Source organism: Bradyrhizobium sp. Crot121 (assembly GCF_059512385.1).
This window is the reverse complement of the sequence record NZ_JCAMOR010000002.1, coordinates 1-113812: the sequence shown is the minus strand read 5'-3', so window position 1 is coordinate 113812 and position 113812 is coordinate 1. Positions and strand designations below refer to the sequence as shown.

Below are 113812 nucleotides of genomic sequence, written 5' to 3'. Positions count from 1 at the left end.
AACCCGAAGCCCGCCGACCTCCCGCTTGACGCCGTCGTTCGCGGCCGTGGCGAGCGTGACAACGCTTCCCTCCTTCAACGCAAAGCGATCGATGTCGTTGGGATGCATCAGCACGACATAGCGCGATCCGTGGATACCGCGGAAGCGGTCGTCGTAGTTATAGATGGTAGTATTGAACTGGCCGTTGCTGCGCAGCGTGATGAGCTGGACGATGTCGCGATCCTCAGGCCGCATGTCGATATCGGTTGCAAGCGAATCCGGCGTGATGAAGTTCGCCTTGCCGGTCTTCGTGTTCCATCGGCGCTCGCGGGCGCCGAGCGGGCGATGGAAGCCGCCGGGTTTCCAGAGCCGCGCGTTGAAATCGTGGAAGATGTCGGGATAGGTCGCCGCGATCGCATCGCGGATCCGGCTATAGTCCGCCACCCATGCATCCCATGGAATGGTTGAGCGTGTGGGTGCCGCAGCCTTCGCCAATTCGGCGATGATTCTTGGCTCGGACGGCAAGTCGGAGCTCGCCGGCCTCACTTGCCCCCAGGAGCCATGCATGCAGCCGGTGGAATCCTCCATCGAGACCGCCTGCCGCCCACTCTCCTGCTCGTCGATCTCGATGCGGCCGAGGCATGGCAGGATATAGGATATCTCGCCATGCACCAGCGCCGTGCGGTTGAGCTTGGTCAGGATGTTCACCGTCAGGCGCAGCCTGCGCCAGGCAGGCTCGACCCGTCGGTGGTCGGGAACGGAACGAACCAGGTTGCCGCCGAGCAGCACCACAGCGCGCACAGAACCGTCGATGATCTTCTCGCAAGCTTCGACTGTCGTCGTACCTTTCTGCGCAGGCACATTGATGCCGAACAATTCCCTGATCTTGTCCTTCGGCACCATGTCCGGCTTCTCGGTGATCCCGACGGTGCGCTGCCCCTGGACGTTGGAATGCCCACGTACCGGGCAGATACCGGCGCCAGGACGTCCGATATTGCCGCGCATCAGCGCGAGGTTGACCATGGTCTGGACAGTTTCAACGCCCCGTTCGTGCTGGGTCAGGCCCATGCCGTAGATAAACATCACTGATTTGGCATGCGCGTAGACTGTGGCGGCAGCTTCCAAGGCATTGCGTGTCAAACCAGAGCGGCGCTCGATCTCTACCCATTCGCAATCCTTCACGGCGGCGGCGAATTCGTCCCAGCCATGCGTATGCTCGCGGATGAAATTCCAATCAATGACCGGATCGGAAGGGCCGGCCTTCTCGTCGAGCGCCAGCAGCACCTTGGCAATGCCGATGATTGCCGCGGTGTCGCCGCCGGTCTTGACTTGATGATATTGCGAGGTGATGCGGGTTGGCGATCCCATCAGCATTTCGCCGGGCGCCTGAGGGTTGACGAACTCCTCCAGACCCCGTTCTCGCAGCGGATTGAACGTCACGATCGGCACGCCACGACGCGACGCCTCCTGCAGCTCGTGCAGCATCCGCGGGCTGGAGGTGCCGACATTCTGTCCGAAGAAGAAAATGCAGTCGGTCTTGCTGAAGTCGTCAAGCGTACAGGTGCCGACCGGTACACCAATGCTCTCCGGCAATGCCACCGACGTCGTCTCGTGACACATGTTGGAACTATCGGGCAGGTTGTTGGTGCCGTAGGCACGCGCGAACAGCCCGTACATGAAGGACGCCTCCAGTGAGGCTCGGCCGGAGGTGTAGAACACCACGCTATCGGGCTGCAGCGCCTTCAGTTCGCGGCCAATCTCGCGGAACGCCTCCTCCCAGCCGACCGGCACATATTTGTCGCGCGCAGCATCCCAGCGCATCGGGTGGGTCAAGCGGCCGGCAGCCTCGAGGTGGTGATCGTCCCAGGCCTCGAGCTCAGCGAGCGGCTTGTCGGCGAAGAATTCCGGTGTCACGCGTTTGTGCGTGATCTCCCACGTGGTCGCCTTGGCGCCGTTCTCGCAGAACTCGAACACGCGCGGATCGGCCGGCTTCGCCCAGGCACAACTGACACACATGAAGCCGTCGGGTTTGTTCTGGCGGAGCAGAACGCGCGGGCCCGTGAACGGCACGTGATCGCGCGCGAGACTCCGAGCAAGGGATCGTACCGACCCCCATCCGCCAGATGGGTGCTCATACGGCTCGACTTCGAGGTCTGCGCTCAGTTTGCGTTTGGTGGACATGGCTGTTCCTTGGCAGAAGCTTGTCTCGCGAATTTTCCCATTCAAGCTCCATCGGCGAGGTTCGTTCCTAACCTCTTCACTCCCTTGGCATTTCCCGGCGTCGTTTACAGGAACTTTGCTCCACGACATCGATTACGAGTCCGAGGTTTCCTGTATTCTCAGCAGATTGAACCATGCGGATGGCCACGCTCCTGATCGGCATCGCGATAGCTGTGGCCGGATGTCAACGGGAGGAACGACAACTCCGGCTCGATCCACCGGTCGCGGAGGCGCTCGACAAAGTAGCGCTGATGCCGAACGGCATCGGCGGTGCGCCACCTAATGTGTATTTTGCGCTGGAGAAACCTTACGAGGCCAATGCCTACAATCTCAGCCAGGGCAAGCGGCTTTATTCATGGTTCGGCTGCAAGGCCTGCCACCGCAATGGCGAAGGCGGCATCGGCCCCGGCTTCCTCGACGGCTGGTGGTACTACGGCCCCGAGATGGTCTCGATCTTTGCCTCGATCCGCGATGGCCGGCCACACGGCATGCCGGCCTATCGCGACAAGATGACCACCGATCAGATCTGGCAGCTCGCGGGCTACGTGCAGACGATCGGCTCTTATGCCGGCAAGACTGCCGCCCCGAGCCGCAACGACGAGAACCATACGCGGCCTGCGGAAAACCGCGCGCCGGCGAAAATCCTGTTCGACCCGGGACCGACGCCGCTCCATCCGGATCAAGGGCCGACGCCGTGATACGACACGCGACCAGGCTTGTATGCGTCGTTACACCTGCGCTCCTGCTGGCCGGCTGCAGCGGCTGGCAGTCGGCGCTGGATGCGCATGGCGCGCCAGCGATGAGCCTGAAGCAATTGATCATCTTGATCGTAGCGGTGTGCTCCGTGGTCTGGATGCTGGTGATGATCGTGCTGATCATCACCTTGTCGCGCAATCGCCGGGAACGTCCGTTGCCGATCGCACCGCAGCCTTCGACGCAGCGGCGCATGACAATCACCATCGTCGCCGCGGTCGCGGCCACGACCGTCGTCATCAGCGGATTCACCGTCATGAGTTTCTTTGCGACGCGCGCGCTGGGCGTTACCGCCAACGACGAGTTGACGATCAAGGTGCGCGGCCTGCAGTGGTGGTGGAGCGTCGAATATTTGGCGCGAGCCCGGAGGAACGGTTCGAAACCGCCAATGAGATTCACATTCCCGTCGGTCGCAACGTACGTCTCCGGCTCGAGGGGCTCGATGTCATCCACTCCTTCTGGGTGCCTAGCCTAGCCGGCAAGCAGGACCTTGTCCCGGGCCGCGCCAACGAGCTGCTCATTCGCGCCGAAAACCCTGGCATCTATCGCGGGCAGTGCGCGGAATTCTGCGGAATGCAGCATGCGCACATGGCGTTCCTGGTCATTGCGGAAGGCGAGGCTGAATTCGACAGGTGGACAAGCGCACAGCGGCAGCCGGCCATCCAGCCATCCGAAGAAGAGCTCGCTGCAGGCCAGCACGCGTTTCTCGCGAAGCCATGTGCAGCTTGCCACACGGTTCGCGGCACGGCGGCATCGGGCACGACCGGTCCCGACCTGACCCATATCGGCGGCCGCAAATACATCGCTGCTGGCCTGTTCGAGACAACACGCGGATCGCTCGCGGCGTGGATCGCCGACCCGCAAACGATCAAGCCAGGCAATAATATGCCCACGGTGCCGCTCACGCCCGAGGAGCTGCGCGCGGTGTCGGCCTATCTGGCGAGCCTGAAATGAAGGCGAACATAAGCGGACCGGATACGCGCGACACCGATCTCGAGCGAAGCCGGCTGAAGGCCGAGCTCGCGGAAACCTGGAAGACGCCTTGCGGATTGTGGGGTGCGCTTGCAACGGTCGACCACAAGATCATCGGCCGACGCTACATCCTGACGGCCTTCGTGTTTCTCGCGCTTGGGGGCATTCTCGCCGCGCTGATGCGGATCCAGCTCGCACAGCCGGAAGCGCGCTTGATGGGGCCAGACCGCTATAACCAGATCTTCACGATGCACGGTGCGAACATGATGTTCCTGTTTGCTGTGCCCGTGATGGAAGCGATGGCGGTGTATCTGGTGCCGCTGATGGTCGGCACGCGCAACATCGCCTTTCCTCGGCTGAATGCGTTCTCCTACTGGATCTATCTCGCCGGAGGTGCGCTGCTCTGGCTCTCCTTTGCGCTCGACATGGCTCCCGACGTCGGCTGGTTCGCCTATGTGCCACTCTCCGGCCCGCAATACGGCGCCGGCAAGCGTGCCGACATCTGGGCACAGATGATCACGTTCACCGAGCTCTCGGCGCTAGCCGTGGCCGTCGAGCTCGTCGTGACGATCTTCAAGCAGCGCGCGCCGGGCATGACGCTCGACCGCATTCCCGTGTTCGTCTGGGCAATGCTGGTAACCGCGTTCCTTGTCATCATGGCGATGCCGGCGATCATGGTCGCGAGCACCAGCCTGATTCTCGACCGGCTCGTCGGCACGCACTTCTACAATCCCGCGGAAGGCGGTGACGTGCTGTTGTGGCAGCATCTGTTCTGGTTCTTCGGCCACCCCGAGGTTTACATCATCTTCCTTCCGGCGGCCGGCATGGTCTCCACGATGATCGAGCCGTTCGCCCGTCGTCCGGCATTCGGTTATCTCGCGTTGGTGATGGCCCTGATCGCAACCGGCATCCTGTCGTTCGGGCTATGGGTACACCACATGTTCGTCGCTGGATTGCCGAGGCTGGGCAACAGCTTCTTCACAGCTTCCAGCATGGCCATCGCGATCCCGGCCGGCATCCAGATCTTTTGCTGGCTCGGGACATTGTGGGACGGCAAGCCCCTGTTCGCGACGCCGTTGCTGTTCATCATCGGATTCATCGTGACCTTCGTCATCGGCGGACTGACCGGCGTGATGGTGGCCTCCGTGCCCTTCGACACCCAGGTCCACGACACTTATTTCGTCGTGGCGCATTTCCATTATGTGCTGATCGGCGGCGCCGTCTTCCCGCTGCTCGGCGCCGTCCACTATTGGTTTCCCAAGATCACGGGACGGATGATGAGCGAGACACTCGGGAAATGGTCGTTCTGGCTGATCTTCATCGGATTCAACCTCACGTTCTTTCCCATGCATATCCTTGGCCTGCAGGGCATGCCGCGCCGGATCTATACCTACCAGCCGGACATGCCATGGCATGGCATGAACCTGTTTGCCAGCCTGAGCGCAATCATCCTGGTCGCCGGTTTCCTGCTTTTCTTTCTCAATGCCATTGGCAGCGCCCGCTCCGGGGCGGCAGCTCGCGACAATCCGTGGGACGCGCCGACGCTGGAATGGGCGACGGCTTCGCCGCCGCCGAGCTACAATTTTGCGCGCATACCGGCCGTGAGCAGCTCCCATCCGCTCTGGGATCGCAGCGACATCCTTGCCGTCGCGAGCGGCTTGCGCACCGATCGGCGCGAACTGGTCGTCACCTCGCTGGTCACCGCCGAGCCGCAGGCGCGTGAGGCTTCGCCGCGGAATTCGATCTGGCCATTGTGGGCGGCGATCGCAACGACGGTGATGCTGATCTGGTCGATCTTCTCACCTTGGGCGGTGGTCTGGGGTTCGATCCCGATCGCGATCACCCTCATCGGCTGGTTCTGGCCGAAGGGCACGCCGGAGGACGAGTCATGAAGGAGAGAGTTACACTCGACCTCTCAAAGCTCCCCCTGCACGGCATGGGCAGCGCCAGTGTCACTTGGTGGGGCACGCTTGCCTTCATGCTGATCGAGGGCACCGGCTTTGGGCTCGTCCTCGCGGTCTATCTCTATCTCATGAGCCTGGCTGCGACCTGGCCGATCGATGCGCCGAAGCCCGACCTGCTGCCGGGCACGCTGGTGACGCTGATCCTGCTGGCAAGCCTCGTCCCGAACGTCTGGATGTCACGCTTGGCGGAGCAACAGGACCTCCGCAAGATCAGGATCGGAATGGTTGTGATGTCGCTCTTCGGCGTTGCGCCGCTGATCGTGCGTATCTTCGAATTTCCCGCACTTGGGATTAGCTGGGACACCAACGCCTATGGCTCGATCGTCTGGACGCTGCTGGGCCTGCACACGACCCACATCGTGACCGATCTCGTCGATACGCTAGTGCTCGCCGCGTTGATGTTCACCCGCCACGGCAACAATGCAAGGCGGTTCGGCGACGTCCAGGACAACGCGATGTATTGGAACTTTGTCGTCGCCACCTGGCTTCCGATCTACGGCTGCATCTACTGGATCCCGCGGCTATGAGCACGTTAAGGATTGTATCCCATCTTCTGCTCTGGGCCGGCCTCTGGCTCGCGCCGCTCGTCTGGGCCGTGAACATGCAACTCGGACAAATCCTGCCCTATGCTGACTGCCGCTCGCAACTGCATGCGTCCGCCATTGCCTCGTTCATAGGTTCCATGATCGCTGCCCTTGCGGGGCTTGCCTCATGGCGATCAGCGAGACCAGCATCTGCGCAGACTGCGGCATCCGACGAGACGGCTTCCTTTGTCGGCGTGCTCAGCAGCCTTGCCGCGCTTGTCTTCACTTTTGCCCTGCTTATGCAGGGCATTGCTTCGACGGTGCTGACCGGATGCGAAAGATAGCCTCTTCCCTGCTCATATTGCTGTTGGCAACCCCGGCGGATGCCCATGGCGTCGAGCAGTCTCTCGACGGCGCGAGCTGGACCTTCGACTGTTGGATCATTGTCCCTCTTCTCGCATTCGGCGGAATGTACGCCATTGGTGCGCTTACGCTGTCGCAGCGGCGAGGATGGAACGGCGGCGCCCGGAACTGGCGCGATATCGCCTGCCTCGTCGGCTGGCTTTCCCTTGCTGCCGCCCTGGTTTCTCCGCTGCACTGGCTCGGCGAACGTCTTTTCACGTTTCACATGGTGGAGCACGAGATCATCATGGCCGTGGCGGCACCGCTGATTGCCATCGCCCGGCCGGTTGGGACATTGTTGTGGTCGCTGCCGCGACGGACACGTCTGAATATGGGTCGCCTGATGCGGCATCCAGTCACCCGTACGACATGGAACTGGCTGAGCGCTGGACGCAACGCCACCTTGCTGCATGGCGTTGCGATCTGGGCATGGCATGCCCCGGTGCTGTTCGACGCCGCGGTCGACAACCTGCTGCTGCATCGACTACAGCATCTCAGCTTCTTTGTGACGGCGGTGTTGTTCTGGTGGTCAGTATTTCGCCGCAGCGAGACAGGCGCGGCGGCCTGGCACGTGTTCGTTACCATGCTGCACACTAGCTTGCTCGGCGCGCTGATGGCGCTGGCACCGCGCGTGCTCTATCAGCAGCAGACGGCCGCGTCCGCGGCTTGGGGCCTGACGCCGCTGGAGGATCAGCAACTCGCCGGGATTATCATGTGGGTGCCGGCAGGCACGATCTACGCTGGCGCCGCGCTGGCGCTGATCGCGATCTGGATCAAGGGAGCGGGAAAGACTGCAGGACAAGCCGATGTCGTCGCTCCCTAGACCTCGCGTGTGGGTACTCGTACTTACAGCAATCTGCGTCGCTGCAGCTATCGCGGCGCAGCTTGCGTGGAACTCCCAACATCAGACGGAGAGGGTTGCCCGTGCGATGACCGGTGGCGATCCTTCGCACGCGCCGGAGATCATGCGCCGTTACGGCTGCACGGGATGCCACACGATCCCGGGTGTTGCCGGCGCCGACGGCCAGGTCGGCACGCCGCTCGCCGGTCTGCGCGGCCGTGTTTACATTGCCGGCGTCGCGGCGAACTCGCCCGACAACCTGGTTCGGTGGATCGTGGCGCCGCAGGCCTTTTCGCCGCGCACGGCGATGCCGGCCACCGGAATCGCCGAGGCTGAGGCGGGCGATGTCGCCGCCTATCTCTACGCCCGGTAACATGAGGAATAGAGTCATGGGGTCGGCGTCGGCCGTGCCGGCAGCGATTTGATGTAGAACGCGATCGCCTCGCGATCGTTCTCGGGCAACATCGCTGTGTTGGTGACGACATCGGCCATCGACGACCCGACGCGGCCATGGCCAGGCGTTTTCCCGGTTCGGAGCATCTCGATCAGATCCTGTTCCGGCCACTGGTCGAGGCCTTTTGGCGTGATGTTCGGGTAATAACCCGCCCCCTCCGGATCCTGACCGCCGGCATAGCGTGTCTTTGCCTTGATGCCGCCGAACATGTCGCGCGAAGAGTGGCACTCGGCACAATGTGCGAGTGCTTCCACGAGATATCGGCCCCGATTCCATTTCTCGTCGCGAGCAGGATCAGGCGCGAGCGGACCAGGCCTGAAATAAAGAATTTTCCAGAATCCGATGAAGCGGCGAACGCTAAACAGCGAGACCAGCTCGTGCGGAGGCGGCCGCCCTTTGACCGCCGGCAACGTCCGCAGATACGCCATCAGGTCCGCGACATCTTGCGGGTGCATATGCGTAAAGCTGGCATAGGGAAATACTGGATAATAGTGCGTTCCGCTCGGGGACACGCCGTTGAGCAGCGCGTTAGCCAAATCCTTCGTTTGCCAATTGCCGATGCCGTCCACCGGATCCATTGAGATGTTGGGCGCACGAAACGTCCCATAGGGCGAGGCGAGAGCGAGTCCTCCGCCCAGGTGCAGTCGATCAGCCTGACCCGGTGATGCGTGGCACGAGGCGCAATCGCCTGCAGCAAAAACCATCTTACCGCGGACCGCATCCCCAGCTTTATCCTGAAAACGGGCAAGGTCCGGGGAAGCGAAACGCCGTGGCGCGGTGATCAACCAGGCACCAACAGCGAGAACCACTGCGGTCGCAATTCCTGCGCTAAACCATATGCGCGCGCGCATCTAACCCTTACATGATTGTCTTCCCGGCTGCACTAACGCGCCCGATTTCCTCGCCGTTCCCTGGCCTCTCGATCTGCCACTATGGCGGCACCGAAGCGATAGCCCGTGTAGGGGGTAAATTGGATGTAGGGGTAAATCGGAACTTCGGGTTTCGTCGAGGCGATGCTGCGCAGCGCCGGGTTCGTCATTGACGTGCGAGGGCCGCCGCCCCTTGGCGGCGCTGCACGATGGTCGCAGTTCAGGCCTGGACCTGTACGGCTCACCGGAAGAAATGGAACGGCAGGTCCATATGCGCGTTCACGCTCTCGTCATGCCGCACTACTTCTTTCATATTTCGAATGGTCATCCATTCAAAGACACATCAGGCGAAGAGCTGCCGGACGACAATGCCGCTTGGCAAGAAGCGCTGAGGACCGTGCGGGATATCGAGGTGAATTTGGATCTCGATGGCGCGAACGTCTGGTCCGTTGAAGTCAAGCGCGAAGACAGGTCGATCTTTCAGATCCATGTATCCGCGCGCAGGACTGATCTTGATCCAAGTTAAAGATCGGGGTGTTGATGCAGATAGGTTGGGTCGAACCCAGCGAGCTGCTCCAATTTCTTCCGCTCTAGGAGATGGAAATTGGCCCGGTTGACAGTGAGAAGCCCCTCTTTCCGCAGATCCTGAAGCACCCGGTTGACATGCACGGTCGAGATGCCGAGGCAATCGGCCAGCTCTACCTGCGTAATCGGAAGCTCAAATCCTCCGTCTCGGGTCCGGCCCACAGCCTCGAGGCGCCGGAAAAGCTCAATAAAGAAGTGCGCCATTCTGGCAGTCGCCGATCTGCGCCCGACGTTGACGATCCATTCCCGGAAGATTGCCGCGTCGATCAATGTTTCCCGCCAAAGCGCCGATGCCACGTTCGGGCGCTCTCGGTTCAATTGCCTCAAAGCATCATGCGGAATGAAGCCGAGCTCACAAGGCGTGAGCGTTACGAGATCATGGTCCATGACCTTGAGGTGGAGGCTCTGGAGATCGGGAATCTCACCGGGAACATGCAATGACAGGATCTGCCGTAGCCCGTCGAAAGTCGTTTTCGAGCGAAACGTAAAACCTTCAGCGAGCAGGCAGCATTCTGCCGGGCGCTCGCCATCGGCGACGATGATCTGACGAGCATCAAGCTCACGGAAGCGAATCGGCAATCTCTGAATCGCCTGGATGTCCTCCCCATCCAACACGTTGGAGGCTGTCAACTTCGTGAGGAGCGCGGTCGCTACTGGTGCCATCATCAATCTGTCCAGCGAGAAGAATGTCAAACCGGGTGCACGCCAAACCTATCTCTGGGCGGTGCCTGAGCGCAGCTGCCGCGGCGGCGGTCCCGGCCGATCCCCGACTAACGCTGGTTATGAAAGCGAGTCTTTAACTTATCATCGTCCTTTCAATCGCGAGCTCCGGGGAACTGCACATCAATCTTAACATGAGTTGGAATCCGAAGGTTCCGAATGGGGCCCGGAAGGATTTGGCCGCAGGTATCGGTCCAAAGATGCCATGGGATTGAGCAACTCGCCCGACTATTCGATCTACTTCGGAAAAAGTATGTCGCGAACATAGCGCGAGGTCGGCGTCAAGCGGGCGGCTCCCGGCTTGAGCCACGCCACTCGATCGATTTCCTTCTTGTCGCCGATCGTCAGCTTGCCTTTCGCGTTCTTGGCAATAAAGATTGCGTCGCTCATCCTCCGGCCAGACCGCTTGTTCTTGGCCTTCAGTTCTTTCCAGAGCCGCAATCTGCCGACTTTGAGACCCGGAAGCTCCTCCTTGATCTCCCGGCGCAGGCATCCTCTTTCGGTTTCGCGCGGCCGCTTACGCCCACCGGGAAACATCCACAAACCATCGGACCGACGCCTGACCAGGAGAACGCGGCCACGCCTGGTCGCAACAAGTTTGGATGACTTCGCCATTCCCAGCTATCCCGCTCCTGCTGCGAACCGTCAATCAATTCTAGCGGGAACGCTACCCTGGAGGGAACAAGCAAAGACGAGAGCGCGAGACTTTGCGAGCGACGGCATCGACAACCTCGACAATCGGGCGCGAAAGGCCCCAGCTCAGGAGCTGGGGCCCCAACACGGCGCTCTCGTGTGCCTAGCCTTGGATAAGACCAGACCGAGCAACTTGGCCTGCTCCGCTAAGCCACGCATTATCATTTGTTGGGTGATGAAACATTGATCCCGCGATCGAGCCGCATTCCACAGCTTTTGCTGAAGAAAAAAGCCCCCGCGACGCGGCGGAGGCTCTTCAGAGCTTGGAGTGGAGGTGGCTCTAGATCCCTATTGAGGCGGCTGGAGTCCCGGGACGAAGCCCACTCATCGATGTAGGCCGCGTGTCGGCCCGGCGGGCTCTTTTCAGCAGCTCGTCCCGCTCCTGGCGGGCATCTGGGCTGCCTGTTTCATGACCTCGTCTGCGGTACGTTAGCGCTCCGAGCGTCGTCTTGCCGCCGCGCAGCCTGGATAAGCTGCTCGGCGATATATTTCCGGCTGGTGTGGTCGCCGCCATTCGGCAGTTCGGCGCAAGTAATCTGTTTTGCGCGATTGCGCCTGCGCTTGACGTGCCTATAGCGAAACCATTCGCCGAGGCGGCAAGGTACATTCAACTATGTAAATACCCCTTAGGCGCGAAGATGTGCCACCTGGGCTGATCAGCGAAGGGCGCGGCGCGTCCGATGTCGTTGGTCTCGATGGAAAATAGGAACTTTGATCTTCATCACGAGTCGCTTTGCAACGGACTCGTTGTTCACCTTCGGGCATCACAGGTTATCCAGTCAGCCACGAGCCGGTGCGGAACGCGGTAGTCATATGCAAACCGGATTTTCATTTTCGAAATTAGTCGACCGCCTTGCGAGCATTGTCGAACTGTCACCCGATGATCTCGACTTGCTCGCGAGAATGCCGAGCAGCATTAGCCATCTTGGACCCCGCCATCATCTGGTCCACAGGGACTGTCAGCCCGACCACTGCCATCTGCTTCTGCAAGGCTATCTTTGCTGGCGGGATCTCGAGAGCCCCGATGGCCAGATCACGTCGATCTACGTGCCCGGTGACGTACCTGACCTTCACACCATCTATGACGGCCGGGTCGATCGCGAGCTGCTCACGCTTGGCCCGGCCGTTGTCGCATCCGTGTCTCACAGGTATTTTCGAGAGATATCTGCGCTATCATCGTCGCTGTCGCGGGCGCTGCTGCGTCTGCTGCTCACTGATGCCTCTTGTTTGCGGCACTGGATCGTCAATCTGGGCAGCCGTGACGCACTGACGCGGGTCGCGCACCTGCTTTGCGAGATCACAATCCGCCTCCGCGCGGTCGGTCTGGCAAAAGACTTCCGAATTCCTTCGCCCTTCACGCAATCGGATCTGGCCACAGCCTGCGGCATTTCCGCCGTTCATGCCAACCGGATCGTTCAAGAATTGCGCCGAAGCAATCTCCTGCAATGGCATTCCAAGACGATCACGGTCACTGACTGGAACGGCCTCGTTCGTCTTGCCAGCTTCGATCCGGATTATCTACGGCTACGCGACTACGACAGCATCGAGCAGCAGTCGGCACCGACCGTTGCCATGGACCGCTTCGGGGCCGACACGTTAATGACCTAAGCTCGGGGATTGGCCAAGTACGGCCGGTTTCGTTCCTTCGCGCTTGCCAGATCGGCGAGCGCGAGCCCGACCTCTTCGATGACGCCGGACCATTCTCCGGGAGCCGACTGGTGAAACAACCGCAGGCTCGGATACCAGAACGTCTTTTTGCCGAAGGCAGGCCATCGCCAGTCGCAATCGCGGTGCAGTAGCACCCAGGCGTCGCAGCCAAGCGCCCCCGCGAGGTGAGCAATCATGGTGTCGACGCAGACGACCAGGTCCAATTGCTCGATCGTTCGGCCAAGCATGCCGATATCCGGTGTACTGATGTCCACTGCACCGATGCCCGCGGCCTGCGCGGCCGCCGGACCTTGCTGCAGCGAATAGAGGTTCACGTCGTTCCCATTGAGACGCTGTAGCAAGGTGGCTGGGATCGCACGCCGCTTGTCCCACTCGCCAACTTCCCAGACCAAGCCAACCGCCAGTCGGTCGCCGGTCCGGGATATCGCTCGGCTATCACGGCCATCCGACGTCAGATAGGGCCTCCGCATCGCGATCGAGCCATATTCAGCCCTGATGGCATGGGGCACTTCCATGATCTCGATGTCGACGTCAAACTCGGCATCGGGCGCTCCATCATTGAGCGGCATGGCGCGGTCGACGCCGTCCATGCGCTCCAACAGTGCCAGCAGCTCGGGCTGGCACCAGAGTGTCACTTCACGCGCAACGGCGCGAAGCGCCGGCATGAAGCGAACGAACTGGATGGTATCGCCGAGACCGTGGTAGCAGCGAACCAGCACCCGCTTGCCGCACAGCGGCTCGCCGCGCCAGATCCGTTGCAGATGGCGCGGCCCCGTATGCTTCTCGGGCCAGATCTGACAGAAGCGCGCCAGGTCGCGATCGTTGATCGCCCAGGCACGTTTGAAATCGGCCGCCCGCATCGCCTCGATCCAGCTGCCTTGCGCCACGTCCGCGGGCAATGAACCGGCCGGATCAATTGACGCTGCGGATGCAGAACTCATCCGGCGGAGGAGCGCCGCACGAATTTATGAAACCGGCTCGGCTTGCCGTCGCTGGTCTCGTCCTGGTACAGGAACGCCAGTTCGGACTCGTCGAACTTGCGGAAGAACTCGTCCCAGCTGATCTCGTCGAGCCCCTCATCCTTAGGGGCGAAATCGATGCGCAAGATGCCGGCGTGCCCGTCCTCTTCGGTCGCCTTGACCGTCGCCGGATGGCCACCTCGCTCTTCCGCCCAGTCCCGGATCACCTCGTGATCTGTGGTCGTATGCGCTTTTCCTTCCGCCGTCCTGGTATGGCTTGCAGTCATTGGCAGCTCCTCATTTGTCGAACCTGGCGGACAGGGCCAGCTTCCGCATCAGGCTGTTCGTCATGAACTCTCCGATTGCGGATTGGTTCTTCCGAGTACGCGACTGCGGCTCATCGCGGACGATGTCTCAGGATCATCTTCTTCATCTTCATCCAGGATACGCTTCGTTCCTGCGCGATCCTAATCTGGGTTAAGCTTTCTCGATTTTGTTTGACCGAAACCGTGCTCGTGTCGCACCGACAGCTTTGCGGCAGGAACGAACATACCTTTCACACGTTCGCCGACCTGCTTACGTCCGCACCACGTAGCGGCTTGCTCCCCGGAGGATCGCGATCCATGCATTCACGTCTTCAAGACAGGCGGCGCGTTCGCGTCGGTCTCGTGGGAGTTGGAAATTGCGCAAGTTCCTTCGTCCAGGGTCTGAACTACTATCGGCATGCCAAGTCGAACGAGCCGGTCCCCGGACTGATGAACGCAGATCTCGGCGGCTATCACGTCAGCGATATCGAGATTTCTTCAGCCTTCGATGTCAACGCTAACAAAGTCGGACGCGATGTGTCAGACGCCATCCTGGCAATGCCAAACAACACGCACCGCTTTTCGGATGTTGCAAGAACCGGCGTTATCGTGCAGCGCGGTCCCGTGCTCGACGGCGTCGGCCGCTACCTGGAAGATGATATTCCGATCGCCGACACGCCTGTGGCCGATGTCGCCGACGTTCTCGCGAGATCGCGCACGGATGTTCTGGTCTCCTATCTACCGGTCGGCTCGCAAGCGGCGAGCGAGTGGTACGCGGAGCGCGCTATCAATGCCGGCTGCGGTTTCGTCAACTGCATTCCCGTCTTCATCGCCTCCGACAGCATCTGGCAGCGCCGCTTCGAGGAAGCGGGTCTGCCGATCATTGGTGACGACATCAAGAGCCAGGTCGGCGCCACGATCCTACATCGCGTGCTGGCCAACCTGTTCCGGGAACGCGGCGTGCGGCTAGATCGCACCTATCAGCTTAACGTCGGCGGCAATACTGATTTCAAGAACATGCTCGAGCGGGAACGCCTGACCTCGAAGAAGATCTCGAAGACACAGGCGGTCACCAGCCAGTTCGAGGTGCCAATGGATGCCGACAATGTGCATGTGGGGCCAAGCGATCATGTTCCCTGGCTCACGGATCGCAAGCTCGCTTTTATCCGCCTGGAAGGCACGACTTTTGGCGGAGTTCCGTTGACCGCCGAGGTCAAGCTTGAAGTCTGGGACTCGCCCAACTCCGCTGGAGTTGTGATCGACGCCGTCCGCTGCGTCAAACTCGCAATGGACCGCGGCCTCTCGGGAGCACTGACCGGTCCGTCGAGCTATTTCATGAAATCTCCCCCCTGCCAGTTCACCGACGAGGAAGCACGCCGCCAGACGCGTACTTTCATCGATGACAAGGCGTGAGCCAATGGTGCAGACCATTCACCTTGTTCGCCACGGTCATCATGCGCTGCTCGGGCAAATGCTTTGTGGCCGGATGGCCGGCGTTGAGCTCGATGACTTCGGCTGTCGGCAGATGGCGTGCGGCGCCGAGCTGATCCGGCACGCCCCTTCCGCGGTTCAGGCGAGCCCGCAGCCGCGCGCGCGACAATCAGCGGCCATTCTAGCCTGGCGTTTCCGCCTGCCGGTCGAGATCGTACCGGCGGTCGACGAGATCGACTGTGGCGACTGGACCGGTCGGCCATTCGCGGCGCTCAAAAACGATCCGGCCTGGGCGCGGTGGAATGAGGAACGAGCCGCAAGCTGTCCGCCAAACGGCGAAAGCATGCATATCCTGCAGCAGCGGGTCGTCGAGCATGTGGAACAGCTCGGTCGCGACCGGACCGAGGGCACGGTCGTCATCGTCAGCCACGCCGAACCGATCCGCGCCGCACTGCTGCATTATTCGGGAACTCCGCTCGACAACTTTCTCTCGATCGAGGTCGATCCTGCCAGCGTCAGCACTCTGGTCGTTGACAAGGCGGGGATCCGCATCGCGCAAATCAATCAACGGGTGCCGGCGTGAAGATCGTGATTTTCGGTCTGACGATCTCATCGTCCTGGGGCAATGGCCATGCCACGCTGTGGCGTGGCCTTTGCAAGCATCTTGTGCGATCCGGCCACACGATCGTGTTCTTCGAGCGCGATGTCCCTTATTATGCCGGCGCAAGAGACATGTTCGAGTTGCCGGGCGGGCGCCTGGAGCTGTTCTCGGCGTGGGACGATATCCGCGCCAAGGCGCGTGACCATATCCTTTGCGCCGATGCGGCGATCGTCACCTCCTATTGCCCCGATGCCATCTCGGCGACCGAGCTGATCCTGGATCAGAGCCACGCCATTTCGGTGTTCTATGATCTCGATACGCCCGTCACGCTCTCCAAGCTGCAGGCCGGAGAGGCGGTACCTTATATCGGTCGGGGTGATCTCGGTAGATTTGACCTTGTCCTGAGCTTCACGGGCGGCCCCCGTGTATTGGAGGAGTTCCGCCACAAGCTAGGCGCGCGCAATGTACAACCGCTCTATGGGCACGTCGACGCCGACGTGCATCGGCCAGTGCCGCCGCAACCGCATTATCGCGCCGCGCTCTCCTATCTCGGGACCTATTCGGAAGATCGCCAGCTCGCGCTAGAAACCCTGTTCGTCGAACCGGCGCGCGCAAGGCAGGACCTTCGATTCCTGATTGGCGGCGCGCAATATCCGGACAGTTTTCCGTGGTCCCCCAACATCTATTTCGTTCGGCACCTACCGCCGTCCGAGCACGCGCCGTTCTTTGCCTCGTCTCGGCTGACGCTCAACATCACGCGCCGCGCAATGGCTGAAATGGGCTGGTGTCCGTCAGGCCGCTTGTTCGAAGCGGCGGCGTGTGGCGTACCTCTGCTCAGCGATAGCTGGGACGGTTTCGAGGCATTCTTCGCTCCAGGCGAGGAAATCCTGATAGCGCATGATGAACGCGACACTCTTGCCGCGCTCGACGCGGACGACGCGGAACTCCTGCGTATCGCCAAGCGCGCACGCGAGCGGGCGTTGGACCAGCATAGCTCCGGGAAACGCGCCAGCGAACTCATTGCGCTACTGGAGCAAACGGGGCGCCGAGGCGCACGCCAAACGGAAGCCGAGGAGATCTGAGATGTGGGGCATCGTTCCGGCCGCCGGCCGCGGCAGTCGCATTCAGCCACTGGCGTTTTCGAAGGAGTTGCTGCCGGTCGGGAGCCGGCGCGACAACGGCGCCGACCGCCCCTGCGCCGTCTCCGAATATCTCATCGAGCGCCTGATCCTCGGCGGGGCCGACAAGATCTGCTTCGTCATCTCCCCCGGCAAATCCGACATCCTTGAATATTTCGGCGACCATTACGACACCGCTCAGCTCGCCTACGTCGTGCAGCCGGAAGCTTCGGGACTTTGCGACGCGGTGTTCAGGGCGAGCACCGTCATCGGACATCATGACAGTGTCATGGTCGGGCTGCCCGACACCGTGTGGTTTCCGAAAGGGGCGCTGAAGACGCTGCCGGATGTCGATCTGTCCTTCCTGCTGTTCCCCGTCGAATGTCCCGAATTCTTCGACGCGGTGGTGCTCGACGGCGACAACGTACGGCAGATTCAGGTCAAGCAAGCCGACGCGACTTCGAACTGGATCTGGGGTGCATTCAAGATGTCAGCTACCGGATTTCGCGATCTTCGGCTGCTCTGGAAGCACCGGAGCTGCCGCGACGAATATTTTGGGACACTGGTGAACGCCTACCTCGATGCCGGCGGGCACGGCATCGGCGTTAAATCGGGAGAGTCCTACGTCGATGTCGGCACTGTGAACGGCTACCGCGCCGCAATGGCATTGCTGGCAAACGGCGACGGGGGCGACGGCCGATCGAAACTATCGGCCGGTTCACCGAACGATGCCGTTCGATCATACGTAAACGCGAACAGTGAAGGGGTCTTATGACCAGCGACACGCTCTCTCAAGAGGAAATCCGGCGCCGCGTCGACGCGCTTGGCCCGTGGTTTCATAACCTTGACCTAAGGGGCATCAGCACGGCGCCGGCGCATTTCCTCGGCGATTACCCCGCTGTGAAATGGCGACGGTTCTCCCGCGTCATACCGGAAAACCTCGAAGGAAAAACCGTACTCGATATCGGCTGTAACGCCGGCTTCTATGCCATGGAAATGAAGCGACGCGGCGCCGATCGCGTGCTCGGGCTCGATACCGACGAGGAATATCTGGCGCAAGCCCGGTTTGCCGCGGAAGTGAATGGGCTCAAGATCGAGTTTCGCCAACTATCTGCCTATGACGTCGGCCTGCTCCGGGAGAGATTCGACCTCGTGATTTTCATGGGCGTGCTCTATCACCTTCGCCATCCGCTGCTCGCGCTGGATCTGATCCACGAGCATGTCGCTAAGGATCTTATGCTGTTCCAATCGATGCTGCGCGGCGACAATCGCATCGATCCCGTCGACAAGAACTACGATTTCTGGACAGCGGACCAGTTCGATTGTTCGGGGTATCCGAAATTGCACTTCATCGAGAACAACTACGCTGATGATCCAACCAATTGGTGGGTGCCGAACCGCGCTTGCGTCGAGGCGATGCTGCGCAGCGCCGGGTTCGTCATTGTAGCCCATCCCGAAGATGAGGTCTATTTCTGCCGGAGGGCGACACGGCCCCAGGACGAGGGTCCAGTCTATCCATCGCAGGGCGCAATCCGATGATTGAAGCGGCGAAGATCTGGAACGAGCCGAATAACAAGTCGCATTGGGATATCCTGATCGATCCAGACTGGGTGAAGTTCGCCGAGCTCGCTGTCGCTGCGGGTAAGGCGATCCGCGCCGTTCATCCGGTACTGCCGCGGGTGCTCGGCGGCATTTCGCCGATAGACCCCTCCTTTATGCGCAACATGCAGACGCGCGGCGTACTTGAGCATTTCGAGGCGGTCGCCGTACACGGCTTTCCGCTTGACTGGAACCTGTGGCAGATCGACGAATGGCCGAATAAGCTTGCGGAAATCAAGGCAATCGTCTCGCTGCCAGTGTGGGTGACGGAAGTCGGCGTCTCCTCGTTTGGAGCCGAGGAGGTGCAAGCCTGGGGGCTCAAGCGCACCGCGGAACTACTGATCGGCCGCGCGCCGCGAATCCACTGGTACAGCCTCTACGATCTGCCCTCCACCTGGGAGGCGACCACGCGGCACAAGGAAGCCGAAGGCTCTTCTTATTACCGGCATTTCCACATGGGGCTGCTGCGCGAGGACGGCACGCCGAAGGCAGGACTGGAGCTATTCGCCGACTATTCGCATGCGATGGGACTATGCCAATGGTTTCACTTCGACGATCATCGCCTCCATGACGCGGTGCGCTGGATGCGCCGGCTCGGCATCAGGCATCTGCGGACCGGCCTGTCCTGGGCTGACAGCTTTCGGCCCAACGCGACTGACTGGTTCGATCGCCAGATGGACGCGCTAGCAGAGTTTGACGTCACCCTTACCTTCTGCTTCACGCCGGAACACCGCGGCATCGCCCCGCACCATACCAGCCCGCCACTTGACCCAAACGAATTTGCCGACTTCTGCGCTGGAATGGTCGAGCGCTATGCGGCCAAGACGGGGCTCAAGACAGGGCTCATGGCTTCTCCCGCACTCATCGAAGCAAGAGAGCAGACATGCGTGCCCTGATCCTCGTGATGGACTCCGTCGGGATCGGTGCCGCTCCGGATGCGAGCCTTTACGGAGACGAAGGAGCCGATACGGTCGGCCATATCGCACACGCCTGTGCACTTGGTCACGCCGATAACGACCGACGCGAAGGCCCCCTTCGCATACCCAACCTCGTCGACCTCGGGCTCGGGGAGGCCTGCCGCCTTGCGACCGGCCGTGTGCCGCCTGGGCTCGATGGCATCGACGCCTCGCCTCGGCAGTTTGGCTGCGCCAGCGAACTGTCCAAGGGCAAGGACACGCCCTCCGGCCACTGGGAGATCGCCGGCGTACCGGTGCCGTTCGACTGGGGATATTTCCTAAGGACCATCCCCTGCTTTCCTTCAGATCTCGTCGAACGTCTGTGCGAGGAAGCGGCCCTGCCCGGCATCATTGGAAACCGACACGCCTCCGGGACCGAGATCATCGATGCGCTCGGCGTGCAGCACATGCAGACCGGCGAAGCGATCTGCTACACTTCCGGCGACAGCGTCTTCCAGATCGCAGCCCATGAAGGATGCTTTGGACTCCAGCGGCTCTACGAGGTGTGCGCGATTGCGCGTCGGCTGCTCGATCCTCTGAACATCGGCCGCGTGATCGCGCGCCCCTTTGTCGGCACGTCGAAAGGCGACTTCAGGCGAACGCCGCATCGGCGGGATTTCTCGGTTCCCCCACCCGAACCGACCCTTCTCGACGCCTGTGTAGCAGATGGCCGTGATATCGTCTCGATCGGCAAGATCGACGACATCTTTGCCCACCGCGGCACCGGCCGGAATAAACGCGGCGACAACAACGACGCGCTGTTCTCTTGCACGTTGGACAGCTTGAACAGCCTTGCGGACGGCGGGCTTCTGTTTGCCAATTTTGTCGATTTCGACACCGTCTACGGGCACCGACGCGATGTCGCCGGCTACGCGGCGGCGCTCGAGGCATTCGATGCCCGGCTGCCCGAGCTGATGGCGCGGCTGAAGAGCGACGACCTGCTCGTGATCACCGCGGACCATGGCTGCGATCCAACCTGGAGCGGCACCGATCACACGCGCGAGCAGGTGCCTATCCTGCTCCGCAGCAGCACCCAAAGATCACCGATCGGCAAGCGCGTCGCCTTTTCCGATATCGGCGCAACGGTCGCGGCGCATCTCGGGCTAGCTCCGCTTCGGCATGGCCTTCCGTTTTGAGCAATCCGCCCACGATTTTCACTCATGTTATTGATCGAAGTTAGAGAAAACATTGTTTGTACATTTTTGAGGAACGAACATTCGTTGCACCGCTTCTGACTCCAAATGTGACTGGCGCGTCGGTCGATCGGCCATCGGAGCGCGCACCCACTTTCATCCCTGGCTGGTCGCAAGACCCAGTCTGACATTTGGCAAGGAAGCGAAGGCGAATGACACGAGTATTGATTACCGGTGGCGCTGGCTTCATCGGCTCCCACGCGGCGGACGCGCTGCTTGTCGCTGGTTACGAAGTCAGGCTGTTCGACAACCTCTCGCCCCAGATTCATGGTGCGCAACGCGAGCGTCCCTCCTATCTCGATCGGGAGGCTGAACTTGTCGTCGGAGACATCACCGACGCGCTTGCCGTCGAACGTGCCTTGCGCGGCGCCGATATAGTCCTGCACCTGGCCTCGGCAGTCGGTGTTGGCCAGAGCATGTATGACATCGACTCCTATGTGCGGACCAACGAACTCGGCACCGCGACCTTGCTGCAAGCCTTGACGAGACGTCCGGTCGAACGTCTCGTCGTCGCCTCCTCCATGAGCATCTATGGCGAAGGCCTTTACCGCGCCGTAGATCATCATGCCGAGCTGGCGCCGGATGAACGGCCGATTGACCAGCTCCGAAACGGCGAGTGGGAATTACGGGACGCCGCAGGCCACATCCTCGATCCCGTGCCGACGCCCGAAACCAAGCCGCCCTCCTTGAGCTCGATCTATGCGCTGAACAAATATGCGCAGGAACGCATGTGCCTTATTACAGGCAATGCCTATGGCATCCCGACCATCGCTCTGCGCTTCTTCAATGTGTTCGGCCCGCGCCAGGCGTTGTCGAATCCCTATACAGGCGTGCTGGCGATCTTTGCCGCACGCCTGCTCAATGGCCGCCGTCCGCTGGTGTTCGAGGATGGTTTGCAACGGCGCGATTTTGTTCATGTGAAGGATGTCGCCCGCGCCTGCCGGGTCGCGATCGAGACCGATCGGATGAATGACGTGTTCAACGTCGGCTCGGGCCAAAGCCGCACGATCGTCTCGGTCGCGCGCGATCTCGCCCGGGTCATGGAACGCTCGGACATTGTGCCAGAGATCACCGGCAAATATCGCGCCGGCGATATCCGGCACTGCTTTGCAGATATAGCCAAGAGCCGCGCTCTGCTCGGCTTTGAGCCAAGCGTCAGATTTGAAGACGGCCTTGCGGAGTTGGCTGATTATCTGGCGGACCAGATCGCCGATGACCAAGCCGAGCAAGCCGCGGCGGAACTGTCGCGACGAGGATTGGTCGCATGACGAACAGAGACAACAGGCCTGTGCTGATCACCGGCGGGTGCGGCTTTATCGGCTGCAATCTCGTCGACCGGCTCGCCGACCGCGGTAATAGTGTCCTCATCCTGGACAATCTCGCCCGCGCCGGCGTCCGCGAGAATGCGCAGTGGCTCAAGTCCAGACACGGCGACCGGGTCAACATCGTCGTCGCCGATGTCCGCGATCCTATTCCTGTCATCGATGCCGTTAGGGAAGCTCGTGCCGTGCTTCACCTTGCGGCCCAGGTCGCCGTCACCGACAGCGTGGCGGATCCGGTCGGAGATTTCGAGATCAACGCCCGCGGCACCATCAATGTGCTCGAGGCCGTCCGCCTTCACAACAAATCCGCGCCGATGCTCTTTGCGTCGACGAACAAGGTGTATGGCCGGCTGATCGACGACACACAGATCATGCGAACCGGCGCCCGCTATGCGCCCGTCAGCAAAACGCTCTCGGACGGAATATCCGAAAACGCTCCGCTCGACTTTTATAGCCCCTATGGTTGCTCCAAGGGAACGGCCGATCAATATGTCCGCGACTATGCCCGCGTGTTCGGCCTGCAGGCTGTCGTCATACGCATGAGCTGCATCTACGGACCGCGACAGTTCGGGACCGAGGACCAGGGCTGGATCGCGCATTTCCTCCTGAGCGCCATCCGCGGCACCCCGCTGACAATCTATGGCGATGGCCTTCAGGTCCGCGACGCGCTGCACGTCTCGGATGCCGCCGATGCGTGGCTGACGGCGCTGGACCGGATCGCACTGGTGCGCGGCCGCGTGTTTAATCTGGGGGGAGGACCGCGCAACTCGGTGAGCCTGCTTGAGCTGATCGATCGCATCACGCAACTGACCGGTCGCAAGACGAAATACACATTTGCGGATTGGCGACCTGGCGACCAGCCCTGGTACGTCACCGATACGCGAGCGCTCTCCACCGCGCTTGGCTGGATGCCGAAGATCTCCCTACAGCAAGGGCTGTACACCCTGCACGCATGGCTTGACGGCCGTTTTGGACAATCGATGCCGAACAGGGAGGCTTCAGCATGAGGCGTGTCGCCCTGATCAATCCAAACTGGAATTTCGACGGCAGCATCTATTTCGGTTGCCGCTCTCCGCACCTGCCCCTGGAACTCGGGATCTCCGAGCACTATCTGCGCGAAGCCGGGCATCCGACGCTATTGCTCGATGCGCACATGTTCGGCCTTTCGCTCACGGGAATCGAGGCCGAACTCCACGCGTTCAAGCCGGATATAGTCGTGGTCACCACGGCGCCAACGTATCTGTTCTGGCGCTGCGCGCCGCCCGAACTGCGCGTTCCACAGGAGCTTACACTTTCACTGCGGGGACTTGCACCGAAGTTGGTCGCCGTCGGGCCGCACGGCTCGACCACGCCGAGGGCGGCGCTGAAGAAGCTTGGCGTCGACGTCGTCGTGATGGGCGAGTGCGAGCACTCGCTTCTGCGGCTCGCCAATGGTGAGCGCGATTTCGCTGGGCTGTGCTTCACTGACGGCACTTCAATTCGCATCAACGGCGGACCTCAGGCGGTCAACTTCAAGGACCAGCCGTCGCTGCGCTGGCCGACCGAAATGATCCGACGGCATCATCATCACCATCATCGCTTCGAGGCGGAGCCGACCGGCCCCGGCGCCGAGGTAGAGGCATCGCGCGGCTGTCCGTATAACTGCACGTTCTGCGCCAAGGAAAATTTCCGCAACGCCTATCGCAAGCGCCCTGCCGCCGTCGTTCTGGAAGAGATCGACCGCTTGCGAAGCCAGGGCATCGAGTATCTCTATTTCATCGACGAGATCTTCCTGCCGAATGCCGAATTACTGCAGGGCCTGACTAGCCGCGGGCTCAAATTCGGCGTGCAGACACGGATCGATCTGTGGCGTCCCGAAATGCTGGAGCTGCTCGGCCGTGCCGGCTGCGTGTCGATCGAAGCGGGCGTCGAGAGCCTGACGCCGGAAGGACGGGCAGCGCTGGCAAAGAACTGCAAGATGACCACCGACCAGCTTGCCGATCAGCTGGTCGAAGCGCGCCGGCATGTGCCGTTCGTGCAAGCCAACCTGATCGAGATGCCGGAGGATGAGGATCCCGTCGTCCAGCGCTGGCGCCGCCGGATGCAGGATGCCGGCGTGTGGGCCAACGATCCGGTGCCGCTCTATCCATATCCCGGTTCGCCGGATTACCGGAAGCTTTGGGGCGAGCCTGATGATTTCGCCTGGGAGCGTGCCCACCAGCACTACCTTGCAATGTTCGACCAATTCAGCGACGTCCAGGAGGAACGTCCCGTTCCACTCGCCGCGCTCGAGCTGCAGGTTGCATCATGAGCCGATCCGCGAATCTCAGGATTCTGATGACGTCGGATACCGTCGGCGGCGTGTGGACCTATGCTTCCGCGCTTGCGACAGCGCTCGCCGCTTCCGGCGCCGAGGTTCATCTTGTGACGATGGGGCCGCGCGCGAGAGTGGACCAGCGCGCAATGCTGAAGGATGATCGCGTGCACCTGATCGAGACCGACCTTGCACTCGAATGGCAGGATCCGGAAGACAGCGATCGACCGGTCGCCCAGCGCGCCTTTGCCGAGCTGGAGGAAGAGGTCCGGCCTGACGTCGTTCATCTCAACAGCTTCCGTGAGGCGGTGTTTGAGTGGCATGCGCCGGTGCTCGCGGTGGCGCACTCCTGCGTGAAGTCATGGGGTCTCGCCTGCCACGATACCGCATGGCTCGACGGGCCGGCCTGGCGACGTTACACGGCCGCTATCGCCGCGGGCCTGAGCCGGGCGCAAGCGTGGGTCAGCCCGAGCTGTGCGTTCTACGACGTCATTTCCGATCTATACCACCCCAGCGCGCCCGGCTTGGTGATTCGGAACGGCATCGCACCTGCTTCTCCACCAGACAAGAAGGAAGACTACATCCTTGCGGCGGGCCGGCTATGGGATCGCGCCAAGAACATCGCGACGCTGACCGACGCCGCGAAAGGCGTCCGTTGGCCGCTATACATCGCGGGCCCCGCCGATGATGCCGCCTCAGCCAGCGTTTCTTGGCTAGGCCATCTTTCCCACGACGAGTTACGCGCCCGCATGCAACGTGCGGCGATCTTCGCAAGTCCGGCGCTCTACGAGCCGTTCGGCCTTTCGGTCCTGGAAGCTGCCTCCGCAGGATGCGCACTGATCCTATCCGACATTCCGACCTTCCGCGAGCTATGGAGCGGCGCTGCCGTATTCGTTGATCCGACGAGCAGAAAAGGCCTACGTCGCGCCCTCGATGCGTTATGCGCGGACGACGACAAGAGAGCGCAATTGCAACGCGACGCCTGGGCGCGCTCGCAGCGTTACCCCCTGGCGAGGACGGCGAGCGCCTATCTGCAACTGTACACGAATCTGGTGGCCAACGCGCGGCGGCCCGTTTCAAGGCATCAGCTGGAGATGCACGCATGAAATGCATCCTCTTCTGTCATGCGTTCACATCCTGCTGGAACAATGGCAATGCCCATTTCCTCCGCGGCATCGCCCGCGAGCTCGGCGCGCTCGGTCACGAGGTCGTGGTCTATGAACCTGCTGACGGCTGGAGCCGGACGAATGCGATCCGTGACAGTGGTTCGAATACCCTTCGCGAGGTAGCGGATCTTTTTCCCAGCATCGATATCCGCCAATATGACGCCTCACTCGACCTCGACGAGGCGCTGGATGGCGCTGGGCTTGTGATCGTCCATGAATGGAATCCGCCGGAGCTGATCGAAGCGATCGGCCGCCGCCGGGCGCTCGGCGCACCCTACGCGCTTCTGTTCCATGACACCCATCATCGCGCCGTCACCGCCCCCGACGAGCTTGCGCGGTTCGACCTCAATGGATTCGACGGCGTACTCGCCTTCGGCGAAGCGCTTCGTCAGATCTATCTGCGGCTCGGATGGGCCGAGCGTGCATTCACCTGGCACGAAGCGGCTGATACAAAGCTCTATCGCCCGCTGCCGCATATCACGCGAACCCATGACGTGGTCTGGATCGGCAATTGGGGCGATGGCGAGCGCGCTGCCGAACTCAACGAGTTTCTGGTTCGGCCAGTATTGGAGTTGAGCGCCCAGACACGCATCTACGGCGTCCGCTATTCGGAAGCCGCGCACCGCGCGATTGAGCAAGCCGGCATCGAATACCGCGGCTGGCTTCCGGCGCATCGCGCGGCTGCGGCCTTTGCTACCGCGCGTTCCACTGTGCATGTGCCGCGTGGCCCCTATGCACGATCGCTGCCAGGCATTCCAACGATCCGAATGTTCGAAGCCATGGCCTGCGGCATTCCCATCGTCTCGGCCCCTTGGGACGACATTGAGAATATGTTCCCGCAGAACGCCTATCTGCGAGCCAAGAACGGAGCGCAGATGACCCGCGTGCTGGCGACGCTTCTGAACGACCAGGCGTTCGCGGCTGAAACCGCCGAAATCGGTCTCCGAGTGATCCAAAGCCGTCACACCTGCGGCCATCGCGCTATGCAGCTTCTCAACATCGTCGATGAGATTCAAGGCGCGCGTCCGTCATCGCAGCCCGCCGAACACGAGGGAGCCATCGCATGAAGATCTGCTTCTTCGGTTCGAGCCTCGTCTCGTCCTACTGGAACGGCGCCGCGACCTACTACCGCGGCATGCTGAAGGAAATCGCAGCGCTCGGGCATGACATCACCTTCTTCGAGCCCGATGCATTCGAGCGACAGGCTCATCGCGATATCAACGATCCATCGTGGGCCAAGGTAGTCGTCTATCCGGCGACGCTGGAGGGATGGCAGCGCTCCCTGGAGGTCGCCGCTCGTTCCGCGGACCTGCTGATCAAGGCGAGTGGCGTCGGCGTGTTTGACGTCGAATTGGAAAAGGCGATTGTTGAAATTCCATCAAGCGCGATCCGCATCTACTGGGATGTCGACGCGCCAGCCACGCTGGATGCGATGTCGAGCCATCCACGCCATCATCTGCGCAAAGCGATCCCGCGTTATGACATCGTACTCACCTACGGCGGCGGGGATTGCGTCGCGGCAGCTTATCGCGCGATGGGCGCCCGGGACTGCGTTCCTATCTACAATGCGCTGGATCCGGCGACGCATTTTCCGGCGCCGGCCGACACCAAATTCGAATGCGATCTCGGTCTGCTTGCCAACCGCCTGCCCGACCGCGAGCAGCGCATCGATCAATTTTTCCTCGATGTCGCGACCCGGACGCCCGGCAAGACCTTTACTCTGGGGGGATCCGGCTGGGAGAGCAAGGAGGCACCGTCCAATGTTCGCAAGGTCGGGCACGTCGGCACCAGCGATCACAACGCGTTCTTCGGCTCTGCTCTTGCGACGCTGAACGTCAACCGCAACAGCATGGCCCGTTACGGGTTCTCGCCGCCGACCCGTGTGTTCGAAGCGATCGGCGCTGGCGCGTGCCTGATCACCGACGACTGGGAAGGCATCGACCATTTCCTCGAACCGAATCGTGAAGTGCTGGTGGCAGCCAACGGTACCGAGGTGGCAGAGCACCTGAATTCACTGAGCCCGGAGCGCGCACATGCGATCGCGGAGCGCGCAAGGGCACGCATTCTCAGCCTTCACACCTACCGCCACCGAGCGCGCCAATTCGATGACCTTTTCGCGGGAATGGACAAGAGAATCGAGGCAGCAGAATGAATCTCAACATTGTGGTCATCGGGCTCTCGGTCACGTCTTCCTGGGGCAACGGTCATGCCACCACCTACCGTGCCTTAATCGACGCCATCGCGAAGCGCGGCCACCGCGTCACGTTCCTCGAGCGGGACGCTCCATGGTACCGCGATCATCGAGACCTTGCAAAGCCGTCGACATGGACCGTCAAGCTCTACCAGTCGCTGCCGGAGCTTGCCCGACGGTTCGGCAAGCTGATCCGCGATGCCAATCTGGTGATCATCGGCTCCTACGTGCCGGACGGAATCGCGATCTCCGAATGGGTGACGACGCATGCGCGGGGAATAACGGCCTTTTACGACATCGATACGCCGGTCACGCTCGCTGGACTCGATCGAGGACTAGGCTACATCTCCGGCGCCATGATCCCGCGCTTTGATCTCTATTTGTCCTTTAGCGGTGGACCGGTGCCGAAAATGATCGAGGATGACTTTGGCAGTCCGCTCGCCCGCGTCCTCTATTGCAGCGCCGATACGAGCCTCTACCGCCCGCGGGAGGCGCAAATCAAGTGGTCGCTGGGTTACCTTGGCACCTATAGCGAAGACCGGCAGCCGCTGCTGGAGCGACTGCTGCTTGCGCCTGCCGGAATACTGCCGGATCAACGATTCGCAGTCGCGGGATCGCAATATCCAGAGCATCTCGCCTGGCGCGAAAATGTCGAACGGATCGAGCATCTCGCGCCGACCCTGCACGCACAATTCTATTCGGAGCAGCGCTTCGCCTTGAACGCCACCCGCGCCGACATGCGCACGCTCGGTTTTTCACCGAGCGTGCGGCTGTTCGAAGCCGCCGCCTGCGGAACGCCGGTTATCTCCGATCGATGGCCCGGGATCGAAACGATTTTCATGCCATCGATGGAGATCCTCCTGGTCTCCGAAACGCGCGAGGTGGTCCAGATCCTTCGCGAGATGCCTGAGGAACGCCGGCGGACGATCGCCGAAAACGCGCGCAGGCGCATCCTGGCCGATCACACGCCCGAACATCGCGCCCGGCAGTTGGAAGCCCATTATCTCGAGGCAACTGCGCGGCGCTGCCGCAAATCCACCCGGCCGTCGATCAGCCCGCAGATGCAGGTCACCGAGATATGAGAGAGGAGATGCCATGACGTTTCAGGTCCGCCTTCGGCCTTCCCGCCGCACCAAAACCGTGCTGATCGCCGGGGGCGCCGGCTTCATCGGTTCGCATCTCTGCGATTCGCTGCTGCAGCGGGGCGCGACTGTGATCTGCGTCGACAATCTGTTCACCGGCACGGTCGACAATATCCGCCCATTGCTCAATCATCCGAACTTTCGGTTCGTCGAATGTGACGTGCGCGATCCGCTTAGTATCAATGACGACATCGATCAGATCTATAGCCTTGCCTGTCCGGCTTCACCGCGTCACTATCAGGCGGATCCGATCGGTACGATGAAGACCTGCGTCGTCGGCACCATGAACTTGCTGGAACTCGCGCGGAAGAAATCGGCCCGCGTCCTGCAGGCCTCGACCAGCGAGGTCTATGGCGATCCCGAGGTGCACCCGCAACCCGAATCCTATGTCGGCCATGTCAACACGATCGGTCCGCGTGCCTGCTATGATGAGGGAAAGCGTGCTGCGGAGACATTGATGTTCGACTATCACCGAACCCATGGCCTCGAGGTGAAAGTCGCGCGCATCTTCAACACCTATGGGCCGCGTATGCTGGAGAACGACGGGCGCGTGGTGTCGAATTTCATCGTGCAGGCGCTGCGCGGCGAACCGATCACGATCTATGGAAAGGGAACGCAGACACGAAGCTTCTGCTTTGTCGACGATCTCATTCGCGGGCTCGAATTGCTGATGGAGAGCCCGTCCTCCATCAGCGGGCCTTGCAACCTCGGCAACCCGCAGGAAATCACCATCGAGTCCGTGGCGCGTGAAGTTCTCGCCTATACCAATTCGGCCTCGCCGCTGCGTTTTGAGCCGCTGCCGAAGGATGACCCAAAACGGCGCAAGCCGGTGATCGACACTGCCGAGCGGTCGCTAGGCTGGCGTCCGCGTATCGCGCTGAAAGAAGGCCTGCAGGCAACCATCGCCTATTTCGCGTTGCGTGTTGCGACCGCGATGCCAGTGCTGGTGCCAGCGCACGCCTCGCGGAACCCCCCACATGCAGCGCGCGCTCGATTGACCATCGCCAGCCAGCAGTGACGCCGACGGCGGCTTGAACAGGTGAGCGCGAGGTGCAACGCAGCGGATCGATGGCAACAGACGGGGATGCTCTCCTGGCGCCATCCTGTGGCGAATCTTCCTTCCACCAGAATAGGCGTTCAGGAACGATGTCCGTCCGCCAGGATTGAATCGGAAACGTTTCGATGCGCCATGTCCAGTATTCGCTTTCCAGATCCGCCGAGAGACAAGGCAGGTCAAGCACGTGAAGCCCGCGATCGGCTCGGAGAGCCGGCGGAACAGGATCATCGTGGCCGCGGCGCGACGTCTCCCTGGCAAATTCCATGGGCGGGATGGAAGGACATCCTGCTCAGGACCTACGAACAGATCAACAAGGACAGGGTTCTGGCCGTCGCGGCGGGTGTCGTGTTCTACGGACTGCTTGCGCTCTTCCCCGCGATCACAGCAATCGTATCCTGCTATGCGCTGTTTTCTTCGCCAACGGCCATCAATGACCATCTGGCCGCGTTGGCCGGCCTCCTACCGCAGGGCGCCTTGGACATCGTGCGAGATCAGGTCGATCGCGTAGTTGCGAAGGGGAATACCAAGCTTGGGTTTGCCTTTGCGTTCAGCTTCCTTCTCGCGGTGTGGAGTGCAAACGGGGGGATGAAGGCAGTCATCGATGCGCTCAACGTCGTGTATGAGGAGGACGAGAAGCGCGGCTTCTTCAAGCTGAACGCCGTCTCGTTGGCGTTCACCTTCGGAGGCATCATCGCCGCACTTGTTGCCATCAGCGGGGTGGTAGCTCTGCCCGTCATCCTTGGGACATTCGGGGCGAGCTCGGTTGCCGATAACCTACTACGCATTGGCCGCTGGCCTGTCCTCGTCCTGGCCATGCTGTTCGGACTGGCTGTACTATATCGATATGGGCCAAGCCGACGTTCCCCACAATGGCGGTGGCTGACGGTCGGAAGCGTCTTCGCGACGTTGAGCTGGCTGGCCGGATCTGCGGCCTTCTCCTTCTATCTTGCAAATTACGCCAACTACGACGCGACCTACGGCTCGCTGGGGGCAGCGATTGGCTTGATGATGTGGATGTGGATGTCGACCATCGTCATACTGGTGAGCGCAGAACTCAACGCTGAAGTCGAACATCAGACGGCACGAGACAGCACCGATGGTTCAGGCAAGCCGCTCGGCGCGCGAGGCGCACGCATGGCGGACACGGTAGGAGAACAAAAGACGAGCTGACATCCGCGTAGCAACGGACGCCTCGTTGCTAGGAACCTACGACCTATCGCTGGCAATCTCCTAGTCGGTTACGGTCTCGGCGCCCCATGTACGGGCGAGTTCTGTAGATAATGGGTCAGCGACCACCCGCTCTCGGCCGCTCGCGTCTCCTCGATCCTAGCGCATCGCGTCAGCCTTCGCGGAAGCCCCCTGCTCCGCTGCGTCGACCACGCGCTCGAACTTCGCGGCCATCTCGTTTGCAGCCGACTTGGCTCCCTCGATCGTAAGACCCTGTTTGCGCGCCTCGTCAGCCGCAGCGTGAACTGCCTTTCCGGCTGCTTCACCCGCTCGAGCTACCTGCTCGGCCGTGAACTCGTGAGCTTTTTCCTTCACCGCCTCGCTCGCTTCGCCGAGGTACTCCGCTTCGGCCTTCGTTGTCGGGAACGCTGAAGCGATGCACGCGCCCGCGGCAATACCGACAGCACCAAGCGCAAGTGGTTGTCTTCGAAACAGATCAGCCAGGGCGGACCCCAGGCTTTCGATTGTCCCAGCCGCCCCATCAGGAACCGTCTTCGGATATCCGGAAAGCGTGTCGGCCTGCCGGCGGCCCAGGTGCGCGGTGCGATCGATCACTCCGGCAGCACTGTCCTGAAGCGTTTCGGCGGCCGAGCCGACGCTGGACCTAACGGTCGACCCGGCGCCTTCCAGGACACCTTGTGCAGTATCCGTGGCACGATCAAAACCCGAACGCACTGCGTCCGTCGTACGACCCAGTTCACCGCGGCTGAATAGCCATACCACCCCCATGCCGATCAGCGCAGCCGAGAGCGGGTTCCGGCTCGCCGCGTCGCCGAGGCCGCGCAGAAAATCCGATCGTGTCTCTGAAACGTCCCTCATCGCATCATCTCCTTCGCTGCCGCCTTGTCACGTTGAACCTGCTCTATCGTGACCGTGGGCTTGAGGGCATCACCCGAGAGCCTGCTCAGCCCAATCCAGACTAGCCCCGCCGAGACTGAAGCTGAGACACCCCCGACGAGGAGATAGGCAATCGGGTCGGAAAGCCCGGCATGCATCAGGCCAGCAGCTGCTGACATCAGCAGCAACACCAGGGCTGGAATGAAAATGACCGCCCCGGCGCCGATCATCGCTCCTGCCCGACCCGCCTGGCTAATTTTTTCCGAGAATTCAGCCCGGGCAAGCTCGAACTCATTGCCGATCAACTTTGCAAGCTGGCTGACGGCATCACCGACAAGATCTGGAATCGAACGGCTAGCTTGAGATGCCATCGCGGTACCCTCGAGTTTCGGACTGACGGCTTATTCCATCCCGTTGACCAACCCCGGACGTTACGCGCGGGCCGGTGTCCCCTGAATGTTCGGCTGAGCTTTTCAGAAACCGCACCATGCCGAATCCCGCAAGCGCGGCTATTCCGAGGAATGCCGTCGGCTGCCGGCGTGCAAAAGTCCTCGCGTTGCGCAGGAGATCATCGAAATCGCCGTTCTTCAGCGAGGCCGACACGGTTTCGACCTGCGACGCCGCCTTGCGCATGTAGGTGCCGGCAACTGGCAGGTCGCCGTCAAATTCGCTGGCTGCCCTTCGCATCGCTTCGGCAATGTTGCTGACGTATTGAGCGCCGGCATCTTTCCGATCGTCAACCGTTTCCTTGACCCGATCGGCAGCCTGCGATCCCAAATCCTTGGCGGCCTCGACGAACTCCGAGGCCTGGTCCTTGATGGCATCCGCCGAGGAACTTGCCATCTCCGCTGCCCGATCCTTGAGGTCGCGCCCCGCAGAGGCAGCTTGCTCGCCCGCGCTCTTTGCGGCGCGACCTGCTTCCTGGAAATCCTGTTCCGCAGGATCGGAACTCTTTTCGGTAAAAACCTGGTCAGCCATGACTATCTTCTCCGTGGAAACCTGATGATTGGCTGTCCTCTGGTGGTTCGAAGGCTGTGGTCACTGCAGCCTCTGCCACTCGGCGGACGCGTTGCCCCAAGTCATTCGCTCCCTCACGCACGCCATCCGCGCTGAGCCCCTCCGCTTCGGCCTGGTCCGCCGCGCGCCGGGCGGCTTCTCCGGCAGCGTCTTTTGCGGCTTCGAAACCGTGGGACGCAGCGGTTTGTACGCGACGCTTGACCGAGCTGCTGGTCTCACCGACCATGTCGTCCTCCAGCTCGGTTCGCGGAAGCGCGCTAGCGATCACGCCGCCGATGAGCAGCCCGATGCCAGCGACCAGAAGCGGATTCTGCTCAATCGTCTCGCGGAACGTTTTCGTTGCACGATCTCCCAAATCGGAGGCGGTCTCCCGTCCCGATCTCAACGTCTCGCTTGCCGAATCCTTGGCCGCCCCTGCAAGCCTCTGACCTGTCGAGGTCGCGCCGTCTGCAATGTCCCTCACGGAACCAGCAGCAGCGCCGATCTTTCCGGCCATGTGATCTCTCAGTTCGGCTCCGCTGCTCCTGACCGAGGCGCTGGTCGATTCTGCTGCCCCGCGTAGCCGCTCAGAGCCCGACATCAGCGCGGTCTGAGCGGAGCTGCCCGCCTCGCGTTCGTGCTCGGCTCCGGCGGAGGTCACCCGATCAAGACCGCCCATGACGGCTTCTTTAGCGCTATTAGTGGCATCGGCGATTTGGTCGCTGAAGCCGCGTGCGCGACGGACAACGTCGTCAGACAAATCAGCGGCGATGGCCGAAGCCTTCTGCGTCGCTGCCTTGCCGCTGTTGGAACTCGCCAGGTAGAGGCCGGCGCCGATCATCCACACCGGGAACGGCACCGTTCGAGCAAGGCGAAACAACGGATAGGCAAGACTGGCGCCTACGGCGACTGCCTGCATCGGGTTCTCCCGTGCCGTGGTGGTGACATCGCCGAGCAGTTGCTCACCGCGGGAGCGGACGAAGCCTGAAACCTCGGCTTTGATAGCGGCCGGACTGATGCGCCCCCGTATGTCCTGAGCCGTGTCCGTGACGCTATGGCGAAGCTGTTCGACCGTCTGCGTAAGGCTGGCCCGAGTCTGCTCGGTCTCCTGCCTGATCTGTTGAAGCGAACGCGCGTCAGTTTGAGTCATGTTTGTACACCTCAATTCATCTGGAAGCCGAACCTGCATTCACCGCGTTGGTTCCTCGATTCGCAGCTTCATCTCGTCGCAAGCGAAAGGACAGGCAGATGCTGCGGTACGAGGAAAAATCATTGACCAGCTCGCTTACCCCAGACAGTCCCGCCAAGGTGGCCGAGACTGTCTGGTCGGATAGACTCTTGGCAATAAGAATACCGAGAGAACGACCTTACTCGTTGCCGGCCCTTTCGTTCCTATGGGTACGATCGTGGGAGAGGATCACGTTGAGGGTGCCTGCGCGCAAGTTCGTCCAGCGCCTCGCAGGCTCTCCGTTGCTACGTCAGATCGGCCTGATGCTCCGTTGAGCCGCCGCAAGTGACAGCAGCGTTGTCCCAAGAGCGCACGGTCCTCTTTCCTAGGAACTCCGGATGGTCCTCACAAATTTGAACCTACGAGCTTGATTGGAGGAGAGGACCTCGTTGGGGAAGACGACAGTGACGTTTGGCAGAGGCGCTTTGCTGGCGATTAGTCCGCACAAGCGAGACGGTGAATTACAGGCCGAAGGCCACTTGCGGTCAGCTCAAGAATGGCCAGGGTCACAGGCAACTTAAAGCGCCGGGGCCCAGCGCTTCCGGGATTGAGATAAAGCACTCCGTCAATGGTCTCGATCTGCGGTCGATGCGAGTGGCCGCAAACGACCACGTCAATACCGCACAAACCAGGATCGAGCCGTAATTCCTTGAGGTTGTGCAGGATGTAGATGGACCGCCCGCCGAGCCTTATCGTCTGGGTGTCAGGATAGCGCTCCGCCCAGTCGCCGGTATCGACGTTCCCTCTGATCGCAATCACAGGCGCAATCCGGCGGAGCCGGGCGATCACGTCTGGGCGACCGATATCGCCGGCATGGATGATATGCGCGACCCCGGCGAGCCGTGGCTCAACCTCGGGACGCAGCAGGGCGTGGGTATCCGAGATGACTCCGATCCTGAGCAATGCGTCAGTGTCCTCGTGCGGTACCCCTGTTCGGGTCGGATGACGTGGCGCTATCCTTGCCGTTATAGAACAATGCGACGCCAACGACAGCCAACACAAAGCAACCACCCGCCTCGCTCAGCTTCGTCGCCAGCCCATTATGATCGATCGGAACGAGCATCGCATCTGCCGTAAGAGTGCGAACGAAAAGCATCTTACTTGCCGCATGCTCAAGCGGACCGATCACCTCTGGCGGCGCTTCGCTCCTTGCCGGGCTCATTGTCCAGGTCCAACCGCCACGGAAGGTTGATCACGGTCACATCAGGCTGTCCGAGTCCGATTAGTCGAGAGCGCAGCCGGAGGGCGCGATGCGTATGCAGCAGGTGTTGGTACCAACGTCGTTTAACCACTTCTGGGATCAGAACCGCGAGTCGCCTACCGGGAAATTTGTCTCTGATCTCATCGATCACCCTCAACATCGGCTGCTGAATCGCGCGGTATTGCGCCTGGAGAACGACTAGGCGTGGAGGCAGGAGTCCCGCTTGCTCTGCCGGCACCTCGACATCTCTTCGCCATTGGTCGCGAAGAATTCGCTGTTCATCCGCGACATCTGGACCCGATAGCTGTAGGAGATGAACGGCGACGACTTCCGGCGAGATGCTCAACGCAAATTTCAAAGCGTTGTCGCTCAGCCTGTTCCAACTCTCGAACGCGACAACGACAATAGGCGGAGCCAATCCGCTGAGATCCAAAGGGGCGGGATCGCGGAGCTGGGTGGCAAGCTCGTCATAGTAGGCGCGTATCGTTTTGAGCAGAACGATGACGAGCGGAAGCACCAAAATGGTGATCCAAGCTCCCTCTATGAACTTGGCCGCGATGATCACGATGAGAGCAGTACCTGTCGTGATCGCGCCGATCGCATTGATCACGAGATGGGCTTTCAGTTCCTTCTTGGGTGCTTCCTCCTCGGCAATGGCTCGGCGCCAATGCCATACCATGCCAGTTTGCGAGATGGTGAAGGTGAGAAATGCACCGATCGCAAACAGTGGGATGAGCCTGTCGGTTATGCCGCCAAAGACCGTCAGGAGAAATCCCGATGTGAACGCCAGATATAGGATGCCGACGTCGAAGACCAATCGTCGGCCCGCAACTGCGAAGGATTTGGGCAGGAAGCCGTCTTGAGCGACTACGCGGCAAAGGCGAGGGAAATCCACGAAGCTCGTATTGGCCGAAAGAGCCAGCACGCACAGCAGTGAACCGATCGCGACATAATAGAGAGCGCCGTTTCCCACAATGGCGGCCGCAAGCTGGGACAGAACACTGCGGTAGCCCTCCTGCTCCTGATCCATAGCGCCGATGCCATAGGCGCGAGTGAGAAAGGCGATGCCGATCAGCAGCGTGCCGAGGATGACGACGATCGCCGTCAACGTACGGTGACCGTACTTAATCGTCGGCTCACGAAAGGCGGTCATGCCGTTGGACACAGCCTCCACTCCCGTCATCGCCGTGCAGCCGCTTGCGAAGGCGCGCAGCAGTAGCCAGAGACTCGCGGTTTCGATTGCGTGTCCCATTGGGGGCGGCGGGACAGCCGGCTGGGGCGATCCGCTGGAGATCATGACTTTATAAGCTCCGACAGCGAGAATGATGCCGAAGCTGGCCACGAACAGATAAGTAGGCAAAGCAAACATCCGGCCAGCATCGAGCGTGCCGCGGAGGTTCACAATCGTCACGAGCGCGAGAATACCGAGACACAGTGGGAGAATGTAGGCGTGCAAGGTCGGCGCCGCCGAAACCAGCGCGCCAACTCCCGCCGCGATGCCGACGGCAACGTTCAAGACATAGTCGACCATCAGAGCCGCCGCGGCGAGCAGACTAGGATTGGTACCGAGGTTGTCCTTGGCAACGACATACGCACCACCGTTGTTCGGGTAGGCTCGGATGGTTTGCCAGTACGAGGCAAACAAGATCGCAAGGAGGACCACGATCGGCGCCATGACCCAGCCGATAAAGGACGTCGCGGCTGCTCCGAGCGGAATGAGGATGGTGAGGGCGGCTTCAGGACCGTAGGCGGATGAGCCAAGTCCATCGAGTCCCATTGCCGGAACGCCCTCAAAGGCCCCGATCTTGCGCTCCTTGAACTCCCGGTTGGCCAAGCGTCGTCCGAGAAGAAGATCAAGCGCGCTCACACTCACTATCCCGACCAACAAGATACATCATACCATTCTTCAGCTTACCCACCGAGGGACACAGCCGAAGTCGAGGGCGCCCCGCGGCCTGCCGTATTCGCAAGGTCAGGCGCTCCGAACACCAAGACTCGTAAATTCCGTAGGTTCCTAATGGGTGAAGTGTTGCTGACTCTGAGAAGAGCAGCGCACGAATCTCGAGATGGCGCTTTGCGGCCGTCGCAGGCGAAGACAGCGCTGCTTTTTCGAGGACTTGCTTAGCGAGATTTTTCGCCCGTTCCGGAGGGCGAAGTGCGGCTCGTGCCACTGCTGGATCCCGTCGTCGGCTGGTCGGCGGGTCGTCCAGGGGCGTGGGCGGAAGCACCCGGCTTCTCCTGCTCGCCGACATAGCCTGATTCACCGGACTGACGGGTCTTGGCGCCCTTGTCCGCCTCCTCCTGCATCTGTGGGTTCGGCACGGTCTGCTGCTGCGCCATGGTCGGCAGCGCGATCACGGCTCCCAAACCGACGACTAGCGCGAGAATTGAGGTTCTCATGAGATCTCCTCCCATACTGACTCCACGCTCAAACCCGCAAAGCGGCGATCGTTCCCGGGAGCTGGAGCTATTTGCGACGGCACGGCAGGCCATTTCGACGGCGAATGATCCGGCGTAAACTAGGACCGATCCGCGCCGGAGCGCTGCTCGCTCTGCGCGCGATGCCAGCTAGGAGAGCCGGCGATATCGGCGCAGCATCAGGTCAGACGCTATTTCAGCTTGCCGAGCTTTGCGAATAAGCTGCTCTCTCTCGCTCCCAGCTGGCCTGCTTTCGGCCATTTTCCGCGGATGCTGCACCTCGCCCGCGAGCAACTCTTCCAAGGTGGTGTTCTTAAAACGACGCCGCTTTAACATGGCGCAGCTCCCTCGTATGCAGGCGGGAGCGCGATCGGTCTTTCGACCACCGGCGCCCACCATGCGTAGTGTCATGCCAGTGATGGAGGATAACTCGCAAGCCGCCGGTTTGTTCGCATGGCGGTACGCCAAAAGACCGCGCGGCACATCAGCGCGTCGAGCTGGCAACCTGAGAGATCCGGGCCCGATCGCGTCTCAACGGTCAAGATCTCGTTCAACTTGCCCGCTCTTTCATCTACTGCGCCTCGAGCGCGCGCCGCTCATTCGGCGTCAGCTTTTGCACCTGATCTGCAGTGAGCTTCCCGATGCCGACGAATTGAACCGGATTTCCAGGATCGTAAGCCGGCGACTGACCGCTGCGTTCGGGCGCCCGACGCGACCTGTTGTCCTCGTCCTGCCGCGGCTCGCCGTCACCGCCGCCGTAGCCGAGAAACTCAACAATGATCACCGAAGGCCGATCCGAGGGCGTTTGCTGGGTCGCATCCTTGACCGCGTCCGCTGCCGCCTTGTCCTTAGTATCGAGGGTCAGTGGCGCGATCTTGACGTCGTCCTTTGGGACCCCCTTCACCTCTCCCTTCACGGCGAGATTGTCGATGCGGCACGATCTGGCCGTCGACGGTCGTGGTGAGATAGGCGGGCATTGCGGCGACCTTCGCCGGATCGAGATAGGCGGCGACGAACGCCGTGTAGTCCGGGGACTTGCCGTTCAGGCCGGCGATCACGTCGATTGAGGCGCCGTCGGCGGGAAGGCCGCGGATGTCCGTTCCCGTGATCGGGCGGTTGTTGCTGTCGAACCGGCGATTGCCGATGCTCACCGTTCGCGGATTGTAGACGTCGCGTCCGGCGGTCAGCAGCACCGAGCCGGGCCCCTCCACCGAGAGGTCGGCATTGATGATATCGTTGCCGGCCTCCAGCCATGTCGTGTCGGTTCGGTGAAGGTTGCGCAGGTCCAGCGTGGCATCGCGGATGTCCTTGCCGGCACGTAGCCAGGTCTGCTCGTTGGCCCACATCGTCGCGCTTCGCGACGTCGTCGTGGTGGCAACCGGGCCGATGATCGAACCCGAGCGGGCATAGATCCGGCTCGGCTCGTAGTCGTTCTCGTTGGGAAGATGCGCCGGATTGCGGAAGCTGGCGAGGTAGAGGTCGTAGGCGCCTAGGCGATTCGATCACGTCATCAACTCGGATAAGGTTTTCGGTACACACACCCAACCAAATCCGCACGGCAAGCCCGTCGGCGTTAGCTGGTCGGCAAGCGCGCCACGGCATCCTTCAAGGCGACTCCGCTGGTACCTGCCTTCAGCATATCCAAAACCAGCGACACCACGGCATCCGCGGCGTTGTCGGCGCTCAGCCCGCCGTTACGAATATTCGAGATGCAGTTCCTCCTTGAATCGGGCGTACCCGCCTTCGGCAAGCATGTCATGTAGGCGCCTAGACTATCCGCTGAGGAAAGGCCGGGTCGCTCTCCGATGAGCACAATCGAAACCCGAGCACGGATGATTTCCGCCACGGGATCACCGAGCGCGACGCGCGCGAGCGATGCCAAAATCAGCGGTGCGATGGAAAGCTGCCGAGATGAAAGACGTTCGACGATCGCTTGCACCAGCGGCACGGCATTGATGTTGATGGCGCTGGCCGACAATCCATCCGCCACCACGATCACGACATCACAACCCGGATGGATACCTGCGAGGCGCTCCGCGGACTCCGGAGAAAGTTTTCGGCCCAGATCAGGGCGTCGGATATAGGTACCGCGATCGCCGGCCTGGCTTTCGACATCGACCGTTCCCGGACTTAGATCAGCAAGGTTGGCTCGAAGTGAAGCCCAATCGACTGCAGACCAGACGGCCTGACGCGCGCGTGCATGATCGAGTAGAAACAACTGCGCGGCGCGCGTTGGCAGCCCGGCACCAAATCGCCCCAGAAGCACGCGCGCTTCTGTCATCTGCCGCAAGTCGACCGACCCTGCCGTTTCCTTTGCCAGATCATCCTTCACGTCACGCTCCGAGCAGCCTGGCATTCGCAATGCGATCAGCGAGCCTCGGCGGGGCGTCCAAGAGGCGGCCGGCCATATCGGTCAATCCGATATCCACCAGCCATCGCTCAAACTCCGGCGCCGGCGGACGCTTCAGGATTTCTCGGCAATAGACCGCGTCATGATGCGCGAGTGACTGGTAGTTCAGCATCACATCGTCCGCGCCGGGAACGGTGATGACGAAGTTGACGTTGGCCGCGCAAAGCAGGGTCAGCAGCGCGTCCATGTCTTCCTGATCGGCGTCGGCGTGGTTGGTGTAGCAGACGTCCACTCCCATCGGTAAGCCGAGCAGCTTACCGCAAAAATGATCTTCCAGGCCGGCACGAATGATCTGCTTTCCATTGAAGAGATATTCGGGGCCAATGAATCCAACCACGGTGTTCACGAGCAAGGGCCTGAATTCGCGCGCAACCGCATAGGCGCGGGCTTCCATGGTCTGCTGATCGACGCCGAAGTTCGCCTCGGCCGAAAGTGCCGCCCCCTGTCCGGTCTCGAAGTACATCAAATTCGCATCGATCGCACCGCGCCCGAGGTCACGTACAGCCTCATGTGCCTCCTTGAGCAGCGCCAAACTGATGCCGAAACCGTCATTCGCCTTCTGCGATCCGGCGATCGACTGGAACACGAGATCCACCGGAGCCTTCGCAGCGATTGCCTTGATGGCAGTCGTCACGTGACCCAGGCAGCATGTTTGCGTCGGAATCGAAAGGCGCATGCGCAGTTCGTCGAGGAGCGAGACAATGCGCACATAGTCATCCACGGTGTCGGTTGCCGGATTTACCCCGATCACCGCATCCCCCGACCCCATCAGGAGCCCATCGATTGCGGAGGCGGCAATGCCGTAGGAGTCATCGGTCGGATGGTTTGGCTGATTGCGCGTCGAAAGCCGCCCCCTCAGTCCAATTGTCGACCGGAAGCGGGTGACGACCTCCCGCTTGGACGCCACTGAGATCAGATCCTGCAAGCGCATGATCTTCGAGACCGCGGCCACCATCTCAGGCGTCAGGCCGAACGTCACCGCCTCAAGCTGCCGCTGGCCCGTTTCCGGCTTGAGAAGCCATTCGCGGAATTCACCAACGGTCAGCGACGAGATGATCTCGAAAGCCGCCGGGTCATGGCGATCGACAATCAGGCGCGAGACTTCGTCCCAGTCGGCGGGGATCAATTCCTCGGCGAGGAATGTCTTGAGGGGAACGTCCGCCAGCGTCATCTGCGCGGCAAGCCGCTCGACCGGTCCGTCCGCAGCGATGCCGGCAAGCTGGTCGCCCGATCGCTCGGGCGTCGCCTTGGCCAGGAGATCCTTGAGGTCAGCGAAACTGAAGACCGTCTGCTCGATCGTCGTCTTGTAGGGCATGATCGCTTGCTATCGGTTGATGAGGGCCAGCGCTTCCGCGTGAAGTTTCGGCGTGGCAGACGCCAACACGCGCCCCTCGGAATGAATTGAAAGCGGGCTTCCCTTCCAGTCAGTGAAGCATCCCCCCGCCCCCTGCACGATCGGAACCAGGGCCATATAGTCATATGGCTGCAGTCCCGTTTCCAGAACGATGTCGCAATGTCCCGACGCGAGCAGACCATAGATGTAGCAATCGCCCCCAAAACGCCGCAGCTTGGCGGATCTCGAAAGCCGCTCGAACACTTCTGCGTCCTCGTTCGCGAACATATCGGGTGACGTCGTATAGAAACGGGCATCTGCGATGGCTTCGCAGGCGCTCGTCCGGACCAATCTGCCGCCGAACAACGTCAGACCGGGCTTCGCCATCCACCGCTCGCCGGTGGCCGGGGCGTCGATCAAACCACAGAAGGGCTGCCCCTCATAAGTCAGCGAGATCAGCGTACCGAACAAGGGAAGGCCAGTGATGAAGCTCTTGGTGCCGTCGATCGGATCGATGACCCATGTGAAGGCGTTGCCGCGCTTGACCCCAATCTCCTCACCGATGATGCCGTGGTCGGGATAACGCGCCTCGATCCGTTCCCTGAGGTGCAGTTCGACGGTTCGATCGGCAATCGTCACCGGACTCGCATCGGGCTTGGAAATGACATCCAGTGGGGTGCGGAAATAGGACAGCACGATGGGCCTGACCGCGTCAGCGAGCTCGGCGGCGAAGGAAAGGTAGACATCCGCATCGTCTACCGCCACGGCAAGTTTGACCATCACAGCGCCTTCAGGAATGACGGCCAGCGCGGGTCATAGATGATGGAACGCGCGCGCATGTGCTTCCATATGCCATATTTGTAGAAATCAAAATCCAACGTCGACATCCGGTTCTGCACCAGCGCCCAGGCGCTCCACTTGATGTCGGCAAGCGCCTTGTGGACGATGAAGCGCGCGTGCCATCGCTTGTCATAACGGCCGAAATACTCCTCAATGATTTCCTGCTCGACATCCTCCGAGAAGAAGTGCTCGCTGCTCCAGATGGCCAGGTCATAAAGCCGTTCGTTGTTGGATGCATATTCGAAGTCGATTAGCTTGATCGACTTGTCGTCCCCGACCAGGAAATTCCCTGGCATTGGATCGTTGAAGCAAGGCACGAGATCGAGCCCGGACGCCTCGAGAGCCGCCCGGGCCTGCTTATACTGACGGTAGAGCCAGGCATGATCCTCGGGCCAGTAGCCGCCGAGCTGCTTCACCTGCTCATAGTGCTCCTCGATCATGTCGAATACGGTCTTGGTCAGCGGAAGTGGCGGCGCCTCGTGCAAGCGGCGATACATGCTCACCACGGTGGCGCGAAAGGCGGGATCGAGGAAGTCGCGATGGGTGGAGGCTCGCCGGTCATCAAGGAATTCTGAAATCTCGATGTCCAGGTGGTCGAGAAAGTCAAACGTCCTCGGCCCGACATCCATTGCCTCGGCCTGTTTGCTTGCCGCCCGCGCCGCGCTGCGATCGATGAACATCTCGGTGCCGCGCCCCGGTATCTTCACAAAGTATCCGACAGGGTCGCCATCGACCCTCACGAGGAAATTGGTGTTGCTGATGCCGCCGGATACCGGCTGATAGGACAGGCAGCAGGGCTTCCAGGCCTCCACCTGAACAATGGCCGCCTCGAGCGTCCGCTCGGCATCTGACCTGGCCGCACCGATTTCAAGCATAACCTTGTCTCACTTTCTCTGGCTCGAAAACGCTCTAGAGAGATCGGACCCGTTCCTCGAAGCCGGGGTGCCCGAGCAGCATCCGGCAGCGCAGGAAACGCCATCCCGCATATTTCAGGAATTCGAGGCCCTGGCGGAGTGACCGTGCATCCTGCAGCAGGCTGCGGAGCGCCCAATAAAAGTCGTCGGCAGCGGCGTAGATCCTGCACCGGTTGAATGCCTTCTCACTGAAGTTGCCGTCATGCATCTCCAAGAGTGGCTTCATCTGGCTTTCGAATTGGTAGAGCTCATTCATCTGCACGCCGAGCTGGTAGTAGGGATCGATGTCACCGGCCATGTCGAAGTCGACCAACATCATCGCTTCGTTCGGACCAAGCATGACATTGGACGAATGGGGGTCTCCGTGCGCTGGTTTTAGTTCGACGCCCGCCGCAGCGATCGCGTCACGCATCGGAGCCATCCATGCCAGCATCCATTCCACATCGCCCGGGAGCATGTTGCTGGCCTCCGAAACCAGCGGCCAAAGCCGATCGATGCCATCGAAGACAGACCAACGTCGCCCGAATGGCTCGCCTGTGGCGATCGTCTTCTGCATCTCGATGAGACGGGCAGCCGCACTCTCGTGCATCAGGTCGTCGATCTTGGCAGTTCGCCAGCCTTCGCCGAGCCGCGCGAACAGCACGGCCCTTTCGTCCGGTACTCGTGCGATAGGCTCCGGCGACAGACCGAGTCTGTGAAGACGACGCGCCGCTGCAAACGCCGCGTCGTCGTCGACCAGCTCTGCGACCTCGTCACCTCCCAGCCGAAGAAAGAAGCTTGCCTCCTGGCCATCAGGCGCTACGTCGAACGAGGTCGATTCGACCGCGTGATAGGACGGCGATGCAACCGGCGCCGCAGATGCTGCATAGGTCGCGCTCGCGGCATCGATTATCGGAAAACTCTGGATGGCTCGCTCGGCGCGCGCCTCCAGGGCCGTCTGCGGCTTCCCGAGCGCTTTCATGCTGCAGCTCCTTTTGGATTAGCCGCCTGCAGCCCTTCGCTGGCAATCGCGTAGAGCATGTCCGCCAGCACCTGCGTCCCAAAAGCCTGATCCTCGGCGCTGGTGAACTCGGTCGGATGATGGATCACGCCGTCGCGCGAACGCACTGCCAGGACAATTGAGGGGCAGACACTGGACATTGCCACCGCATCATGGCCACCGATCGTATCCAGATGGCGCGCCGTTTCGCCGTAATTCGCGACCATTCGTTCGGCCAGCGAAATCAGTCCCGGGAAGAAGCGGCCCGCCTTGCGCCGATCAATCGCCCTGATTTCATAGGTCACACCGGCTTTCTTGGCCGCCGCCTCCATCCTGATCTTCATCATCCGCTCAGCCTCGGCGAGGACGTCGGGCGAGCCCGAACGCAACTCGATGAAGAGAACGGCTTCCGATGGAACGGTGTTTGGGGAGTTGGGAAAGACCTCCAGCCGACCGACCGATGTGTGCAAATCCGACCTGTGCTCGCCGGCGATCTCCTTCAAATCGGCGATCAGGTAGGCGGCGCCGAGCAGCGCGTCCCTGCGCTCAGCCATCGGTGTAGGCCCAGTATGCGCCTGGCGGCCGAGGAAAGCGAGACGGTACTTCGTTGCGCCCCAGAAACGGGTGAAGATGCCGAATTTTTCACTCGCCTCAAACAGCACCTTGTCGCCCTCGATATGAAGTTCGATAAGAGCGTCGGGCAGCGCAATTTTATCTCCGCCCGCATAACCGATCTGCTCAAGCGACTGGCGAACGGTGACGCCATCTCCATCCGCCCGGTCGAGCGCCCATTCAAGCTCGGCCGCTCCGGCGAACACGCTGCTGCCCAACAGGCTTGGCTGGAAACGCGCGCCCTCCTCGTTGGTCCAGTTCACCACCCGAAAATTGCAGGCCGATAGCTTGTTCTCTGCCTTCAGACGCTCTGAGACGGCAAGTACGGCCTCACAGGCCGAGACGACACCGAGAGCGCCGTCGAAGCGACCACCATTGGGCTGGCTGTCGACATGTGAGCCGACCATGATGACCGGCGCATTCGCGCCGGCAAGCGACAAGCTGCCGAACTGATTGCCTATGGCGTCGACGGCCTGGACAAACCCGTTGCTCGCGAACCAGCGGCCAAGCCAATTACGCGCTGCGCCGTCCTCTTTCGAGAGGGTCAAGCGGTTCATGGATCCATCCGGCCCACCGCCGAACGCCGACAATTCCTCCATCATTGCCTGAAGACGCGATGGATTGATGGGAGCGTGCTTGGAGACAACGTCAGGCATAGATGATTTCCAAGTTGGATTTGAGGAATTGGTCGGAAAAGTCCTTGGTCAGGACGGCCCCGGTGATGACAGCATGTACGTCGCCCAACCCGAATGTATGGATCGAACCGAGGCGGCCGAATTTGGAGCTATCGGCGACGATTACCGATCGCTTAGCTTGTGCGCGCGCAACGCGCCGCGCGATCGCTTCGTCCTCGCCATAATCCATAAAACCGCGTTCGACATGGACGGCGCTGATTGCGATGATCGCGAGATCGAAAAAGTGCTCCTTCATCGCAGTCACGGTTTCTGGCCCAAACGTCGCCTGATAATCAGGTCGCAGCCGTCCTCCGAGCACGCGCACGCTGGGGGTCGACAGATAGTAGAAGTGCGCCGCTACCGCGAGCGAATTGCTCACAATCGTAAGATCCCTGCGGGCCTCAAGGTGCTTCACGCAGGCAAGGGCCGTCGTCCCCTCGTCAACAAAGATCTTCATGCCATCCTTGACCAGAGCCGCGGCGGCTTCACCGATCCGCGCCTTCTCCCTCGCGCCAACGCGCAAACGCTCGGCAAAAGGCTGATCGCTCTCCTGCCGGTCGATCACCGCACCGCCATAGACACGGCGGGCGAAACCTTGCGTCTCGAGCTCCCGGAGATCCCGCCGTATCGACTCCTGACTGACCTTGAGGTGGTCGACCAATTCCCTGACGTGGACCCGCTGCTTCTGGCGCAGCATGTCGCGGATCAATTCAAGACGATGCTCCGTGAAGCTCATGAACGTTCCCCGATTCCCACGGCACTGCTGGCCGCTTCCAAAGCCGACTTGTTGTTCACGACCCCCTCATCACACGCTGGCGTGCATCCCTTCGGCAGCGCCGCAGACACCGAGCGACGGCATCACCAGATGACACGCAGCGAAGTCCTGCCGCTCCCGCACCGTCAGGCTCGGATGAAGGCGGCTGCATTTGTCGATGGCCTGCGGACAGCGCGACCTGAAGCTGCAGCCCGCGGGAACGTCGAGCGGGCTTGGCGGCTCCCCCTCCAGCAGACACTCGTCCGGCTGATAGCGACGCCGCTCAAGCGTCGGCATGGCGCTCAGAAGTGCCCTCGTGTACGGGTGTCCCGGGTCGAAGAATAGTCGCTCATTGTCAGCGAGCTCGAAGACCTCACCGAGATACATCACCGCCACGCGATTGCAGGCTTTCCTCACCATCGCCAGATCGTGCGAGATGAAGATGTAGGTCAGATCGTATTCCTTCTGGAGCGTCTGTAGCAAGTCGAGCAGCTTGAACTGCTCGGTTTGATCAAGCGCGGACAGCGTTTCGTCCATGATGAGAATTTCCGGCTCCAGCACCAGCGCACGGGCGACGTTGACGCGTTGTCGTTGTCCAGCGCTCAATCCCAGCGGAAGCTCCTCATAAAGTTCGGCCGGCACCCCCACTTCGCCCATCACCTTCAGGATGCGTTCGCGAATCCTGCCTTTGTCGCGCCAGCCATGCGTACGCAGCGGATCCTCCAGCATCCTCCCGATCGAGGTCCGGGGCGGCAGCGAGCCGAACGGATCCTGTAGCACCATCTGCAGCTTGCTCCGGAACTCGAGCAGCGCCCGGCCCTTGAGCGTTGCGATGTCCTTGTCCGCGCAGAGGATTTGTCCTGAGCTCGGCAATTCGAGCCTCGACAGAAGCCGCATCAGGGTCGACTTTCCGCAGCCGGACTCGCCGACAATGGCAAAGCTGTCGCCGCGGCGCACGTCGAAGGTGACGTTGCGAACGGCGCGAACCAGGTTGAAGCCACCAAAACCGCTTTTCTTTCTAACCTTGTAGGTCTGCGAGGCGTCGCGCAAGCTGAGAACCACCTCCCGCTGGTCGTCAAGGCGGGGCGTTGCGGCCGCCTCGACCCATATTTTTGGGGTCTGGCGCACCAGTTCGCGTGTATAGGGATATACGGGCCTGCTGATCAGATCTTCTGTCGACTGCTCCTCGACGATGCGCCCTTCATCCATCACCAGGATCCGCGAGCAGGCTTCACGCGCCACTGGCAGGGACGATGAGACGAACAGCACCGCGGTGTTGAAGGTGACCGTCAGCTCCTTCATCAGCCGGATCACCTGAGCAGCGACCGTCACATCGAGCGGCTGCGTGACGTTGTCGGCGACCAGAAGTGCGGGATTGGTCACCAATGCATCCACGATCAGCGCTCGCTGCATCATGCCGCCCGAGAACTGGGAGGGATAGTCGTGAAAGCGATTTCGCGCCGATGGGATGCGAACCGCATCGAGGAGTTCGATGACACGACGTTCGGCATCCCGACGTAATGTTCTGGGCACGACGGCCCGCATCTTCTCGACAATCTGGGCGCCGACCGGCAGGGTTGGATCGAGCGCACCCATGGGATTGGCGCCGACATAGGATATCCGCTGGCGCAACAGGCGCATCTCCGCGCCGCGCATGGCATAGATGTCGCGTCCCTCGAACAGCACCTGACCCGATCGCTTCGTGAGCGGCGGCTCGAGCCAGTTGACCACGGCCTTGGAAAGTACGGTCTTTCCGGAACCGCTGGCGCCCACCACGCCGACGATCTCGCGGGGAGCGAGGCTGAGGGACACATTGTCGAGAATGACTTTGGCCGTGCCGCCGCTACCCGCGGCGACCGTCAGGTTCTTGAGGTCAAGAAGCGGCTGCGTCATGCTTCGGAGCCTCCGTGAATCGCATTCCGTGCACGTTCGAGGGAAGCGCCGATCAGGTTGACGCTGGTGAGTGTCAGGCCGAGGAAGAGACCCGGCATGGTGGCGATCCACCACGCGTTCAGCAGATATTTCCGTCCGTCCGCTATGATATTGCCGAACGTCGGCGTCGGTGGCTGCACGCCGAGCCCTAGGAAACCGAGCGTGGATTCGAAGATCATCATGCGCGCAACGTCGAGCACCGACGTGAACAGGACCGGCGGCAGCAGCAACGGCAGCAGCAGCGCGAGGATGATCCGAAGATCGGTCGAACCGCCGATCTTTGCGGCGCGGACATATTCGCGCTGCCGCTCGGTCATCACGATGCTGCGCATGATGCGGGCATAGACCGGCCAGTTCGAAACTCCGAGCACCAAAACGATCGCGGGGATGGTCGGCCGCGAAACGCCGAGCACGGAAATGGCGAGGATAATCATCGGGATCGATAGCTGGGCGTCCGTCAGCCTCATGACGATGGCATCGGTTCGTCCGCCGAAGTAGCCCGAAATCGTGCCAAGCGCACATCCGATCGCCAACATGACGATGACGGAGGCGACGCCGATCAGGAAGGAGTAACGCAGACCGACCAGTGAGCGGACGAGCATGTCGCGGCCGATCTGATCCGTGCCGAGCGGATGCGCCCAGCTCCAGTTTCCGCCCAGAAACAGCGGTGGCAGAAGGCGCGCCTTGACGTCCATCTTCGTCGGGTCGATGCCGCTCAGTTCAGGATAGAAGGCGGTCGCCAGGGCAAGGACAACGAACAGTCCGAGGCCGACGCGAAATCCCGGCGTCGATGCAGCCTTGTCGAAGATGCGTCGGATGACGGAGCGTTGGGCCGGCGTGTGCGCCATTGGTGCGCCGGTGGCGGTAGCGAGAGACATCAATATTCGAGCCTTGGATCCATCGTGGTGGCAATAAGATCGACAATGATGTTGATCAGCACAAAGATGGCGCTGGTTACGATGGCGATCCCTTGAATCAACGGGAAGTCGCGCTGCAACACCGCGTTGATGGTCAACAGACCAAGCCCGGGATAGTCGAAGATGTATTCGACGATGATCACCCCGCCGAGCAGGCTCGAAAACTGCACCCCGAGCAGATTGAGCAGCGGCACCGAGGCATTGCGAAGGGCATGGTTTGCAATGATGCGGCTGCGGCCGAGGCCACGGACATGCCCCACCGCCACGTAAGGCTCCATCATCTGCGCCGAGACGGAACTGACGAGCGTCCGGATCAGGACCGGCGACAATTCGACCGCAAGCACGATGGCTGGGAGAATCGTGTAGGCAAACCCCTGATATCCGATCGCCGGCAGCCAACCGAGCTTGACTGAAAACAGCAGCGCGAGAACGATTCCCAGCCAGAAATTCGGCAACGATATGAACACCGACGAGGTGTAGAATGCCAGCTTGTCCGGCCAACGCCCGACCGCGAGGCCGCCAGCAATCCCTATGATCCCGGAGAAAACGAGGGCAATCGCCAACGTCACTGCGGCAAGCTGCAGCGTCATAGGCAAGGCTTCGAGGATCAGGCTTAGCACCTTGGCCCGTTCACCGCGCGTCGTATCGTTGAAGTTCGCGCCGCCTGTCGCAGCGCCGTTCGCGGGACGAACGAAGGACTGCCCGAGATTGCCCCGAACGACGCTGCTCATATAGCGGCCGAACTGAACGATGATCGGGTCTCGCAACCCCATGTCGGTCGCGATCTTCTCGATCAGGGCCTCGGGAGCCATGCCGCCGGCCATCAGTCGCACCGGATCTCCCGGCACCACCCTCAGCAAGGTGAAGATCAGCAGCGAGACAAGGAATATGATGATGACGCCTTGAATCAGGCGCCGCATCAGGAAGTTCAGGACGAACATTCTTCAGCTCCGCGTCGGAGGACATGTCGGACCGCGCACCGCCTGCTCGCGGCGCGCGGTGACCGTCCATGGTCAGGCAACGGGCCTCGAAGCATCCATCGAACCATCCGGATAGATATAGAGACCTTCGAAATTCTTCTGCATCGCGTGAATCATGACGGACGTGAAGAGCGAGAGCGCCGGCATCTTGGAGGCGATCAGGGGCATCGTCTCGGTCTGGAGGATCTTCTTCCGTTCCTCAAGCGTCGGTGCGCTACGCTCCTTGTCGAGACTTGCGTCGATCGCGGTATCCTCGATGCCGCAAATGCGATGCGACGAGGAGTGGAAATGCGTGCGGAGAATCAAATCGGGCTCGGGCGAGCCGGTCGACCATCCGCAGTCCACCATATGACCGGGTCCGCCGCCGGGACGATGGTACAGGCGTTCATTCCAGGCGGCTGGCTCGAGCACGGTCAGGCTGACATTGAAGCCCTGCTCGTTGAGCATCGCGGTGATGATCTCGCCGTATTCCTTGGTCTTGGGATAGAAGCCCACGGACGTGATGTATTCGAGCGGCGGCAACCCCTTGCCGTTCGGGAAGCCGGCCTCGGCGAGCAACGCCTGGCACTTCTTTGGGTCGAACTTCGGATAATTCTCGAGATCGATGTAACCGAACTTGACCGGCGACACGAAGTTGGACGACGCGTGCCCCGCGGATCCCAGCACTTCGAGGATGACGTCACGGTTGATGGCGTGACAGGCGGCGAGGCGGATACGGGGATCATTGAACGGCGGCTTCGAGCAGCGAAACCAAAGATACTTGTTCTCGACCGAAACGACCTGGTTGATGCGGATGTTGGGATTGCCCTTGACCGCATCCACCTGCTCTGGCTCAAGGCGTTCGACGATCGAAGCCTGACCATTCATGAGGGAGAGCATGCGCGTCGTGGAGTCGCCGGTGAAGGTGAAATTGATCCCCGCAATGGCCGGCTTGCCCTTGAAGTAGCCATCGAACGCCTTCATCACGGTGTCGTTGCCGCGCTGTTCGACGAATTTGAAGGGACCAGTGCCATTCAGCCGCTGTGAGAGCACGCCCCCAGGTCCGCCCGCGATATCCTTTGCCGACATGATCGGCAGGAACGCCGCAAGGAACATGAAGAGGTGAGCCGGGTAACCGCCTTTCGACGTATCGACGATCACCGTGTAGTCATCAGGCGTCTCGATCCTCAGCGTTTCGGTGGGGCCAGGATACCATTGCGCGGGGCGATCCGGCTTGGATCCATATTCGAAAGTGGCCTTGACGTCCTCCGCCTTGAACGGTTTGCCATCATGGAAGACGACGCCTTGACGCAGCTTGATTTGCAGGCGGTTCGGATCGAGCAGCTTGATGTCGGTTGCCAGTTCATAGACGACCTCGCTCGGGTTATCGAGCTTCATCGGTGTGCGGGTCAGAAAACCCATCACGAAGCCTTCGATGTTTTTCTGCGAAAGCGTGGTGTGAGCGGTTGGATCCCAATTGCCCGTGATGTTCTCGGCCGACAGGAAGGTCATGGTCTTCCCGGCCTGCGCGCGCGCCTGTGAGATGAAAAAGTCTGGACTGATCTGCATGTAGCCTGCGGCGACCGCGGCTCCCGCCGCCCCCTTTAGAAAGTGGCGACGGTCAAATTTCGGATGCATCGACATTCCCCTTTTCCACATGAACCGACAGATCGGTCACAACGGTCATGCAGGAGGCGTGCCATGCGCTTTTCGAGCTATTTTTGACTATCCATGTGTGGATTTTGACCGATTTGACAGCAGATACGTCTCGGCTGCGATGAGCCTGGACGAGATACTGCCTCTTGGTGAGCGGTTCGCCTACGGCGCAGGCAAGCGGATTTGCCACCTAGCGTGAGGTGCACGACGGCTGCGGTCGCGCTGACTGTTCAGTCAGCACCGATGATGCCCTTATGGCGTCACGCTCGGCAGATCGAGCCCATTCGAGCGGGCACATGCAATCGCGCTCTCATAGCCCGCGTCCGCGTGCCGCATGACGCCGCTCGCCGGATCGTTCCAAAGCACGCGTTCAATGCGGCGGGCGGCCTGCGGGGTTCCGTCTGCAACAATCACCATTCCGGCGTGTTGCGAATAACCGATGCCGACGCCCCCGCCGTGATGCAATGAGACCCATGTCGCGCCGCTGGCACAATTCAGAAGCGCATTGAGCAGCGGCCAGTCTGACACCGCATCGGAACCGTCGCGCATCGCTTCCGTTTCGCGGTTCGGACTCGCAACCGAGCCGCTGTCGAGATGGTCGCGGCCGATCACGATCGGCGCCTTCAGTTCGCCGCGCGCCACCATCTCGTTGAAGGCGAGACCCAGCCGGTGGCGGTCGCCGAGACCTACCCAGCAAATCCGCGCCGGCAGCCCCTGAAACTTGATCCGGGCTCTCGCCATCTCGAGCCAGTTGTGCAGGTGTTTATCGTCGGGCATCAGCTCCTTGACTTTGGCATCCGTCCTGAAGATGTCATCCGGATCGCCTGACAGCGCGGCCCACCGAAACGGCCCAACGCCTCTGCAAAACAGTGGACGGATATAGGCGGGGACGAAGCCCGGAAAATCGAATGCGTTATCCAGTCCCATATCTTTCGCCATCTGGCGAATGTTGTTGCCATAATCCAGCGTGGGAATACCCTGGGCGTGGAAATCCAGCATGGCCTGAACGTGATCGACCATCGACGTCTTGGCCGCGGCTTCAACCGCCTTCGGATCGCTGGCGCGTCTTGTCTCCCACTCGGCAAACGACCACCCCTTGGGCAGGTAGCCATTGATGGGATCGTGCGCGCTGGTCTGGTCGGTGACGATGTCCGGCCTCACGCCACGCCGCACCAGTTCCGGAAAAATCTCAGCCGCGTTGCCGAGCAAGCCGACCGAGACCGGCTTGTTACCCTGCGCGCTCGCCGCCACGATCGAAAGTGCCTCATCAAGCGTGTTCGCTTGTCGATCAAGATAACCCGTGCGCAGCCGCATCTCGATGCGGCTCGGCTGGCATTCGATCGCCAGCAGCGAGGCGCCCGCCATGGTGGCGGCGAGCGGCTGCGCGCCGCCCATGCCGCCGAGCCCCGCCGTAAGGATCCACTTGCCTGCAAGACTGCCGCCGTAGTGTCGTCGTCCGACCTCGACAAACGTCTCATAGGTTCCCTGCACGATGCCCTGGCTGCCGATATAGATCCAGGACCCGGCCGTCATTTGCCCGAACATCATCAGGCCTTGCCGGTCGAGCGCGTTGAAGTGATCGAGCGTCGCCCAATGCGGCACCAGGTTCGAGTTCGCGATCAGAACGCGCGGCGCGTCCGGATGCGTGCGGAAGATCCCGACCGGCTTGCCCGACTGGACCAGCAAGGTCTGGTCGGCTTCCAGCTTGCGCAAGGAGGTGACGATCCGGTCGAAGCTATCCCAGTCGCGCGCGGCACGACCGATTCCGCCGTAGACGACGAGTTCGCTTGGACGTTCCGCGACTTCCGGATCGAGATTGTTCATGAGCATGCGGAGCGGTGCCTCCGTCAACCAGCTCTTGGCACTGATCTCGCCGCCCCGGGGCGCGCGGATCGTACGGTCGTTGTCTACTCGACGGTTCATGACAGATCGCCCTTATCGGCAAGATTCGAAACAAGGATCGGGAACGGGATGTCCGGCAGCGCGGAGAGCGCGGCCGTCGGCAACGCGCCGGATTCGACCAGCGCCGTCGCCTTCGCAAGATCGTCGGCCATGTAACGGTCGGCGCTCAACGCCGGCACATGCGCGCGCAACTCGGCGACGACCGCTGCGAGCGGCGCGCTGGTCGAATGCGGCGCGCGAAGCGTGATGCCTTGCGCCGCGGCCAAGAGCTCGATACCCAAGATCGTCGCCAAATTGTCCGCCATATCGGACAGCCGGCGCGCGGCGTGCGCAGCCATCGAGACGTGATCTTCCTGATTGGCGCTGGTGGGGGTTGAGTCGATCGAGCAGGCCGACGCACGCTGCTTGTTCTCGGCATAGAGCGCGGCCGCCGTCACTTCGGCGATCATGAAGCCGGAGTTGATACCCGGCTCCGGCGTGAGGAACGGCGGCAAGCCGAAATTCAGCGCGGGATCGACCAGGGTCGCAATTCGCCGTTCGCTGATCGCGCCGATCTCCGAAAGCGCGAGCGCAATTTGGTCCGCGGCAAAGGCCACCGGTTCGGCGTGGAAGTTGCCGCCCGAGACGATTTCGCCAGTCTCGACCAATACCAACGGATTGTCGGTGACGGCATTGGCCTCGATCTGCAATGTTCGCGCCGCTTGCGTAAGCAAGTCGAGCGCGGCGCCAGCAACCTGCGGCTGACAGCGCAGACAATAGGGATCCTGCACCCGCTCATCGCCCTCGAGATGCGACTGGCGAATGTCGCTGCCGGCAAGCAGCGCCGTCAGGGCGGCGCCGGCAGCAGTTTGGCCGGCATGTCCGCGCAACTGCTGCACCTCCGGCCGGAACGGCGCGGTCGAGGCCATGGCGGCATCGACCGAAAGAGCGCCTGTCACCAAAGCCGCGCAGGCGAGGCGATGGGCGCGCAGCACGCCGGAGATGGCGTAAGCCGTCGAGAACTGGGTGCCGTTGATGAGGGCGAGCCCCTCCTTCGGCCCGAGCGTCAGCGGCGCAAGACCGGCGGCGGCGAGCGCGTCGCGGCCCGGAACAAGCCGTCCATCGAGGATCGCCTGCCCCTCCCCGATCATGACGGCCGTCATATGCGCAAGTGGCGCCAGATCGCCGGATGCGCCGACCGAACCCTGCTGCGGCACCAGCGGACAAACGCTGCGTGCCAGCATCATCTGCAATTGTTCGATGACCTCGCGGCGCACGCCCGAAGCACCTCGCCCGAGCGAGACGATCTTCAAGGCCATCATCAGACGAACGATCGGCTCGGACGTGGGTCGCCCTACCCCGCAGCAATGAGAGACGATGAGATTGCGCTGAAGCAGCGCCGTCTGATCGGGCGCAATGCGTGTCGATGCCAGTTTTCCAAATCCGGTGTTGATGCCGTACGCCGGCACGTCCGCGCGAGCGGCCCGCGCAACAATAGCGGACGCTGCTTCGACCCGCGCCCAGAACGATGGCTCGAGCACGACTGCGGAACCTGCGAGCACCTCTGCGCAATCATCGAGCGTGACCCTTCCCGGCTTGACGACGATCGGCGCCGCCGGATCACTCATTGCGCCCTCCATACGCGGCTATGCAGGGGGTTGAAGCCGATCCGGTAGACGAGTTCAGCGGGCCGCTCGATGTCCCAGATCGCGAGATCACACCATTTGCCGACTTCGAGCGTACCCGTGTCGCCCAGAAGGCCCAGCGCGCGCGCTCCCTCCCGCGTCACGCCGGCAAGACATTCGGCAACGGTCAATCGAAACAGCGTCGCCCCCATGTTCATCGTGAGCAGAAGCGACGTCAGCGGCGAGCTGCCGGGATTGCAGTCGGTCGCCAACGCCATTTTGACTCCGTGGGCACGGAAAAGCTCGACCGGCGGTTTCGTCGTCTCGCGAATAAAATAGAACGCGCCTGGCAACAGGACCGCGACCGTGCCTGCCGCCGCCATCTCCTGAGCCCCGGCCTCGTCGGTGTGCTCCAGATGATCGGCGGACAGAGCTGAATATTCCGCTGCAAGCGATGCGCCGCCGAGGTTCGATAATTGATCGGCGTGAAGCTTGATCGGCAAACCCAGGGCTTTGGCCGCCTCGAAGACGCGCGCCGTTTGATCGCGCGAGAACGCGATGCCTTCCATGAAAGCATCCACGGCGTCTGCAAGCCCCGCCTCCGCCACCGCAGGCAGCATTTCCTGGCACACGAGATCGATGTAACGATCCTTGTCGCCGGAAGCTTCCGGCGGAAGTGCATGTGCACCAAGAAAAGACGTCCGGACCGCGATCGGTCGGACACGGCCAAGCGCACGCGCGGCCAAAAGCTGCCGCATCTCGGTCTCGGTGTTGAGGCCGTAGCCGGACTTGATTTCGATCGTCGTGACACCCTCGCGGATCAGCGCGTCGAGCCTCGGCAGCGCACCGGCGACAAGCTCGGCCTCGCTCGCGTTGCGAGTCGCCGCCACGGTGGACACGATGCCGCCGCCGGCACGCGCGATCTCTTCATAGCTTGCGCCCTTAAGCCGCAATTCGAATTCGTGTGCGCGGTTGCCGCCGAAAACGAGGTGGGTGTGACAATCCACCAACCCCGGCGTGATCCATCGACCGGCGCAGTCGATCCGCTCGGTCGCGTCGGCATCACGCGGGAAATCGGATTGCGTGCCGGCATAGACGATCCGGCCATCGCGGGCCGCGATCACGCCGTGCTCGACGACGCCGAGACCCGGCAGATCCTCGCGCATCGTGGCGAGCCGCGCATTGTGCCAGATACGATCGTAGCGCTCTGCCATGTGCCTTCCCCCGGGTGCCGGAAGCTTGACATATATGTCTAGACATATAATCGTGTTGACGCTCTGTCCAGTCGGCACGAAACATGACAAATCTGCACTTCGCATCCGCGCTGCTGCCGTCGGGCTGGGCCGATGACGTGCAGGTGGTCATCACGGATGGGCTCGTCGCCAAGATTGCGGTCGGCGTGGCGCCGGGAGCGCGGGATGAGCAGCATCGGCTGGCAGTTCCGGGGATAGCGAGCCTGCACAGTCACGCGTTCCAGCGCGCCATGGCGGGCCTTGCCGAGACGCGTGGCAACACGGCGGATACCTTCTGGACATGGCGCGAGACGATGTATCGCTTTGCGCTCGAAATGACTCCGGAAGACGTCGAGAGCGTCGCGACCCTGCTTTATGTCGAGATGCTCGAGCAGGGCTATACGCGGGTCGGTGAGTTCCACTATCTTCATCATGATCGTGACGGCACGCCCTATGCCGACCTCTCCGAGATGGCGACACGAATTGCTCAGGCTGCCGAGGGCGCAGGCATCGGCCTCACGCTCTTGCCGAGTTTCTATGCGCACAGCGCCTTTGGCGGCGCCGCGCCGCATGCAGGCCAGCGCCGATTCATCTGTTCAATCGACCAGTTTGCTACGCTGCTTGACGCCACGCGCAAGGCGGTCAGTACGTTACCCGGAGCTAATGTCGGCATTGCCCCGCACAGCCTGCGCGCCGTGACCCCAACCGAACTATCTGCGATCGTGCCGATGGCCCAAGGCGCGCCGATCCATATCCACGCCGCCGAGCAAGTCAGGGAGGTCGAGGATTGTGTTGCCTGGTCGGGCCAGCGGCCGGTCGAATGGCTGCTTGACCACGCGCCCGTCGATCAACGCTGGTGCCTGATCCATGCGACCCACACATCGCCGACGGAAGTCGCCTCGCTCGCGAGCACCGGCGCAGTCGCCGGCCTCTGCCCGGTGACCGAAGCGAGCCTCGGCGACGGCATTTTCCCCGCGCGCGAATTTCTTGATGCCGGAGGCCGGTTCGGCGTCGGCACCGATTCCAATGTCCTGGTTGGCGTTACCGATGAATTGCGCCAGCTCGAATATGGTCAGCGCCTGAAGCACCGCGAACGCAATGTGCTCTCCGGCGGACTCGGCAACTCGACTGGCCGTGCGTTATTCGAGAGCGCGCTCGCGGGCGGTGCACAGGCGCTGGCGCAGACCGGCACGGGAATAGAACGAGGCGCGCGCGCCGATATCGTGACCCTCGACATCACGCATCCATCTCTGGCCGGACGCCGCGGCGATGCCATCCTCGACGGCTGGATTTTTGCGACCGGCGCCGGAGCCATCGATTGTGTCTGGGCAGGAGGAAACAAGCTCGTCGAGGGCGGACGTCATCGGCTCCGCGAGCGAGCGCGCGCGCAGTTCAACGCGACCGTTCGGAGGCTTCTGGCATGAGTCTCCACGCTCACGACAACGAGCTTCCGAGCACGGACAAGCTAACACTCTACAGGCAGATCCGACACGATATAGAACGTCGGATCCTGACTGGTGAATGGCCTCCGGGTCATCGCATTCCCTTCGAGCACGAGCTGATGGCGCGTTATCGCTGCTCGCGAATGACCGTGAACAAGGCGCTGTCGGAATTGGCGCAAGCCGATCTGATCGAGCGAAGACGGCGGGCCGGCACATTTGTACGTCGCCCGCAGCATCTGTCGGCGGTGCTCAAGATCGCCGACATTCGCGCGGAGATTACCGCGCTTGGCCGCAGCTATGCTTATCAGCTCATCCATTGCTCCCGCCGCGCCGCGAACGCCGCCGATCGCGCGCGTCTTGGCGTCCGTAGGACCGGCAGGGTAATCGCGATCGCTTGTCGTCACAGCGCCGACGACGTGCCGTTTGCCATTGAAGACAGGCTGATCGATCTCGACACCGTGCCGGAAGCCGCCGCGGCGGACTTTACGACCGAGCCACCCGGCTCATGGCTGTTGCACCATGTTCCTTGGACCGAAGCCGAGCACACCATCAGCGCCACGGTGGCCGATAAGGGCACTGCAGCCGAACTGGACATTGCCGTCGGCGCGCCCTGCTTAGTGATCGATCGATACACATGGCGCAGCGCACGAACGGTCACCGCCGTGCGCCTGCTCTATCCGGGGGATACCCATCGGCTGGTAGCCCGTTTCAAGGGCGGCTGAAAGAATGTCCGGCACGGCACAATTCATGCAACGCGATGCACACGTGACTGGTGCGGGAGCTCGTCGCAGCGGACGTGAAGCAACCAACGGGACGCAATCCATAGTACGGCAGGAGGGAAGAGCATCATGCGTAGTTTAAGAGCATTCACAGCAGTTTTTGCCCTGCTGGTGTCCGCACCGGCGGTTGCCGACGATGTGAAGGTCGGCATCGGCATCTCGGGATGGACCGGCTTTGCACCGCTCACGCTTGCAAGCCAGGCCGGCATTTTCAAGAAAAACGGGCTCGACGTCACGCTGAGGAAAATTCCGCAAAAGGATCGGCATCTCGCCATCGCGTCCGGTGACATTCAATGTGCGGCGACGACAGTCGAGACCTGGATCTCCTGGAATGCAAACGGCGTCGCGACCAAGCAGATCTTTCAGCTTGACAAGAGCTTTGGCGCCGACGGCATGGCCGTGCGCAACGACATTGCCTCGATCAAGGATCTGAAAGGCAAGACAGTCGCGGCGTCCGCGCCGGGAACCTCACCCTACTTCGCACTGGCCTGGATGCTTCGAAAGAACGGCCTCTCGGTCAAGGACGTCACGATCGTGAATCTGGAGCCAGCCGCGGCGGCACAGGCGTTCGTTTCCGGCCAGAACGATGCGGCAATGACCTATGAACCTTACCTCTCGACCGTGCGTGGCGCACCCGACAAGGGCAAGATCATCGCCACCACTCTCGACTACCCGATGGTGATGGACACCTTCGGCTGCACACCGAAATTCCTGACCGACAATCCGAAAGCCGCGCAGGCCCTGGCCGACAGCTATTTCGAAGCCCTCGACATGATCGCAAGGGATCAAGCGAAGGCGTACGAGATCATGGGGGCCGACGTGAAACAATCGGGCGACCAGTTCGGCAACTCGGCAAAATATCTGCGCTGGCAGGACAAAGCAGCGAACCAGAAATTCTTCACGGGCGAGTTCCTGACCTTCAACAAAGAGGCGGCAGACCTGCTGCTCGAGATCGGCATCATCAAGTCTGCCCCGAAGATCGAAGATCTTTTTGACGCGAGCTTCATCAAATAGAACCGCTGCGCGCCCGCGCCAGTTCCGCTTCGCCGCTTGTGGAGCAAAACTGGCGCAGGATCGACACGTCGCCTGGACATACCGCCGTGATGCGTCCCCTAAGTCCTGTAACGTCGAAGCAACGCGTGGCCTATGGCCTTGCATTCTTCGTGCTGTTCGTTGCCCTGTGGGCCTGGGCGACCTTCGGCGGCTATGTTTCGAAGACATTTCTCGCCAACCCACTGATCATGGTGCAGGAAGGCTTCGAGCTGCTCACCAGGCATGGATTTCTGTTTGATATCGGCATGACGATTTGGCGTGTTCTCGGCGGCTTCGTGCTGGCGGCTCTTGTTGCCGTGCCGCTAGGCGTTCTCATGGGCGCTTACAAGCCGGTTGAAGCCTTTCTCGAACCATTCGTTTCGTTCGCGCGTTATCTCCCAGCCTCTGCCTTCATCCCCCTTTTGATCCTGTGGGCCGGTATCGGCGAACTGCAGAAGCTCATGGTGATTTTCATCGGCTCGGTGTTCCAGATCATCCTGATGATCGCCGTGACCGTGGGCAGCACGAGACGCGATCTGGTCGAAGCGGCGTACACGCTGGGAGCCGGCGACGGCGGCATCATCCGCCGCGTGCTGCTGCCCTCATCCGCTCCCGAGATCGCGGAAATTCTTCGATTGGTTCTAGGGTGGGCATGGACCTATGTCATCGTCGCCGAACTCATCGGGTCCTCGTCAGGGATCGGCCACATGATTACGGACAGCCAGGCCTTGCTCAACACGGGCCAGATCATCTTCGGCATCATCGTTATCGGGCTCATCGGCCTGATCTCCGATTTCCTCTTCAAGGCCTTCAACGCATGGCTGTTTCCCTGGAAATTGGCATGACCGCGCTGAAGATCGATCAGGTTTCACGTATCTTTCCTGCGCGCCCGGGCCATGCGCCGACGCGGGCTCTCGAACCGACCGACCTCAGTGTCGGCGACAATGATTTTGTCACCATCCTTGGTCCCTCGGGCTGCGGAAAGTCCACCCTGCTCCGCATCATCGCCGGGCTCGATCGGCCGACCAGCGGGCGCGTCATGCTCGACGGGTGCGAGGTCACCGGACCTGGCGCGGATCGCGGCATGGTGTTCCAGTCCTATAGGCTCTTTCCCTGGCTGACGGTGCGGGAGAACATCGCATTCGGCCTGCGCGAGCGCGGAATTTCTCAAGCGGATCGGTACAAGATCGCGGACGGTTTCATCCACCGAGTCGGATTATCGGGCTTTGAAAATCATTGGCCGAAACAGCTCTCCGGCGGCATGCAACAGCGCACGGCGATCGCGCGCGCCCTCGCCAACGATCCGAAGATCCTGTTGCTGGATGAGCCGTTCGGTGCCCTGGACAACCAGACCCGGGCGCTGATGCAGGAGATGCTGCTTGCGATTTGGGAACGCGACCAGAAGACCGTGCTGTTTGTCACGCACGATATCGAGGAGGCGATCTTTCTCGGCAGTCGAGTCATCGTAATGAGCGCGCGTCCCGGCCGCATCAAGGCCGCGATTGCGATCGACCTGCCCCACCCGCGTTCCTACAAGATCAAAACCACGCCCGAATTCATCAGACTGAAGGAACGGCTCGTGGAAGAGATACGCACCGAGGCCCTGAAGGTCGCTGCTGACGCCTGACAAACACGGGCTGGCCGCTAGTCTAAGCCCGTCGTAGCGATGGGGAGCCCGGCACTTATGTCATGCACGGACAGCGGTAAATACCCGTGTCTTCCGAGTCTTGCTCTAAGACAGTTGGGTCTTAGGCTGCTCCTCCTCATCATGCGCGCGGAGGAGTTCAAGTAGTCGCTTGCGCATGATCATGCCCGGCCGGTCTGACGGCATGTGCATCTCGATCTTCCGGCTCATGTCCACGATAGCGTCGGGGTCGGTCGATTCGAGCATATCGCGGTCCTCGGCGATGATCGCGGCGTCCCAGTCGATCAATTCCTGGGTTGAGCAGTCGGTCTCGGTATCGTTACGGAAGAGGATCTGAATGACCTGTATTTGGCCGTCGGAGATCGGCGTCGCGCAATTAAAGATGATATGCCGGATGCCTGATGGATACTCCATGTCGAGCCGCCGACAGAACGGCATGAACCATTTGTTGCGCTGGTGCCGCTTCGTGCTCGGATCGGTCGTGCCGCTGATCCGATAGGCATTCGGCGGATTGCGGACGGTGATGATGGTCTCGGCGTCGAAACCGTCGTCGGTCTCGACGATCTCGTATTTCTCTGGCTTCGGCTGATTGATGTCGCCGAAAGTACCCTTATGCACGAAGGCGAAATGGGCGTTATCGAACGAGTTTTCCATTAACCTGAGCGCGGCTGTGTTCCATTTTTCGTAGAATTGATGGATACGGCGATAGCCCGGCCGGGTCTCCTCGGGGATGTCCGGGATGTCGCGCAATGCTTCGTCGAGCGCGACCCAGACATAGCCGTATTTGGCCTGGGCCCGGAATGACCGCGCCTTGGCGTCGGGCACGGGCTGCTCGAACGGAAATTGCGGAATCATCACGAGCTTGCCATCACAATCATACTCCCAACCATGATAGCCGCAGACGATGTTGCCGTTGTTGCACCAGCCCTTCGACAGCTTCGCGGTGCGGTGACAGCAACGGTCTTCGAGCGCCGCCGGCTGTTCCTCTGCATCGAGGAACAGCACGATCGGTTCACCGAGCAGAGTGAATGGTTTTGGACCATCCTTGAGATGCTCGATCGGCACGGTCGCATACCAGAAGCGGCGAAGAACCGGTTGTTTGGTGCTGAGCATGATCTTCTCCGCTATCAGGCCGCCATCCGCTCGACCACACGGAAGGCATCGGATCTGAGTTTTGCGAGATCGAGGCGTGGAATGGCGCCGTCCTCGACCACGATGCGGCCGCCGACCAAGAGGTAACGCACATGCGCGTTGCCGGCGCATGTGACCGGCGCGATCAGCGGATCGTGCATGCCGAAGTGCCGCGGCTGGTTCAGGTCGAAGATCGCGATGTCGGCCTGCTGTCCAGGCGCAAGCGTGCCGATCTCGGGGAAACCGAGAACGCGGGCACCGCCGGCCGTTGCCCAGTGCACGACGTCTTCGGCCGTCACCGCATGCGCGCCCTTTACGGCGCGATGGGTGTGCCAGCAGCTATGCATCTCGCTGATCATGTCAGCCGCCTCGTTAGAGGCCGCGCCGTCGACACCGAGCGACACCGCGCCGCCGAGTCGCGCCATGTGATCGGCCGGCGCGACACCGGAGCCGAGGCGGCAGTTGGATTGCGGGCAATGCGCCATGCCGGTACCCGTGCTTGCGAGTATCTCGACCTCCCCCGGATCGAGGTGGACGAGATGCGCAAACCAGATGTCGGGCCCGAGCCAGTCGTGGTCGGCGAGCCATTCCACCGGTCGCTTGCCGTGGACCGAGAGGCAGAAATCGACATAGTCAGCGGTCTCGGAGAGATGGCTGTGCAGCCTGAGCTTCATCCGCCGCGCTGCCGCGATCACTTCCTTCAACTCGCCGGGGTCGAGCGACCAGGTCGGCGTGGTCGGCGCCAGCGCAACACGTGTCAGGCTTCTTGGCGACGGATCATGGAAGCGCTGCGCGCAGGCCTCGACCGACTTCAGCATGGAGTCGAGCGTTTCCACCGGCATCGGCGGAAAGTCGTCAGCGTTCATGTGACGGTCCTTGGTGGCGCCGCCGCGGCAGAACACCAGGCGGATGCCCAGGCTGCGCGCGACCTCGAAGATCACATGGGCGGGATCGAACCTGAAGGTGTCGCTGAACAGATAGTGGTGATCGGCGGCCGTCGTCGTTCCCGACAGCAGCAGTTCGGACAGCGCAATTCTCGCGGCGACCGCCAGCGCCTCCTCGTCAAGCTTCGACCAGAGCCTGTAAGGCGCCGCGCGCAGCCAGCCCGCGAGCGGAAGGTTGATGCCGGCGGTGACGCCCTTCATCACGCTCTGGAACATGTGATGATGGGTGGAGATCAGGCCCGGATAGATGACGCAACCGCGCGCATCGAGCCGCTGCTCATCCGGCTGCGGCTCGAGCGCGCCGATCTCGGCAATGACGCCGTCGCGGATGCGGATGGCGCCCGTCGCGCGCATGGCGGCACCCGGCAGGCCGGTGAAGATCCCGACGGCGTTCTCGATCAGCATCGCAGTCATGTCTCGGTCCTTATTTCGCTTTCGTGCCAGTTCGACAAAGCGAGCCTGGAGAGCACGACCATCGCGGCGAACAGCACAACGCCGGTCAGCGTGATCAGGAACAGCGCCGCGAACATGCGGGGAATATCGAGCGTGAAGCCGGCGTCGAGGATCTCATAGGCGAGACCCGACGAGCGGCCGCCGGTGCCGGCGACGAACTCGGCGACCACCGCGCCGATCAAGGCGAGCCCGCTGGAGATTCGCAAACCGCCAAAGAAATAGGGCAAGGCCCCGGGGATTCGCAGCTTGACCAGGGTCTTGAGCCGGCTGGCGCGGTTCATCCGGAAATAATTAGCGAGCCCTGGATCGACGCTGCGCAAGCCGAGCGTGGTGTTGGAGATGATCGGAAACAGTGCCACCAGCGTGGCGCAGATCGTAAGCGAGAGCTGCGTGTTCTTGACGAGAATGATGATGAGCGGCGCGATCGCGACGACCGGCGTCACCTGCAGCAGCACCGCATAGGGAAACAGGCTGATCTCGATCGCGCGGCTTTGCACGAACATGAACGCAACCAGCGTTCCGATGATGACCGCCGCGGCAAACGCCTGCAATGTCACGCGCAACGTGACCAGCAATGCGCGGAACAGCGACGGTCCATTGTTGACGAAGCTTGTGAAGATGTCGCTCGGCTTCGGAAACAGATAGACCGGCACCGAGGCCAGCCGAAAACCGACCTCCCACAATACGAACAGCGCGATCCCCACCCCAAGCGGAGCAGCGATCCGCACAAAAGCCTCCGACTGCAGCAACGGCTTCATAAGATACCTGCCGACACGGAAGGCAGCGACGCCTCCGCAAGCCAGGTCGAAAGCTCCCGGCAATAGGCGGCGAATTTCGGGCTGTCGCGAAAGCCCTCGCCGCGCGGCTGCGGCTCGTCGATGGTCATCGTGCGAAAGATGCGGCCTGGGTTTGCCGCCATCACGATGATACGCGTCGACAGGAACACGGCTTCATAGATCGAGTGGGTGACGAACACCGTCGTCAACTTGCCTTCCCACCACAGGCGGATCAGGTCGGCGTCGAGCTTGTTGCGCGTGAACTCATCCAGTGCGCCGAACGGCTCATCCATCAGCAGCAGATTTGGCTTCGTCACCAGCGCACGCGCGATCGAGACCCGCATCTTCATGCCGCCGGAGAGCTGGCGCGGGAAATGCTTGCTGAAAGCGGATAGGCCCACCTGTTCGAGTGCCTCGGCCACCCGCGGCGCAGCCTTGGTGTAGGCAATGTTGGACAGTTCCAGCGGAAGCCGGACATTGGCCTCGACCCGCGCCCAGGGCATCAAGGTCGGCTCCTGAAAGACAAAGGCGAACCGCCTGCCCTCCTGCCCGACCTGCGAGAAATCTCCGCGCCACCACAACAGCCGGCCGTCCGATGGCTCGATCAGGTTCGCGATCAGTTTCAGCAGCGTGCTCTTGCCGCAACCGGATGGGCCGATCAGCGTCAGGAACTCGCCGTCGGCGATCGACAGATTGATCGGCGCCAGTCCGCGCGTGCCGTTCGAGAACACTTTCTCGGCCGACAACACTTCGACCGCCGGCGGACGTTCGCCGCCCGTCACCATCCGCTGTCCGCCTTCATCAAGCGGGGTGCCCGGCAAGAGAGCGTTCATCGGCCCGCTATTGCACTCCGATCTTCAGATCCTTGACGAAGCGATCATCGTAGGCCTTGGGCCAGTTCACCTTCGGATCGAGCAGACCACCCGCGACCAGGAAGTCGTAGATCTGCTTGTAGCGATCCTCCGTGATCACGCCGATGCCGCGCTTTGCGGCGTCACCGCCGTCGATCGCCTTGCTCTCCTTCAGCTTCTCGATCGCGAACGCGATCTGCCCGTCAGTCATCTTCGGGTTGTCGGCCTTGATCAGCGCATTGGCCGGCGCCGGATTCTTCAGATAGTCGCGCCAGCCCTCGAGCGAGGCCTTGACGAAGCGCGCCACGACGTCGGGCTTCTCGGCAATCATCTTCTCGGTGGTGACGATTGTCGAACCATAGGGCGGATAGCCGCCGTCGGCGAGCAGGAAGAACTTCACCTTCTCGTGCTGCTGCTCAGCCTGGTAGGGCTCAGACGACGGATAGGCCTGCTGGGCGATGCTCTTGTCGGCGAAGAAAGGCTGCAGGTTGAACGTGTAAGGGCGGATCTGGTCGTCGGTGAATCCGTATTTGGCCTTGAGCCAAGGCCAGAACGTAACGCGGGAGGAACCTGCAATCAGGATCGGCCTGCCCTTGAGCGCCGCGATGTTGGCGACATCGTCGTGAGTCATCAACCCCTGCAGGTCGAACTGGAAGGAAGAGGCGACGGTGACCAGCGGCAGGTTCTGCTCCCGCCCCTTCAGCACCTGGATGTCGTAGCCCATCAGGAAATCGGTCTCGCCGGCGAGCAGGAGCTGCGAGCCGTTGACCTGCGGACCCCCCATCTTGATGGTCACGTCGAGGCCGGCCTTCTCGTACAGCCCAGTCGCCTTTGCCTCATAGAAGCCGCCATGTTCGGCCTGCCCGAACCAGCTCGTCAGGAACGTCACCTTATCGGCAGCGAACGTCGACGCCATTGAACAGAGCAGCGCACCGACGCTGACCAGGGTCACCGCGATCGTTCGCGGCAGGAATTTGGTGGCCATTGCGGCTTCCCCGTTATGGCCGGCGTTGCGCCCGGCCCCACAATCCGGGAACGGAATTGCAAGGTGACAATTCGTCCCCAGTAGCACCAAGGATGCACAGCCGCCTTGTCGCCTGAAAGCATTTTTATTCGAGCAATCCGTTGCCTTTGAAGCAACAGCAGCGATCCGAATCTTTCCAGTGTGTGTAGTGGAAGTGGCGGACGATCGGCGTTACGTTTTGCGTTTTCATATCAGTCGTCGGGGGTGACGTTGCGTGCGCTTTCTCCAGCTTCGATCAGGCGCCCTTTGCGCGCTACAGCCACGGCATCGCGGTTCCGGCGAATCACCGGCTCGTCGTGACCTCGGGGCAGCTCGGCATCGCTGCCGATGAAACGATCCCCGAGCAATGCGAGCAGCAGGCCGATCTGTGCTTTGCCAGTATCGCCGCCATCCTCGCCGAAGACGGCATGACGCTCGCAGATGTCATTCGGCTCAATGCTTACGTGACTGCCCGCGAGCATATGCAGGGCTATATGCGCTCACGCGACCGGCATTTTCAGGGAACCCCGCCGGCTTCGACCCTCGTGATCGTGTCCGGCTTCACGCGTCCGGAGTTCGTCGTCGAGATCGAGGTGATCGCCGGCGCGCCCGAGCGCGGTTAAAACCGCGCCATATCGCGCCGTATCTTGGCGAGGAACCGGCCGCGCTGTGCATCCGTCGCAACATTCATGTGATAGAGCGCGTAGTAATTGACCGACGCTTTCGAGCCGGTGAACCAGCGCAGGTAGCGCTTGATGATCCGGCGCGGCGGGTCGGCCATGCCGATCGCCTGCCAGCGTGGGCGGCCATAGGTCGAGATGCCCGTGATACGGCGGAGATGCATGAGCGTCGGCTTGGCATGCGACGGATCTGACAGATCGAGCGCGATGCCGGGACCGAACATCCGGTCGAACCATCCCTTCAGCATCGCCGGCGGACCGAAGGACCAGGTGGGGAACTGCACGACCAGCGCGTCCGCGGCCATCAGCCGGTCGGCATAGGCCTGGTTGTTGGCGCGGTTGCGCGCGGGGTCGTGATAGTCGCGCCGGCGCTCGGCCGTCAGCACCGGATCGAAGCCCTCCGCGTAGAGATCGAGCAGGTCGACGGTGTGCCCCGCTTCAGCCAGCCCGGCCAGCGCCTCTTTCCGGATCGCGGCGTGAAAGCTTTCGCTCAGCGGATGGCAATAGACATAGAGCACCCGCATCTCACGGTCGCTCCGGCACGAAGCTGCGCATTTTGCCGGGGTTGAGCAGCCCGTACGGATCTACCTCGTGCTTGAAGCCGAGCTGATCGGCATCGGCGCGCTTATAGCGGCTGCCGTCCTCCACCGTGAAGACATGCGGATTGGCGATATGGACGCCGTGCGCCTCGTGCAGGCTGATGATCTCGTTCAGCCTGTCTGCATTGGTATAGCGCACGACGGGCAGCCCGCTGCAGGTGACGCGGCCGCCGAAGCGGATGAACTCCAGATGCTGCAGCACTTCGTCTGGAAACAACTCGCGCATCTCGACCACCTTGTCCATCAGCCGGTCATGCGGATAGAGGCATTGCAGATAGGTGACGGAGCGGTCGCTCTTCAGCACCTGCAGCGTGGTGTGGTTCCAGGTGTACTCATAGAGCGGCACCTGGCCCGGGCTCTCGTCGGTCGGCGTCTCCAGCGTGATGGTGCCGCGGCCGGCCAGCAGCGACTTGAAACTCTCGAGCGAGGGCTCTGCGATCATCGCGATCAGGATGCTCTTGCCGTCGGGACAGTACGGCTTCAGCGCACCGAAATAGGACGGCAACGGAGCGGTAATCGGCGACAGCAGCTTCTTGACGATCCCGTCCGCCAGCGCGGCCTCGTAGCCGAACGCCGCAGCGTCGACGAAATCGTCGAACGCCACGACGACATCGATCCATCGCCAGGCGGGCGCGAGCGGCATTTCGAGTTCGGTGATGATGCCGGTGGTGCCGTAGGCGCGGTTGATCTTCTGCGCCGCGTCGCCACGCAACTCGATGACGCGCGGCTCTTCCTCGACCGTGACCACGCGCGCGGCGAGGATATTGCCGGGCTCGCGCAGGCCGCCATGAACGACCGAGCCGATGCCGCCCGATCCGCCCGCCACGAAGCCGCCGATCGTCGCCGTGCGCTTGGTGGAGGGGTGCATGCGCAGCTCCCAGCCGCGGGGCTGCAGCTCGGCATCTATCGTGTTCAGCTTCGCGCCGACACCGACCCGGATCAGGCCGGGCTTGACCCATTTGGTACTGTCGAGCGCCAGAACGTCCAGCAGCACGCCACCGCGCAGCGGCACAGCCTGGCCGTAATTACCGGTGCCACCCGCGCGCACTGTGATCGGCACGCGATGCCGCGCGCAGGCGGCGGCAACGCGGATGACGTCGGCTTCGTCCCGCGGCGAGGCGACGAGATCGGCCGACATGCCGTTCAACTGCTCGTTCAGCACCGGGCTGTACCAGAAGAAATCGCGCGAGCGCCGGCGCACGACCTTGGGATCGGTAACGACAGGAACGTCGCCCAAATCGTCGATGAGCCGTGCGAGGGTTTCGGACGAAAGCTCGTTCATAGCATAATCTTCGCTGCTTGCTGCCCGCCTTCGCCGAGCCCCGCGACGATCGTCTGCGAGCTCAGGACGAAGCCGAAGCATTGGCGCACATTGTAGAGGGTCGCCGCGAGGCAATAGTCCGGCGATGTGGTGGCCACGCAATCTCCCAGCAGCAGGCAGTCATAGCCGCGGAAGTTGGCGTCCTGTAGGGTACACAACACGCACTGGTCGGCATTGACGCCGGCGAACATCACCGTGGTGACGCCGAGATTGCGCAGGATGCTGTCGAGTTCGGTGTCCTGGAAGCCAGACATCTGATACTTGGCAACCTGGATATCGGACGGATCGACCTTGAGCTCGTCGACGATCGCGGCCGACCAGCTTCCGCGCTCGAGCACCCTTGCGCCGGAGCCAGGCAAGGGATCACCGAGACCGACGCTGCGGCCATCGGGATTATAAACGTGCAGAAGCGCCGGGCTGAGATTGAGTCTATCTGGTCGGTTACCCCAGTTCACCCAGATGACCGGTACACTATGAGCCCGCAGCACGGGAAGCAGCCGACGTAGCGGCGCGATCGGCCGCCGTGCCGGCACGACATCCACGCCAACATGTGCGAGCCAGCCGTTCGGATGGCAGAAGTCGTTCTGCATATCGATCACGATCATCGCCGTGCGAGCGAGATCGATAGTGATCAGCTTGCCGTCTGCCTGCAGGGTGACCGGCTCTGGCGGTATCGGATCGCGCACCAGGTCGGCGCGGGCCGCTGACACGCGCCAGCGATTGCGCGCGCTCGATCCGAGCGGCCAAAGCGCGTCGTCCTCGCCGGTGTGGCGTGGCACCGAACTCATCGGCTATTGCCCCTGCAGGATGCAGATATCGTCGGGCTCGAGCGCAACGCGCTCGCCGCCACGGATCAGTTCGGCGAAGTCCTCGTTCGGGGTCATCACCGTGAGCGTGTACAGCTTGCCGGCGCCGGTGTTCTCGATCACGTGCTCGGAGCCCGGATGCAGCAGCAGCGAGTCGCCCTTCTTGATCGGCAGCCTCTTGCCGTCGCAATACGCGACGCCCTCCCCGTGCAGGACGTGGAAGAATTCGTGCGCCCGGCTGTGCTCGTTCGGCGGCGTCGCTCCACCGACCTTGAATATCTCGATGACGAAAATGTTGTCGATCCGGTCGGTCTCCTGATCGAACAGCATTACGAAGTAATTGGTGTCCTTCGGTGAAATCCGGAAAGCTGTCGCCTGTGCAAGGTCTACGGCACTGAATGCCATATGTTAGAGCTCCTTATCGTCATCCGCGCCGCGATCCATCGAACGCCGTGTGGGTCGCGATACGCGACAATGGATAGCGGCTGATCTCCTCGATCAGCTTGATAAGCCGCGCGGCAGAGCGCTCGACGGCGAGCCGGCCAAGCTCGACAGTAGCCTTGGTGGCGTCGCCGCAGGCGCCCTTTGGATGCAGATCCTGCGCCTGCCAGCCGAACCTGGCGCCAGCTTCCGGACCGAGCATTTGCGACTCGCGTTCGATCTCGACCGACAGCGGGACGAAGTTCTCCGCGTGATGCATCTCCACGAGCTCGGGATGCAGATGCAGCATCACACTGGTCTCGCTCTGACCGCCATGAATGCCATGCCGATTTTCCTCGGGCGGAAACAACGCATCCAGATCGATCAGCCGCGGCCACATCACGCTGACGGCGAACATGCCGAGCTTGACGCGCAGATCGCGGCAGACGATCTCGAGTAGCTGCGGCTGACCGCCATGCGAATTCAGGAACAGAATCTTGCGGACGCCAGCGCGATGGACGCACTCGCCCAGTTCGTACCAGACGCGCCCGAGCGTTTCGTGCGACAATGTCAGCGTGCCCGGAAATGCCAGATGCTCGTCGGATTTGCCGATCGGCATCATCGGCAACACCAGCGCCATCAGATCCGGCGGCATCAGTCCAACGGTTCGGGCCACGATGCCCGCATTGATGGCGGCATCGACCCTGACGGGCAGATGCGGCCCATGCTGCTCGACGGCGCCGACGGGCAGGATCGCAACCACCCTCTCCGCGTCCAGCTCGGCGAAATCCTTCGTGCTCAGATCCCACCACCAATGCGACTTCAGCTCCATTCTTTCATTCGGCTCCAACGGCTGATTGCGCCGGCGGCCTGCAAAAGAGCCCGGCGCCGTTTGCCTGCTATTCAGGCTTGCGATTGTGCACGCGCCACGATCACTTGAAAGCGCTTTAATTCGGCAAGTCCGTTGCCTTTTGGGCAACGCGAGTCATCTGCTCCGAAGGCGCAACAAGGTAGAAGGGAAATGCTTCACGGTCGGCTGTTGAACTATATCGACGAGGTTGCGCGGACGGGCTCGATCCGGAAGGCCGCCAATCATCTGAACGTTGCCGCTTCCGCCATCAGCCGCCAGATCCTGGCGCTGGAAAGCCAATTGGGAACGCCAATTTTTCAACGGCTCCCAAAGAAGCTGGTCCTGACCGCTGCCGGAGAGATTCTGATCGGCCACGTCAGGCAGACCCTGAAGGAACTGACGCGCGCGCAAACCAAGATCGAGGAGCTCAAGGGGCTGCGGCGCGGCGAGATCACCATGGCGATGATGAGCGGGCTCGCGTCGAACCTGGTCCCCGGAACGGTAAAGGCGTTCCGGATCGCCAATCCAAGGGTCAAGCTCAACCTGACGCTGTTCAACACGGGCGAGGAGATTCAGTTCGCTGTCGCCAACGGCGAAGCCGATCTCGGCATCGGATTCGACTTTACCAAGGACGGCAATCTGAAGGTCCTGGCGCGCGCCGGCGCCAAGCTCGGTGCCGTCATGGCGCCGAACCATCCGCTTGCGAAGCGAACGGGCATCCGGCTGAGCGACTGCATCGACTATCCACTTGTCGTTGCCGACGACACGAGCGCGATCAGGCCTTACTTGAACACCGCGTTTACGCGCGCCTCACTGGATCTGCAGCCGATCATCGAGACCAATGCCATCGAGATCATGAGGCACTCCGCGATGGTCGACAACGGGATTACCTTTCTCACGCCGTTCGATATCGAGTTTGAGCGGCGGGCGGGACGCCTCGTCTACCTGCCAGTCCGCGAACTGTCGCATGAGTCCCAGACCTTGATGCTGATCGGTCACGAACGGGGAAGCAGCGCGATCGCAAGCGTGCTGGCGGAATTGCTCAAGACGATGATGCGCGAGGCGAGCGGATGAAGGCTGTCTACGCCGGCCCATCGAGGACGAGTTGGCCCTATCGGCCGCCCTACAGCGCGAAGTGCAGGTGGTCTCGCCGCGAGACACCTGCACTTCGTTCGCTGACCTCTCGCCCGACCGATGGTTAAGGCCTTATTTTGGAACGGTACCCTCGACCCCTTCAACGTACCAATTGAGCGAGCTGAAAGTGGCCTCGGACATCTTACCGCCGGCGGGAACCATCTCCTTGCCGGTGTTGTCCTTGATCGGTCCGGCAAATGGATTAAGCGTGCCCGCGATGATCGCAGCCTTCTTTTCCTCAAACACCTTGACGACTTCTGGCGGGATATTGGGATTGAGCGGAGCCATCACCACCAATCCTTCCTTGAGTCCCCAACGAATGCGCCGATTACCGGTCCAGGTGCCATCGAGCACCTTCTTGGTCTCGTCGATGTAATAACCGCTCCAGTCCTCCGTCGAACCAGAGAGCTGGGCTTTCTTGCCGAAGCTCGACATATCGGCATCGATGCTGAACGCATAGGTGCCCTTCTCCTGCGCCGCCTGGATCGAGGCCGGCGAGTCCGTGTTCTGGGCAACGTTGTCTGCACCCTGCGCAATCAACGTGTCTGCCGCCTGGCGCTCCTTGCCGGGATCATACCAGGTGTTGACCCAGATCGGCTTCACCTTGATCTTCGGATTCACGGCTTGAGCACCAAGGGCCATCGCGTTGATATTGCGCATGACGCTCGGGATCGGGAACGAACCGATGAAGCCAAGCGTGTTCGTCTTCGTCATCAGCCCGGCGATCGTGCCGATCAGGTAGAAGCCTTCCTCGAAGCGCGGCTCGTAGACCGTGATATTGGCCGCTGTTTTGAAGCCGTTGACGTGCTCGAACTTGACGTCCGGGAACAGCTTGGCGACCTTCTGAAGCGGCTCCATGTAGCCGAACGAAGTCGCGAAGATCAGCTTGTTGCCGTCGGCTGCGAGCTGACGGAAGACGCGTTCGGAGTCCGCGGTTTCCGGGACGTTTTCCACGAAGGTGGTCTTGATCGCAGAGCCCATCGCCTTCTCAAGCGCCAGCCGGGCCAGATCGTGCTGCTGCGTCCAGCCTCCGTCGCTGCGCGGTCCCAAATAGACGAAAGCGACCTTCAGCGGCTCGGCAGCCGGAGCCGCGACGGGCGCGGCCATCGCCAAGCCCACCGCGGTGGCCATGGACCACATTTTCAAGAACGTTCTTCGTTGCATAACGCCTACCTTTGTCTGGAGCTTGAATTGCTGAACCGCACCGCGAGGCCCCTGATCACGCGGCCGAATGGAAACTCCGGCCAAGGGAAGCCGGTTGATTCAACAAGATGGTCTTGGGATCGCGGCAGATGATCACCAGCACGATGATCGTCGCCGCGTAAGGCAGCATCGACAGGAACTCGGTCGGGATCGGCAGACCGAAGCCCTGCGCGAACAGTTGGAATTGCGTGACACCACCAAAGAGATACGCACCGACAACGATGCGTGTCGGCTTCCACGTGCCGAAAACCACGAGCGCAAGCGCGATCCAGCCCTTGCCGGCGGACATGCCCTCGACCCACATCGGGGTCTGGACCAGCGACAGATACGCACCCGCGATCCCAGCCATCGCCCCGCCGAACATCACAGCCAGGTAGCGAGTCTTCAGGACGGACTTGCCGATCGAATGCGCGACACTCGGCGACTCGCCGATCGCCCGCAGCGTCAGGCCGGTGCGCGACTTCGTCAGAAACCACTGCACGCCCACGAACAGTGCAATGGAGAGATAGACCATGATGTCGTAGTGAAACAGGAGATCGCCCACCACGGGAATGGCGGTCAGCCCGGGAATGGTGATCGGCGTCAGCCGGTTCACCGGCAGGCCGGCGTAGTTGTAACCAACGAAGGCCGACAGGCCGATGCCGAACAAGGTGAGCGCGAGGCCGGTAGCGACCTGATTGGTCTGCAGGTTGAGCGTGAGAAAGCCGAAAAGCAGGGACAACGCGACAGCGGCGCAGGCCGCAGCGAGGAAACCAAGCGCAGCGCTGCCGGTCGCATATGTCGTGGCGAAGCCGGTCACCGCACCGATCAGCATCATGCCCTCGATGCCGAGATTGAGGACGCCGGACCGTTCGACGACGGTTTCGCCAAGAGCCGCGTAGATCAGCGGCGTGGCCGCGACCACGGTGCTGGCGATCATCGGGACAATGGGATTCATGCGGCGGTCTCCGCCTGTACCGGTGGTTTCAAGGTATTGGCCTCGACCGGCGCAACGCGTTTCAGCTGAAACGTGATGAACAAATCGGCGGCCAGGAGGTAGAACAGCAACAAGCCTTGGAACAGCCCGGTGATCGCGGACGGCAAGCCCATGCCCGCCTGTGCCGCCTCGCCGCCGAGATAAAGCAGCGACATGAGCAGCGCGCCGAACACTACGCCGATCGGATGCAGGCGGCCGATCCAGGCCACGATGATGGCGGCGAAGCCGTAGCCGGGCGATATCTGCTGTTGCAGCCGGCCGATGGGACCGGCGACTTCGCACACGCCGGCGAGCCCGGCGGTGGCGCCACAGATCATCAGCGCAATCCAGATGTTGCGCTTTTCCGAGAAGCCGGCATAGGCCGCCGCGGCAGGAGCCAGCCCCGCGACCTGCATGCGGAAGCCGGCAAAGGTCTTCTGCGAGAATATCCAGGCCACCAGTGCCAGCCCGAGCGCATAGACAATGCCCCAGGTCACCCGCGTTCCGCTGATGAGGATCGACATCGTCTCGGCATCGCCGAAGCCTTGCGATTGCGGATAGTTCAGCCCCTGCGGATCGCGCCATGGCCCGTGCACGAGCCACGACAGCACCAACTGGGAAATGTAGACCAGCATCAACGTGACGAGAATTTCGTTGGTGTTGAACCGGGTTCGAAGAAAGGCGGGAATCGCGGCCCAGGCCATCCCGCCGAGCACTCCGGCCAGTAGCATCAATGGCAACGCAAACGCAGATTCGCTGTCGCCGAACCAGAGCGCGACGCCGCCGCCGGCGATCGCCCCCATGGTGAGCTGTCCTTCGGCGCCGATGTTCCAGACATTGGCCCTGAAGCCCAAGGCGAGGCCCAATCCGCAGAGCAGCAAGGGCGTCGTTTTCAGGAGCAATTCCCCGATGCCGTAGGTGGTCGACACCGGCTTGACGAAGAACAGATAGAATGCCTCCACCGGATCCTTGCCTAACACCTTGAACAGCACGAATCCGGTTATGAGCATACCGACCGCCGCCAGCAGCGGCGAAGCGACGCTCATGATGGACGACGGCGTCGCGCGCCGCTCAAGCTTGAGCATTGGCCGTCTCCAGATGTGCGTTTGCGGAAGCCGCGCGGTCGTCCGCCCGATCGCCGAACTTGCCGCTCATCCATGTCCCGATCTGCTCGATCGATGTCTCCGCAGGCTTGACCGACGGCGAAAGACGTCCGTCGGCGATCACCGCGAGGCGGTCGCTGATGGCGAAGAGCTCGTCGAGTTCTTCTGAAATCACCAGAATCGCCACGCCCTGATCGCGCAGATCGATCAGGGCCTGCCTGATCAATTGCGCCGCGCCGACATCCACGCCCCAGGTCGGTTGCGCCACGATCATCATCTTGGGCTGCAGCATCGTCTCCCTGCCGACGATGAACTTCTGCAGATTGCCGCCGGACAGGCTGGAGGCGACCGATTGGTCGCCGCCGCATTTGACCTTGAAACGCTCGATCACGTTCTTTGAAAAAGTCTTCATGACCGACGGATGGATGATGCCCCTCTGCACCATGCCCTTTCGCGCTCCGGTCAGGAGCGCGTTCTGAGCCAAGCTCATCGGAGGCACCGCGCCACGTCCAAGCCGCTCTTCCGGAACAAAGGTCAGACCAACCGCGCGCCGCTGCGCCGGATTGAGGTTGCCGGCCGGCTGCCCCAACAGCTTGATCATGGAAGCCGGGCTCAAGCGCTCGCCCGAGAGCGCCGTCATCAATTCCTTCTGGCCGTTGCCCGAGACACCCGCGATCCCGAGGATCTCACCGCTGCGCACCGTCAGGCTGACATCCTTGAGCGACGTCCCGAAAGGATCCGGCGAAGTCAGCGACAGACGTTCGACCTTCAGCCTTTCTTCTTTGGCTTCGCGCGGCGCAAGGCGACATTCCGCCAGTTCGCCGCCGATCATCATTCGCGCCAAGCTTTCATTGGTCTCGTTGCGCGGAATAGCCGTGCCGCTGACCCGTCCGCCGCGCAGCACAGTTGCGGTATCACAGAGCGCGCGGATTTCATCGAGCTTGTGGCTGATATAGAGGATGCTGCATCCTTCCGCCGCCAGACGGCGAAGCGTCTTGAACAGGATGAGGACGGCCTGCGGCGTCAACACTGAAGTCGGCTCGTCCATGATCAGGAGCTTCGGCTCCTGAAGCAGGCAGCGAACGATCTCAACCCGCTGTCTTTCGCCCACCGACATGCTGTGAACCAGCCGGTAGGGGTCGATGGGCAGTCCGTATTTCTCCGATACTTCTGTTATCTGCGACGCCAGCTTCGCGGTCGGAACGGCCTCATCCAGCGCAAGCGCGATGTTTTCCCAGACCGTCAGCGTCTCGAACAGCGAGAAATGCTGGAACACCATGCCGATGCCCATCCGCCGCGCCTGTGCCGGCGCGGCGATGGTTTCATACTGCCCGTTCCACATGATGGTGCCGGCGTCCGGCTTGGTGACGCCGTAGATCATCTTCATGAGCGTGCTTTTACCGGCACCGTTCTCGCCGAGCACGGCGTGGATCTCGCCGGGACGGATGCTTAGCGAGACATCGTCGTTGGCGACGACACTGGGATAGCGCTTGGTGATACCAGTCAGCACCAGACGCGGCTTCAGATCGGCAAATCCAGACTGGTCCATGTCTCCAATGAGCCTCGATCCGGTAAAAGCACGGGGGTGGCCGCGCTCCTAGTGAGCACAAGCAAGCCGCGCGCCAAGTCGCCGCAAGGGGCAGTCCGGAGAACGGCGGATCGACAACCGACAGGCGCCTCGCTTACCCACCGCCGCCGCGAGGTTGACGGCCGGCACCACATTTCGCTGAGCGATGTCGCGGCGGTGCCTTACCGCGGAATGAGCTCGATAGTGTCTGGCATCCGTCTTGCTCTCCGACCAATCGGATTTGCGGAGGTCAAGAATGCCCTGTGTCGAACGCCGAGCTGTTTCTTGCAACGGAATCAAACCGCTCGCTCGCGCACAAGAAGCCGGTCTAGCGGTGCAGACCCGATGAAAACCTGGATTCGCGATCCGATTGCCATGCTGGCGGATGGCGGCAAGCGCGGGCTTGTCATTGAGGGCGGAAAGATCATCGAACTGGTCGGACCGGACGGCCCGACAACGCCATGCGATGAGATATTCGATGCACGCCAGCACGTGATCATTCCTGGCCTCGTCAATGCGCACCACCACTTCTTCCAGACACTGACGCGCGCCCATCCTCAGGCGATCAACAAGCCGCTGTTTCCGTGGCTGAAGCAGCTCTACCCGATCTGGGGGTCCTATCTCGACCGCGACCGCTTCCGGCTCGCGGTTCGTGTGGCGCTGACCGAACTGTTGATGTCCGGCTGCACCACCGCGTCCGACCATCTGTTCGTTTTCCCACAAGACATGGCTGACGCCGTCGACATCGAAGCCGAAGAAGCCTCCCGGCTTGGAATGCGGATGACGCTGACGCGCGGCGCCATCAATCTCGGCTTTGCGAAAGGGGGCATTGCCGACGAACGATTGATGCAGGATCACGATACGGCGATCGCCGATTGTGAGCGGGTGCTGGCCAAGTATCACGATTCTCGCGAAGGCTCGCTGCTGCGCGTTGCACTGGCGCCGTGTGCGCCGTTCAACGTCACGCGCCAGATGATGATCGACACGGCTACACTGGCTTCGAAGCATCACTGCCTGCTCCACACCCATCTCGGCGAAACGCATGATGAGGATGATTACTGCCTCCACCACTATGGCTGCCGTCCGCTCGATTATCTCGAACAGGTCGGCTGGATGAATGAACGCGTCTGGCTCGCACACGGCATCCACTTCAATGACGCCGAAATCTCGCGACTGGGCGCACACGCCATGGGCATCTGTCACTGCCCGACCTCCAACATGGTGCTGTCATCAGGCATTTGCCGGACCAGGGATCTCGAAGCTGCGGGCGCGACCGTCGGCCTCGGCGTCGACGGTTCTGCCTCGAACGACAGTTCGAACCTGATGGAATCGGTGCGCCACGCATTCCTGCTTGGACGGCTCGCCTACGACGCATCCGAGGTCACCCACCTCGATGCGTTCAGGTGGGCGACAGAAGGCTCCGCCCGATGCCTTGGACGCAGTGATATCGGCAAGATCGAAGTTGACCGTCAGGCCGATCTTGCCTGCTTCACGCTCGAAGAACTGAGATTTTCAGGAGCCGGCGACCCGATCGCGGCTCTGGTTCTCTGCGGCGCGCATCGGGCGGATCGCGTCATGATCAAGGGCAAATGGCGCGTCACGGACGGAGCGCCGGTCGGGATCGATATCGCGAAGCTGAGATACGAGCATGGCAGGGCTGCGGCGGCATTTCTGACCAAAATCTAGCTGTGGAATAGCGACGCATGAGGGAGCTGGCCGCACGCAACTGCACACAATTTCGCGTCTTCATGCTCAATTCCTGACCACACCATTCGATAGCGCGCGAAAAACTCTGGAAGAGTCGGCTATCGCACTGCCCAACCGTTCAGCTTGACCACCGATCTTCGCGAACACTAGTGTCAACGACGCTTCCGGCTGCAATGGGTAAATGCCTGGCGTCGGATTCCAGCACAATTTTGCGGAGTCCTTGCATGGCCAAAGACGGAAACGCTTATCTTTCTAGTTTGCGCGACGATCGCTCGATCTACATCGACGGACGAAAGGTCGCGGATATCACGACCGACCTCAGCTTTCGCAACGTCATCGAGACGGTCGCCGGACTGTACGACTTCCAGGCCGCGCCGGAGAACCTTGATCTGATGACGTTCCAGTCACCGACCAGCGGCGAGCGGGTGAATCTGGCGTGGCAGCTTCCGAAGACCTATGGCGACCTCGTGAGGCGGCGACACGCCATCGAGACTTGGTCGACACTGTCGTGCGGCATGATCGGCCGATCGCCCGACCACGTGGCGTCCACGCTCGCAGGCTTCCGGATGGGACTTGCCGCCTTCCGCGATCATCATCCCGCCCGCGCGGCCGCAATGGAAGCGTATTTCCAGTACGCCCGGGACAACGATCTTTTCCTGTCCTACGTCATCATCAATCCACAATCGGACAAAGGAAAATCAGCAGGCGAGCAGCCGGATCCACATCTCGTGGCTTCTATCGTCGACGAGGACAGCGGAGGCATCACCATCCGTGGCGCCAAGATGCTGGCGACCAGCGGCGTGATGGCGAACGAGCTTCTGATCTCGGGCTTTCAGGCGCTGCAGGCCGGCGACGAAGCCTACGCTTTCACGGCTGTCGTGCCATTGGGCGTCAAGGGATTGACGCTGATGTCCCGCCGCAGCTACGAGCAGAATGCCACTTCGACGTTCGACTATCCACTCTCTTCCAGGTTCGACGAGAATGACGCCGTCGTCCATTTCGACGACGTCAAGATACCCTGGGACCGCGTCTTCGTGTTCAAGGACCTTAAGATGGCCCAGGCCCAGTGGCACGACACCCGCGCGCACGTCTTCCAGAACTATCAATGCATGGTCCGCCTGATGGTGAAGCTGCGGTTCCTGCTGGGAGTGGCGCGCAAGATCGCCGAGATCAACAACATCATCAACTTTCCGCAGGTGCGCGACACGTTGGGTTTGATGGCGGCCAAGGTGAGTAACATCGAAGCGCTCGTGATCGCGATGGAGATGAAGGGTGAGACCTTCGGGGAGTTCTACGTGCCGGACCGCTCCCTGCTCTGCACGGCCCAGGTCATCGCGCAGAACACTTATCCGGAGATCGTGGAAGCGATCCGTTCGCTCTCGGGCGGCGGCTTGATCATGGTACCTTCATCCTATGCCGATTTCGTAACCCCTGAAACCAATGCCATCATTCACAAGACGCAGCGTTCGCCTATCACGACGTCAGAGCAGCGCGTCAAGCTGATGAAGCTTGCCTGGGATGCGGTCGGGTCTGAATTCGGCTCGCGCCATCTGCAATATGAAATGTTCTATTCCGGCGCGCCGTTCGTGACGCGCGGAAACAGCTTCCGGTTTTTCGACTGGGATAATGTCAAGGGCCCCGTCGACCGGTTCATGAGTTCCTATGATCTGCCGAAAGGCGATTTGAAGCTTTCGGATGCCGCAGAGTAGCCGGGCAGTGCGATCGATGGTCAGCATGGAAGAGATCAGGCATCTGGCATTCGTGGAGCATGGCCCCTCTTCGCTCAGGCTGGTCCAGCATGGAGCGCTCTCGGACCTGTCTTTTGCGGCCAAGGATCTGATGGATGTCGCCGGATACAAGACGGCGTGGGGAAATCCGGATCGGCTGCGGGACGCCGATCCGGCCGTCGCGACCGCGCCGGCCGTGCTGGCCCCGTTGATGGCTGGCGCGCACCTCGTTGGAAAGACCCACACCGACGAACTCGCCTGCGGCATGTTCGGAATGAATCCGCATTTCGGGATACCGATCAATCCAAAGGCACCGGCGCGCGTACCCGGCGGATCTTCCAGTGGTTCGGCGTCTGCCGTCGCAGCCGGCTTTTGCGACTTCGCGCTTGGCACCGACACGGGCGGTTCGATCCGTGTGCCCGCAAGCTTCTGCGGCCTCTATGGCCTGCGGACAACTTACGGCCGTTTGTCGGTCGCCGGCATCATGGCGATGGCGCCGAGTTTTGATTCCGTCGGCTGGCTCGCGCGCGATGCGGCGACGATAAAACGCGTCGGCGAGATCTACTTCGGAGCGAGCGGACCGTTCAAGCCGGCCCGCCTGCTGCTCGCGCGCGACGCGTTCGACGTCCCCGTGCGCGAGATCGGCGAGGCGCTTCTGCCCGTGGCAAAGTCGCTTGGCGAGGCGACTGAAGTTGCGTTGTTCGAGGAAGGTGCCGAGTTCTGGCTTGACACGTTCAGGCCACTGCAACTCCAAGATCTCTGGTCGACGCTCGGCGCGTGGGCCACAATGCCGCGCCGAACCTTGAGTCCCGCAGTGGCCGACCGGATCGAGCTTTCATCGCGCGTCGACTCCGCAAAGTTCGCAGTCGCGGTGGCGCGCCGCGAACAACTGACGGACCGGCTGGTATCGCTGCTCGGAAACGACGGCGTGCTGATGATTCCGACCGCGCACGATCTTCCGCCACTTCGCGAGGCTCCCGTTTCGGCACAGATCGAATTCCGCGAAAGGACGCTGGCCCTCACCTGTATCGCCAGCCTGTGCCGGCTGCCACAGGTCAACATCCCGGCGATCACCGTCGATGGCTGTCCGGTCGGACTATCGTTCATCGCAGGTCCGCGCGGTGATCAGTTCTTGCTCGATCTTGCCGCCGAGATCGGCGATGCCTTGCCGGCAGCTTCGGGCGGACAATGAAAGCCCACGACGACCGGGATTTCGTCGGTTACGGCAGAAGGCCGCCGAGGCCGCGTTGGCCCAACGACGCGCGGCTGGCAATCGTGATCGTCCTCAACATCGAAGAAGGCGCCGAACCATCGATTCCCGATGGCGACGGCGCAACGGAACTGGCGCTGACCGACGGCATCGCGCAGGAGGTCCCGACGGGAATACGGGATTTCGTCGCCGAATCGCTGTTCGAATATGGCGCGAGGGTCGGCTTCTGGCGGATCGTCGACACCATGGCCGAACGCAACATCCCGCTCACCGTCAACGCCTGCGCGCAGGCCTTGTTGCGCAACCCCGACGCTGCGGAGGCGATCAAGGCAAACGGCTTCGACCTGTGCTGCCATGGCAACCGTTTCGTCCGGCATTTTCTGATGAGCGAAGCCGAAGAACGAAGCGCCATTGGCCGGGCCGTGGCCGGCTTCGAGCAGGCGGTCGGACGCCGTCCGCTCGGCTGGCAAAGCCGCTATTCGCCGAGCCGGCATACCCGCGCGCTTCTGGTCGAGCATGGCGGCTTTCTCTACGATTCCGACAGCTATGCTGACGACTGGCCCTACTGGGTGAAAGTCGGGGAACGTCCCCATCTCGTCATTCCACACAGCTTCACCAACAACGACAATCGGCTTGCGACCGCAAAGCTCGGAACGGCGAACGATTTCTTCGACCATCTTTCGTCGGCCATGCGCGTGCTCCATGAAGAGGGCCGCCGCCATCCGCGCATGATGACGATCAGCCTGCACAGCAGAATTTCCGGCCAGCCGGCCCGGTTTGAGGCCATCACCCGGTTTCTCGATTTTGCGGCGAAGCATGAATCCGTCTGGTTCGCCGGCCGTAGCGACATCGCCCGGCACTGGATTGCGACCCATCCCCCAGGACAAGGTCAATGACGGCGCAGGAACGTCTCTTGCTATCGGGAGGCCTCGTCGTCGATCCGGCATCCGGAACGGTCGATCGAAAGGATCTGCTGATCGAAGACGGCAGGCTTGCCTGGATCGGAACAACCGGCGCGACACCTGCGCGTTCAGCAACGCGGCGCGATGTCAGCGATCGGCTGATCGTCCCCGGTCTCGTCAACTCCCACACGCATGGCCACGCCAATCTGATGAAGGGCATCGCCGAAAGGTGGACACTCGAGGCGTCGCTGACGAACGGACCATGGCTCGCCGGCCCGCGCGATCCGGAGACGATCTATCTGTCGACGCTGGTCGGCGCCATCGACATGCTGACGAAGGGCTGCACCGCCTGCTTCGATCTCGTCTACGAGTTTCCGCGGCCGACCGTAGAAGGCTTCATGGCGGCCGCGCGAGCCTACGCCGATGCCGGAATGCGCGCCGCGCTCGCGCCGATGATCGCCGACCAGACCCTGTTCCAGTCGATCCCGGGGCTGGCGGACGCGCTGCCGCCGGACTTGCGCGCGTCGGTCGGCAACTTCTCCCTCGCAGGCGGCGATAGGACGCTTGCGGCCATGGAAGAAATCGTGGCCGCGCAAGCGCAACTCCCCAACGGCATCTCGATCGCCATCGCACCGACGATCCCGCATCACTGCTCGGAGCCTTTCCTGCAACGCTGCATGGAGATCGCCGAACGCCACGGGCTGCCAATCCACATGCATATCGCAGAGTCGCGGCTGCAGGCGGTCGCCGCCCGCAAGATCTATGGCCGCTCCCAAGTCCGCTATCTTGCCGACCTCGGCATGCTCAGGCCCAAATTCACGGCCGCGCACGGCGTCTGGCTCGACGATGACGACCTCGATCTGCTCGCGGAGCACGGCTGCTCGGTTGCGCACATTCCCGCAAGCAATTTCCGACTCGGATCTGGCATCGCCCATGTCAGGCCGATGCTGGCGCGCGGCATCAATGTCGGGCTGGCGACCGATGGCGCAAACTCCTCCGACTCCCTGAGCATGCTGCAGGCGATGCGGCTTGCCTCCTTCTCAGCCCAGGTTTTCGTCGGCTCACGTGACGAGTGGCTGCTAGCCAGCGAAGTCGTCCAGCTCGCGACCCGGGGTGGCGCGCAGATCCTGGGCCTCGAGGCATGTGGGCGGATGGAACAGGGAGCGTGCGCAGACCTCGCCCTGCTTGATCTGAACCACATCGATTTCATTCCCGCCACCGCCCCCCTCAACCAGTTGGTGACGAGCGCGGACTCCGCCGCGGTGACGGACGTCATGGTCGGCGGCGAATTCAAGGTCGTCGATCGGAAGATCGTTTCGGTCGACACGCGGGAACTGCGCAGCCGGGTCGCCGAAAGCCTCGCGAAGCTCTCGGCCGCAACGCACGACGCCCGAACCCTTGCCGGCCGGCTCGAACCCCATGTCGTGGCCTTCGCCCAATCGAAGGCGCAGGAGCCGCTTCCGATCGAACGGCGTATTCCACTGAAGACGAGATAGCCTGATGCTTGCAACGAATAAAGCAAGTGACGCCCTGATCGAGCTCGAACGGCGCGTTCGCTTTGAGCTGGATTGCCTCGGATACCCGGCCCGGCAATGGACGATTCCCCATAACCACGAGGGCGAGCCCGTGCACGACGCCGTCATCGTCGGCGGCGGCCAAAGTGGAACGTCGATCGCGTTCCGCCTCCTGCGCGAGCGGGTGACCACCGTTCGCGTGCTCGACAGGAATCCTGCCGGTCTCGAAGGTCCGTGGCTGACATTCGCCCGCATGCACACGCTGCGAACGCCAAAGACCGTGACCGGCCCGGATCTCGGTCTTCCCAGCCTCTCGGTCCGTGCCTGGTGGGAAGCGCGCTACGGCGAGACTTCCTGGGCGGAATTGAACAAGATCCCGCGCGAACTCTGGCAGGCCTATCTGAGCTGGGTACGCAACACCATCGGTATGGAAGTGAGCAACGGGGCCGAGGTAACCGATATCGAACCACTCGCCAATAGTCTGCTCGCGGTCCACGCGCGCGTCAACGGGGCGGCCGAGAGGCTGCTTGCCCGCAACGTGGTGCTCGCCACCGGAATCGAAGGATCTGGCCGATGGGCCGTGCCCGACGTGATCGCGAAGGCTTTGCCGCGAGAGCGCTACGCCCATACAGCGGAGCCGATCGATTTTACCGCACTGGCCGGAAAGAGAGTCGCCGTGATCGGCGCCGGCGCCTCAGCGTTCGACAACGCCGCCATGGCGCTCGAGAACGGCGCGGCCTCGGTCCATCTGCTCGCTCGGAGAAACAAGCTTCCAACCGTCAATCCCAATCGGTGGACGGAGTTCGCGGGCTTCCTGCGCCATTTCGGCGACCTCGATGACGCCCACAAATGGCGCTTCATGAAGATCATCTTCGACATGAATCAGCCACCTCCGCAGGACACGTTCGACCGCTGCGTTCGTCACGGCAATTTCTTCGTGCAGCTCGGCTATCAGCTTGAGCGCGTCGGCTTCGATGCCGGGAAGATTTCGCTGAACAATTCGGGGCGAACGGAGAGCTTTGATTTCCTGATCGTTGGCACCGGATTCACCGTCGATCTCGCCACGCGGCCGGAATTGGCCCGCTTCCATGACAAGATCGCGCGCTGGTCCGATCGCTATCAGCCGCCGGCCGGCGACGAGCATCCGCAACTCGGCGCCTACCCTTATCTGTCACCCAGTTTCCAGTTCACCGAGAAGGTCGCGGGATCGGCGCCGTATCTCGCCAACATCTTCAGCTACACCTTTGCGGCGATGCCGAGCCTTGCCTGCTCCGCGGGCATCTCCGCGCTCAAGTTCGGCCTCGATCGTATCGCTGCGGGCGTCAGCCGCAACCTGTTCGTTGAGGACGCCGACGCCTATCTCCAGTCGCTTCTCGACTACGACGAACAAGAGCTTGACCCCGCTGCTCTGCTTAAGCGCGAAACTCGGGGAAACGTCGCATGAGTGATACCCGCCCCTGCAAGGCTGCAAGGAATACATTGCCATGGTGAGCGTCGAGGACCGATCCAAGCGCATTCTGGAGTCAACGCTGAAGATACAGAGCCCCTTCGAGCTCGACCGAACGCTTTGTCTTTACAGTCCACAGGACAATGTCGATTCGCTGAAGCATCCACGTATCGCCGAATGGCTGCAATTCATTCAGAACGAATATCAGCCCAAGCTGCCGTCGGCGCGCCGTCACGTGCTGCTGTTCATGCCCTGCACCAAGACCAAGCCGTATCCATTTTCGACCGAACATATGGCGATCAACCAGCGGCTGCTGGATGAAGGCTTCCGTCCGACGAAGCGTACATACCTTCCACAGGAACTGCAGGCTCGCCTCGAACCTCCATTTTCGCCGGAGGTCTTGAATCTCTCGCCGCTCGCCAATGACAGCGGCACGGTGCTGCACCGAATGGTGATCTCGGAGCCCATGGCCGTCGTCCCCTACGAGCATATCGTCGAATATCGCGGAAAACCTTCACCGGCGGTAGCCTATGACGATCCCGGCCTGTTCGAGAACAGGGGCAACGCCGTGTCGCCCTGGAGGGCGGACTCGACCGCAGTGCAAGTCACGGCGACCCGCTGGAAATGGGGCGACGAAGAGCGCCGGCACTATGTCATGATGCACAACGAAATGGCACGCATCCTGGCTGACGTCGTCGCGCGGATCGGCCATCACTATAGCGACATTATTTCATGGGTTGCGCCGGGCCTCACCCATCGCAGCTTCGTTCTGTCGCGCGGCGAGCGCGCCGCTCACCGCGTCACGTCCTTGCGCAAGGTCGGAAGCAGGCGCCTCGAACTGATCGGTGCCAACGATCATCTTGCCGCAGGGCAGAAGATCGCCTGCCTGCCGATGCCGGACGACTGCAAGCTGGCCGTTCAGCGCCTGTCGCAGCGGCTGGGGATCGACATCTCGAAGGCAACCGCCATCTACGCACGCGGCGGCGCCAATGCGACGCCGCTCGCATTGCCGGAGCTGCTCGACGTTCTCGTCAAACGGCTGGCCTCCAACCACCTCGACGTCGAAGAAAGCAGAAAATATGGCAGCCTTGTCTCTTAAAATAGGGCTCAGCGATTCCGATCGCACCCGACCGATCGCGAATGGTGAAGTATCGATCGCCGGCGTCGAAGCCGACGTGACGTTGATGGGCGTGCAAGCGCTATTCAACAAGCAGTTGACGGAACACACCTTCGACTGCTGCGAATTTCCGATCACTTCCTATCTGAGGTCGCTCGAACGCCCGGAGCGGCCTTATGTGGCGGTGCCGGTGTTTCCCTCGCGACACTTCCGCTTCTCGAACGTCTTCGTCAACACGTCAAAGCGGATCAGGACACCAGCCGATCTCGCCGGCAAGCGCATCGGCATGCCCGTGTTCGACATGGCCGCCGCCGTCTGGCTGCGCGGCATCTTTCAGGATTATTTCGGACTGCCGCGCACCTCGCCGATCTACGTGTCGGGTGGCCTGGAAAGCGCCCGCAGTGGCGACGAGCATCCGCAATTCTATCCCGACCGCTTCAAGCACGAGCAAAGGAACGACAAGAGCCTCGCCGTCTTGCTGGCGGAGGGCGAGATCGACGCTTTATACACCGCGCGGGCACCGAGCACCTGGCGCACTCCTATGGTGACCCGCCTGTTCGAAAATCCCATGGAGGCAGAGCTCGCGTATTTCTCCAAGACCGGGATTTTTCCACCCATGCACCTCATCGCCATCAAGCGAACCATCGCCGAGTCCAACCCGGGTCTGGCGATGGCCGTGTTCGATGGTTTCGCCAAGGCTCAAGCGATCGCCAGGGAGCGACTGTTCGATTCGGCGGCGCTGAGTACGATGCTGCCGTGGCAGCTCGAGAACCTGATGTTCGCTGAGCAGCAGCTCGGCAGCGACTACTGGCCGGTTGGCCTCGCAAAGAATCGCTCAACGCTCGACGTTGTCAGCCGCTACATGTTCGAGGATGGCCTCATCTCCAGAAAGCTTTTGCCCGAGGAGTTCTTTCCTCAACCAGATCTCCTTACCACTTAGTAATTCGTAGAGGGACGCATCGGGATATTGCCTGCGCCACTCGCCTCGGAGCACGCCTTGCACTGAGCACGCCGGATGGCAGAACATCGTCGTTTGGCAGAGGATGTAGCAGAGGTCCGTCCGCCACGTCGCTAAACCCACTATTTCGGAAGCCTGTTTTCCTACCGGAGGGTAGCTTTACTCGCGAGGCGGCGCGTTGAAAGACCACCACACATCGAGGGCGGTAGGCGGTTCGGAATGACCGCTTCTCTCCCTTCTGAGACTCTCCGGTCCGGCCGAATGTCCGGTTTGCACCAAAATCTGCTCGCTAGGATCCGCGCAGAAAAGCGGACCGGGCCCTGAATCGCGCATCACTTCTCGTCACCCATCAATCAAATGTCAGGACGACCTTTCCGAGATGCCCGCCCCGTCGCAAACTATCCATCTGTGTGTACCGAAAACCTTATCCGGGTTGATGACGTAATGGAGTCGCCTAAGCTGGCGGAATGATCGGGCTGCTCTGTTTCGTACTGGCCGTCTTGGCTTCGCCCCTCAAGTCGAAGAGCCGACTTGAAGCAGAGAATGCGGCGCTCAGACATCAGTTGATTGTCTTGAGGCGTAAGATGCGGGGTCGTGTCCGGCTCAGCAACGATGATCGCTGGTTCTTCATTCAGCTGTATCGCTGGTTTCCATCGATTTTGCAGGTCCTCACGATCATCCGGCCCGAGACGGTCGTGCGTTGGCACCGGGCCGGCTTTCGCGGCTACTGGCGTTGGAAGTCGCGCCCGATCGGAGGGCGGCCGCCGATCGACACGAGGTTGCGCGCGTTGATCCGGCGGATCAGCGTCGAAAATCCGCTTTGGGGCGCGCCACGCATCCACGGCGAACTGCTCAAGCTCGGGTTCGAGGTCGCGCAGTCCAGCGTCGCCAAGTACATGGTGAAGCGACGCGGGCCACCCAGCCAGGGATGGCGCACCTTCTTGTGTAATCACGCGCCGGACATTGCCGCCATGGACTTGTTCGTTGTTCCCACCGTCGGTTTCGATCTGCTCTATCGCAGCAAATCCGACGGCGGAATGGGTTGCACGTCAAATCACGGAGGCATTTCCTTGGGATGAGGCTCCGCACTACCTCATCCGCGATCGCGACCGGATCTATGGCAGCGTCGTCACGCGCCGATTGCGCGCCATGGGCATCCGGGACACGCCTACCGCACCAGCGTCGCCCTGGCAGAATGGCTTTGCCGAACGGCTGATCGGATCGATCCAGCGTGAGTGTTTGGACCACGTCATTGTTTTGGGCGAGGCGCATCTGCGTCGGGTTCTGCAATCCTACGCCGACTATTACAATAACGTCAGAACGCATCGATCCTTGAACAAGGACGCGCCGATTTCTCGCCCGGTTCAGCGAACCGGTGCGATCAGTTCACGCCCCATCCTGGGCGGACTTCATCACCACTACGCCCGAGCTCAAGTTTTCGGTACACACACGTGCCTATATGCTCGATCGTTCTTGGTTTCACCCGTTGCTCGAAGAGATGCCGGAGATGTTGCATTTCCCCGGCGGAAGCTGGTGCCCAATGGCAGTTGCGTACAACGATCGAACTATTGGGAGCGGAGGTTGATCGGGGGCTATCGGGAGCCGATACGGCCATCTGTGCTCTCTTGATCTGATGTTCTTGTACATTCTTAGGACTTGGCTGGCTGAGAGCAGCCATCGCAGACATACTGCCGGTTGGTCAGCAGCACTAAAGGACTCACGAATCGCTGCCGCCTTGGCTGCATCCATAGTGAACCGGCAAAGCCATGGACAGTTGCGACGCTTGCAAGTGCAGCAGGGCTTTCGCGCGCCGCATTTGCGCGCCGGTTTTCCAGTCTGCTTGGCCAATCCCCCGCAGCTTATCTGACTTGTGGCGGATGATGATCGCTACTCGTCTCATGCGAGATTCCGATCTACAACTTGCCGCTATCGCTGCTCAGATCGGATATTCTTCCGAATACGCCTTCGCTCACGCCTTTAAGCGTCTGCACGGTATTTCGCCCGGAGCGTATCGTCGCGGCTGGAAGAAGCCGGGCGGATGACCTGCTGATCTCGCGCGCGCCAGTTCTGCGATGAGCTCGAAGCAAATCCCGCTAGCGCTGCTTCGTGTGGTAAGTGACTGATTGACGCAATCCATGCTCAAAGATGACCCTCGCTCGGGACTTATGCCCTGCATTTACGAGCGAGCTTTGTTCGAGCAAAGTAGCGGCGCGCGGGCTTGTTTCGCGCGTTGCCGGTTCAGTCTATCTTCTCCCCATTTCGAGAGCATTTCGACGAGGGGCCTCAGGCTTTCGCCTTCCTCAGTCAAGCGATACTCCACTCGTGGAGGGACCTCGGCATAGACGGTCCGTAGAACCAACCCGACCTCCTCGAGCTCACGAAGCTGCTTGGTCAGGAGCCGCTGCGTAATGCCGGGCAGGCGACGATGAAGCGCGTTGAACCGCAGGCATCCCGCATCAAGCAGATGGAAGAGCATGACGCCTTTCCAGCGCCCGTCGATGAGATCGAGGGTCACCTCCACCGGGCACCCCGGCACGTCTGAATAGTGCTTGATCTTCATACCGATAGTTCCCTTTCGGAAACCTAGTACGCCAAATGACCGTACTAGCAAAGACGAGCTACCTAACGATTTTCTCCGACAGATCAGCGTCGAGGGAAAATTACATGCAAGCTATCACTTACCGTCCAGGCGCCGCCCTGTCCGATCCTCAGTGCTTCACGATCGCCGACAAGAAGGATCCTGTCCCGGGTCCTCGTGACCTCCTGGTCTCAGTATGCGGCGTCTCCGTCAACCCTGTCGACACCAAGATCCGTCTCGGTCAGGTCTTGATGGGCGATGCCGTCGATATCCTTGGTTGGGACGTTGCTGGTATCGTCGTCGACGTCGGAAGTGAGGTCACAATTTTTCGCCCTGGCAACGAGGTCTTCTATTCCGGCAGTCTGAGCCGGCCCGGCGGTAATGCCGAGCTCCACGCCGTCGACGAACGCCTCGTCGGCCGCAAGCCGGCGCGGCTCAGCTTTGCGCAGGCGGCGGCTCTGCCCCTCACGTCGCTCACGGCGTGGGAATTGCTGTTTCACCGCCTTGGCGTTGGCTTGGGAAAGCAACACGATGCGGGCGGATTGCTGATCATTGGTGGCGCCGGTGGCGTCGGCTCGATGCTGATCCAGCTCGCACGGCGCCTCTCCGGACTAACCGTGATCGCCAGCGCTTCACGTCCCGAGAGCCGTGACTGGTGCCTCTCGCTTGGCGCCCACCACGTGATCGATCATTCGCAGTCGATGACAGACGAGCTCGCTAGAATTGACGCGCCGGACATCACCTACATCGCCGCCCTCAATCAGACGGACCTGCACTGGACCGCGATCACCAAGATCATTGCACCAGGGGGCAAGATCGGCGTGATCACCAATCACGCATCCCTCGACGCCGCGCCTCTGCGGCCCAAGAGCGCATCGTTGCATTGGGAGGATGTGGTGACGCGGCAGCATTTCGGTGGCGCCGACATGATTGCCCACCATAAGATCCTTGATGAAATCTCCTCGCTCACCGACGCCGACCTCCTGCGCTCGACGGCAACGACGGAGCTCGGCCCGCTCACGCCCACCTCACTTCGGGAGGCACACGCGCTGGTTGAGAGCGGCCGCATGCTGGGAAAGGTTGTTCTCGACCGACTTTGCGCCCGATGAGCCGAGGTCATTTCGCTGCAGCCCGATCGCGGCGAAATCCCCGGCGGTCACGCTGACTATTCTTACGTGTAATGATCATGGCCCGCAAGGCTGGGCCATGAGTCGGCGATCCGACAAACCAACTGTCCGGCACGCGACCTCCAATAACATGGATACTTCGCCTCGCGTTTGCAATCGTCGACGAGCTGCGCCCTTCGTCCAGCCGTCGGCAGCGCAAGTACGCGGTCAAATTCGATGACGTCCGCTTCCTCCTCCAGGCGGGTGGACCCGCATAGCCATGCACCAAGTCTGCTGATCCTGGGGCGGGATGGCCGTTAGTGCAGTGAAGGCCGAGATAAGCAAGATAGTCGCTAACGTCCCACAGGGCTATGCGGAGGTCAGAAATTTCTCCATCAGCAATGAGAGCATCGAAGGCACAGTACAGGCCGGTCTGGTGGTCGATCTCGTCTAACTTCACAGTTTCTGCCTTGCTTCGTCATTCAGGGAGCGTTTTTCCCCATCAGTCAATGGACCGACACCCAGTATTTGGACCGCTCCCCTGGGATCATAGGCAGGCACCCCATGTGTCACGCTGGGGGCATTTTTTCGAATTTCGGAAGAGCTGAATCGAGGTGGTCCCAAGCATAGCCAGCTGCCGTCCATGTGACCTGTTGTGGCCTATACCGACTAGGATCATCAAGACTCCCGGCGCGCACAACTAGGTAATCCGGTATGTCGCGAAACGTCGCGTAGACCGGTGATCCGCAGGTGGGGCAGAAGGCGCGTATTTTGACAGTGCCACTATCACCGACCAACTCCCAATGCGTCGCTGCTCCTTGGATGCTCGTAGCCGAGCGCGGAAAGATCAGGTGCGATAAGTGCCCCGTGCCGCTTTCACGCTGGCATTGACGACACTGGCAATCGGTCATCATTACGGGTTCGGCGAACATTTTGTAGCGGATCGCGCCGCAGGCGCACCCACCGGTATAGGGCGCGTTCATGTCTTCTCACCTTCATAGGATGGCCGTTGGCGCAAACAAAATTTAAGCAGCATCAAACCTCCTCATCCGTTCTGGGTGCGCGAGGACGATTGCCTTCTGCGCACTCAAGCCTGCTCGTCGGCAGTGCTGCCGATGTTCTTGAGAACCTTTTTCCAGCCTTCGCCCATGTTCTTGTAAGCCGTATCATTCCTTGGCAGGACGAAGCCGGAATGGACAAGTCGAAGGCGCGTTCCGTTCTCGACCCTCGAAAGCGTCCATGTGACCACTGTATTCAACAGTGAGCCGTATCCGACATTCCCCTCGTGCCCTCCCTTCCAAGCATAGGTGAGGCGTTCGTTGCGCTTCACCTCCAGCACCTGACAGTGAATGGTACCATCCCAGGCACCGGCCGGTTTTGTCTGGAATGTAAAATGCTTGCCCTCTACCGGCTCGAATCCCGTCGGCGCCATTATCCAGCGGCTCATCAGCTCGCCATTTGTCAGCGTCTTCCAGATTGTCTCAGGCGCATGTGGGAAAACCTGGTCAACCACAATCTCCTGCGTGTCGGGTTTCAATTCGGCGCCAGTCATGGATCAATCTCCTTCAGGAGGGTACGAAGATTGGCGAACCGATTGCGCCAGAAGACGCCGTAATGGCTCATCCAATCGAAAAGTGGGGCGAGGCCCTCCGGTTGGGCGCGATAGTAGACCTTTCGACCCTCGGGTCGTTCGGCGACCAGACCAGCCTGCTTCAAAGCTTTCAGATGCTGGGAGACGGCGCCCTGCGTTACCCCGCTCTCCCGCGTCAGTTCGACTACGCTAATCTCACCGGCGCTGATCACCCGCTCGAACACGGCGCGCCGAGTTGGATCAGCAAGGGCGCGCATCACCGTATCGATGGGGGTGGCGATATGCATAAAGAAATCATTAGCGAATACTAATTCATTAGTCAATGCTAATTAATGGGACCGATGCCTTCGGACAGCGATCGCTCGCACGCGTTCTTCGAAGACGATATTCGGGGACTTCCCGCCCAGTTCGAGCGACACGCGCTTCAGACTGCGCGCCGCCGTCTCGTAAACTTTCGCACCTGTCGCATCCGAGCCGGTAAACGTGATCTTGGCGACGCCTGGATGCGCGATCAATTCGCTGCCGATCTTAGGTCCAAAACCTGTAACCACGTTGAAGATGCCGTCGGGTATACCGGCCTCCTTCGTCGGCAGCGAACAGGTTTGTCTCGCGAGTGACGCCGGCGAAATGCCTCAGCGCATCGCTGCGCCAGTGCGGGCGCGAGCCGTTGGAACGGTTCAACCAATATAACACGTAGCGTGCCGAGGATCAGCGCTCGTCCAAGCGCCACCTTCTTGCTCTGACCGCCCGGCTGATCTCGTCGGCCGCCTAATACGGGTCCTGGTCTCGATTCGGAAAATCATCGGTTACGATGGGGATGATGTGAGGAAGATCGAAAACCGGAAACAAACTTCGCGCTAGGGGCTTTGCGAAGAGCGTCAATGTGGAAATGGCGCCGTTCTCGACCGTAAGAACATGGATGGAATGTGCGGTCCAAGGCGTTTCACTGCTGGCACGAGAGTATGCTGCGAACGCGGGCTGATTGTTAGCGGCCGTTGGAACTAGGCGAAAGCTCTCGTAGGCTCTCCATGCCCATTCGAAGAAATTACCGATAGCCGCGCGACCGGCGTACCATTGTGCTTTCGGCGGCATCGTGTAAGTCGCGTCCTCTTTAAGCAGAGCCACAAGACCGTCGACGTCGAGCCGCTCCCAGGCGTTCAAGTAACGACTTAGAAGTTCCTGCTCAAACGGATTGGGCGAGCGCGACGCTGCTGGGCGACCATCGGGGTAGCGCTTGGAAAGCGTCTCGCGCGCCCGCTGCAGGATACTGTTGATCGAAGCTGTTGAGCCGCCAAGGAGAGTAGCAGCCTCATTCGCAGACCAACCCAGCACGTCACACAACAGAAGCGCAGCTCGCTGACGGGGAGGCAAGCCCTGTATTACGGCAACGAAGGCGAGTTGGACAGCTTCCCGCGATAGATATCGCGCCTCGGGATTTGCCGTCTCATCAATGCCCTCAAGGAACGAGTCCGGATACGGTTCTAGCCACGGCACGTCCGTAACCGACGTACCGTCCGGCATGCGCATGCCCGCCGCAGGCAGCAATTCGTTAGGGAGGAGGCGCGGAGCATTCTTTCGAGCTGCGAGAGTATTCAGGCATACGTTCGTTGCAATTTGATACAGCCACGCTCGGAAAGATCCTCGCCCCTCAAATCGATCAAAGCCACGCCAAGCCCGCAAAAGTGTATCCTGGACTGCGTCCTCGGCTTCGTGGACGGACCCAAGCATCCGATAGCAATGCAATTTAAGCTCACGGCGAAAGGGCTCAACGCGCCGTCCAAACGCATCGTCGGGGCGATTCAACTCTCCCTTTGAGTTTGGCGCTTTAGTTGCTGTCATTGCAGCTGGATATTTGCATTCGGACAACATCCTTCAAGTCCTGACAGCCAGAATACACTTTTCGAAGACTGTGCCAGCGCAATGAACGCTGATATCGAGCGCCAGCCGGGGTCATTGAGGCACTGCTTCGAGCCCCCGGCCTGACACGATGAACGTATTTCCCTCGATAGGCCCAGTATTTGCGGCTAACTCGATAAATGCGGTCGCCACGTGCGATGACGTCGGCGGAGAGGCCATACTCCGCACGAAGTCCGCGGGCGATACGCCGAGATAGCGAGAATAACCAGCGATCGCATGCCTTCCTAAGTCCGTATCCGGCATGATGCGCGGCGCTAACGATATGAACCGCAACTCAAGCCCGAGACGGTCCGATTCCTTCTGTGCATAGTTTGCGATAAACATCTGCGTTCGCTTGGCGCCAGCGTATCCACCCGAGTTCGGGGATCCTGCGAGAGCAGCGCCGCTCGACACCAGAATGATCTTGGTCCCTAACGGCAATGGGCGCAATATTGCTGCTTTACAGAAGTTAAAAGCTATCCGGACGTCAGCCTCCCAATTTCTCCCGAACTCCTGCCAGCTCTGCTCATGGAGTGGGGCGGCGGGCGGGAAAGCCCCGGCGCAAATGGCAAGGACGCTCGGCTGGCGGACGTCGAATATTTTGCGGGGCGCATCGTCGTCCGTTGCGTCGAGCGACATGATCTGGACGTCAGACAGTTCTTGTTGCAACCGCTTGAGGGCCCCCTCCTGCCGAGCGACAGCAAATACACGCGCGCCGTTGCTGTGAGCTGCCTCCACGATACGGCGCCCCACGCCTCGGCTACCTCCGATCACCACGACGTCCTTGCCCGTCAATGCAAGCATGCTACTCTCCTAGCGTTGCGCGTTTATGTCTGCCTGACGATAAATAAGACCGGCTCGACGACCGAAATTCATCGGTGAGGTCATCTTTTTTCGCAGGTTGGCCTACTGAGTGATACGCATCTCCAAGCCCCCACGCCTTTGGGAGCCTTCCAAACAGCTCGCAGAAGAACTTCGGCTCAAGGCGCTTTAGATTGCCCGCAGGCGGCCACGCATACGTCAGGTGTAAGATAGACGCGTTGGCTTGGAGTCATTAACTCCCGCGGGCACGAGTTTTCTGGAAGCCTTCCAGAGCTGTCCGTTAATAAAATTCGGCGCGAGTCGGCGCATGAATGCGAGTTGCTTCGACTGCCCCGGCCGGATCTCGGGAACGCCTGCTTTGAATCCCTCGAATGATTGTTTCACTAGCCGTTCGGTTGTGATCATGGTGATGCCATCGTCTTCCCAAAGGTCAGCCGTCATCTCGGTCTTGACCGCCGGAGGCATGAGTTCGATGACCTCCACACCAGTCTCCTCCAACTGGAAGCGAAGCGATTGGGTGTACGAGTGGATCGCCGCCTTGGTCGCGCAATATATCGGCAAGCATGGCAAGGGCACGAATGCCAAGGCAGAAGACACGTTGATGAGCGTACCTTTGTTAGCCTTTAGCATGTCGATGAAGGCGGAAGTCATCCTGATCACGCCACCCGCGTTGACGTTTAGCTCCACTGTCAAACCAGCAATGTCGGCTGCTGTGCCCTTGAGGTTCTTATAAAGGCTAATACCGGCGTTGTTCATTAGCACGTCAAGCTGCGGGAAATCCTCCTTCACGCGTGCAGCAAGTGCAGCAATCTGAGCTGGATCGGCGACATCGCTCTGGATCGTTTGTATTTTCGGATACTGTAGCTTCACTTGGTCGAGCACGGCCTTGCGCCGACCCGTCACGATAACCTGGTTACCGAGCTCGACGAACTTAAGCGCGAACGCAAGACCAATGCCGGCAGAACCTCCGGTGATGAGGATTGTGCGACCAGTGAGTTTCATGGATTCCCCTGAGTAAACTGTGCCCCGCTCGGAGGGGCGCGATACGACAAATCGCAGTCGAGAACAGATCAACCATCTTCCGCCGTCCGCCGACCGCCCGGATCGAGCGGTCGAACGGCACGACCACGCTGGCAGATTCGAAGCAGGACGCTAGTCGTCGAGGGCTCCCAGACTCATGTTAACGATAGTACCAGTCATCGCGCTCGCCTGATCGGAGGCGATGAAAGCAGCCGCGTTTGCCATCTCAGCAAGGGTCGTCAGCCGACGCGTGTGGGTTCTGCTCGCGATCAAATCGTGGAACTGGTCCCAGGAAATTCCCCATGCTTTGGCATGAAGGCCGTAGACTTCTCTAATCGTACCAGAGTCCGGCATGCCGAGCGGTCGAAGACCAACCACTCGAACGCCATCGCGCGCAAGTTCGGCAGAAAAGTTCCGGGTGAGCGCTTCTACGGCGGCCATGGCCGGACCGACCCCGCCCATCATCGGAATGCCGGTTCGCGAGGGGGTTGAGGTGACCGTCATGATCACACCTGATTTTCTTTTAACCATCCAGCGGGCAGCCTGCCGCGCGGTCAAAAGGTACGTTTCCGTGTAAGTCACGATTGGCCGCGAGAACTGGTCCAGCGCGAGATCGACCAGAGGCACCCCCTGCAAATTCGTATTCGGGATCCCGACGGCATTGAAAGAGATGTCAATACGACCGGCCTCGTCAATGACCGACTGGAGATGACGGCTGATCGCCCCCTCCTCGAGAGCATCAACTTCTGCAGTTTGGACCGCGGCGCCATCAAAAGCGATTTCTTTTGCGACGGCTTCAACCGAAGCTCGATTGCGGCCGGTGAGAAATAGCTTGGCTCCTTCGCGTGCAAAAGCGCGCGCGACAGCGCCCCCAACCGCGCCTCCAGCCCCGTAGATCACTGCAACCTTGTCCTTCAGCATCATCTCTGTGTTCCTGCTTGTTCTCTTGTTCGCCCGTGATCCCGAGCGACCTCGTGCGTAAGACCGGAGTGGCAGGCAAAACTCATCGGTGCCGCACGATTATTTTGTGATCCGCTTCTTTGGCGAAGGGGCGATGGCGACCTAACAATCGCGAGCGCGGTCTCTCAAGCGGCAGCATCGCCGGTCTGCTTGCCGCCGCTAAGGAACACTCGAAACCTTGATGTTCTCGGTTCTGGCGAAACTCGCTCCGCTCGGAGGAGCGGGGTGGCGAGCAAAATTCATCGGTGATCGAAAGTATTTTTGACGCCATATGACCATTGACAGCGGTACATATGGCTCTGCCCTGCCAGATTTGGTGGGCGGCGCTCAAAAGGTAAGGACGATTTTTCCGAAATGATCACCTGAATGCAGGCGTTCGAGCGCGGGGACAACATCGTTCCAGTCGAACGTGCTGTCGAGGATGGGCCTCCTCGAACTCGCGGCCATGGCGTTCAGCAGGCTTTCAAGCGACGAACGAGAACCGACCGGAATGCCCTGGACCGCAGCCTGCTTACGAAAGATATCCAGCGGATTGATACTGCCCTGCGCCCCTCCCAGATATCCAATCACGCTAATTCGTCCCCCGGAACGGACTGCCTTGAGCGATTGGGCAAAGCTGCTAGGTCCGCCAGTTTCGAGAATATGGTCGGCCCCCTGCCCCGCCGTCAACTCAAGGACCTCGTCCGACCAGGCTGGCGTTCCGCGGTAGTTAACTCCCGCAAAAGCACCTAGAGCCTTTGCTCGCTCCAACTTTTTGTCGCTGCTCGACAAAACGATCACCTTCGCACCGACCATCAACCCCACTTGAAGGCCGAATAGTGCGACCCCTCCCGTCCCTTGAACGACAACTACATCTCCCGGCCGGATCTGGCCGAACGAAACGAGCGCCTGCCAAGCGGTGGAGCCGGCACATGGAAAGGCGGCAGCCTCGCCGTCCGATAACGCGTCGGGAACCTTCACCAATCGCTGCTCGTCCAGTGTGACTTGTTCTTGCAGCAAGCCATCTCCGGGACCGCCCAAAGACTTCCCCGCCTTCGCGATATTGAACCCGCCGTCGTTCCATTCACCCCAGAAAGCCGAGCAGACACGATCTCCGGGCTTGAAGCGCGCGACGTCCTGACCGACCTCGACGACCTCTCCGACGCCGTCCGAGATCGGTATCAATGGCAAATTGTAAGCTGTTGCAAACGTCCCGGAGACGATTTCCAGATCACGATAGTTCAAACTGACGGCGCGCATCCGCAACCGGACCTCGCGTCGGAGAGGCGCGCGATATTCGCGCTCGACTGGAGCCAACCCCTGGAAGCCGTGACGTTGGATGGTAATCGCCTTCATTGATCGCTCCCGGTTCTGCCTGCGCACAAAGCGCAGCCGGCGACTACATTGACCGCGCCCCTTCTGTATGCAAATGCATAATCTGTACGATGATAATGCCGAGAATTTATATGCTCGACGAAATGAGAGCTTTTGTTCTTCTGGCGGACACGGGATCGGTTAAGCGATCCGCCGAACGCCTTCGGCTCACCCAACCGGCCGTAACGCGGCAGATACAGCGGCTCGAGCATTTGCTCCGGACGGATCTTCTGGATCGACGCGTAAAGCCTCCAGCGCTAACTGCCTCAGGGCTAGTGGTTCTAAATCGCGCTCGCGCCGTGCTCGCTTCGATTGACGACCTCAAGCAAACCGTGGCCGCGGACGCCGATCCTTCCGGTCCTTTTCGAATCGGGGTGTCACATTCACTTGCCGATGCTGGTCTGGCCGAAATGATGCACCAACTGCGCCTTCGTTATCCGAGGCTCGAGCTGTCATTGGCCAGCGGGTGGACCCCCGAGCTTGTTGATCAAGTCGAAGGCGGCCGTCTCGACGCGGCTATTTTGGTGTTCGCCGGCAACGACCCGGATCTTCCGACTCCCGTTGGACAAGTCGTCGGTAAGGAGGAGATCGTGATCGTCGCTCCAAAAGATCTCCCCTTGCCGAGACATTCGAATCTAAAGCAACTTTCTCAATATCCGTGGGTTCTGCTCCCCGACAAATCATGCGGCGCGCGACGCGCTCTCCAGACTTTGATCGAGCGCGATGGAGGTCAGTTTCGCCTGGCGGCCGAGGTCTACGACGTCGAACTTCAGGTATCGCTGATCCACAAGGGAGCAGGTATAGGCATTCTGCCGCGAGGCAAAATCACCGCAGAATTCAAAGATAAGGTGAAGATTGTTCGCGCCCAACGTGTAAACCTTGGAATGATCGTATCGATCGCGCACTCGCCGTTCGTTTCGAACAAGGGCGCCTGCGTTGAGTTTCTTGGATCTCAGTGCGCTCGGCAATACGGCCCGTAGATTGCCCCTACCAAGCAAGTCTTGACCGCGGAAATATCTATGCAGGAAACCACAATCAATCATGCCCGGCTTGCTGAGATCGACTTGAATCTTTTGGTGGCGCTGGATGCTATCAGTTCTTGCGGTAGCGTTACGAAAGCAGCAGGCAAGCTCCGCATAAACCAGTCATCCCTCAGCCATCAACTCGGCCGGTTGCGCGAACTTTTCGGTGACGAGCTTTTTGTCCGAAACGGCGCAGGCATGTCTCCGACGCCCCGCGGGGCCGTAATCGCCAAGACTGCATCGGAGATACTGCGCCATATCGATCGAGACCTGCTCAATGTGATCGCCTTCTCTCCTTCCGAAACTACCCGGGTATTCAAGCTTGGCATTCCGGACTATCTGGAAAGTGTACTTGTCCCGCCCTTGGCAAGATTTTGCCTGGGGGCGGCACCTCATGCGCGACTGGAACTTCATTCGCTCGAACATCAAAAGGCAACGGACATGTTGGATAGAGGTGAAATTGATGTCGCTGTCGGAAATGTTTCGGAAGGGGGTGTTGTGCACAAACGCAAGGTCTTGTTCGACGACAATTATGTTTGCCTGCACAGCTTGGCCCTCCTCGAAAAAGTCCGGTCAATTACCTTTGAAACCTACTTCGAGCTTCCACACGTAGCGGTCGATTTGAAGGAAAGAGCTTGCAGACTGGTCGACGATACGCTCGAACAGAAAAAACTGGGCCGGAAGATAGTAGTGTCCACTCCGCACGCTCACGCTCTTCCAGAGCTACTCGAATCTCTTGCGGCAATAGCGACGGTTCCACGGCTATTCGGGAGGAGTGCAGCCAAAGCGCACGGTCTCGCAGTGAGCCCGCTGCCGTTTCAGGTAGCGCCTTTTCAGATTTCTGTGGTGTGGCATGCCTCCAGTCATATGGACCCAGGCATGATTTGGTTTCGAGGAGCAATTGCTGACGTTGCGCGATCTCTGCCGTGAATCCCGTCCCGAGCAAACGTCGTCTGATCTGCGCCGACTGATTTCTCATCCCGGTAACCAGACAAAGTAGCCGCTTTGCCGCACACTCCATTCTCAAAATGCGGGTGGAATCACATTCTATCGTTCAACTTTGAAGACCCCGCAGCAGCGTCGTCAAGCCGACGTACAAACCGGCCCCCCAACGACCTGCTCGATGCCGACAACGGCCAGTCCGTCGAGACGTCCCCGGCACCGCTAACTTTGGACTCCAACGCTGAGCACCGACTACAGGTCGCGAAGAAGGCAGAGGATATACCGGCACCGAAGCGCGGCTCAGTTAGATCAAGCTCGGGCTCCAGGGTTCATCGAAGATGGCGTAGGACTCGCCCGATGCTCGCACGCGGGCAAAGCCGGGGAAATTCAGGTGCATGCCAGCAATAAGAGGATTCTCGGCGGCCGCCATAGCCAATACCGCACGGCGCGTCGTCGAGGCGGCAGCGGAGTCCACATCGAAGGCTATCGTTACTGCCGGCTTTTGAACCTGTATATTGGGGTAATGAACGATGTCACCCCAAATGAGAAGGGTCTCCGCCCCTGAACTTATTCTGTAACCGCTGTGTCCCGGCGTGTGGCCAGGTAGATGCACGAGATCGATACCGGGTATCACATCACCCGCAGTGACGGTCCGCCGCCGATTTCCGTAAGCGGCAAAGACACTTCTGGCGAGATGGAAAAATGGCTGCGCAGCCTCTGGCGCACGGCTCAAATTGCCGTCATCACTCCAGAATTTATATTCTTCCTCGTGGAGGACGAGCTCTGCATTGGGAAATTGGACGGCCGACGGCGATGCCCCAACCAGGCCTCCGACGTGATCCGGATGCGCGTGCGTAAGAAACACGTGATCAATCTGACGCGGATCAATGTTGGCAGCAGCTAGCGCAACCTGGAGCCGCCCACCCCAACCGTTGATACCGCCGGCCCCTCCGTCTATGAGAATCGTCCTGCCGCCGCCTTCGATGATGTAAGCCGAAACCGTCATTGCCGATGAGCGCGGACGCCCTGCCGCCAGTATCATTTCTTCAGCTTCGGTCGGCGTGATCCCGGTCAGCAGTTCGAACGGCACATCAATGATACCATCCACAACCGCGGTTACGGTGTAATCGCCAATTTGCCTTCTGTTCAGGCCGGGCGCCTGGACTTGCGCGACTTTTGTCAAGGAACTTCCTCACGAGAGCTTGGGAGCTGGTGTCGAGGAGTTAGTGACAGTTGAGCCGCCTAAACTCAAATCGGCAAAATCAATTCAGAAAATTGAATTGCTACATATAGGCTCCGATCCCGCAAACATATCGATCTGTCTACAAAGCCTGGGAAAGGCTTCCCCATCGATCACGGCCGATCAAATTGAATTGGAGGCTCGCGGGCTCGACAATCGGGCGCGGAGCAAAGTCGGAACTATCGATTGATAGCCGTTCGACGTAGGTCCCCTGGACTACAACCAAGCTCTCGATGCATCCATCGCGCCATATGTGACTGGTGGGCAAAGCCGACCTCCAACGCGACCTCGCTTGGGCCCAACTTTCCCTGCAGCAGAAGGAAACGCGCTCGTCCACCCTCCTCCGCAATACGTAGCGATGAACCGTCAATCCCATGGCGACCTTGAACCATGTTCGCAGATGCGAATTGCTGACGCCCGCCTCCCGGCTCAATATTTCGAGCGTAAGGGGCTGATCCAGTTTCTCATCGATATAGGTCAACACTCGCTTGAGCTGAATTGGCGAGAGACGAGCTTGCGGGTCGAGCGGCTCGTCACGCAGCCCGAGCAATTGAATTGCTAGCGCGATCCCGATGCTCTCGGCATATAGGAGATCGCTTGCTGATTTCACTGAAAGATCGTGCTCGATAGATCGAGCCAGATTAAAGATCCGATCGTGACGAAGCATATGGCGTTTTTCAAATCCATTTGCGGTTGTGGTTCGCCCGATCTCGGCCCTTACACGGTCCAGCACCACCGGAGCGAGACGGATTTCAAGGGACTGATAAGCCGCTTCTGCGTCGAAGCCTCCGGTGTCTCCAGAGGGAATGAGATCGATGTCGCCGATTTCCCGCAAAGCGGCAAATCCAGTCTCTCGACAAAAAGTGCGGGTGGCACGGCTTAGGTGTACGACAATTCTGTGGGCATCAATAGGGGGGAGTACGCAGGCGCCTGGTTCAACAAGCCTTAACGTGGCCTCGAGGGGCAGCGCCGAACCGATCTGAAAATGCATTTGGCAATCTCGAACTTTGGCGGAACGTACTCAAGATTTGGCCAATTGTGCTCGACTTTCAACTGCTCGAAATCCAAAAAGCTAATACTCCGAACAGCAAATGAAGATCGGCACACATGAGTTACTATGTCGTGGTGGGAGCAGGCCCAGTCGGACGCGAAACGGCTCGCCTTCTGGCAGAAGAGGGGCATAGCGTAGTCCTGACGAGCAGAAATACTGGCATGATCGAGGCGCGAGCGGTGCGCACCATTTCGGCAGATGCGACCAACGCCGTTCAGTTGGCTGAGATCAGCAAGGGCGCTGAAGCGATCTTCATGTGCGCCATGGCGGCCTATGACAGATGGCCGACTGACTTCTTTCCAATCATGGACGGCACGGTCAAGGCCGCTGAGGAGACTGACGCCAAGATCGTCGTGCTCGGCAACCTATATGGATACGGCGAAAGTGCCACAAGCCCACTTTCGCCATTGGCGCCGCTCAATCCGACCAGCAGAAAAGGCACAGTGAGGGGCATTATGTGGGAGCGCGCGGCCAGATCGAAGGTTCCGGCGATCGAAGTCCGTGCAAGCGATTACCTGGGCAACGGAGCTATTACCTATTTTTCGCTACTTGCCCTTCCCTCCCTTCTGAAGAAGGAGACGGTTTCATTTCCAGGTAGTCTGGATGCTATCCACGCTTGGTCATTCACCAAAGACACCGCGAAGACACTTGTGTCCGCGGCGCACTATACGGGAGAGTGGAATCGAGCGTTTCACGTTCCAAGCCAGTATGCGTCAATCCGCGAGCTCACCGAAAAATTCGCAGCAGCTCTCGAGTTTGAGACGCCTAAATTACGCGAGCTCACAACGGAGGAATTGCAGGCCGTCGGTTTCCACGAAGGCGTGGAGATGCGCTACTTGTTCGATAACCCACTTGTCGTCGACGCAAGCGACACCGAGCAACTTCTCGGCGTCACAGCAAGCAGCCTCGAAATAATGATCCAAGAAACACTGCTGGATCACAAGTGATGGAATTTGTCGGCTAGCCTGATCGTCTTGCGCGCCGTAGAACTCGGTCTTCAAAACCGGGCTGCTTTAGATTTGCTCACGTGCAGCGAGAAGCCGGACGTGCCAGCACCTTCAAGCCCAGGCTTCAGCTTCATGCTGGGGATGAAATAGTCGCCACCATTCTGCTTTCTGTAGGCTATCGGCGCAGTTGTCTCGATAGCACGCATCCTGTCCCGGAGCTGCGTCGCGACTGCTTCGAAATCGGCCTCGCTGAAGCGATCAACCCGGTAGGCAACGAAGGGCGGCAGGACTTCATATCCTGGATAAAACAGAACCCCGTGATTGATCGGGAACAGCAGATCATCAATTGGACCGTTCACTCCTCGATCCGAATAGTGCTCCTCCCAACCGCCGGCTGTTACGATCAACATCGCTCGCCTACCCGCGAGATTTCCCTCTCCGAAGCGGTCGCCCCATCGCTTGTCGCTATGTTCCCCGACGCCGTAGGCAAAGCCATTCGCGTAGACGCGATCGACCCAACCCTTAAGGATCGCAGGCATGCCGTACCACCAGAGTGGAAATTGCAGGATCAGCATGTCTGCCCAGACAAGGTTATCGATCTCGCGCTTGACATCCGATGTGAGCGCGTCGCCGTGGAAGGCATCGTTTGATGCCGCGCCCGCAACGAGACGCTTTTCGACCGGCCAGTTCGGAAAGTCTGCACGATCGACTTCAGACTTCCACTCCTGGGCGTAAAGATCAGACACCCGAACTTCGTGACCTTGCCCAATCAGCTCCTGTACTGCAACGTCCCGGAGGGACGCGCTGAGCGACTTCGGTTCAGGATGAGCAAAAACCAGCACCACTTTCATAGATCGAACTCCGAGGCATTAACGGCGAATCTTCGTCCGACAGAGAACACCGGTTTTAGCTATATTTGAAATCGAGTAATTGCTCGGCTACTATTCATGTCATGGATAGCAAGCGGCTTGATCTCAACCTTCTGGTTACCCTCGAAGCGCTTCTAATTGAACAGAACGTGACGAGGGCTGCCGCCAGGCTGCACCTGAGTCAGCCTGCGGTCAGCGCTCAACTTAACCGCCTCAGGAAGGTATTTGACGACCCCTTGCTGATCCCGGCACAGCGCGGGATGACACCGACCGTCAAGGCGCTCGAATTGCTTGAACCGGTACGCCAAGCGCTCGACCAGGTTCGATCCACCGTTTCACGCCACAGAAACTTCGATCCCGCCAGAGCTGAGATGACCATCACGGTCACTTGTACAGACTACTTGCAATATGCTTTGGTCGAGCCGCTCGTCCTCGAATTAAGGAAAACGGCGCCCCGGGTGCGGATCGCTATCCGCAACCTCGATCTTCCGCAACTGGAAGCGCAGATGGCGCGGGGCGATGTCGATCTCGCTCTGATGACTCCGACAGACGCGCCCGCCAACCTCCGCACCAGACACCTATTCCATGACCGATACGTACCTATTGGACGGAAAGATCACCCTCGCCTTTCGAACCGACTATCGATCAAGCAGTTCACGGAACTCGAGCACGTAATTGTATCCCTTCGCGGGGGAGACTTTGTTACTCCCGTGGATATCTCGTTAGCAGCCTTGGGACTTCGACGTAACGTCGTACTGTCCGCGGCATCCTTTCTGTTTGTCCCGGACATTGTGGCACGTTCCGATTTCGTTGCTTTGGTGCCGGAACGCTTGATGTACGAACGGACCGAGAGATTGCGATTGGTTGAAAGTCCGTTTCCTGTCGAGGGATTCTCGGTCGGCATGGTCTGGCATGAACGCACCCATGGGCATAGCGGTCACCGCTGGATCCGCGAGGCGATCGTCTCGTTGGCCAACGCGCGGCTTGCCGAGCATGCTACCGCTTCAAATCTCACCCGCAGGCATGATCGACGCACAAAGCCTTCAAAGTAAGCTCGCTCGCCTGCTTCGATCCACCACGGCTCGCAAATTTGCGATTGCCAGTCGAGGTGGCACGAAATGCCGGATGGCGACCCGCAGTCCAATCAGTGCTTGCTCAAACCGTCACGACGACCTTGCCCAATTGATCATTTGACTCCAGAAAGCGATGCGCTTCGACGATCTGATCAAACGGAAAGGTCTTCGCGATCACCGGCTTTAGCGAGCCTGAGACGAGGCCGTCTAGGACGAACTTCTTCGCGGCCTCCAATCGCGCCTTATTGCCGGTGATCTCATGGACGAGGTAGCCGCGGAGCGTGAGCATCTTGCCCAGCACGGCAGGCAACGGAAACGGGGTCGGCTCGGCACTGAGTCCGCCGTACTCGAGGAGGATACCTCCGCGCGACATCGCTGCGGTTAGAGGATTAAATATCGGTCCTCCGACGGCATCGAGAACAACGCGTACCCCTGCGGGGCCAGCGATATCCTTCAGCCTCTGCTCCAGATCCTCTTCTTCTGAAGCAATCACCTCCGATGCGCCCAACTCGAGCAGAGCTGGCTTCTTTCGAGAAGTCCTCGTGATAGCTATTGTATTCGCCCCAACGGTCTTCGCGACCTGGATCGCTGCAATTCCAACGCTACTCGAAGCGGCCGTAATGACGAGATGATCGCTCTTGGTCAGCTTGGCCACTTCGATAAGGGCACCATAGGCAGTTAGGTACTGCATCCACACGGCGGCCGCCGAGGCAAAGCCGAGCGAGGCCGGGTGCTTGACTACGATATCCGCGGGAAACGTCGCGACCTCGCTGTAAGTGGGCCAGCGAACCATTGAAATTGGAGGGATGATACTAACCGCGTCACCGACCGCGAAGCCGTCTACGCCTTCTCCGAGCCGTTCGACGACACCAGCTGCTTCTAGCCCAAGGCTGGACGGTAATGTTGCCGCTTCAATGTATGCTCCCTTGCGCAAGTTCGCTTCAGCCCGGTTAAGGCCCAGTGCTTTAACGCGAATTTGGACCTCACCCCGACCTGGCAGCTGAACATCGACGTTCTCGATGCGGAGAACCTCAGGACCCCCATGCTCATGGAATCGAATAACCCGTGCCATCTAGCGTACCCCAAAATTGTTGAGTCAACTGAGACTTGCCAGCAGACCCAGCGCAAATAAATAGGATGCTGGGCAAAACAGTAGAAACTGAGAGTTTCGAAATGGATCGTCTTGCTAGCATGGCCGCGTTCGTAAAAGCCGTTGAGTTGGGAACGTTCGCGGCCGCAGCTGCTGCGCTTGATCTATCTGGGCCGATGGTCGGCAAACACGTCCGATTTCTCGAAGAACGTCTGGGCGTACGCCTCATCAACCGGACTACACGCCGCCAGAGCCTGACCGACTTTGGGCGCGCCTACTATGAACGCTGCCGGACGATTCTGGCCGAAGCAGAGGCTGCGGACGCACTGGCAGCGGATCAGCTATCCCAACCCTGTGGAAAGCTACGTGTCACTATGCCCGTGCTATTTGGCCGACGGTGCGTGACTCCAATCCTACTGACGCTTGCGCAGAAATATCCCGCTCTGGAGCTTGACATATCCTTCAGTGATCGCCTCGTCGACCTCGCCGAAGATGGTTATGATCTTGCCATCCGGACCGGCGACTTGGACAACAAAGCCGGAATGATTGCGCGGCGCATCGCGCGCCAGCGCATGATCGTCTGCGCATCGCCGTCCTATGTTGAGATGAACGGCCCGCCGCAGCAGATCGAGGATCTCGGCAAGCACAATGCCATCATCTATCGTCGGTCAGGCCGCATTCGCCCGTGGATCTTCCCGAGAAAGCACGGAGCCCCGGTGGGGATTACCCCCGCTAACCGGTTGAGACTGGATGACCTCGACGCGATAGCCGATGCAGCGGTCAGCGGTATGGGCTTGGCCTGGCTTCCCTACTGGCTGATTCGCGAACGCATTCGGGCGGGCACGCTAGTCCCACTATTGGTGGATCAGCCTTCATTTCCTTACGACTGCCATGCTCTGTGGCTACAAACGCCACACCTACCACTCAAGGTACCTCTCGCAGTGGATGCATTGGCGGCCGCTTTGCCCAAGCGTATGATGTGACACGAACACGCGCCTTGAGACACTGACAGAGGCCTCAAACTGATTCAATGTCGAGGGTGGTCAGGTACTACGCTTGCTGTGTGTTAACGTTCACGTGCCGCGGCTGTGTCACTACATAGAGGACGGCATTGGCGACATCTGCGGCTTCGAGTTGCTCCATGTCGCCGAGCCGGCGCTGAGCGCTGTCGCGCACATCCTCGCAATGAGTCCGGCATTCACAGCGCCCAGCTCGATGCTGGTGACGCGGATGAGATCCTCTTCGTATCCATGGATGCCCCAATCGAAGCCTCTATCACGCGCTCTGCCGCTAGTTTGGGAGGGAGCTCGCCAGTGTCGGTCGGACTTCGTGATCTTGGGTGGGCTATCGCAACATCATAACCCCGAAGCCTTCGACGGGTTGCTGGCTGAACCAAGCGGAAGCGGCCGCGATTGCCAGACCAAGCAACCATCGTTTACGCAACCATCGCTGGACGTCCCGCCAGACCGAGCCGGAAATTGGACGCGCCGGAGGGGGAAGGGCGAAAGAGACCCTATTTTCCTTGGTCGCGGGGTCCGCTACATCGCGACACCCACTATTTGGGGAGCTCTGTTTTGATATCGACGGGCAGCGGTATCGACAGACTTGAATTGCAGGTGCGGAAGGAAGGCATGAAGAGCTGAACGCAGACCGGTAGGTCTCGTGTTACAGTGGTGGACGGGCTTCGGTCCTAATTGTCCGACTCGTCGCACAGCGTGCGACGTACGACCATTAAAAGCGTCGCACGAGACCCGGTTTGTTCTGCCGAGGAGTTTAAAAAAGCCCTTGCGGGCCAATCTCTTAAGGGTGGTGGGCGCACCAGGGCTCGAACCTGGGACCCGCTGATTAAGAGTCAGCTGCTCTACCAACTGAGCTATGCGCCCGGAACGGGTCTGGACGACCTCGTTGCGAGGGCCGTCGTTTAGCAAAGCGCCCCCGCGATGTCCAGCAAGCTGGATGAGGTTTTCCCGTGCTTTGGCAAGGCGCCCGGGAACATGAAAAACCGCCGGATTCCGGCGGTTTTTCCGATGGTTAGGTCACCAACCGGCGGGGTCAGAGCCGGCCGGAGCCGTCGCGGTCACCCCGATCGTCGCGGTCAAAGCCGCGGTCGAAGCGGTGGCGGCGCCAGCCTTCACCCCCAAAGCGGCGGTCCATGTGGGTCAGGAGGGTGAGCCGGCGCTTCTGATTGTCGTCCAGCGTCTTGTAGAGCGGATCGGCGGCGTCGGCGATCTTCTTCAGCGCGGCGGCGCTGGCTGCCATGTTGTCGGCGCGCTCGCGGAGCCGGGCAACCAGATCCGGCTTCTGCTGCGCATCCGCGTTCTTCTCCGCCTCCATCCGCGCATTGGCGCGGTCGATCCGGAGCTTGGCGAAATCGCGCACCGCGGCCTCGACCGGCGGCCACAGCTTCTCCTGGTCCGCCGTGAGCTTCAGCCCGGCGTGAACGGCGGCGATCCGGGCATCGAGGAAGGCCGCGCGGTCCTCCGGGTTCATCCGCATCTGGCCATGCATCCACGGACGATGCTGGGCGTAGGCGACGGTGGAGCCGGCGATGGCGAGCGCCGCGGCGCCGGCGAGCAGAACTTTCTTCATGCGAACCTCCTTTGAAGGTTGCCTGAAGATGAGACCGCCCTGTCCGCCCCGCAACTTACAGTTTGGACAGGGAGCGTTCCCTTACCAAGATGTAATCCGCCATCATTAAGCGTTCACAACATGCCGAGCGCACGCGGCAGCCACAGCGAGATTTCGGGAACGTAGGTGACGATGCCGAGGAAGATCAGCATGGTCAAAAGCCATGGCCACACCGCGATCGTCAGTTCCGTGATGCCCATCTTGGCGATGCCGGACGCGACATAGAGGTTGAGGCCGACAGGCGGATGGCACATGCCGACCTCCATGTTGACCACCATCAGGATGCCCAAATGCACCGGATGGATGCCGAGCTTGACCGCCACCGGAAACAGGATCGGCGCCATGATCAGCACGATCGAGGACGCCTCCATTACATTGCCGGCGAGCAGCAGCAGCAGGTTGACCACCAGCAGGAACATGATCCAGTCGACGCCCGCCCCGGTGATCCACGCCGCGATCTGCTGCGGGATGTTCTCGTTCGCCATCAGGAAGGAGAACAGAACGGCATTGGTGATGATGTAGAGGATCATCGCGCTCATGTTAGCCGAGCCGAGCAGCACCCTGGGCACATCCTTCAGCGACATATCGCGATAGACGAAGACCGCGATGACGAAGGCGTACACCGCGCTGACGGCGGCGGCCTCCGTCGGCGTGAACATGCCGGCGTAGATGCCGCCGAGCACGATCACGATCAGCAGCAATCCCCAGACGCAGCGACGGAATGCGGTGAACCGCTCCGCCCAGCTTGCGCGCGGCAGCCGCGGATAGTCGTTGCGCCAAGCGCGATAGAATGTCGTCATCCCCAATAGCGCGGCGAGCATCAAGCCGGGGATCACACCGGCGATGAACATCTGCCCGACGGACGCAGAGGAGACGCGATGGCCGGCCGGATCGAGCGCGATGCTGCCGCCGGTCGCCACGCAATAGATCACCATCACGATCGACGGCGGGATCAGGATGCCAAGCGCGCCGGAAGTCGTGATCACGCCCGCGCCGAAGCGCTTCGGAAATCCATGGCTCACCATCGCCGGCATCATGATCGAGCCGATCGCGATCACGGTCGCCGGTGACGAGCCCGACACCGCCGCAAACAGCGCGCAGGCCATGACGCCGGCGAGCCCCAGCCCGCCATACCAATGTCCGACCATCGCGGTCGCAAAAGCGATCATGCGGCGGGCGACGCCGCCATGGGTCAGGAAATTGCCGGCCAGGATGAAGAACGGGATCGCCATGATCTCGAAATTGTCGATGCCGGTGAACAGTTTCAGCGCCACCGATTCCGTCGGCACGTTGGTCATGGTGAAGATGAAGGTGAGCACGGTCAGACCGAGCGCGATCGAGATCGGCATGCCCGTCAGCATCAGGACAATCAGCAGGCCGAAGATGAAGAGGCTCGTCATCGCGTCACCTCGCCGGCACCGATCGCGGGCGCATCGACCTCGACGCCCTCGACGCGGGCATGATCGTGATGCGGAAGTTCACCGGTGCGGAAATAAGCCCAGGCAACCTGCAGGAAGCGGAAGCACATCAAATAGGAGCCGAGCGGAATGCAGAGATAGACGAACCAGCTCGGTATCTCGAGATCAGGCGAGACCTGGTCGGTCTGCATCAGGCCGTAGACGAACTTTGCGCCCATGGTGCCGATCACGGCGGTGAAGAAGGCGCCGCAGAGCAGACCGAACAGCACCACGATGTTGCGCCACGGCGATCTGAGCTGGTTGACAACGACGTCGACGCCGACATGGATGCCGGTGCGCACGCCATAGGCCGCGCCGAACTTCGCCATCCACACGAACATGTAGATGCATAATTCCTGCGCCCAGGACAGGTTGATCGGGAACAGGATCGGATAAAGCAAGGGAATGCCGATCAGATAGCGATGGCACACCGCCACGAAGATGATGAGAGTCGCGGCCGCCATCAGCGTCGCGATCAATATCTCCTCCAGCCGGTCGAGGATGCGGAGCAGTATCAATGTTCCCCCCGTCTACAGTGAATTCGTCATGGTGGGCTAAGGCGCGGCGTCTTCGCGCAGGCCGCCCGGGCATCCACAAAGACGTGGATGGCCGGGTCAAGCCCGGCCATGACGGAAGAGTACGCCCCAATCAACACGTCTCAGTTCGTCGCCCCCTTGGTCTCCTTGACGAATTCGTCGATCAAGCCCTGGCCGACGCGTTTGGCGACGTCCTTGTAGACCGGCTCCATCGCCTTGCGCATCGCCGCATCCTGCTCCGGCGTCAGCGCGATGATCTCGCTCTTGCCGATCTTCTTGATCTCGGCGAGCGCGTCGTCGTTCTCCTTCTGCGACTGGCTGTTGCCGTAGGCGGTGGCTTCCTTCATCGCCTTGTCGCACTGCTCCCGGATGTCGGGCGGGAGGCCCTCCCAGAACTTCTTGTTCACGACCACGATGTAGCCGATATAGCCGTGATTGGTGGTGGTGATGTACTTCTGCACCTCGTGCATTTTCTGGGTGTAGATGTTCGACCAGGTATTCTCCTGGCCGTCGACCACGCCGGTCTGCAGTGCCTGGTAGACCTCGGAGAACGCCATCACCTGGGGGATCGCGCCGAGGCTTCGGAACTGCGCCTCCAGCACCTTGGACGACTGGATTCGGAACTTCAGGCCCTTGTAGTCCGCCGGCTCGATCAGCTTCTTGTTGGCGCTCATCTGCTTGAAGCCGTTGTCCCAGTAAGCGAGACCGATCATGCCCTTCGGCTCGAGCAATTTCAGAAGTTTCGCGCCAAGCGGACCGTCGGTGACTTTGCGCAGCGTGGCGAGGTCGGGAAGGATGTAGGGCAGATCGAACACCTCGAACTCCTTGACCCCGATCGGGCCGAACTTGGAGTTCGACGGCGCGAGCATCTGGACCGCGCCGAGTTGCAGGGCCTCGAGTTCTTCCTTGTCTTTGTAAAGCTGCGAGTTGGGGTAGACCTCAACCTTCACCTTGCCATTGGTGTATTTCTCGGCGAGTTCCTTGAACTTCTCGGCCGCCTGCCCCTTCGGCGTGTTGGTTGCAACGACGTGACTGAACTTGATGACGATCGGATCGTCCGCCGCCGCCGGCCCGGCAAAACCAATCGTCACGACCGATGCCGCAGCCAACATCCACTTACGCATGTTTCCTCCCGCTTCATTGCGGGGCGCGCCAATCACCCGCCCCAAGTTCTTGTATGCCAGTCGAACCAATACAGAGAAGCTGACCAAATTGCCATTGCCCGTTAGCAGGGTCCGACATCACCGCATGCTGCGCCGCAAAAATGCAACGTTCTGTCCGGGGCGCTCACGATTGACCAACGCGCTGTCGCATCGTGCGGCGTTGTCGAAAGACGGCCGTAGGATGGGTAGAGCGCAGCGAAACCCGTCGCGATGGAGCAAGCGGTACCGATGATGGGTTTCGCTCCGCTCTACCCATCCTACTGTCGTCCCCGCGAACCCATAACCACAGGGAGTTGTTGTGGCGGGAGCAAGTGGTTGTAGCGGAGCACACCACAAAGGCCTGTGGTTATGGGTCCCGGCTCCCGGCTACGCCAAGGGGCTTCGCCGCGGCGCGCAAGGCCGGGACGACGTGGGGAGAGGTTCGGATTCAAATGTCAAATAGCGTGAGGATGTGAGTTCGCGTTCTCGCGGCATGATGTGCCCGAGGTTTGCATCTCGTTCCACCCTCTCATCGAACAGAGGGCGCAGGGAAAGCCGGGTGCTGGTTGCACCCGTGGGTCCCGTGCAACAAAAAGCACGGGGGTAGGACC

At 60.9% G+C, this 113812-nt stretch carries 107 protein-coding genes, 1 tRNA gene and 3 pseudogenes (1 of these 111 cut by a window edge); 49 read left to right on the top strand and 62 right to left on the bottom strand.

What is annotated here, in order from left to right:
* Positions 1–2160: the 5' portion of an FdhF/YdeP family oxidoreductase gene (locus AC5ZGW_RS02785; RefSeq protein ID WP_130222685.1), read on the bottom strand. The gene continues 150 nt to the left of window position 1, outside the view; only the first 2160 of its 2310 coding nucleotides appear in the window; it begins with the start codon at positions 2158–2160; its stop codon lies off the left edge, out of view.
* 173 nt (positions 2161–2333) lie between these two features.
* On the opposite strand from AC5ZGW_RS02785, the gene AC5ZGW_RS02780 reads away from it, so the two are divergent.
* The 6 genes and pseudogenes from AC5ZGW_RS02780 to AC5ZGW_RS02755 all read left to right on the top strand — a co-directional run bounded on the left by AC5ZGW_RS02780 (position 2334) and on the right by AC5ZGW_RS02755 (position 8028).
* Positions 2334–2897: a c-type cytochrome gene (locus tag AC5ZGW_RS02780; protein ID WP_130222683.1), complete on the top strand. Its 564-nt coding sequence runs from the start codon at positions 2334–2336 to the stop codon at positions 2895–2897.
* A pseudogene (gene coxB, locus AC5ZGW_RS02775) lies at positions 2894–3906 on the top strand (cytochrome c oxidase subunit II). The gene AC5ZGW_RS02780 and the pseudogene coxB overlap by 4 nt, the downstream one beginning before the upstream one ends.
* Positions 3903–5816 (top strand): cytochrome c oxidase subunit I, encoded by a 1914-nt coding sequence (ctaD, locus tag AC5ZGW_RS02770; protein ID WP_130222681.1) that lies wholly within the window; start codon positions 3903–3905, stop codon positions 5814–5816. The pseudogene coxB and the gene ctaD overlap by 4 nt, the downstream one beginning before the upstream one ends.
* Positions 5813–6415, top strand: coding sequence for a cytochrome c oxidase subunit 3 (locus AC5ZGW_RS02765; protein WP_130222679.1), 603 nt, complete (start codon positions 5813–5815; stop codon positions 6413–6415). The genes ctaD and AC5ZGW_RS02765 overlap by 4 nt, the downstream gene beginning before the upstream one ends.
* 328 nt (positions 6416–6743) lie before the next feature.
* Positions 6744–7637 carry a cytochrome c oxidase assembly protein gene (locus tag AC5ZGW_RS02760; RefSeq protein WP_130222818.1) on the top strand — a complete coding sequence of 298 codons (894 nt, stop codon included), beginning with the start codon at positions 6744–6746 and terminating at the stop codon, positions 7635–7637.
* Positions 7621–8028: a c-type cytochrome gene (locus AC5ZGW_RS02755; RefSeq protein WP_130222677.1), complete on the top strand. Its 408-nt coding sequence runs from the start codon at positions 7621–7623 to the stop codon at positions 8026–8028. Before AC5ZGW_RS02760 ends, AC5ZGW_RS02755 begins: the two co-directional genes overlap by 17 nt.
* Before the next feature lie 14 nt (positions 8029–8042).
* Here AC5ZGW_RS02755 and AC5ZGW_RS02750 read toward each other — a convergent pair whose 3' ends face one another.
* Complete coding sequence (locus AC5ZGW_RS02750; RefSeq protein WP_130222675.1) at positions 8043–8960, bottom strand: c-type cytochrome; 918 nt, start codon at positions 8958–8960, stop codon at positions 8043–8045.
* Between the two features lie 211 nt (positions 8961–9171).
* Between AC5ZGW_RS02750 and AC5ZGW_RS02745 the strand changes: the two genes are divergently transcribed.
* The gene (locus tag AC5ZGW_RS02745) at positions 9172–9504 is read left to right on the top strand and encodes a DUF6894 family protein (RefSeq protein WP_130222673.1); all 333 of its coding nucleotides are present in this window, start codon (positions 9172–9174) and stop codon (positions 9502–9504) included.
* Here AC5ZGW_RS02745 and AC5ZGW_RS02740 read toward each other — a convergent pair.
* Together AC5ZGW_RS02740 and AC5ZGW_RS02735 are read right to left on the bottom strand one after the other, a co-directional pair.
* Positions 9501–10229 carry a Crp/Fnr family transcriptional regulator gene (locus AC5ZGW_RS02740; RefSeq protein WP_130222671.1) on the bottom strand — a complete coding sequence of 243 codons (729 nt, stop codon included), beginning with the start codon at positions 10227–10229 and terminating at the stop codon, positions 9501–9503. The genes AC5ZGW_RS02745 and AC5ZGW_RS02740 overlap by 4 nt on opposite strands.
* A 291-nt stretch (positions 10230–10520) precedes the next feature.
* Complete coding sequence (locus AC5ZGW_RS02735) at positions 10521–10898, bottom strand: NUDIX hydrolase (protein ID WP_130222670.1); 378 nt, start codon at positions 10896–10898, stop codon at positions 10521–10523.
* Between the two features lie 789 nt (positions 10899–11687).
* Between AC5ZGW_RS02735 and AC5ZGW_RS02730 the strand changes: the two genes are divergently transcribed.
* Complete coding sequence (locus AC5ZGW_RS02730; RefSeq protein WP_245474487.1) at positions 11688–12584, top strand: Crp/Fnr family transcriptional regulator; 897 nt, start codon at positions 11688–11690, stop codon at positions 12582–12584.
* Here AC5ZGW_RS02730 and AC5ZGW_RS02725 read toward each other — a convergent pair.
* Together AC5ZGW_RS02725 and AC5ZGW_RS02720 are read right to left on the bottom strand one after the other, a co-directional pair.
* Complete coding sequence (locus AC5ZGW_RS02725; protein WP_130222669.1) at positions 12581–13504, bottom strand: glycosyltransferase family protein; 924 nt, start codon at positions 13502–13504, stop codon at positions 12581–12583. The two genes, AC5ZGW_RS02730 and AC5ZGW_RS02725, sit on opposite strands and share 4 nt — an antisense overlap.
* A 77-nt stretch (positions 13505–13581) precedes the next feature.
* Positions 13582–13890, bottom strand: coding sequence for a hypothetical protein (locus AC5ZGW_RS02720; protein WP_130222668.1), 309 nt, complete (start codon positions 13888–13890; stop codon positions 13582–13584).
* A gap of 336 nt (positions 13891–14226) precedes the next feature.
* Between AC5ZGW_RS02720 and AC5ZGW_RS02715 the strand changes: the two genes are divergently transcribed.
* From AC5ZGW_RS02715 to AC5ZGW_RS02640, 16 genes are all read left to right on the top strand, one after another.
* Entirely contained in the window at positions 14227–15321 is a 1095-nt protein-coding gene (locus AC5ZGW_RS02715) for an inositol-3-phosphate synthase (RefSeq protein ID WP_130222667.1), read from the top strand.
* Positions 15322–15325: 4 nt separating this feature from the next.
* Positions 15326–15922, top strand: a complete 597-nt coding sequence (locus tag AC5ZGW_RS02710; RefSeq protein ID WP_130222666.1) for a histidine phosphatase family protein — start codon at positions 15326–15328, stop codon at positions 15920–15922.
* The gene (locus tag AC5ZGW_RS02705; protein WP_130222665.1) at positions 15919–17022 is read left to right on the top strand and encodes a CgeB family protein; all 1104 of its coding nucleotides are present in this window, start codon (positions 15919–15921) and stop codon (positions 17020–17022) included. The genes AC5ZGW_RS02710 and AC5ZGW_RS02705 overlap by 4 nt, the downstream gene beginning before the upstream one ends.
* A gap of 1 nt (position 17023) precedes the next feature.
* The gene (locus AC5ZGW_RS02700) at positions 17024–17833 is read left to right on the top strand and encodes a nucleotidyltransferase family protein (RefSeq protein WP_130222664.1); all 810 of its coding nucleotides are present in this window, start codon (positions 17024–17026) and stop codon (positions 17831–17833) included.
* Positions 17830–18597: a TIGR04290 family methyltransferase gene (locus AC5ZGW_RS02695; RefSeq protein WP_130222663.1), complete on the top strand. Its 768-nt coding sequence runs from the start codon at positions 17830–17832 to the stop codon at positions 18595–18597. The genes AC5ZGW_RS02700 and AC5ZGW_RS02695 overlap by 4 nt, the downstream gene beginning before the upstream one ends.
* A complete protein-coding gene (locus tag AC5ZGW_RS02690; protein ID WP_130222661.1) occupies positions 18594–19553 on the top strand; it encodes a glycoside hydrolase 5 family protein in 960 nt (319 codons plus the stop codon). Before AC5ZGW_RS02695 ends, AC5ZGW_RS02690 begins: the two co-directional genes overlap by 4 nt.
* Positions 19541–20749: a phosphopentomutase gene (locus tag AC5ZGW_RS02685; protein WP_130222659.1), complete on the top strand. Its 1209-nt coding sequence runs from the start codon at positions 19541–19543 to the stop codon at positions 20747–20749. The genes AC5ZGW_RS02690 and AC5ZGW_RS02685 overlap by 13 nt, the downstream gene beginning before the upstream one ends.
* Before the next feature lie 209 nt (positions 20750–20958).
* Positions 20959–22074, top strand: coding sequence for an NAD-dependent epimerase/dehydratase family protein (locus tag AC5ZGW_RS02680; RefSeq protein WP_130222657.1), 1116 nt, complete (start codon positions 20959–20961; stop codon positions 22072–22074).
* The gene (locus AC5ZGW_RS02675) at positions 22071–23135 is read left to right on the top strand and encodes an NAD-dependent epimerase/dehydratase family protein (RefSeq protein WP_130222655.1); all 1065 of its coding nucleotides are present in this window, start codon (positions 22071–22073) and stop codon (positions 23133–23135) included. The genes AC5ZGW_RS02680 and AC5ZGW_RS02675 overlap by 4 nt, the downstream gene beginning before the upstream one ends.
* Positions 23132–24418 carry a TIGR04295 family B12-binding domain-containing radical SAM protein gene (locus AC5ZGW_RS02670; protein ID WP_130222653.1) on the top strand — a complete coding sequence of 429 codons (1287 nt, stop codon included), beginning with the start codon at positions 23132–23134 and terminating at the stop codon, positions 24416–24418. The genes AC5ZGW_RS02675 and AC5ZGW_RS02670 overlap by 4 nt, the downstream gene beginning before the upstream one ends.
* Positions 24415–25527, top strand: a complete 1113-nt coding sequence (locus AC5ZGW_RS02665) for a glycosyltransferase family 4 protein (RefSeq protein WP_130222651.1) — start codon at positions 24415–24417, stop codon at positions 25525–25527. The genes AC5ZGW_RS02670 and AC5ZGW_RS02665 overlap by 4 nt, the downstream gene beginning before the upstream one ends.
* Positions 25524–26654 carry a CgeB family protein gene (locus AC5ZGW_RS02660; protein ID WP_130222649.1) on the top strand — a complete coding sequence of 377 codons (1131 nt, stop codon included), beginning with the start codon at positions 25524–25526 and terminating at the stop codon, positions 26652–26654. The genes AC5ZGW_RS02665 and AC5ZGW_RS02660 overlap by 4 nt, the downstream gene beginning before the upstream one ends.
* Positions 26651–27739: a CgeB family protein gene (locus AC5ZGW_RS02655; protein WP_130222647.1), complete on the top strand. Its 1089-nt coding sequence runs from the start codon at positions 26651–26653 to the stop codon at positions 27737–27739. The genes AC5ZGW_RS02660 and AC5ZGW_RS02655 overlap by 4 nt, the downstream gene beginning before the upstream one ends.
* Positions 27736–28860, top strand: coding sequence for a CgeB family protein (locus tag AC5ZGW_RS02650; protein WP_130222645.1), 1125 nt, complete (start codon positions 27736–27738; stop codon positions 28858–28860). The genes AC5ZGW_RS02655 and AC5ZGW_RS02650 overlap by 4 nt, the downstream gene beginning before the upstream one ends.
* A 13-nt stretch (positions 28861–28873) precedes the next feature.
* Positions 28874–29938: a UDP-glucuronic acid decarboxylase family protein gene (locus AC5ZGW_RS02645; RefSeq protein ID WP_130222643.1), complete on the top strand. Its 1065-nt coding sequence runs from the start codon at positions 28874–28876 to the stop codon at positions 29936–29938.
* A gap of 171 nt (positions 29939–30109) precedes the next feature.
* Positions 30110–31147: a YihY/virulence factor BrkB family protein gene (locus AC5ZGW_RS02640; protein WP_130222641.1), complete on the top strand. Its 1038-nt coding sequence runs from the start codon at positions 30110–30112 to the stop codon at positions 31145–31147.
* Positions 31148–31303: 156 nt separating this feature from the next.
* Here AC5ZGW_RS02640 and AC5ZGW_RS02635 read toward each other — a convergent pair whose 3' ends face one another.
* The 23 genes from AC5ZGW_RS02635 to hutI all read right to left on the bottom strand — a co-directional run bounded on the left by AC5ZGW_RS02635 (position 31304) and on the right by hutI (position 56584).
* Positions 31304–31759, bottom strand: a complete 456-nt coding sequence (locus tag AC5ZGW_RS02635; protein ID WP_496113853.1) for a hypothetical protein — start codon at positions 31757–31759, stop codon at positions 31304–31306.
* A gap of 260 nt (positions 31760–32019) precedes the next feature.
* On the bottom strand, positions 32020–32412 hold the full coding sequence (locus tag AC5ZGW_RS02630; RefSeq protein ID WP_130222637.1) for a phage holin family protein: 393 nt from the start codon (positions 32410–32412) through the stop codon (positions 32020–32022).
* The gene (locus tag AC5ZGW_RS02625) at positions 32396–33019 is read right to left on the bottom strand and encodes a YtxH domain-containing protein (protein WP_130222635.1); all 624 of its coding nucleotides are present in this window, start codon (positions 33017–33019) and stop codon (positions 32396–32398) included. Before AC5ZGW_RS02625 ends, AC5ZGW_RS02630 begins: the two co-directional genes overlap by 17 nt.
* Complete coding sequence (locus AC5ZGW_RS02620) at positions 33012–34226, bottom strand: hypothetical protein (protein WP_130222633.1); 1215 nt, start codon at positions 34224–34226, stop codon at positions 33012–33014. The genes AC5ZGW_RS02625 and AC5ZGW_RS02620 overlap by 8 nt, the downstream gene beginning before the upstream one ends.
* A 474-nt stretch (positions 34227–34700) precedes the next feature.
* Positions 34701–35168 (bottom strand): metallophosphoesterase family protein, encoded by a 468-nt coding sequence (locus AC5ZGW_RS02615; RefSeq protein ID WP_130222631.1) that lies wholly within the window; start codon positions 35166–35168, stop codon positions 34701–34703.
* Positions 35169–35377: 209 nt separating this feature from the next.
* Positions 35378–37333, bottom strand: coding sequence for an APC family permease (locus tag AC5ZGW_RS02610; protein WP_130222629.1), 1956 nt, complete (start codon positions 37331–37333; stop codon positions 35378–35380).
* A gap of 254 nt (positions 37334–37587) precedes the next feature.
* On the bottom strand, positions 37588–37866 hold the full coding sequence (locus AC5ZGW_RS02605) for a hypothetical protein (RefSeq protein WP_130222627.1): 279 nt from the start codon (positions 37864–37866) through the stop codon (positions 37588–37590).
* A gap of 589 nt (positions 37867–38455) precedes the next feature.
* On the bottom strand, positions 38456–38788 hold the full coding sequence (locus AC5ZGW_RS02600; protein ID WP_130222625.1) for a hypothetical protein: 333 nt from the start codon (positions 38786–38788) through the stop codon (positions 38456–38458).
* On the bottom strand, positions 38733–39230 hold the full coding sequence (locus AC5ZGW_RS02595; protein WP_130222623.1) for a hypothetical protein: 498 nt from the start codon (positions 39228–39230) through the stop codon (positions 38733–38735). The genes AC5ZGW_RS02600 and AC5ZGW_RS02595 overlap by 56 nt, the downstream gene beginning before the upstream one ends.
* Before the next feature lie 227 nt (positions 39231–39457).
* Positions 39458–40216: an ethanolamine ammonia-lyase subunit EutC gene (gene eutC / locus AC5ZGW_RS02590; protein ID WP_283813226.1), complete on the bottom strand. Its 759-nt coding sequence runs from the start codon at positions 40214–40216 to the stop codon at positions 39458–39460.
* A gap of 1 nt (position 40217) precedes the next feature.
* Positions 40218–41609 carry an ethanolamine ammonia-lyase subunit EutB gene (locus AC5ZGW_RS02585; protein ID WP_130222619.1) on the bottom strand — a complete coding sequence of 464 codons (1392 nt, stop codon included), beginning with the start codon at positions 41607–41609 and terminating at the stop codon, positions 40218–40220.
* A gap of 9 nt (positions 41610–41618) precedes the next feature.
* Positions 41619–42407 carry a histidinol-phosphatase gene (hisN, locus tag AC5ZGW_RS02580; RefSeq protein WP_130222617.1) on the bottom strand — a complete coding sequence of 263 codons (789 nt, stop codon included), beginning with the start codon at positions 42405–42407 and terminating at the stop codon, positions 41619–41621.
* Positions 42407–43342 (bottom strand): choline/ethanolamine kinase family protein, encoded by a 936-nt coding sequence (locus tag AC5ZGW_RS02575; RefSeq protein ID WP_130222615.1) that lies wholly within the window; start codon positions 43340–43342, stop codon positions 42407–42409. Before AC5ZGW_RS02575 ends, hisN begins: the two co-directional genes overlap by 1 nt.
* Before the next feature lie 34 nt (positions 43343–43376).
* Positions 43377–44342: a phosphotransferase family protein gene (locus tag AC5ZGW_RS02570; RefSeq protein ID WP_207230906.1), complete on the bottom strand. Its 966-nt coding sequence runs from the start codon at positions 44340–44342 to the stop codon at positions 43377–43379.
* Positions 44339–45628: a Zn-dependent hydrolase gene (locus tag AC5ZGW_RS02565; protein ID WP_130222613.1), complete on the bottom strand. Its 1290-nt coding sequence runs from the start codon at positions 45626–45628 to the stop codon at positions 44339–44341. The genes AC5ZGW_RS02570 and AC5ZGW_RS02565 overlap by 4 nt, the downstream gene beginning before the upstream one ends.
* Positions 45621–46355 carry a DeoR/GlpR family DNA-binding transcription regulator gene (locus AC5ZGW_RS02560; RefSeq protein WP_245474486.1) on the bottom strand — a complete coding sequence of 245 codons (735 nt, stop codon included), beginning with the start codon at positions 46353–46355 and terminating at the stop codon, positions 45621–45623. The genes AC5ZGW_RS02565 and AC5ZGW_RS02560 overlap by 8 nt, the downstream gene beginning before the upstream one ends.
* Before the next feature lie 96 nt (positions 46356–46451).
* Positions 46452–48293: an ABC transporter ATP-binding protein gene (locus AC5ZGW_RS02555; RefSeq protein ID WP_130222609.1), complete on the bottom strand. Its 1842-nt coding sequence runs from the start codon at positions 48291–48293 to the stop codon at positions 46452–46454.
* On the bottom strand, positions 48290–49210 hold the full coding sequence (locus AC5ZGW_RS02550; RefSeq protein WP_130222607.1) for an ABC transporter permease: 921 nt from the start codon (positions 49208–49210) through the stop codon (positions 48290–48292). Before AC5ZGW_RS02550 ends, AC5ZGW_RS02555 begins: the two co-directional genes overlap by 4 nt.
* Entirely contained in the window at positions 49210–50190 is a 981-nt protein-coding gene (locus tag AC5ZGW_RS02545; protein WP_028161899.1) for an ABC transporter permease, read from the bottom strand. Before AC5ZGW_RS02545 ends, AC5ZGW_RS02550 begins: the two co-directional genes overlap by 1 nt.
* Before the next feature lie 72 nt (positions 50191–50262).
* Complete coding sequence (locus AC5ZGW_RS02540; protein ID WP_130222812.1) at positions 50263–51846, bottom strand: ABC transporter substrate-binding protein; 1584 nt, start codon at positions 51844–51846, stop codon at positions 50263–50265.
* 270 nt (positions 51847–52116) lie between these two features.
* Complete coding sequence (gene hutU, locus AC5ZGW_RS02535; RefSeq protein WP_130222605.1) at positions 52117–53787, bottom strand: urocanate hydratase; 1671 nt, start codon at positions 53785–53787, stop codon at positions 52117–52119.
* Positions 53784–55373 (bottom strand): histidine ammonia-lyase, encoded by a 1590-nt coding sequence (gene hutH, locus AC5ZGW_RS02530; protein WP_130222603.1) that lies wholly within the window; start codon positions 55371–55373, stop codon positions 53784–53786. The genes hutU and hutH overlap by 4 nt, the downstream gene beginning before the upstream one ends.
* A complete protein-coding gene (gene hutI / locus AC5ZGW_RS02525; RefSeq protein WP_130222601.1) occupies positions 55370–56584 on the bottom strand; it encodes an imidazolonepropionase in 1215 nt (404 codons plus the stop codon). Before hutI ends, hutH begins: the two co-directional genes overlap by 4 nt.
* A gap of 83 nt (positions 56585–56667) precedes the next feature.
* Between hutI and AC5ZGW_RS02520 the strand changes: the two genes are divergently transcribed.
* The 5 genes from AC5ZGW_RS02520 to AC5ZGW_RS02500 all read left to right on the top strand — a co-directional run bounded on the left by AC5ZGW_RS02520 (position 56668) and on the right by AC5ZGW_RS02500 (position 61482).
* A complete protein-coding gene (locus tag AC5ZGW_RS02520) occupies positions 56668–58026 on the top strand; it encodes a formimidoylglutamate deiminase (RefSeq protein WP_130222599.1) in 1359 nt (452 codons plus the stop codon).
* The gene (hutC, locus tag AC5ZGW_RS02515; RefSeq protein ID WP_130222597.1) at positions 58023–58766 is read left to right on the top strand and encodes a histidine utilization transcriptional repressor HutC; all 744 of its coding nucleotides are present in this window, start codon (positions 58023–58025) and stop codon (positions 58764–58766) included. Before AC5ZGW_RS02520 ends, hutC begins: the two co-directional genes overlap by 4 nt.
* 126 nt (positions 58767–58892) lie before the next feature.
* A complete protein-coding gene (locus tag AC5ZGW_RS02510) occupies positions 58893–59837 on the top strand; it encodes an ABC transporter substrate-binding protein (RefSeq protein ID WP_130222595.1) in 945 nt (314 codons plus the stop codon).
* A gap of 89 nt (positions 59838–59926) precedes the next feature.
* Positions 59927–60700: an ABC transporter permease gene (locus AC5ZGW_RS02505; protein WP_130222808.1), complete on the top strand. Its 774-nt coding sequence runs from the start codon at positions 59927–59929 to the stop codon at positions 60698–60700.
* Positions 60697–61482 carry an ABC transporter ATP-binding protein gene (locus AC5ZGW_RS02500; protein WP_165435021.1) on the top strand — a complete coding sequence of 262 codons (786 nt, stop codon included), beginning with the start codon at positions 60697–60699 and terminating at the stop codon, positions 61480–61482. Before AC5ZGW_RS02505 ends, AC5ZGW_RS02500 begins: the two co-directional genes overlap by 4 nt.
* Before the next feature lie 105 nt (positions 61483–61587).
* Here the strand turns inward: AC5ZGW_RS02500 and AC5ZGW_RS02495 are convergent, their stop codons facing one another.
* The 5 genes from AC5ZGW_RS02495 to AC5ZGW_RS02475 are packed head-to-tail and all read right to left on the bottom strand — an operon-like array spanning position 61588 to position 66640.
* The gene (locus tag AC5ZGW_RS02495) at positions 61588–62613 is read right to left on the bottom strand and encodes an aromatic ring-hydroxylating dioxygenase subunit alpha (RefSeq protein ID WP_130222593.1); all 1026 of its coding nucleotides are present in this window, start codon (positions 62611–62613) and stop codon (positions 61588–61590) included.
* A gap of 14 nt (positions 62614–62627) precedes the next feature.
* Positions 62628–63989, bottom strand: coding sequence for an amidohydrolase family protein (locus AC5ZGW_RS02490; protein ID WP_130222591.1), 1362 nt, complete (start codon positions 63987–63989; stop codon positions 62628–62630).
* Entirely contained in the window at positions 63986–64786 is an 801-nt protein-coding gene (locus AC5ZGW_RS02485; RefSeq protein WP_130222589.1) for an ABC transporter permease, read from the bottom strand. The genes AC5ZGW_RS02490 and AC5ZGW_RS02485 overlap by 4 nt, the downstream gene beginning before the upstream one ends.
* Complete coding sequence (locus tag AC5ZGW_RS02480) at positions 64783–65589, bottom strand: ABC transporter ATP-binding protein (protein WP_245474494.1); 807 nt, start codon at positions 65587–65589, stop codon at positions 64783–64785. Before AC5ZGW_RS02480 ends, AC5ZGW_RS02485 begins: the two co-directional genes overlap by 4 nt.
* 55 nt (positions 65590–65644) lie before the next feature.
* Positions 65645–66640: an ABC transporter substrate-binding protein gene (locus AC5ZGW_RS02475; protein WP_130222585.1), complete on the bottom strand. Its 996-nt coding sequence runs from the start codon at positions 66638–66640 to the stop codon at positions 65645–65647.
* Positions 66641–66883: 243 nt separating this feature from the next.
* Between AC5ZGW_RS02475 and AC5ZGW_RS02470 the strand changes: the two are divergent.
* Positions 66884–67281 (top strand): annotated as a pseudogene (locus AC5ZGW_RS02470) (RidA family protein).
* On the opposite strand, the gene AC5ZGW_RS02465 reads toward AC5ZGW_RS02470, so the two are convergent.
* Genes AC5ZGW_RS02465 through AC5ZGW_RS02445 form a run of 5 tightly spaced genes read right to left on the bottom strand, consistent with a single transcriptional unit; the run spans position 67278 to position 71316 of the window.
* Positions 67278–67862, bottom strand: a complete 585-nt coding sequence (locus AC5ZGW_RS02465) for an NAD(P)H-dependent oxidoreductase (RefSeq protein WP_130222581.1) — start codon at positions 67860–67862, stop codon at positions 67278–67280. The pseudogene AC5ZGW_RS02470 and the gene AC5ZGW_RS02465 sit on opposite strands and share 4 nt — an antisense overlap.
* Position 67863: 1 nt before the next feature.
* Complete coding sequence (locus AC5ZGW_RS02460; protein WP_130222579.1) at positions 67864–69219, bottom strand: FAD-binding oxidoreductase; 1356 nt, start codon at positions 69217–69219, stop codon at positions 67864–67866.
* A complete protein-coding gene (locus AC5ZGW_RS02455) occupies positions 69216–70046 on the bottom strand; it encodes a cysteine hydrolase family protein (RefSeq protein ID WP_130222577.1) in 831 nt (276 codons plus the stop codon). Before AC5ZGW_RS02455 ends, AC5ZGW_RS02460 begins: the two co-directional genes overlap by 4 nt.
* 3 nt (positions 70047–70049) lie before the next feature.
* Positions 70050–70469, bottom strand: coding sequence for a cupin domain-containing protein (locus AC5ZGW_RS02450; protein WP_130222575.1), 420 nt, complete (start codon positions 70467–70469; stop codon positions 70050–70052).
* 19 nt (positions 70470–70488) lie between these two features.
* On the bottom strand, positions 70489–71316 hold the full coding sequence (locus AC5ZGW_RS02445; protein ID WP_130222573.1) for a creatininase family protein: 828 nt from the start codon (positions 71314–71316) through the stop codon (positions 70489–70491).
* Positions 71317–71505: 189 nt separating this feature from the next.
* On the opposite strand from AC5ZGW_RS02445, the gene AC5ZGW_RS02440 reads away from it, so the two are divergent.
* Positions 71506–72408: a LysR family transcriptional regulator gene (locus AC5ZGW_RS02440; protein ID WP_130222571.1), complete on the top strand. Its 903-nt coding sequence runs from the start codon at positions 71506–71508 to the stop codon at positions 72406–72408.
* Positions 72409–72540: 132 nt separating this feature from the next.
* Here AC5ZGW_RS02440 and AC5ZGW_RS02435 read toward each other — a convergent pair whose 3' ends face one another.
* From AC5ZGW_RS02435 to AC5ZGW_RS02420, 4 genes are all read right to left on the bottom strand, one after another.
* On the bottom strand, positions 72541–73608 hold the full coding sequence (locus AC5ZGW_RS02435; protein ID WP_207230918.1) for a BMP family ABC transporter substrate-binding protein: 1068 nt from the start codon (positions 73606–73608) through the stop codon (positions 72541–72543).
* A gap of 79 nt (positions 73609–73687) precedes the next feature.
* Complete coding sequence (locus AC5ZGW_RS02430; RefSeq protein ID WP_028161877.1) at positions 73688–74608, bottom strand: ABC transporter permease; 921 nt, start codon at positions 74606–74608, stop codon at positions 73688–73690.
* The gene (locus tag AC5ZGW_RS02425; protein ID WP_130222567.1) at positions 74605–75711 is read right to left on the bottom strand and encodes an ABC transporter permease; all 1107 of its coding nucleotides are present in this window, start codon (positions 75709–75711) and stop codon (positions 74605–74607) included. Before AC5ZGW_RS02425 ends, AC5ZGW_RS02430 begins: the two co-directional genes overlap by 4 nt.
* The gene (locus tag AC5ZGW_RS02420) at positions 75698–77278 is read right to left on the bottom strand and encodes an ABC transporter ATP-binding protein (protein ID WP_130222565.1); all 1581 of its coding nucleotides are present in this window, start codon (positions 77276–77278) and stop codon (positions 75698–75700) included. The genes AC5ZGW_RS02425 and AC5ZGW_RS02420 overlap by 14 nt, the downstream gene beginning before the upstream one ends.
* A gap of 363 nt (positions 77279–77641) precedes the next feature.
* Here AC5ZGW_RS02420 and AC5ZGW_RS02415 point away from each other — a divergent pair, with 363 nt between their 5' ends.
* From AC5ZGW_RS02415 to AC5ZGW_RS02360, 12 genes are all read left to right on the top strand, one after another.
* Positions 77642–78982: an 8-oxoguanine deaminase gene (locus AC5ZGW_RS02415; protein WP_130222563.1), complete on the top strand. Its 1341-nt coding sequence runs from the start codon at positions 77642–77644 to the stop codon at positions 78980–78982.
* 245 nt (positions 78983–79227) lie between these two features.
* Entirely contained in the window at positions 79228–80712 is a 1485-nt protein-coding gene (locus tag AC5ZGW_RS02410) for a 4-hydroxyphenylacetate 3-hydroxylase family protein (RefSeq protein WP_130222561.1), read from the top strand.
* A gap of 25 nt (positions 80713–80737) precedes the next feature.
* Positions 80738–81922, top strand: a complete 1185-nt coding sequence (locus AC5ZGW_RS02405) for an amidase (RefSeq protein WP_165435020.1) — start codon at positions 80738–80740, stop codon at positions 81920–81922.
* A complete protein-coding gene (locus AC5ZGW_RS02400) occupies positions 81919–82836 on the top strand; it encodes a polysaccharide deacetylase family protein (RefSeq protein WP_130222557.1) in 918 nt (305 codons plus the stop codon). Before AC5ZGW_RS02405 ends, AC5ZGW_RS02400 begins: the two co-directional genes overlap by 4 nt.
* On the top strand, positions 82833–84338 hold the full coding sequence (locus AC5ZGW_RS02395; RefSeq protein ID WP_130222555.1) for an amidohydrolase family protein: 1506 nt from the start codon (positions 82833–82835) through the stop codon (positions 84336–84338). The genes AC5ZGW_RS02400 and AC5ZGW_RS02395 overlap by 4 nt, the downstream gene beginning before the upstream one ends.
* Positions 84339–84342: 4 nt before the next feature.
* Positions 84343–85800, top strand: a complete 1458-nt coding sequence (locus AC5ZGW_RS02390; protein WP_130222553.1) for a SidA/IucD/PvdA family monooxygenase — start codon at positions 84343–84345, stop codon at positions 85798–85800.
* A 40-nt stretch (positions 85801–85840) separates the two neighbouring features.
* Positions 85841–86902 (top strand): hypothetical protein, encoded by a 1062-nt coding sequence (locus AC5ZGW_RS02385; RefSeq protein ID WP_130222552.1) that lies wholly within the window; start codon positions 85841–85843, stop codon positions 86900–86902.
* Complete coding sequence (locus tag AC5ZGW_RS02380) at positions 86883–87860, top strand: substrate-binding domain-containing protein (RefSeq protein WP_130222551.1); 978 nt, start codon at positions 86883–86885, stop codon at positions 87858–87860. The genes AC5ZGW_RS02385 and AC5ZGW_RS02380 overlap by 20 nt, the downstream gene beginning before the upstream one ends.
* Before the next feature lie 485 nt (positions 87861–88345).
* Positions 88346–88957, top strand: coding sequence for a hypothetical protein (locus AC5ZGW_RS02375; RefSeq protein WP_496113852.1), 612 nt, complete (start codon positions 88346–88348; stop codon positions 88955–88957).
* A 70-nt stretch (positions 88958–89027) separates the two neighbouring features.
* On the top strand, positions 89028–89507 hold the full coding sequence (locus AC5ZGW_RS02370) for an integrase core domain-containing protein (RefSeq protein ID WP_496113862.1): 480 nt from the start codon (positions 89028–89030) through the stop codon (positions 89505–89507).
* A 66-nt stretch (positions 89508–89573) separates the two neighbouring features.
* The gene (locus AC5ZGW_RS02365) at positions 89574–89759 is read left to right on the top strand and encodes a helix-turn-helix transcriptional regulator (RefSeq protein ID WP_496113851.1); all 186 of its coding nucleotides are present in this window, start codon (positions 89574–89576) and stop codon (positions 89757–89759) included.
* A complete protein-coding gene (locus AC5ZGW_RS02360) occupies positions 89756–89920 on the top strand; it encodes a helix-turn-helix domain-containing protein (protein WP_165435460.1) in 165 nt (54 codons plus the stop codon). Before AC5ZGW_RS02365 ends, AC5ZGW_RS02360 begins: the two co-directional genes overlap by 4 nt.
* Positions 89921–90054: 134 nt before the next feature.
* Here the strand turns inward: AC5ZGW_RS02360 and AC5ZGW_RS02355 are convergent, their stop codons facing one another.
* Positions 90055–90438, bottom strand: a complete 384-nt coding sequence (locus tag AC5ZGW_RS02355; protein WP_130228797.1) for a winged helix-turn-helix transcriptional regulator — start codon at positions 90436–90438, stop codon at positions 90055–90057.
* Between the two features lie 104 nt (positions 90439–90542).
* Here AC5ZGW_RS02355 and AC5ZGW_RS02350 point away from each other — a divergent pair, with 104 nt between their 5' ends.
* Positions 90543–91565 carry a zinc-binding alcohol dehydrogenase family protein gene (locus AC5ZGW_RS02350; RefSeq protein WP_130228796.1) on the top strand — a complete coding sequence of 341 codons (1023 nt, stop codon included), beginning with the start codon at positions 90543–90545 and terminating at the stop codon, positions 91563–91565.
* 566 nt (positions 91566–92131) lie between these two features.
* Here AC5ZGW_RS02350 and AC5ZGW_RS02345 read toward each other — a convergent pair.
* The 9 genes and pseudogenes from AC5ZGW_RS02345 to AC5ZGW_RS02305 form a co-directional block, all read right to left on the bottom strand.
* Positions 92132–92545 carry a GFA family protein gene (locus AC5ZGW_RS02345; RefSeq protein WP_130228795.1) on the bottom strand — a complete coding sequence of 138 codons (414 nt, stop codon included), beginning with the start codon at positions 92543–92545 and terminating at the stop codon, positions 92132–92134.
* Between the two features lie 104 nt (positions 92546–92649).
* On the bottom strand, positions 92650–93114 hold the full coding sequence (locus tag AC5ZGW_RS02340; RefSeq protein ID WP_130228794.1) for an SRPBCC family protein: 465 nt from the start codon (positions 93112–93114) through the stop codon (positions 92650–92652).
* A complete protein-coding gene (locus tag AC5ZGW_RS02335; protein ID WP_456641300.1) occupies positions 93111–93440 on the bottom strand; it encodes an ArsR/SmtB family transcription factor in 330 nt (109 codons plus the stop codon). The genes AC5ZGW_RS02340 and AC5ZGW_RS02335 overlap by 4 nt, the downstream gene beginning before the upstream one ends.
* Positions 93441–93524: 84 nt before the next feature.
* A pseudogene (locus AC5ZGW_RS02330) lies at positions 93525–93740 on the bottom strand (aldehyde dehydrogenase family protein); the annotation flags it as partial.
* Positions 93741–93921: 181 nt separating this feature from the next.
* Entirely contained in the window at positions 93922–94992 is a 1071-nt protein-coding gene (locus AC5ZGW_RS02325; RefSeq protein WP_130228800.1) for a sigma-70 family RNA polymerase sigma factor, read from the bottom strand.
* 111 nt (positions 94993–95103) lie between these two features.
* Entirely contained in the window at positions 95104–95853 is a 750-nt protein-coding gene (locus AC5ZGW_RS02320; protein WP_130228793.1) for an SDR family NAD(P)-dependent oxidoreductase, read from the bottom strand.
* A gap of 216 nt (positions 95854–96069) precedes the next feature.
* On the bottom strand, positions 96070–96873 hold the full coding sequence (locus tag AC5ZGW_RS02315; protein ID WP_130228792.1) for an SDR family oxidoreductase: 804 nt from the start codon (positions 96871–96873) through the stop codon (positions 96070–96072).
* Between the two features lie 150 nt (positions 96874–97023).
* On the bottom strand, positions 97024–97815 hold the full coding sequence (locus AC5ZGW_RS02310) for an SDR family NAD(P)-dependent oxidoreductase (protein WP_130228791.1): 792 nt from the start codon (positions 97813–97815) through the stop codon (positions 97024–97026).
* Positions 97816–98178: 363 nt separating this feature from the next.
* Complete coding sequence (locus AC5ZGW_RS02305) at positions 98179–99186, bottom strand: zinc-dependent alcohol dehydrogenase family protein (RefSeq protein WP_130228790.1); 1008 nt, start codon at positions 99184–99186, stop codon at positions 98179–98181.
* A 110-nt stretch (positions 99187–99296) separates the two neighbouring features.
* On the opposite strand from AC5ZGW_RS02305, the gene AC5ZGW_RS02300 reads away from it, so the two are divergent.
* Together AC5ZGW_RS02300 and AC5ZGW_RS02295 are read left to right on the top strand one after the other, a co-directional pair.
* Positions 99297–100184 (top strand): LysR family transcriptional regulator, encoded by an 888-nt coding sequence (locus tag AC5ZGW_RS02300; RefSeq protein ID WP_165435459.1) that lies wholly within the window; start codon positions 99297–99299, stop codon positions 100182–100184.
* A gap of 39 nt (positions 100185–100223) precedes the next feature.
* On the top strand, positions 100224–101156 hold the full coding sequence (locus tag AC5ZGW_RS02295) for a LysR family transcriptional regulator (protein ID WP_130228788.1): 933 nt from the start codon (positions 100224–100226) through the stop codon (positions 101154–101156).
* A 316-nt stretch (positions 101157–101472) separates the two neighbouring features.
* Here the strand turns inward: AC5ZGW_RS02295 and AC5ZGW_RS02290 are convergent, their stop codons facing one another.
* Both AC5ZGW_RS02290 and AC5ZGW_RS02285 read right to left on the bottom strand, forming a co-directional pair.
* Positions 101473–102351 carry an MBL fold metallo-hydrolase gene (locus AC5ZGW_RS02290; protein ID WP_130228787.1) on the bottom strand — a complete coding sequence of 293 codons (879 nt, stop codon included), beginning with the start codon at positions 102349–102351 and terminating at the stop codon, positions 101473–101475.
* A 139-nt stretch (positions 102352–102490) separates the two neighbouring features.
* Positions 102491–103399 carry a hypothetical protein gene (locus tag AC5ZGW_RS02285; RefSeq protein WP_496113850.1) on the bottom strand — a complete coding sequence of 303 codons (909 nt, stop codon included), beginning with the start codon at positions 103397–103399 and terminating at the stop codon, positions 102491–102493.
* A 116-nt stretch (positions 103400–103515) separates the two neighbouring features.
* On the opposite strand from AC5ZGW_RS02285, the gene AC5ZGW_RS02280 reads away from it, so the two are divergent.
* Positions 103516–104406, top strand: a complete 891-nt coding sequence (locus AC5ZGW_RS02280) for an NAD(P)H-binding protein (RefSeq protein WP_130228786.1) — start codon at positions 103516–103518, stop codon at positions 104404–104406.
* Positions 104407–104456: 50 nt separating this feature from the next.
* Here AC5ZGW_RS02280 and AC5ZGW_RS02275 read toward each other — a convergent pair whose 3' ends face one another.
* Positions 104457–105257: an NAD(P)H-dependent oxidoreductase gene (locus AC5ZGW_RS02275; RefSeq protein WP_130228785.1), complete on the bottom strand. Its 801-nt coding sequence runs from the start codon at positions 105255–105257 to the stop codon at positions 104457–104459.
* Between the two features lie 101 nt (positions 105258–105358).
* On the opposite strand from AC5ZGW_RS02275, the gene AC5ZGW_RS02270 reads away from it, so the two are divergent.
* On the top strand, positions 105359–106327 hold the full coding sequence (locus AC5ZGW_RS02270; RefSeq protein ID WP_130228784.1) for a LysR family transcriptional regulator: 969 nt from the start codon (positions 105359–105361) through the stop codon (positions 106325–106327).
* A 103-nt stretch (positions 106328–106430) separates the two neighbouring features.
* Here AC5ZGW_RS02270 and AC5ZGW_RS02265 read toward each other — a convergent pair whose 3' ends face one another.
* Positions 106431–107420, bottom strand: coding sequence for a zinc-dependent alcohol dehydrogenase family protein (locus tag AC5ZGW_RS02265; protein WP_130228783.1), 990 nt, complete (start codon positions 107418–107420; stop codon positions 106431–106433).
* 101 nt (positions 107421–107521) lie between these two features.
* Here AC5ZGW_RS02265 and AC5ZGW_RS02260 point away from each other — a divergent pair, with 101 nt between their 5' ends.
* Positions 107522–108421 carry a LysR family transcriptional regulator gene (locus AC5ZGW_RS02260; protein ID WP_130228799.1) on the top strand — a complete coding sequence of 300 codons (900 nt, stop codon included), beginning with the start codon at positions 107522–107524 and terminating at the stop codon, positions 108419–108421.
* Positions 108422–109245: 824 nt separating this feature from the next.
* Here AC5ZGW_RS02260 and AC5ZGW_RS02255 read toward each other — a convergent pair.
* The 5 genes from AC5ZGW_RS02255 to AC5ZGW_RS02235 all read right to left on the bottom strand — a co-directional run bounded on the left by AC5ZGW_RS02255 (position 109246) and on the right by AC5ZGW_RS02235 (position 113183).
* Positions 109246–109321 (bottom strand) — tRNA-Lys (locus tag AC5ZGW_RS02255).
* A 169-nt stretch (positions 109322–109490) separates the two neighbouring features.
* Positions 109491–110027 carry a Spy/CpxP family protein refolding chaperone gene (locus AC5ZGW_RS02250; protein ID WP_130228782.1) on the bottom strand — a complete coding sequence of 179 codons (537 nt, stop codon included), beginning with the start codon at positions 110025–110027 and terminating at the stop codon, positions 109491–109493.
* A gap of 113 nt (positions 110028–110140) precedes the next feature.
* Positions 110141–111466, bottom strand: coding sequence for a TRAP transporter large permease (locus tag AC5ZGW_RS02245; RefSeq protein ID WP_028161828.1), 1326 nt, complete (start codon positions 111464–111466; stop codon positions 110141–110143).
* Positions 111463–112038, bottom strand: coding sequence for a TRAP transporter small permease (locus AC5ZGW_RS02240; RefSeq protein WP_035689066.1), 576 nt, complete (start codon positions 112036–112038; stop codon positions 111463–111465). Before AC5ZGW_RS02240 ends, AC5ZGW_RS02245 begins: the two co-directional genes overlap by 4 nt.
* Before the next feature lie 143 nt (positions 112039–112181).
* A complete protein-coding gene (locus AC5ZGW_RS02235; RefSeq protein ID WP_130228781.1) occupies positions 112182–113183 on the bottom strand; it encodes a TRAP transporter substrate-binding protein in 1002 nt (333 codons plus the stop codon).
* Positions 113184–113812 lie beyond the last annotated feature (629 nt).

Coding starts and splice junctions, on each gene's coding strand:
- AC5ZGW_RS02780 (WP_130222683.1), top strand. CDS start 2,334: ATGCGGATGGCCACGCTCCTGATCGGCATCGCGATAGCTGTGGCCGGA.
- ctaD (WP_130222681.1), top strand. CDS start 3,903: ATGAAGGCGAACATAAGCGGACCGGATACGCGCGACACCGATCTCGAG.
- AC5ZGW_RS02765 (WP_130222679.1), top strand. CDS start 5,813: ATGAAGGAGAGAGTTACACTCGACCTCTCAAAGCTCCCCCTGCACGGC.
- AC5ZGW_RS02760 (WP_130222818.1), top strand. CDS start 6,744: ATGCGAAAGATAGCCTCTTCCCTGCTCATATTGCTGTTGGCAACCCCG.
- AC5ZGW_RS02755 (WP_130222677.1), top strand. CDS start 7,621: ATGTCGTCGCTCCCTAGACCTCGCGTGTGGGTACTCGTACTTACAGCA.
- AC5ZGW_RS02750 (WP_130222675.1), bottom strand. CDS start 8,960: ATGCGCGCGCGCATATGGTTTAGCGCAGGAATTGCGACCGCAGTGGTT.
- AC5ZGW_RS02740 (WP_130222671.1), bottom strand. CDS start 10,229: ATGATGGCACCAGTAGCGACCGCGCTCCTCACGAAGTTGACAGCCTCC.
- AC5ZGW_RS02735 (WP_130222670.1), bottom strand. CDS start 10,898: ATGGCGAAGTCATCCAAACTTGTTGCGACCAGGCGTGGCCGCGTTCTC.
- AC5ZGW_RS02725 (WP_130222669.1), bottom strand. CDS start 13,504: ATGCGGGCGGCCGATTTCAAACGTGCCTGGGCGATCAACGATCGCGAC.
- AC5ZGW_RS02720 (WP_130222668.1), bottom strand. CDS start 13,890: ATGACTGCAAGCCATACCAGGACGGCGGAAGGAAAAGCGCATACGACC.
- AC5ZGW_RS02715 (WP_130222667.1), top strand. CDS start 14,227: ATGCATTCACGTCTTCAAGACAGGCGGCGCGTTCGCGTCGGTCTCGTG.
- AC5ZGW_RS02710 (WP_130222666.1), top strand. CDS start 15,326: ATGGTGCAGACCATTCACCTTGTTCGCCACGGTCATCATGCGCTGCTC.
- AC5ZGW_RS02700 (WP_130222664.1), top strand. CDS start 17,024: ATGTGGGGCATCGTTCCGGCCGCCGGCCGCGGCAGTCGCATTCAGCCA.
- AC5ZGW_RS02695 (WP_130222663.1), top strand. CDS start 17,830: ATGACCAGCGACACGCTCTCTCAAGAGGAAATCCGGCGCCGCGTCGAC.
- AC5ZGW_RS02690 (WP_130222661.1), top strand. CDS start 18,594: ATGATTGAAGCGGCGAAGATCTGGAACGAGCCGAATAACAAGTCGCAT.
- AC5ZGW_RS02685 (WP_130222659.1), top strand. CDS start 19,541: ATGCGTGCCCTGATCCTCGTGATGGACTCCGTCGGGATCGGTGCCGCT.
- AC5ZGW_RS02680 (WP_130222657.1), top strand. CDS start 20,959: ATGACACGAGTATTGATTACCGGTGGCGCTGGCTTCATCGGCTCCCAC.
- AC5ZGW_RS02675 (WP_130222655.1), top strand. CDS start 22,071: ATGACGAACAGAGACAACAGGCCTGTGCTGATCACCGGCGGGTGCGGC.
- AC5ZGW_RS02670 (WP_130222653.1), top strand. CDS start 23,132: ATGAGGCGTGTCGCCCTGATCAATCCAAACTGGAATTTCGACGGCAGC.
- AC5ZGW_RS02665 (WP_130222651.1), top strand. CDS start 24,415: ATGAGCCGATCCGCGAATCTCAGGATTCTGATGACGTCGGATACCGTC.
- AC5ZGW_RS02660 (WP_130222649.1), top strand. CDS start 25,524: ATGAAATGCATCCTCTTCTGTCATGCGTTCACATCCTGCTGGAACAAT.
- AC5ZGW_RS02655 (WP_130222647.1), top strand. CDS start 26,651: ATGAAGATCTGCTTCTTCGGTTCGAGCCTCGTCTCGTCCTACTGGAAC.
- AC5ZGW_RS02650 (WP_130222645.1), top strand. CDS start 27,736: ATGAATCTCAACATTGTGGTCATCGGGCTCTCGGTCACGTCTTCCTGG.
- AC5ZGW_RS02645 (WP_130222643.1), top strand. CDS start 28,874: ATGACGTTTCAGGTCCGCCTTCGGCCTTCCCGCCGCACCAAAACCGTG.
- AC5ZGW_RS02640 (WP_130222641.1), top strand. CDS start 30,110: ATGTCCAGTATTCGCTTTCCAGATCCGCCGAGAGACAAGGCAGGTCAA.
- AC5ZGW_RS02630 (WP_130222637.1), bottom strand. CDS start 32,412: ATGGCATCTCAAGCTAGCCGTTCGATTCCAGATCTTGTCGGTGATGCC.
- AC5ZGW_RS02625 (WP_130222635.1), bottom strand. CDS start 33,019: ATGGCTGACCAGGTTTTTACCGAAAAGAGTTCCGATCCTGCGGAACAG.
- AC5ZGW_RS02620 (WP_130222633.1), bottom strand. CDS start 34,226: ATGCAGGTTCGGCTTCCAGATGAATTGAGGTGTACAAACATGACTCAA.
- AC5ZGW_RS02605 (WP_130222627.1), bottom strand. CDS start 37,866: ATGAGAACCTCAATTCTCGCGCTAGTCGTCGGTTTGGGAGCCGTGATC.
- AC5ZGW_RS02595 (WP_130222623.1), bottom strand. CDS start 39,230: ATGTGGGCCAACGAGCAGACCTGGCTACGTGCCGGCAAGGACATCCGC.
- AC5ZGW_RS02585 (WP_130222619.1), bottom strand. CDS start 41,609: ATGCCCTACAAGACGACGATCGAGCAGACGGTCTTCAGTTTCGCTGAC.
- hisN (WP_130222617.1), bottom strand. CDS start 42,407: ATGGTCAAACTTGCCGTGGCGGTAGACGATGCGGATGTCTACCTTTCC.
- AC5ZGW_RS02575 (WP_130222615.1), bottom strand. CDS start 43,342: ATGCTTGAAATCGGTGCGGCCAGGTCAGATGCCGAGCGGACGCTCGAG.
- AC5ZGW_RS02570 (WP_207230906.1), bottom strand. CDS start 44,342: ATGAAAGCGCTCGGGAAGCCGCAGACGGCCCTGGAGGCGCGCGCCGAG.
- AC5ZGW_RS02565 (WP_130222613.1), bottom strand. CDS start 45,628: ATGCCTGACGTTGTCTCCAAGCACGCTCCCATCAATCCATCGCGTCTT.
- AC5ZGW_RS02555 (WP_130222609.1), bottom strand. CDS start 48,293: ATGACGCAGCCGCTTCTTGACCTCAAGAACCTGACGGTCGCCGCGGGT.
- AC5ZGW_RS02550 (WP_130222607.1), bottom strand. CDS start 49,210: ATGTCTCTCGCTACCGCCACCGGCGCACCAATGGCGCACACGCCGGCC.
- AC5ZGW_RS02545 (WP_028161899.1), bottom strand. CDS start 50,190: ATGTTCGTCCTGAACTTCCTGATGCGGCGCCTGATTCAAGGCGTCATC.
- AC5ZGW_RS02540 (WP_130222812.1), bottom strand. CDS start 51,846: ATGCATCCGAAATTTGACCGTCGCCACTTTCTAAAGGGGGCGGCGGGA.
- hutU (WP_130222605.1), bottom strand. CDS start 53,787: ATGAACCGTCGAGTAGACAACGACCGTACGATCCGCGCGCCCCGGGGC.
- hutH (WP_130222603.1), bottom strand. CDS start 55,373: ATGAGTGATCCGGCGGCGCCGATCGTCGTCAAGCCGGGAAGGGTCACG.
- hutI (WP_130222601.1), bottom strand. CDS start 56,584: ATGGCAGAGCGCTACGATCGTATCTGGCACAATGCGCGGCTCGCCACG.
- AC5ZGW_RS02520 (WP_130222599.1), top strand. CDS start 56,668: ATGACAAATCTGCACTTCGCATCCGCGCTGCTGCCGTCGGGCTGGGCC.
- hutC (WP_130222597.1), top strand. CDS start 58,023: ATGAGTCTCCACGCTCACGACAACGAGCTTCCGAGCACGGACAAGCTA.
- AC5ZGW_RS02510 (WP_130222595.1), top strand. CDS start 58,893: ATGCGTAGTTTAAGAGCATTCACAGCAGTTTTTGCCCTGCTGGTGTCC.
- AC5ZGW_RS02505 (WP_130222808.1), top strand. CDS start 59,927: ATGCGTCCCCTAAGTCCTGTAACGTCGAAGCAACGCGTGGCCTATGGC.
- AC5ZGW_RS02500 (WP_165435021.1), top strand. CDS start 60,697: ATGACCGCGCTGAAGATCGATCAGGTTTCACGTATCTTTCCTGCGCGC.
- AC5ZGW_RS02495 (WP_130222593.1), bottom strand. CDS start 62,613: ATGCTCAGCACCAAACAACCGGTTCTTCGCCGCTTCTGGTATGCGACC.
- AC5ZGW_RS02490 (WP_130222591.1), bottom strand. CDS start 63,989: ATGACTGCGATGCTGATCGAGAACGCCGTCGGGATCTTCACCGGCCTG.
- AC5ZGW_RS02485 (WP_130222589.1), bottom strand. CDS start 64,786: ATGAAGCCGTTGCTGCAGTCGGAGGCTTTTGTGCGGATCGCTGCTCCG.
- AC5ZGW_RS02480 (WP_245474494.1), bottom strand. CDS start 65,589: ATGGTGACGGGCGGCGAACGTCCGCCGGCGGTCGAAGTGTTGTCGGCC.
- AC5ZGW_RS02475 (WP_130222585.1), bottom strand. CDS start 66,640: ATGGCCACCAAATTCCTGCCGCGAACGATCGCGGTGACCCTGGTCAGC.
- AC5ZGW_RS02465 (WP_130222581.1), bottom strand. CDS start 67,862: ATGCGGGTGCTCTATGTCTATTGCCATCCGCTGAGCGAAAGCTTTCAC.
- AC5ZGW_RS02460 (WP_130222579.1), bottom strand. CDS start 69,219: ATGAACGAGCTTTCGTCCGAAACCCTCGCACGGCTCATCGACGATTTG.
- AC5ZGW_RS02455 (WP_130222577.1), bottom strand. CDS start 70,046: ATGAGTTCGGTGCCACGCCACACCGGCGAGGACGACGCGCTTTGGCCG.
- AC5ZGW_RS02450 (WP_130222575.1), bottom strand. CDS start 70,469: ATGGCATTCAGTGCCGTAGACCTTGCACAGGCGACAGCTTTCCGGATT.
- AC5ZGW_RS02445 (WP_130222573.1), bottom strand. CDS start 71,316: ATGGAGCTGAAGTCGCATTGGTGGTGGGATCTGAGCACGAAGGATTTC.
- AC5ZGW_RS02440 (WP_130222571.1), top strand. CDS start 71,506: ATGCTTCACGGTCGGCTGTTGAACTATATCGACGAGGTTGCGCGGACG.
- AC5ZGW_RS02435 (WP_207230918.1), bottom strand. CDS start 73,608: ATGTGGTCCATGGCCACCGCGGTGGGCTTGGCGATGGCCGCGCCCGTC.
- AC5ZGW_RS02430 (WP_028161877.1), bottom strand. CDS start 74,608: ATGAATCCCATTGTCCCGATGATCGCCAGCACCGTGGTCGCGGCCACG.
- AC5ZGW_RS02425 (WP_130222567.1), bottom strand. CDS start 75,711: ATGCTCAAGCTTGAGCGGCGCGCGACGCCGTCGTCCATCATGAGCGTC.
- AC5ZGW_RS02420 (WP_130222565.1), bottom strand. CDS start 77,278: ATGGACCAGTCTGGATTTGCCGATCTGAAGCCGCGTCTGGTGCTGACT.
- AC5ZGW_RS02415 (WP_130222563.1), top strand. CDS start 77,642: ATGAAAACCTGGATTCGCGATCCGATTGCCATGCTGGCGGATGGCGGC.
- AC5ZGW_RS02410 (WP_130222561.1), top strand. CDS start 79,228: ATGGCCAAAGACGGAAACGCTTATCTTTCTAGTTTGCGCGACGATCGC.
- AC5ZGW_RS02405 (WP_165435020.1), top strand. CDS start 80,738: ATGGAAGAGATCAGGCATCTGGCATTCGTGGAGCATGGCCCCTCTTCG.
- AC5ZGW_RS02400 (WP_130222557.1), top strand. CDS start 81,919: ATGAAAGCCCACGACGACCGGGATTTCGTCGGTTACGGCAGAAGGCCG.
- AC5ZGW_RS02395 (WP_130222555.1), top strand. CDS start 82,833: ATGACGGCGCAGGAACGTCTCTTGCTATCGGGAGGCCTCGTCGTCGAT.
- AC5ZGW_RS02390 (WP_130222553.1), top strand. CDS start 84,343: ATGCTTGCAACGAATAAAGCAAGTGACGCCCTGATCGAGCTCGAACGG.
- AC5ZGW_RS02385 (WP_130222552.1), top strand. CDS start 85,841: ATGGTGAGCGTCGAGGACCGATCCAAGCGCATTCTGGAGTCAACGCTG.
- AC5ZGW_RS02380 (WP_130222551.1), top strand. CDS start 86,883: ATGGCAGCCTTGTCTCTTAAAATAGGGCTCAGCGATTCCGATCGCACC.
- AC5ZGW_RS02375 (WP_496113852.1), top strand. CDS start 88,346: ATGATCGGGCTGCTCTGTTTCGTACTGGCCGTCTTGGCTTCGCCCCTC.
- AC5ZGW_RS02370 (WP_496113862.1), top strand. CDS start 89,028: ATGGGCATCCGGGACACGCCTACCGCACCAGCGTCGCCCTGGCAGAAT.
- AC5ZGW_RS02360 (WP_165435460.1), top strand. CDS start 89,756: ATGATGATCGCTACTCGTCTCATGCGAGATTCCGATCTACAACTTGCC.
- AC5ZGW_RS02355 (WP_130228797.1), bottom strand. CDS start 90,438: ATGAAGATCAAGCACTATTCAGACGTGCCGGGGTGCCCGGTGGAGGTG.
- AC5ZGW_RS02350 (WP_130228796.1), top strand. CDS start 90,543: ATGCAAGCTATCACTTACCGTCCAGGCGCCGCCCTGTCCGATCCTCAG.
- AC5ZGW_RS02345 (WP_130228795.1), bottom strand. CDS start 92,545: ATGAACGCGCCCTATACCGGTGGGTGCGCCTGCGGCGCGATCCGCTAC.
- AC5ZGW_RS02340 (WP_130228794.1), bottom strand. CDS start 93,114: ATGACTGGCGCCGAATTGAAACCCGACACGCAGGAGATTGTGGTTGAC.
- AC5ZGW_RS02335 (WP_456641300.1), bottom strand. CDS start 93,440: ATGCATATCGCCACCCCCATCGATACGGTGATGCGCGCCCTTGCTGAT.
- AC5ZGW_RS02325 (WP_130228800.1), bottom strand. CDS start 94,992: ATGACAGCAACTAAAGCGCCAAACTCAAAGGGAGAGTTGAATCGCCCC.
- AC5ZGW_RS02320 (WP_130228793.1), bottom strand. CDS start 95,853: ATGCTTGCATTGACGGGCAAGGACGTCGTGGTGATCGGAGGTAGCCGA.
- AC5ZGW_RS02315 (WP_130228792.1), bottom strand. CDS start 96,873: ATGAAACTCACTGGTCGCACAATCCTCATCACCGGAGGTTCTGCCGGC.
- AC5ZGW_RS02310 (WP_130228791.1), bottom strand. CDS start 97,815: ATGATGCTGAAGGACAAGGTTGCAGTGATCTACGGGGCTGGAGGCGCG.
- AC5ZGW_RS02305 (WP_130228790.1), bottom strand. CDS start 99,186: ATGAAGGCGATTACCATCCAACGTCACGGCTTCCAGGGGTTGGCTCCA.
- AC5ZGW_RS02300 (WP_165435459.1), top strand. CDS start 99,297: ATGCTCGACGAAATGAGAGCTTTTGTTCTTCTGGCGGACACGGGATCG.
- AC5ZGW_RS02295 (WP_130228788.1), top strand. CDS start 100,224: ATGCAGGAAACCACAATCAATCATGCCCGGCTTGCTGAGATCGACTTG.
- AC5ZGW_RS02285 (WP_496113850.1), bottom strand. CDS start 103,399: ATGCATTTTCAGATCGGTTCGGCGCTGCCCCTCGAGGCCACGTTAAGG.
- AC5ZGW_RS02280 (WP_130228786.1), top strand. CDS start 103,516: ATGAGTTACTATGTCGTGGTGGGAGCAGGCCCAGTCGGACGCGAAACG.
- AC5ZGW_RS02275 (WP_130228785.1), bottom strand. CDS start 105,257: ATGAAAGTGGTGCTGGTTTTTGCTCATCCTGAACCGAAGTCGCTCAGC.
- AC5ZGW_RS02270 (WP_130228784.1), top strand. CDS start 105,359: ATGGATAGCAAGCGGCTTGATCTCAACCTTCTGGTTACCCTCGAAGCG.
- AC5ZGW_RS02265 (WP_130228783.1), bottom strand. CDS start 107,420: ATGGCACGGGTTATTCGATTCCATGAGCATGGGGGTCCTGAGGTTCTC.
- AC5ZGW_RS02260 (WP_130228799.1), top strand. CDS start 107,522: ATGGATCGTCTTGCTAGCATGGCCGCGTTCGTAAAAGCCGTTGAGTTG.
- AC5ZGW_RS02250 (WP_130228782.1), bottom strand. CDS start 110,027: ATGAAGAAAGTTCTGCTCGCCGGCGCCGCGGCGCTCGCCATCGCCGGC.
- AC5ZGW_RS02245 (WP_028161828.1), bottom strand. CDS start 111,466: ATGACGAGCCTCTTCATCTTCGGCCTGCTGATTGTCCTGATGCTGACG.
- AC5ZGW_RS02235 (WP_130228781.1), bottom strand. CDS start 113,183: ATGCGTAAGTGGATGTTGGCTGCGGCATCGGTCGTGACGATTGGTTTT.